This is a genomic window from Rossellomorea sp. NRS-1567 (assembly GCF_050467885.1).
In the GTDB taxonomy this organism is placed as follows: Bacteria; Bacillota; Bacilli; order Bacillales; family Bacillaceae_B; genus Rossellomorea; species Rossellomorea aquimaris_C.
In genome coordinates this window covers 171,193-286,535 of sequence record NZ_JBITPL010000024.1, presented here as the reverse complement: position 1 = coordinate 286,535, position 115,343 = coordinate 171,193, and the positions used below count along the sequence as shown (strand labels likewise).

108 protein-coding genes and 2 other annotated features (2 of these 110 only partly in view) are annotated in these 115,343 nt (G+C 43.6%); of the genes, 81 read left to right on the top strand and 27 right to left on the bottom strand.

Going from position 1 to position 115,343, the window contains the following annotated elements; genetic code table 11:
* Positions 1-577: the 5' portion of an STAS domain-containing protein gene (locus ACIFOD_RS17795; protein ID WP_430315723.1), read on the bottom strand. It extends 287 nt beyond the left edge of the window; the window shows 577 of its 864 coding nt (coding positions 1-577); it begins with the start codon at positions 575-577; its stop codon lies off the left edge, out of view.
* Positions 578-833: 256 nt separating this feature from the next.
* On the opposite strand from ACIFOD_RS17795, the gene ACIFOD_RS17790 reads away from it, so the two are divergent.
* The 3 genes from ACIFOD_RS17790 to ACIFOD_RS17780 all read left to right on the top strand — a co-directional run bounded on the left by ACIFOD_RS17790 (position 834) and on the right by ACIFOD_RS17780 (position 3,177).
* The gene (locus tag ACIFOD_RS17790; protein WP_430315722.1) at positions 834-1,643 is read left to right on the top strand and encodes a basic amino acid ABC transporter substrate-binding protein; all 810 of its coding nucleotides are present in this window, start codon (positions 834-836) and stop codon (positions 1,641-1,643) included.
* A 158-nt stretch (positions 1,644-1,801) separates the two neighbouring features.
* The gene (locus ACIFOD_RS17785) at positions 1,802-2,458 is read left to right on the top strand and encodes an amino acid ABC transporter permease (RefSeq protein WP_397553166.1); all 657 of its coding nucleotides are present in this window, start codon (positions 1,802-1,804) and stop codon (positions 2,456-2,458) included.
* Positions 2,455-3,177 carry an amino acid ABC transporter ATP-binding protein gene (locus ACIFOD_RS17780; RefSeq protein ID WP_430315721.1) on the top strand — a complete coding sequence of 241 codons (723 nt, stop codon included), beginning with the start codon at positions 2,455-2,457 and terminating at the stop codon, positions 3,175-3,177. Before ACIFOD_RS17785 ends, ACIFOD_RS17780 begins: the two co-directional genes overlap by 4 nt.
* A gap of 90 nt (positions 3,178-3,267) precedes the next feature.
* On the opposite strand, the gene ACIFOD_RS17775 is transcribed toward ACIFOD_RS17780, so the two are convergent.
* The 4 genes from ACIFOD_RS17775 to ACIFOD_RS17760 are packed head-to-tail and all read right to left on the bottom strand — an operon-like array spanning position 3,268 to position 7,050.
* Positions 3,268-3,798 carry an RNA polymerase sigma factor gene (locus ACIFOD_RS17775; protein WP_430315720.1) on the bottom strand — a complete coding sequence of 177 codons (531 nt, stop codon included), beginning with the start codon at positions 3,796-3,798 and terminating at the stop codon, positions 3,268-3,270.
* A 25-nt stretch (positions 3,799-3,823) separates the two neighbouring features.
* The gene (locus tag ACIFOD_RS17770; protein ID WP_430315719.1) at positions 3,824-5,794 is read right to left on the bottom strand and encodes a DUF6449 domain-containing protein; all 1,971 of its coding nucleotides are present in this window, start codon (positions 5,792-5,794) and stop codon (positions 3,824-3,826) included.
* Positions 5,766-6,668 (bottom strand): ABC transporter ATP-binding protein, encoded by a 903-nt coding sequence (locus ACIFOD_RS17765; protein WP_430315718.1) that lies wholly within the window; start codon positions 6,666-6,668, stop codon positions 5,766-5,768. The genes ACIFOD_RS17770 and ACIFOD_RS17765 overlap by 29 nt, the downstream gene beginning before the upstream one ends.
* Positions 6,655-7,050, bottom strand: coding sequence for a GntR family transcriptional regulator (locus ACIFOD_RS17760; RefSeq protein ID WP_428975147.1), 396 nt, complete (start codon positions 7,048-7,050; stop codon positions 6,655-6,657). Before ACIFOD_RS17760 ends, ACIFOD_RS17765 begins: the two co-directional genes overlap by 14 nt.
* 220 nt (positions 7,051-7,270) lie before the next feature.
* On the opposite strand from ACIFOD_RS17760, the gene ACIFOD_RS17755 reads away from it, so the two are divergent.
* The 4 genes from ACIFOD_RS17755 to ACIFOD_RS17740 all read left to right on the top strand — a co-directional run bounded on the left by ACIFOD_RS17755 (position 7,271) and on the right by ACIFOD_RS17740 (position 11,386).
* Positions 7,271-8,056, top strand: coding sequence for an ABC transporter ATP-binding protein (locus tag ACIFOD_RS17755; protein WP_430315717.1), 786 nt, complete (start codon positions 7,271-7,273; stop codon positions 8,054-8,056).
* Between the two features lie 2 nt (positions 8,057-8,058).
* Positions 8,059-9,681 carry a hypothetical protein gene (locus tag ACIFOD_RS17750; protein ID WP_430315716.1) on the top strand — a complete coding sequence of 541 codons (1,623 nt, stop codon included), beginning with the start codon at positions 8,059-8,061 and terminating at the stop codon, positions 9,679-9,681.
* Positions 9,682-9,947: 266 nt separating this feature from the next.
* Positions 9,948-10,763 (top strand): ZIP family metal transporter, encoded by an 816-nt coding sequence (locus ACIFOD_RS17745; protein WP_397553106.1) that lies wholly within the window; start codon positions 9,948-9,950, stop codon positions 10,761-10,763.
* Positions 10,764-10,843: 80 nt separating this feature from the next.
* A complete protein-coding gene (locus tag ACIFOD_RS17740; RefSeq protein WP_430315715.1) occupies positions 10,844-11,386 on the top strand; it encodes a histidine phosphatase family protein in 543 nt (180 codons plus the stop codon).
* 36 nt (positions 11,387-11,422) lie between these two features.
* On the opposite strand, the gene ACIFOD_RS17735 is transcribed toward ACIFOD_RS17740, so the two are convergent.
* A complete protein-coding gene (locus ACIFOD_RS17735; RefSeq protein ID WP_430315714.1) occupies positions 11,423-11,746 on the bottom strand; it encodes a general stress protein in 324 nt (107 codons plus the stop codon).
* 128 nt (positions 11,747-11,874) lie between these two features.
* Between ACIFOD_RS17735 and ACIFOD_RS17730 the strand changes: the two genes are divergently transcribed.
* From ACIFOD_RS17730 to ACIFOD_RS17690, 9 genes are all read left to right on the top strand, one after another.
* Positions 11,875-12,201, top strand: a complete 327-nt coding sequence (locus ACIFOD_RS17730) for a thioredoxin family protein (protein ID WP_430315713.1) — start codon at positions 11,875-11,877, stop codon at positions 12,199-12,201.
* 206 nt (positions 12,202-12,407) lie between these two features.
* Complete coding sequence (locus ACIFOD_RS17725; protein ID WP_430315712.1) at positions 12,408-12,950, top strand: RNA polymerase sigma factor; 543 nt, start codon at positions 12,408-12,410, stop codon at positions 12,948-12,950.
* Positions 12,928-13,662 carry a hypothetical protein gene (locus ACIFOD_RS17720; protein ID WP_430315711.1) on the top strand — a complete coding sequence of 245 codons (735 nt, stop codon included), beginning with the start codon at positions 12,928-12,930 and terminating at the stop codon, positions 13,660-13,662. Before ACIFOD_RS17725 ends, ACIFOD_RS17720 begins: the two co-directional genes overlap by 23 nt.
* A gap of 167 nt (positions 13,663-13,829) precedes the next feature.
* Entirely contained in the window at positions 13,830-14,129 is a 300-nt protein-coding gene (locus tag ACIFOD_RS17715) for a hypothetical protein (protein ID WP_430315710.1), read from the top strand.
* A 237-nt stretch (positions 14,130-14,366) separates the two neighbouring features.
* Positions 14,367-14,957 (top strand): DedA family protein, encoded by a 591-nt coding sequence (locus ACIFOD_RS17710; protein ID WP_430315709.1) that lies wholly within the window; start codon positions 14,367-14,369, stop codon positions 14,955-14,957.
* A gap of 170 nt (positions 14,958-15,127) precedes the next feature.
* Entirely contained in the window at positions 15,128-15,889 is a 762-nt protein-coding gene (locus ACIFOD_RS17705; protein ID WP_148967249.1) for a threonine/serine exporter family protein, read from the top strand.
* Between the two features lie 46 nt (positions 15,890-15,935).
* On the top strand, positions 15,936-16,391 hold the full coding sequence (locus tag ACIFOD_RS17700; protein ID WP_044339076.1) for a threonine/serine exporter family protein: 456 nt from the start codon (positions 15,936-15,938) through the stop codon (positions 16,389-16,391).
* A 160-nt stretch (positions 16,392-16,551) separates the two neighbouring features.
* Positions 16,552-18,741 (top strand): beta-propeller domain-containing protein, encoded by a 2,190-nt coding sequence (locus tag ACIFOD_RS17695; protein ID WP_430315708.1) that lies wholly within the window; start codon positions 16,552-16,554, stop codon positions 18,739-18,741.
* Positions 18,742-18,899: 158 nt separating this feature from the next.
* On the top strand, positions 18,900-20,468 hold the full coding sequence (locus ACIFOD_RS17690; RefSeq protein ID WP_430315707.1) for a mechanosensitive ion channel: 1,569 nt from the start codon (positions 18,900-18,902) through the stop codon (positions 20,466-20,468).
* Between the two features lie 79 nt (positions 20,469-20,547).
* Here ACIFOD_RS17690 and ACIFOD_RS17685 read toward each other — a convergent pair whose 3' ends face one another.
* Both ACIFOD_RS17685 and ACIFOD_RS17680 read right to left on the bottom strand, forming a co-directional pair.
* Positions 20,548-21,438, bottom strand: a complete 891-nt coding sequence (locus ACIFOD_RS17685) for a manganese catalase family protein (RefSeq protein WP_324746522.1) — start codon at positions 21,436-21,438, stop codon at positions 20,548-20,550.
* Positions 21,439-21,460: 22 nt separating this feature from the next.
* Positions 21,461-21,685, bottom strand: a complete 225-nt coding sequence (locus ACIFOD_RS17680; protein ID WP_397553097.1) for a YuzF family protein — start codon at positions 21,683-21,685, stop codon at positions 21,461-21,463.
* Between the two features lie 153 nt (positions 21,686-21,838).
* Here ACIFOD_RS17680 and ACIFOD_RS17675 point away from each other — a divergent pair, with 153 nt between their 5' ends.
* Together ACIFOD_RS17675 and ACIFOD_RS17670 are read left to right on the top strand one after the other, a co-directional pair.
* The gene (locus ACIFOD_RS17675) at positions 21,839-23,596 is read left to right on the top strand and encodes an ABC transporter ATP-binding protein (protein WP_430315706.1); all 1,758 of its coding nucleotides are present in this window, start codon (positions 21,839-21,841) and stop codon (positions 23,594-23,596) included.
* Entirely contained in the window at positions 23,589-25,370 is a 1,782-nt protein-coding gene (locus tag ACIFOD_RS17670; protein WP_430315705.1) for an ABC transporter ATP-binding protein, read from the top strand. Before ACIFOD_RS17675 ends, ACIFOD_RS17670 begins: the two co-directional genes overlap by 8 nt.
* A gap of 501 nt (positions 25,371-25,871) precedes the next feature.
* On the opposite strand, the gene ACIFOD_RS17665 is transcribed toward ACIFOD_RS17670, so the two are convergent.
* A complete protein-coding gene (locus tag ACIFOD_RS17665; RefSeq protein WP_113968547.1) occupies positions 25,872-26,294 on the bottom strand; it encodes a pyridoxamine 5'-phosphate oxidase family protein in 423 nt (140 codons plus the stop codon).
* A 127-nt stretch (positions 26,295-26,421) separates the two neighbouring features.
* Between ACIFOD_RS17665 and ACIFOD_RS17660 the strand changes: the two genes are divergently transcribed.
* Positions 26,422-27,066: a uracil-DNA glycosylase gene (locus tag ACIFOD_RS17660; RefSeq protein WP_430315704.1), complete on the top strand. Its 645-nt coding sequence runs from the start codon at positions 26,422-26,424 to the stop codon at positions 27,064-27,066.
* A gap of 44 nt (positions 27,067-27,110) precedes the next feature.
* Here the strand turns inward: ACIFOD_RS17660 and ACIFOD_RS17655 are convergent, their stop codons facing one another.
* Complete coding sequence (locus ACIFOD_RS17655; RefSeq protein WP_430315703.1) at positions 27,111-27,359, bottom strand: small, acid-soluble spore protein, alpha/beta type; 249 nt, start codon at positions 27,357-27,359, stop codon at positions 27,111-27,113.
* A gap of 226 nt (positions 27,360-27,585) precedes the next feature.
* On the opposite strand from ACIFOD_RS17655, the gene ACIFOD_RS17650 reads away from it, so the two are divergent.
* Together ACIFOD_RS17650 and ACIFOD_RS17645 are read left to right on the top strand one after the other, a co-directional pair.
* Entirely contained in the window at positions 27,586-28,995 is a 1,410-nt protein-coding gene (locus ACIFOD_RS17650) for an alanine/glycine:cation symporter family protein (RefSeq protein ID WP_397553164.1), read from the top strand.
* 230 nt (positions 28,996-29,225) lie between these two features.
* Complete coding sequence (locus tag ACIFOD_RS17645) at positions 29,226-30,392, top strand: acyl-CoA dehydrogenase family protein (protein ID WP_430315702.1); 1,167 nt, start codon at positions 29,226-29,228, stop codon at positions 30,390-30,392.
* Positions 30,393-30,444: 52 nt separating this feature from the next.
* On the opposite strand, the gene ACIFOD_RS17640 is transcribed toward ACIFOD_RS17645, so the two are convergent.
* Positions 30,445-31,515, bottom strand: coding sequence for an aromatic acid exporter family protein (locus ACIFOD_RS17640; RefSeq protein WP_430315701.1), 1,071 nt, complete (start codon positions 31,513-31,515; stop codon positions 30,445-30,447).
* A 118-nt stretch (positions 31,516-31,633) separates the two neighbouring features.
* The gene (locus tag ACIFOD_RS17635) at positions 31,634-31,960 is read right to left on the bottom strand and encodes a cyclic-phosphate processing receiver domain-containing protein (protein ID WP_430315700.1); all 327 of its coding nucleotides are present in this window, start codon (positions 31,958-31,960) and stop codon (positions 31,634-31,636) included.
* Positions 31,961-32,258: 298 nt separating this feature from the next.
* Between ACIFOD_RS17635 and ACIFOD_RS17630 the strand changes: the two genes are divergently transcribed.
* Together ACIFOD_RS17630 and ACIFOD_RS17625 are read left to right on the top strand one after the other, a co-directional pair.
* Positions 32,259-33,308, top strand: coding sequence for a hypothetical protein (locus tag ACIFOD_RS17630; RefSeq protein ID WP_430315699.1), 1,050 nt, complete (start codon positions 32,259-32,261; stop codon positions 33,306-33,308).
* Positions 33,309-33,514: 206 nt separating this feature from the next.
* The gene (locus ACIFOD_RS17625) at positions 33,515-34,771 is read left to right on the top strand and encodes an ATP-binding protein (protein ID WP_430315768.1); all 1,257 of its coding nucleotides are present in this window, start codon (positions 33,515-33,517) and stop codon (positions 34,769-34,771) included.
* A gap of 51 nt (positions 34,772-34,822) precedes the next feature.
* On the opposite strand, the gene ACIFOD_RS17620 is transcribed toward ACIFOD_RS17625, so the two are convergent.
* Complete coding sequence (locus ACIFOD_RS17620) at positions 34,823-35,422, bottom strand: YitT family protein (RefSeq protein WP_397553090.1); 600 nt, start codon at positions 35,420-35,422, stop codon at positions 34,823-34,825.
* 100 nt (positions 35,423-35,522) lie between these two features.
* Between ACIFOD_RS17620 and ACIFOD_RS17615 the strand changes: the two genes are divergently transcribed.
* Entirely contained in the window at positions 35,523-37,811 is a 2,289-nt protein-coding gene (locus tag ACIFOD_RS17615; protein ID WP_430315698.1) for a helicase C-terminal domain-containing protein, read from the top strand.
* 16 nt (positions 37,812-37,827) lie between these two features.
* Here the strand turns inward: ACIFOD_RS17615 and ACIFOD_RS17610 are convergent, their stop codons facing one another.
* A complete protein-coding gene (locus ACIFOD_RS17610) occupies positions 37,828-38,265 on the bottom strand; it encodes a ferritin-like domain-containing protein (protein ID WP_397553088.1) in 438 nt (145 codons plus the stop codon).
* A 147-nt stretch (positions 38,266-38,412) separates the two neighbouring features.
* On the opposite strand from ACIFOD_RS17610, the gene ACIFOD_RS17605 reads away from it, so the two are divergent.
* Both ACIFOD_RS17605 and ACIFOD_RS17600 read left to right on the top strand, forming a co-directional pair.
* Complete coding sequence (locus ACIFOD_RS17605; RefSeq protein WP_397553087.1) at positions 38,413-38,568, top strand: hypothetical protein; 156 nt, start codon at positions 38,413-38,415, stop codon at positions 38,566-38,568.
* Between the two features lie 61 nt (positions 38,569-38,629).
* A complete protein-coding gene (locus ACIFOD_RS17600) occupies positions 38,630-38,869 on the top strand; it encodes a YkuS family protein (protein ID WP_113968558.1) in 240 nt (79 codons plus the stop codon).
* A gap of 227 nt (positions 38,870-39,096) precedes the next feature.
* Here ACIFOD_RS17600 and ACIFOD_RS17595 read toward each other — a convergent pair whose 3' ends face one another.
* Positions 39,097-40,059, bottom strand: a complete 963-nt coding sequence (locus ACIFOD_RS17595) for a S8 family peptidase (RefSeq protein ID WP_430315697.1) — start codon at positions 40,057-40,059, stop codon at positions 39,097-39,099.
* Between the two features lie 384 nt (positions 40,060-40,443).
* Here ACIFOD_RS17595 and ACIFOD_RS17590 point away from each other — a divergent pair, with 384 nt between their 5' ends.
* Positions 40,444-40,962, top strand: coding sequence for a superoxide dismutase family protein (locus tag ACIFOD_RS17590; RefSeq protein ID WP_430315696.1), 519 nt, complete (start codon positions 40,444-40,446; stop codon positions 40,960-40,962).
* A gap of 49 nt (positions 40,963-41,011) precedes the next feature.
* Here the strand turns inward: ACIFOD_RS17590 and ACIFOD_RS17585 are convergent, their stop codons facing one another.
* Positions 41,012-42,355: a sodium-dependent transporter gene (locus ACIFOD_RS17585; RefSeq protein ID WP_430315695.1), complete on the bottom strand. Its 1,344-nt coding sequence runs from the start codon at positions 42,353-42,355 to the stop codon at positions 41,012-41,014.
* A gap of 79 nt (positions 42,356-42,434) precedes the next feature.
* Positions 42,435-42,646: a binding site (T-box leader), on the bottom strand.
* Positions 42,647-42,869: 223 nt separating this feature from the next.
* Here ACIFOD_RS17585 and ACIFOD_RS17580 point away from each other — a divergent pair.
* Positions 42,870-44,027 carry an NAD(P)/FAD-dependent oxidoreductase gene (locus ACIFOD_RS17580; RefSeq protein WP_430315694.1) on the top strand — a complete coding sequence of 386 codons (1,158 nt, stop codon included), beginning with the start codon at positions 42,870-42,872 and terminating at the stop codon, positions 44,025-44,027.
* Positions 44,028-44,089: 62 nt separating this feature from the next.
* Positions 44,090-45,646 carry an ABC-F family ATP-binding cassette domain-containing protein gene (locus tag ACIFOD_RS17575; protein ID WP_397553082.1) on the top strand — a complete coding sequence of 519 codons (1,557 nt, stop codon included), beginning with the start codon at positions 44,090-44,092 and terminating at the stop codon, positions 45,644-45,646.
* A 46-nt stretch (positions 45,647-45,692) separates the two neighbouring features.
* Here ACIFOD_RS17575 and ACIFOD_RS17570 read toward each other — a convergent pair whose 3' ends face one another.
* Positions 45,693-46,394 (bottom strand): GntR family transcriptional regulator, encoded by a 702-nt coding sequence (locus ACIFOD_RS17570; protein ID WP_430315693.1) that lies wholly within the window; start codon positions 46,392-46,394, stop codon positions 45,693-45,695.
* Between the two features lie 554 nt (positions 46,395-46,948).
* Here ACIFOD_RS17570 and ACIFOD_RS17565 point away from each other — a divergent pair.
* The 13 genes from ACIFOD_RS17565 (at position 46,949) to paaX (ending at position 57,940) form a co-directional block, all read left to right on the top strand.
* Positions 46,949-48,274: a phenylacetate--CoA ligase family protein gene (locus ACIFOD_RS17565; protein ID WP_430315692.1), complete on the top strand. Its 1,326-nt coding sequence runs from the start codon at positions 46,949-46,951 to the stop codon at positions 48,272-48,274.
* A 72-nt stretch (positions 48,275-48,346) separates the two neighbouring features.
* Entirely contained in the window at positions 48,347-49,315 is a 969-nt protein-coding gene (gene paaA, locus ACIFOD_RS17560) for a 1,2-phenylacetyl-CoA epoxidase subunit PaaA (RefSeq protein WP_430315691.1), read from the top strand.
* 15 nt (positions 49,316-49,330) lie between these two features.
* A complete protein-coding gene (gene paaB / locus ACIFOD_RS17555) occupies positions 49,331-49,687 on the top strand; it encodes a 1,2-phenylacetyl-CoA epoxidase subunit PaaB (RefSeq protein ID WP_113968566.1) in 357 nt (118 codons plus the stop codon).
* Positions 49,660-50,502 (top strand): 1,2-phenylacetyl-CoA epoxidase subunit PaaC, encoded by an 843-nt coding sequence (gene paaC, locus ACIFOD_RS17550; RefSeq protein ID WP_430315690.1) that lies wholly within the window; start codon positions 49,660-49,662, stop codon positions 50,500-50,502. The genes paaB and paaC overlap by 28 nt, the downstream gene beginning before the upstream one ends.
* 13 nt (positions 50,503-50,515) lie before the next feature.
* Positions 50,516-50,995, top strand: coding sequence for a 1,2-phenylacetyl-CoA epoxidase subunit PaaD (gene paaD / locus ACIFOD_RS17545; protein WP_397553076.1), 480 nt, complete (start codon positions 50,516-50,518; stop codon positions 50,993-50,995).
* Positions 50,996-51,036: 41 nt separating this feature from the next.
* Positions 51,037-51,345 (top strand): EthD family reductase, encoded by a 309-nt coding sequence (locus ACIFOD_RS17540; RefSeq protein WP_113968569.1) that lies wholly within the window; start codon positions 51,037-51,039, stop codon positions 51,343-51,345.
* Positions 51,338-52,117 (top strand): enoyl-CoA hydratase/isomerase family protein, encoded by a 780-nt coding sequence (locus ACIFOD_RS17535; RefSeq protein WP_430315689.1) that lies wholly within the window; start codon positions 51,338-51,340, stop codon positions 52,115-52,117. The genes ACIFOD_RS17540 and ACIFOD_RS17535 overlap by 8 nt, the downstream gene beginning before the upstream one ends.
* A 12-nt stretch (positions 52,118-52,129) precedes the next feature.
* Positions 52,130-52,903, top strand: a complete 774-nt coding sequence (locus ACIFOD_RS17530) for an enoyl-CoA hydratase-related protein (RefSeq protein ID WP_430315688.1) — start codon at positions 52,130-52,132, stop codon at positions 52,901-52,903.
* A 24-nt stretch (positions 52,904-52,927) separates the two neighbouring features.
* Positions 52,928-54,445: an aldehyde dehydrogenase family protein gene (locus tag ACIFOD_RS17525; RefSeq protein ID WP_430315687.1), complete on the top strand. Its 1,518-nt coding sequence runs from the start codon at positions 52,928-52,930 to the stop codon at positions 54,443-54,445.
* 70 nt (positions 54,446-54,515) lie between these two features.
* On the top strand, positions 54,516-55,391 hold the full coding sequence (locus ACIFOD_RS17520) for a 3-hydroxyacyl-CoA dehydrogenase (RefSeq protein ID WP_430315686.1): 876 nt from the start codon (positions 54,516-54,518) through the stop codon (positions 55,389-55,391).
* On the top strand, positions 55,388-56,593 hold the full coding sequence (locus ACIFOD_RS17515; RefSeq protein ID WP_430315685.1) for a thiolase family protein: 1,206 nt from the start codon (positions 55,388-55,390) through the stop codon (positions 56,591-56,593). The genes ACIFOD_RS17520 and ACIFOD_RS17515 overlap by 4 nt, the downstream gene beginning before the upstream one ends.
* Positions 56,594-56,690: 97 nt before the next feature.
* Entirely contained in the window at positions 56,691-56,897 is a 207-nt protein-coding gene (locus ACIFOD_RS17510) for a hypothetical protein (RefSeq protein WP_430315684.1), read from the top strand.
* Between the two features lie 167 nt (positions 56,898-57,064).
* A complete protein-coding gene (gene paaX, locus ACIFOD_RS17505; protein ID WP_430315683.1) occupies positions 57,065-57,940 on the top strand; it encodes a phenylacetic acid degradation operon negative regulatory protein PaaX in 876 nt (291 codons plus the stop codon).
* 49 nt (positions 57,941-57,989) lie between these two features.
* Here the strand turns inward: paaX and ACIFOD_RS17500 are convergent, their stop codons facing one another.
* Both ACIFOD_RS17500 and ACIFOD_RS17495 read right to left on the bottom strand, forming a co-directional pair.
* Positions 57,990-58,655: a DUF1129 family protein gene (locus ACIFOD_RS17500; protein ID WP_430315682.1), complete on the bottom strand. Its 666-nt coding sequence runs from the start codon at positions 58,653-58,655 to the stop codon at positions 57,990-57,992.
* Positions 58,648-58,983, bottom strand: a complete 336-nt coding sequence (locus ACIFOD_RS17495; protein ID WP_430315681.1) for a PadR family transcriptional regulator — start codon at positions 58,981-58,983, stop codon at positions 58,648-58,650. The genes ACIFOD_RS17500 and ACIFOD_RS17495 overlap by 8 nt, the downstream gene beginning before the upstream one ends.
* 200 nt (positions 58,984-59,183) lie before the next feature.
* Here ACIFOD_RS17495 and ACIFOD_RS17490 point away from each other — a divergent pair, with 200 nt between their 5' ends.
* The 28 genes from ACIFOD_RS17490 to thrB all read left to right on the top strand — a co-directional run bounded on the left by ACIFOD_RS17490 (position 59,184) and on the right by thrB (position 91,786).
* On the top strand, positions 59,184-60,140 hold the full coding sequence (locus tag ACIFOD_RS17490) for an NAD(P)H-dependent flavin oxidoreductase (RefSeq protein ID WP_430315680.1): 957 nt from the start codon (positions 59,184-59,186) through the stop codon (positions 60,138-60,140).
* Positions 60,141-60,749: 609 nt separating this feature from the next.
* Positions 60,750-61,721 (top strand): ABC transporter substrate-binding protein, encoded by a 972-nt coding sequence (locus tag ACIFOD_RS17485; RefSeq protein WP_397553162.1) that lies wholly within the window; start codon positions 60,750-60,752, stop codon positions 61,719-61,721.
* Positions 61,722-61,737: 16 nt separating this feature from the next.
* Entirely contained in the window at positions 61,738-62,757 is a 1,020-nt protein-coding gene (locus ACIFOD_RS17480; protein ID WP_397553065.1) for an ABC transporter permease, read from the top strand.
* Positions 62,741-63,535, top strand: coding sequence for an ABC transporter ATP-binding protein (locus ACIFOD_RS17475; protein ID WP_113968579.1), 795 nt, complete (start codon positions 62,741-62,743; stop codon positions 63,533-63,535). The genes ACIFOD_RS17480 and ACIFOD_RS17475 overlap by 17 nt, the downstream gene beginning before the upstream one ends.
* Before the next feature lie 247 nt (positions 63,536-63,782).
* Positions 63,783-64,178: a thioesterase family protein gene (locus ACIFOD_RS17470; protein ID WP_397553064.1), complete on the top strand. Its 396-nt coding sequence runs from the start codon at positions 63,783-63,785 to the stop codon at positions 64,176-64,178.
* 108 nt (positions 64,179-64,286) lie between these two features.
* The gene (locus tag ACIFOD_RS17465) at positions 64,287-65,393 is read left to right on the top strand and encodes a Leu/Phe/Val dehydrogenase (RefSeq protein ID WP_181778075.1); all 1,107 of its coding nucleotides are present in this window, start codon (positions 64,287-64,289) and stop codon (positions 65,391-65,393) included.
* Positions 65,394-65,443: 50 nt separating this feature from the next.
* Positions 65,444-66,508: a pyruvate dehydrogenase (acetyl-transferring) E1 component subunit alpha gene (gene pdhA, locus ACIFOD_RS17460; protein WP_430315679.1), complete on the top strand. Its 1,065-nt coding sequence runs from the start codon at positions 65,444-65,446 to the stop codon at positions 66,506-66,508.
* Between the two features lies 1 nt (position 66,509).
* Positions 66,510-67,505 carry an alpha-ketoacid dehydrogenase subunit beta gene (locus tag ACIFOD_RS17455; protein WP_113968582.1) on the top strand — a complete coding sequence of 332 codons (996 nt, stop codon included), beginning with the start codon at positions 66,510-66,512 and terminating at the stop codon, positions 67,503-67,505.
* 15 nt (positions 67,506-67,520) lie between these two features.
* Positions 67,521-68,702, top strand: a complete 1,182-nt coding sequence (locus ACIFOD_RS17450) for a dihydrolipoamide acetyltransferase family protein (RefSeq protein ID WP_430315678.1) — start codon at positions 67,521-67,523, stop codon at positions 68,700-68,702.
* Positions 68,703-70,130 (top strand): dihydrolipoyl dehydrogenase, encoded by a 1,428-nt coding sequence (lpdA, locus tag ACIFOD_RS17445; protein WP_430315677.1) that lies wholly within the window; start codon positions 68,703-68,705, stop codon positions 70,128-70,130.
* Positions 70,131-70,250: 120 nt separating this feature from the next.
* Positions 70,251-71,366 carry a 4-hydroxyphenylpyruvate dioxygenase gene (gene hppD, locus ACIFOD_RS17440; RefSeq protein WP_430315676.1) on the top strand — a complete coding sequence of 372 codons (1,116 nt, stop codon included), beginning with the start codon at positions 70,251-70,253 and terminating at the stop codon, positions 71,364-71,366.
* 177 nt (positions 71,367-71,543) lie between these two features.
* Entirely contained in the window at positions 71,544-72,653 is a 1,110-nt protein-coding gene (gene hisC, locus ACIFOD_RS17435) for a histidinol-phosphate transaminase (RefSeq protein ID WP_430315675.1), read from the top strand.
* On the top strand, positions 72,654-73,265 hold the full coding sequence (locus ACIFOD_RS17430) for a flavin reductase family protein (RefSeq protein ID WP_113968587.1): 612 nt from the start codon (positions 72,654-72,656) through the stop codon (positions 73,263-73,265).
* 6 nt (positions 73,266-73,271) lie between these two features.
* Complete coding sequence (locus tag ACIFOD_RS17425) at positions 73,272-74,255, top strand: fumarylacetoacetate hydrolase family protein (RefSeq protein WP_430315674.1); 984 nt, start codon at positions 73,272-73,274, stop codon at positions 74,253-74,255.
* Positions 74,203-75,348: a homogentisate 1,2-dioxygenase gene (locus ACIFOD_RS17420; protein WP_430315673.1), complete on the top strand. Its 1,146-nt coding sequence runs from the start codon at positions 74,203-74,205 to the stop codon at positions 75,346-75,348. The genes ACIFOD_RS17425 and ACIFOD_RS17420 overlap by 53 nt, the downstream gene beginning before the upstream one ends.
* Before the next feature lie 707 nt (positions 75,349-76,055).
* A complete protein-coding gene (ilvE, locus tag ACIFOD_RS17415) occupies positions 76,056-76,955 on the top strand; it encodes a branched-chain-amino-acid transaminase (protein WP_113968590.1) in 900 nt (299 codons plus the stop codon).
* A 15-nt stretch (positions 76,956-76,970) separates the two neighbouring features.
* A complete protein-coding gene (gene ilvD, locus ACIFOD_RS17410) occupies positions 76,971-78,638 on the top strand; it encodes a dihydroxy-acid dehydratase (RefSeq protein WP_148967299.1) in 1,668 nt (555 codons plus the stop codon).
* Positions 78,639-78,898 (top strand) — a binding site (T-box leader).
* Positions 78,899-78,972: 74 nt separating this feature from the next.
* Positions 78,973-80,694 carry an acetolactate synthase large subunit gene (gene ilvB / locus ACIFOD_RS17405; RefSeq protein WP_430315672.1) on the top strand — a complete coding sequence of 574 codons (1,722 nt, stop codon included), beginning with the start codon at positions 78,973-78,975 and terminating at the stop codon, positions 80,692-80,694.
* Positions 80,691-81,215: an acetolactate synthase small subunit gene (ilvN, locus tag ACIFOD_RS17400; protein ID WP_113968593.1), complete on the top strand. Its 525-nt coding sequence runs from the start codon at positions 80,691-80,693 to the stop codon at positions 81,213-81,215. The genes ilvB and ilvN overlap by 4 nt, the downstream gene beginning before the upstream one ends.
* Before the next feature lie 11 nt (positions 81,216-81,226).
* A complete protein-coding gene (ilvC, locus tag ACIFOD_RS17395) occupies positions 81,227-82,312 on the top strand; it encodes a ketol-acid reductoisomerase (RefSeq protein ID WP_430315767.1) in 1,086 nt (361 codons plus the stop codon).
* Positions 82,299-83,852, top strand: coding sequence for a 2-isopropylmalate synthase (locus tag ACIFOD_RS17390; protein ID WP_430315671.1), 1,554 nt, complete (start codon positions 82,299-82,301; stop codon positions 83,850-83,852). The genes ilvC and ACIFOD_RS17390 overlap by 14 nt, the downstream gene beginning before the upstream one ends.
* A 62-nt stretch (positions 83,853-83,914) precedes the next feature.
* Positions 83,915-85,027, top strand: coding sequence for a 3-isopropylmalate dehydrogenase (gene leuB, locus ACIFOD_RS17385; protein WP_430315670.1), 1,113 nt, complete (start codon positions 83,915-83,917; stop codon positions 85,025-85,027).
* 234 nt (positions 85,028-85,261) lie between these two features.
* Complete coding sequence (gene leuC, locus ACIFOD_RS17380; RefSeq protein WP_430315669.1) at positions 85,262-86,677, top strand: 3-isopropylmalate dehydratase large subunit; 1,416 nt, start codon at positions 85,262-85,264, stop codon at positions 86,675-86,677.
* Positions 86,678-86,688: 11 nt separating this feature from the next.
* A complete protein-coding gene (leuD, locus tag ACIFOD_RS17375) occupies positions 86,689-87,294 on the top strand; it encodes a 3-isopropylmalate dehydratase small subunit (RefSeq protein WP_430315668.1) in 606 nt (201 codons plus the stop codon).
* Complete coding sequence (gene ilvA / locus ACIFOD_RS17370; protein ID WP_430315667.1) at positions 87,294-88,277, top strand: threonine ammonia-lyase; 984 nt, start codon at positions 87,294-87,296, stop codon at positions 88,275-88,277. The genes leuD and ilvA overlap by 1 nt, the downstream gene beginning before the upstream one ends.
* 220 nt (positions 88,278-88,497) lie before the next feature.
* Positions 88,498-89,796, top strand: a complete 1,299-nt coding sequence (locus ACIFOD_RS17365) for a homoserine dehydrogenase (protein WP_428975207.1) — start codon at positions 88,498-88,500, stop codon at positions 89,794-89,796.
* Positions 89,793-90,854 (top strand): threonine synthase, encoded by a 1,062-nt coding sequence (thrC, locus tag ACIFOD_RS17360; protein ID WP_430315666.1) that lies wholly within the window; start codon positions 89,793-89,795, stop codon positions 90,852-90,854. The genes ACIFOD_RS17365 and thrC overlap by 4 nt, the downstream gene beginning before the upstream one ends.
* Positions 90,851-91,786 (top strand): homoserine kinase, encoded by a 936-nt coding sequence (gene thrB / locus ACIFOD_RS17355; protein ID WP_430315665.1) that lies wholly within the window; start codon positions 90,851-90,853, stop codon positions 91,784-91,786. The genes thrC and thrB overlap by 4 nt, the downstream gene beginning before the upstream one ends.
* 53 nt (positions 91,787-91,839) lie before the next feature.
* On the opposite strand, the gene ACIFOD_RS17350 is transcribed toward thrB, so the two are convergent.
* A complete protein-coding gene (locus tag ACIFOD_RS17350; RefSeq protein WP_430315664.1) occupies positions 91,840-92,145 on the bottom strand; it encodes an AbrB/MazE/SpoVT family DNA-binding domain-containing protein in 306 nt (101 codons plus the stop codon).
* Positions 92,146-92,327: 182 nt separating this feature from the next.
* Here ACIFOD_RS17350 and ACIFOD_RS17345 point away from each other — a divergent pair, with 182 nt between their 5' ends.
* Genes ACIFOD_RS17345 through ACIFOD_RS17335 form a run of 3 tightly spaced genes read left to right on the top strand, consistent with a single transcriptional unit; the run spans position 92,328 to position 96,044 of the window.
* Complete coding sequence (locus ACIFOD_RS17345) at positions 92,328-93,488, top strand: cation:proton antiporter (protein WP_430315663.1); 1,161 nt, start codon at positions 92,328-92,330, stop codon at positions 93,486-93,488.
* 60 nt (positions 93,489-93,548) lie between these two features.
* On the top strand, positions 93,549-94,895 hold the full coding sequence (locus ACIFOD_RS17340) for an ATP-binding protein (protein ID WP_430315662.1): 1,347 nt from the start codon (positions 93,549-93,551) through the stop codon (positions 94,893-94,895).
* A 15-nt stretch (positions 94,896-94,910) separates the two neighbouring features.
* A complete protein-coding gene (locus ACIFOD_RS17335; RefSeq protein WP_430315661.1) occupies positions 94,911-96,044 on the top strand; it encodes a DEAD/DEAH box helicase in 1,134 nt (377 codons plus the stop codon).
* A 98-nt stretch (positions 96,045-96,142) separates the two neighbouring features.
* Here ACIFOD_RS17335 and ACIFOD_RS17330 read toward each other — a convergent pair whose 3' ends face one another.
* Positions 96,143-97,756: an amidohydrolase gene (locus ACIFOD_RS17330; protein WP_430315660.1), complete on the bottom strand. Its 1,614-nt coding sequence runs from the start codon at positions 97,754-97,756 to the stop codon at positions 96,143-96,145.
* A 200-nt stretch (positions 97,757-97,956) separates the two neighbouring features.
* Here ACIFOD_RS17330 and ACIFOD_RS17325 point away from each other — a divergent pair, with 200 nt between their 5' ends.
* Positions 97,957-98,481: a GNAT family N-acetyltransferase gene (locus ACIFOD_RS17325; protein ID WP_430315659.1), complete on the top strand. Its 525-nt coding sequence runs from the start codon at positions 97,957-97,959 to the stop codon at positions 98,479-98,481.
* Positions 98,482-99,397: 916 nt separating this feature from the next.
* On the opposite strand, the gene ACIFOD_RS17320 is transcribed toward ACIFOD_RS17325, so the two are convergent.
* Positions 99,398-99,634, bottom strand: coding sequence for a hypothetical protein (locus ACIFOD_RS17320; RefSeq protein WP_430315658.1), 237 nt, complete (start codon positions 99,632-99,634; stop codon positions 99,398-99,400).
* 255 nt (positions 99,635-99,889) lie between these two features.
* Here ACIFOD_RS17320 and ACIFOD_RS17315 point away from each other — a divergent pair, with 255 nt between their 5' ends.
* Positions 99,890-102,142, top strand: coding sequence for a UvrD-helicase domain-containing protein (locus ACIFOD_RS17315; protein ID WP_430315657.1), 2,253 nt, complete (start codon positions 99,890-99,892; stop codon positions 102,140-102,142).
* Positions 102,143-102,363: 221 nt separating this feature from the next.
* Here the strand turns inward: ACIFOD_RS17315 and ACIFOD_RS17310 are convergent, their stop codons facing one another.
* On the bottom strand, positions 102,364-102,504 hold the full coding sequence (locus ACIFOD_RS17310; RefSeq protein WP_187443189.1) for a hypothetical protein: 141 nt from the start codon (positions 102,502-102,504) through the stop codon (positions 102,364-102,366).
* 264 nt (positions 102,505-102,768) lie between these two features.
* Here ACIFOD_RS17310 and ACIFOD_RS17305 point away from each other — a divergent pair, with 264 nt between their 5' ends.
* Positions 102,769-102,861 carry a putative holin-like toxin gene (locus ACIFOD_RS17305; protein WP_220154057.1) on the top strand — a complete coding sequence of 31 codons (93 nt, stop codon included), beginning with the start codon at positions 102,769-102,771 and terminating at the stop codon, positions 102,859-102,861.
* A 174-nt stretch (positions 102,862-103,035) separates the two neighbouring features.
* On the opposite strand, the gene kynB is transcribed toward ACIFOD_RS17305, so the two are convergent.
* Both kynB and kynU read right to left on the bottom strand, forming a co-directional pair.
* A complete protein-coding gene (kynB, locus tag ACIFOD_RS17300) occupies positions 103,036-103,659 on the bottom strand; it encodes an arylformamidase (protein WP_430315656.1) in 624 nt (207 codons plus the stop codon).
* A 25-nt stretch (positions 103,660-103,684) separates the two neighbouring features.
* The gene (kynU, locus tag ACIFOD_RS17295; protein WP_430315655.1) at positions 103,685-104,968 is read right to left on the bottom strand and encodes a kynureninase; all 1,284 of its coding nucleotides are present in this window, start codon (positions 104,966-104,968) and stop codon (positions 103,685-103,687) included.
* A gap of 723 nt (positions 104,969-105,691) precedes the next feature.
* On the opposite strand from kynU, the gene ACIFOD_RS17290 reads away from it, so the two are divergent.
* The 3 genes from ACIFOD_RS17290 (at position 105,692) to ACIFOD_RS17280 (ending at position 109,954) form a co-directional block, all read left to right on the top strand.
* Complete coding sequence (locus tag ACIFOD_RS17290) at positions 105,692-107,062, top strand: sigma-54 interaction domain-containing protein (protein ID WP_430315654.1); 1,371 nt, start codon at positions 105,692-105,694, stop codon at positions 107,060-107,062.
* A gap of 132 nt (positions 107,063-107,194) precedes the next feature.
* The gene (locus ACIFOD_RS17285; RefSeq protein WP_430315653.1) at positions 107,195-108,580 is read left to right on the top strand and encodes a YjiH family protein; all 1,386 of its coding nucleotides are present in this window, start codon (positions 107,195-107,197) and stop codon (positions 108,578-108,580) included.
* Between the two features lie 51 nt (positions 108,581-108,631).
* Positions 108,632-109,954 carry an aspartate aminotransferase family protein gene (locus ACIFOD_RS17280; RefSeq protein WP_430315652.1) on the top strand — a complete coding sequence of 441 codons (1,323 nt, stop codon included), beginning with the start codon at positions 108,632-108,634 and terminating at the stop codon, positions 109,952-109,954.
* A gap of 62 nt (positions 109,955-110,016) precedes the next feature.
* Here ACIFOD_RS17280 and ACIFOD_RS17275 read toward each other — a convergent pair whose 3' ends face one another.
* The gene (locus ACIFOD_RS17275; RefSeq protein ID WP_430315651.1) at positions 110,017-111,426 is read right to left on the bottom strand and encodes a sodium:solute symporter family protein; all 1,410 of its coding nucleotides are present in this window, start codon (positions 111,424-111,426) and stop codon (positions 110,017-110,019) included.
* A gap of 549 nt (positions 111,427-111,975) precedes the next feature.
* Positions 111,976-112,827, bottom strand: a complete 852-nt coding sequence (locus ACIFOD_RS17270; protein WP_430315650.1) for a MurR/RpiR family transcriptional regulator — start codon at positions 112,825-112,827, stop codon at positions 111,976-111,978.
* Positions 112,828-113,135: 308 nt separating this feature from the next.
* Between ACIFOD_RS17270 and ACIFOD_RS17265 the strand changes: the two genes are divergently transcribed.
* Both ACIFOD_RS17265 and gntK read left to right on the top strand, forming a co-directional pair.
* Positions 113,136-114,479, top strand: coding sequence for a GntP family permease (locus ACIFOD_RS17265; protein ID WP_148967323.1), 1,344 nt, complete (start codon positions 113,136-113,138; stop codon positions 114,477-114,479).
* Between the two features lie 89 nt (positions 114,480-114,568).
* Positions 114,569-115,343, top strand: partial view of a gluconokinase gene (gntK, locus tag ACIFOD_RS17260; RefSeq protein WP_430315766.1) — the 5' portion only. 737 nt of this gene lie beyond the right edge of the window; 775 of the gene's 1,512 nt are visible here — the first part of the coding sequence; its start codon is at positions 114,569-114,571; the stop codon falls past the right edge of the window.

Genomic DNA, 115,343 nt, shown 5'->3' with positions numbered 1-115,343 from the left:
TCATACGGGCCCGTGTCGTATCAATATCTCCAATGATAGGCAGAAGTCCTACCTCTGAAGTTAAAGAAATGACCGGTGTACTTAATTCCTTAATCAGGGTTGACTGTGCCTGGAGTCGATTCATTAATATGTTCAGGAACGTGGAAGTGAACGTTTCTAACACATAATCCAATGCGAAATTGATCTTTCGTTCCCACTCGAATACTTCTTTCAACTGGACGTTTACGTTCGATTCTTCCACAAACTTTTCGACATACGTCCAATACACTCTTCTGAACACACCTGAGTTACGAACAACCTCATCGAGAGTCGTACTGGATTTACTTCGATCTGCAGCTGTTTGTGAAGTCCAGTTATAAATCAATTCTTTTGAGTCTTCTTGAGAAAGTAACAGACACCTGGCGATGATTTTCACATAATTAGAGTTTTGTTCTTTTATTTTGTTGAGTACCTCTGGAGGAGAATCAAGCGAATAGTGAGATCCGGATTTAATATTCTGGAACTTCAACCAGTCTTCAGTGAAATCTAAGGCATGATCAACTAAGTATTCATATAAATCAGACGAATGTGTATCCATAAACTCTCCCTTTAAACTTGGCTTATACTCTTATTCTGAAACCTATAGAGGAGACTGTCAATGTTAAAGGTATCAATAGAGATAAAACAAAGATATCAGATGCATCTTTTTATACATTTTAATATACAAAAATCCGTATCACTAGAAAGATGATTAGTCTGAAAACTAGTAATTTTCCAATAGTTATTGGTTTTCTAGTAAAAAAGTTGTATAATTATAATTATTAGAAAATACAAACTATTTTAGGGGGCCAATGATGAAGAAGAAAGTAAGAGGATTATTTCTAGTATTGATGATTGGAATGGCAGCGATCATGACTGCCTGTGGAAGTGAAGAAGCAAGCGGAGATAAAAAAGAAAAGCTAGTAGTGGGGACCGATGCAGCCTTTGCTCCATTTGAATATATGGATAAAGGGGAAATTGTCGGATTTGATATTGATTTTTTAGAGGCCGTCATGAAAGAAGCCGGTTATGAGTACGAAGTGAAGAACATTGGATGGGATCCGTTATTTGCAGCAGTTCAAGGCGGCAAGGAAGTCGATATGGGGATTTCCGGTATCACCATCAATGATGATCGTAAAGAAACGTTTGATTTTTCCAATCCTTACTTTGAATCCACTCACATGATCATGTTTGGCGAAGGTGTGGATATCAAAAGTGCCCAGGACTTGAAAGGACTGAAGATCGGGGTTCAAAATGGAACGACCGGTCAGGCGGCAGCAGAGAAAATAGTTGGGCAGAACAGCTCTGATATCTCTAAATACGAAAACAATGTAGTAGCCATTACGGCATTAAAGCAAGGTCAAGTCGATGCTGTTGTAACCGATAATACGGTTGTAAATGAATATGTGAAAAACAATCCGGATGACAATTTCAATACAGTAGAAGATCCGGAAAACTTCGAATCTGAATTTTATGGCTTAATGTTTCCGAAAGACAGTGAGTTGAAGTCTGAATTTGATAAAGCGGTAAAAGAAGTGATTGAAAATGGAACATATGCTGAGATATACAAAGAATGGTTTGGTACAGAACCGAACACTGACGCTTTATTAAAACAAGCAGAATAAGGGAACAAGGGGCGTAGTGAAAGTAGGGAGGATCTTCTTTATCGATTTTAAAGAGGATTGTTCCTTCTTCACCTGCCCCTTTTATATGAATCTAATTACTACTATTGAAAAGGAAAGCGGGATAACGCCGTTACCGAGACAAAAGGAGTTAGGATATGCTGGATTTCAGATGGGACATTATTGGGGAATACTTACCTTTTTTTCTAAAGGGAGCACTATTAACAATTGGTTTATCGGTGGGAGCCATCTTTTTAGGCTTAATCTTCGGACTGCTGATGGGGATATTCAGAATTTCCCCCTATCTCCTCGTTCGAACACCTTTCATTTGGTACATAAACTTTTTTAGAGGAACACCATTATTCGTGCAGATCCTACTCATTCACTTTGGTGTGATGCCAATGATCATGTCGGAAATTAATCCGGCTGTGTCTGCATTAGTGGCATTATCGTTGAATGCCACAGCGTATATCGCCGAGATCTTCCGTGGGGGCATTCAATCTATTGACAGGGGTCAGATGGAAGCGGCCAGATCTTTGGGGATGACCAATCTCCAGGCGATGAGGTATATCATTATCCCTCAAGCATTTAAGCGGATGATTCCGCCACTTGGAAATGAGTTTATCGTGTTATTGAAAGATTCTTCCCTGGCAGCGGTCATTGCCGCTCCGGAACTTATGTACTGGGGCCGGGCCATGCAGGGTCAATATTATCGTGTATGGGAACCGTACCTGGCAGTCGCTATTATCTATTTAATCCTTACTCTATCTCTTACGTATCTACTAAACTATATTGAGCGGAGGATGGCAACCGAATGATTAAAGCAGTGAATCTTAAGAAGTCCTTTGGAGAATTAGAAGTATTGAAAGATATCAACGTCAATATCGAACCGCAAGAAGTGGTTGTAGTAATAGGGCCATCGGGTTCAGGAAAATCAACGTTTCTGCGTTGCTTGAACCTTTTGGAATCGATTACCGATGGTAATGTCTATATTAAAGATCGAGACATCACGTCCAAGCAAACAGACATCAATAAGGTCCGGACCGATGTGGGGATGGTTTTTCAACAATTTAATCTGTTCCCTCATAAGACGGTGATCCAGAACATTATGCTCTCACCGATGAAGGTGCGAAAGTGGCAAAAAAATAAAGCGGAGCAGAAGGCATTGGAACTTCTTGAAAAAGTGGGACTGTCTGAAAAGGCTTATGTGTACCCGGACTCCTTATCAGGAGGGCAGAAACAGCGGGTCGCCATTGCACGGGCACTTGCCATGGAGCCTGAAATCATGCTGTTCGATGAGCCCACTTCAGCCCTTGATCCCGAAATGGTAGGAGAGGTGCTGGAGGTAATGAAACAACTGGCGAAGGAAGGCATGACCATGGTGGTCGTAACCCATGAAATGGGATTCGCAAGAGAAGTAGGGGACCGTGTCATCTTTATGGACGGCGGGTATATCGTGGAAGAAAACCTGCCGTCTGAGCTCTTTGGCAATCCGAAACATGAACGAACCCAGGCGTTTTTAAGTAAAGTGCTATAACGGGGGGCATCTTTCAAGCCGCCAATGATCTTGTTTCTATTCAACTATTACAAGAACGATAAAAGGAGCCCTTAAACAAGGCTCCTTTTTCTATGCAGTCTGTGCATAAACGATCGAGTACAGCTGCTTTCTTCCCCGGTGAAAACGGGTTTTGACGGTGGAGGGAGAGAGGTTCAGCTTTAAAGCAATCTCCCTATCACTAAGATCCTGTGTCACTTTCAATGACATGACTTCCTGCTGAGAAAGTGGCAGCCTCTTAATATTTTCCTGGATGCTGCTCTTAAGAAACCGTGCTTCAATCTCTATTTCCAGAGGGTTATTATCCTGTATGGATTGAACCTCTTCATCAGCTTCCATATAGACTTCATTGCGTTTCGATTCTTTTCGGATGAAATCGATTGCTGTACATCTTGCGATAGAAGTGAGCCAGGACTTCGTTTTCGTCACATCGAGTAAAGTATCCATCCTGATGTAGGCCTTGAGAAAGGTTTCTTGAACGATATCCTGTGATAGATGAGGGTCCTTTGTCATCGTATAAGCGATATGATAGATCAGTTTATGAAATTGTCCATACATCTCCTCTAACGTGAGAGGAGATGGTTGCATCTGTAGTGTGTCCATATGGCTTCACCTCGACTTTCAATAGTCAATTGTCCGTTTTATTCTTCAGGAATGAAGGCGTTTCTTCAGCTTTTAAGCCTCGCACTTCGATATTTCCGTGGGTTTTATACTTGATGATCACTATATATTCATTGGTCATCTGATTGTATACGAGTTGATTCATGATGGTTTCTACGTGTTTGGAGTCCGCTACTTCGATCCCTTTGTTTTCTTTCTTTAACTCCAGGGCTGCCGTATCTTGATCTACGACGTTGAACAGACGGTTTCGGTAACGCTCTTGATCGATCACGTACATCCACTCGACGTCATCTGCAGTAACCCTTATATCTTCAAGGTATCCATTCTCCTGTAGCCAGGATTCGAATTTCTTATCGTTATTCCGTACCCCGACATGGGTCCATTGATTCTCTGAAAGAAGTAATTCAACGTTATAGAGATTCACTCTGTCCCGATCTTCAAACCTATCATTATAGGTTTCTTCTTTTAAAATCCCGATGGCTTCATTGATTTGTTCCGGATCGACAATGCTTATACTCTGTCTATTCCCCAAATCAGAATAAATCGATAGCTTGTCTACCTTGCTTGAATTAACGGCGAAGATTTGCTCCGTCGTTTCTTTATAATTATTCATTTCATAAAGTGAAGCGTACTGGGATTTGAATTCGTCTATATTCACTTGATAGTTCCTCACCAGCTTACTGCCATCTTTCATCTTGTAATAGAAAAAGATTTGCTCGCTATCGTCAGGAGTTGCTTTGTTCTGATTTTGGTTGTTAACGATTTCTTCATGAAGGTTCAGAACCGCTTCAATAGTTTTAGGTTTGCTCATAAATGGTTCTTCAATGAGTGATTCTGGATTGTCCGTCAAGGAATAATAGCTTGGGCTCACATGAACTTTTTCTACATCTTCCAATTCAGGAATCTTCTTTTCATATTGAAATAAATCGAACTGAATGAATAAACCGATAAGAGATATGATCACGGCAAACCCGGCAAAGCCCTTCCAATGACGGAACACTCTCCAATGTTTTTGTAAAACCATTTCTGCAAGATAATAGCCTATGAATGATCCTATAAAATAGCCGAATATGGTCCATCCCGTCTCTTGATAGATTCCATTAAAGTACATTCCGCCGACCAGCATGAAACAGAAAGCGACTCCATATTTGAACAGGGGTCGGAGAACAGGAAATACAATGGCAAGTGACGCTGCTTCTACTTTTCTCGTTTTATACAATACATACGATAAACCATAGAGTAGGAGAGTGATAGCTATGAACAGTGTCACATCTAATCCGGAAAAGATTTTATTCTCAAGATATACGGCCTTGATGACAGGGGAATATTGTTCAATTTTGATATTGAAAAAATAATCCTCCGGAAAACCGTATAAAAGATTTTTTAAGCTAAAGCATACGAGCATAAACATTCCAGCCGGTAATAAGAGCAGGATGTAAGTCATAGCTCCCTGTACAGCTGTCAGTCCTGTTATCATGGCCACAAAGGTAGCGGCTGTGAACAGAAGGATGTTCATTAGGATCGTGATGCCGCACCAGATGAAAATATCTTGAACATCAATAAATTGCTGAAGATCCGTAAATGAATAAAGGGAAAGTAAAATCGCTGTATTCAGTACAATTGGCATGATGAGAATGACGAATCCTGTAACGGTAAAATGAAAAAATAATTTGCTGCGTGTCAGTGGGAGACTATGCATGAAGTCTGCAGCCTGTTTTACATGTAAATAACGGAAAAGGAAAAGGGATAGGATGACTGGAACGAACAGCATCAAACCCATTTGGATCGGGTATTGCATTTTGAATAGGTTTTCGTAAATGGCAATCGGATAGGGCTGATTGTCGTTAGATAGTTTACCGATAATGTCAACCGGCAAAGAAAAGAGAAGTCCGATAAAATAAACGATCCCTACCCACCCAACATTCCGAAGGCTTTGAATGATGACTTCCTTATTGATCCATGATGTTTTGGATGGCATATCCGACGTCCTCCATTTCATAAACAAATATTTCCTCAAGGGTCAACGGTAACATATCGAAAATCACCGGATGATAAGGCTGGATCATGCTTCTCACATGTTGTTCGTCACCTCTTACGATGCAGAGGGACACGCTTCCCCTGGTCTCTTCGTGCAGAAGGTCAAGCTCAGTAAAGATCTTTTGAGGCATCTCGCCTTTAAAGGCCAACTGAATCTTATGAATCCCGGATTTCAAATCATCAAGCTCTTTCTCCAGTAAAAATCTTCCCTGATGCAAAATTCCGATATGATCACAAATATCTTCCACCTCACGCAGGTTGTGAGAGGAGATAAGAATCGTCATCTCCCGGTTGGCCACCTCGGTGATCAGTACGCTTTTTACCTTCTTACGCACGACAGGGTCTAATCCGTCAAGGGGTTCGTCCAGAATGAGCACATCCGGTTGAGTGGATAATGCAAGAATGAAAGCTGCTTGACGCTGGACTCCTTTGGAAAATTTATGAAGCTTTTTGTGAGGGTCTATCCCAAATAGGCCTGCTAGAGATTTATATTCATGCTCATCCCAACGACTATAGGTATTTTGATAAAATCTTGCCATTTGATTTAAGGTATAGTGAGCGAAGAAAAACGGTTGATCAGGAATGAAAACCAAGGTTTCTTTCGTTTGGACATTTTCAAAGACCGGTTGATCTTTTAAATAAATGTCTCCACTTTCGGGCTTATGAACTCCAGAAATGGATTTGAGTAGTGTCGTCTTTCCTGCACCATTCGATCCGAGCAGTCCATAAATCGATCCCTTTTGAACAGAGAACGAAACGTCATGGATGATTGTAGTACCTTCAAAGGATTTACTTAATGATTTAATCTCTATCATCAGATTGATTCCCTCCTACCGATGCCTCGATGTCAGCAATCATCTGCTTTAAATCTTCAGGCGTGATCCCTAAATAGAGAGCTTCAGACAAAAGTTTAGACAACTCTTCTTTTACTTTCATGATTTTCTCCGCGTTTTGAATGTGATTTGATGGATTAACAAAGCTACCCCGTCCTTTCACAGAATAAATGAACCTTTGAGTTTCCAGTTCCCTATAAGCTTTTTGGATTGTGTTTGGATTTATGGTCAGCTGCTGAGCCAAGGCACGAACGGAAGGCAATTGTTCGTCAGGCTTCAACACCTCATTAATGATTAACTCTTTTAATTTCTCGACTAATTGTTCATAAATGGGCTTTCGACTTCTTAAATCAAGCTCAAACATATCCACCCTCCCAACTGTGTGAAGTGTACTATGTGTCTTAATACAGTTAAAGTATATAACAAGTTCTGCCAGTTTGGGAAGAGGGGAAATGAAAAATTTTTCAGAATGAGATGCAGTGCAAAGAATACGAAGGTAAAGCGGGTAAAATCCATTCTCGACTGACCATAAAATGGAATTTATGTTAGCATATAGGCATATCTAGAGAAAAAAGGGGATTTATATGGACGTACGAGAACCGATTTTATCGATCAGAGATTTGAAGAAGAGATATGGAAGCAAGGAAGTGTTAAAGGGCGTACAGCTGGATGTATATAAAGGACAGATCATCGGCTATATCGGTCCGAATGGTGCTGGGAAAAGTACGACCGTCAAGATCCTCCTCGGCCTTGAAGAAGAGTATTCGGGGCAGGTCACGCTATTCGGTAAAGATATATCTGCAAGTTCAGTAGAATACAAGAAACGGATCGGCTATGTGCCTGAGATGGCGGATCTTTATGATAACCTGACGGCAGAAGAATACCTCACTTTCATGGGTGAGTTATATGGAATGAAACATGAAACAGCCAAGAAGAAAGCGGAGAGACTCATCGGATTGTTTGGACTTTCCGAAGTGTATGAGTCTAGGATCGCGTCTTATTCAAAAGGGATGAAGCAGAAAATCCTGATCATCTCGAGTTTATTACATAATCCCGATGTATTATTTCTGGATGAGCCCATCAACGGGTTGGATGCCAATTCAGTTATGATTTTCAAAGAGCTGCTCGCCCAGCTTGCCACGCAGGGGAAAACGATATTCTATTCCTCACACATCATGGATGTTGTGGAAAAAATCAGCAACCGCATCGTTCTTCTGCATAACGGACAAATTGTGGCAGATGGAAGCTTTGAAGAATTAAAGAATCAGAATATGGAAGGATCCCTTGAGGAAATCTTCAATCAATTAACCGGATTTAATGAACATAAGGAAACGGCAGCGGAAATTGTTTCTGTTGTGCAAGAGGTGTAAGGATGAAGGAATTTCGTACACTTCTGTTCCTGGACTGGTTTCAAGGGTTGTTTACGAGGCTGGGATTCGATTACCGGTTATTGAGAAAAATACTTCAAGTCAAACTTACGATGGATCAAAGGCGCGTGCCTACGATCTTTCAGCAGCAGGAAAGGAAGAAGGGGAAGGATGAGAACCGCTTTATTAAATCCCTTTGGGTGTACGCTTTGTTTGGATTATTCGTCATTCCCTTCATTCTGATGGGAGATCAATACATCTTTCAAATGAGTATCACCTTTACCGTGCTCATTTTCATCGTGATGACCTCGATGATTTCTGATTTCTCAGTCGTCATCCTGGACATCCGGGATCATACGATTCTCTTTACCAAGCCGGTCGAAAGAAAAACAATCAGCCTGGCTAAAACGCTTCACGTATTTATTTATCTGTTTTTCCTGACAGGTTCTTTGACAACGATTCCTTTGGTTGTAGGGTTGATCAATCATGGTCTTTCATTCTTTTTACTATTCCTTTCAGGGATCATTCTGATGAACATACTCATTGTGGTGTTTACGGCCATGCTCTATTATTTCATTCTCCAATACTTCGATGGGGAAAAGCTGAAAGACATCATCAACTATGTTCAGATCGGATTATCCATCGGACTTGCAGTGGGATACCAGATTGTGGCACGATCTTTTGAATTTGTCGATTTAACGATTTCTTTTACACCGGAGTGGTGGAATATCTTTCTGCCTCCCATCTGGTTCGCAGCACCGTTTGAATGGATTCTGAATGGTAACCACCATGTGATGATCCTGATTCTTTCATGCATCGCGGTACTATTTCCAATCATAGCCCTTACCGTTTACGTGAAAGCATTGCCGACCTTTGAGAAGAATCTTCAGAAATTATCTACCCATGGCGGTAAAAAGAAGAAAGCCCTTTTTCGATTAGGGGATGTTCTTATGAAGGTGTTGTCCAAGTCGAACGAAGAACGTGCGTTTTATCGATTCGCCCATTATATGATGAAAAATGAAAGGGAATTTAAGTTGAAGGTGTATCCTGCCCTTGGATTTGCCATTATCATGCCGTTCATATTCATCTTCAATGGGTTAATGGACGGTACGAGGGAAGATCTGCTGACTTCAAGTATGTATTTATCCATCTATTCGAGCTTCATCGTCATTCCCACTGTAGTGATGATGCTCAGCTATTCAGGGAAATACAAGGGGTCATGGGTTTACAAAGTAGCACCTGTTTCTAGCAGGGCTTCCATCTACAAAGGGACATTGAAAGCATTCCTTATGAAGCTGTTCCTTCCTTTGTATGGCTTGATAAGCATTGTCTTTATCATTCTATTCGGTTACCGGGTGATCCCTGAGATTGTCATCGTCTTTATTAGTGCCTGTATATTTACTGTTATCTGTCTCAGCTTAATGAAGGGAGCACTGCCCTTTTCCGAAAGCTTCGAAGGTGTCCAGCAAAGCGACAGCTGGAAGGTCCTGCCGTTCTATCTTATTGTGGGTGTGTTTTTGGGCCTGCATTACCTGGCTCTGCAGGTTCCGTTCGGTATCACTGGCTATCTCGTCATTTTATTCGTCGTTAATCTGATCTTATGGAAAACAGCCATTAGGGATCAATAAGAAGTACGTTCCTGCCTTTTTTAGGCAGGGGCGTTATTTGTCTGTTATGCTTGTCGGGGCTGAACGAGCCGCCTCCGCTTTAGGGTATACCTTGTATGGAAGTTAGGAAGTATAAAGGATGTATACACAATTTGATATGAATGACATATATATAGAAAAATGATGGGCTATGGGATATAGGCAATATGACATTTCTTTTGACAAAGAAAGTTTCCTTGATGCAAAATGGTGGTATTGAAAATTTTTGATCGGAGGAGAGGATTGGCATGTTCTTAGATTGGTTAAGTGGATTCAATCCAGTTGTCCAGGCACTGTTTGGCGGTACGCTGACATGGGGGTTAACCGCACTGGGGGCTGCATCGGTTTTTTTCTTCACCAAAATTGAAAAGCATACATTGAATATGATGCTTGGATTTGCTGCAGGTGTCATGATAGCGGCATCGTTTTGGTCACTTCTTGCTCCTTCTATAGAGTTCAGTGAGCAAAATGGTCAGATTCCATGGCTCGCTCCTGCTATTGGTTTTTTGCTTGGCGGCCTGTTTATTAGACTGTTGGATTTTGTAGTACCTCATTTACATCTCGGGAACTCAGCGGAAAAAGCCGAGGGACCTCCAACTAAATTTAAAAAATCAACCTTACTATTTCTTGCGATCACCCTTCATAACATTCCAGAAGGTTTAGCCATCGGTGTAGCTTTTGGTGCGGCGTCAATGGGACTTGGTGACGCAACATTGGTAGGGGCAATCGGGCTTGCAATCGGAATTGGCATACAGAACATGCCTGAAGGTGCGGCACTGTCCATTCCGTTGCGGGGAGAAGGAATGTCACGTCTGAGGTCCTTCAACTATGGTCAGCTTTCAGCCATCGTTGAACCCATTGCTGCCGTAATTGGTGCAGCTGCTGTCCTTTTAGTGCAGCCATTGCTTCCTTACGCACTTGCTTTTGCTGCAGGGGCCATGATTTTCGTGGTAGTAGAAGAGCTGATCCCAGAGTCTCAATCCTCTGGAAGTACAGACTTGGCTACATTGGGACTCATGCTTGGATTTGTTGTGATGATGATTCTGGACGTATCGTTGGGATAATAAAAGTAAGCATGCGGCTTAGAACGCATGCTTTTTTCATTTCCAAATAATAGTATAATGAAAGGGGAGGGGGAGAAAGTGTGAAGATTGGTCTCGTGAGGCATTTTAAAGTAACAAGAGGATATCCTAATAGATTTGTGACATCCGAAGAACTAATGAAATGGGTAGAAGAGTACGATAAGTCTGATGTAGAAGAGAATGAGGTAGATCTTCATGATATTGAATGGAGGAAGTGCTACGCAAGTGACTTAACCAGGGCAGATGTAACTGCCCGAAATGTCTATGCCGGGGATATCGTATCGTTGAAAGAGCTACGTGAAATCAGACTATCCCCCATATTTAGTTCCAAGAGAAAGCTTCCACTGTTTTTACATTTGTTTATGATCCGGGTAGCCTGGTGGTTTAATCATCGTTCTCAGCCTGAAAGTAAGAATGAGATCCTCAAAAGAATCAACGGGATTGTCGATACGGTCATACAAGAGGGTGAGGACGTTCTCATTGTAGGCCATGGCGGAATTATGATGTTTATGAGAAAAGAGCTGATTAAACGAGGGTTTAGAGGTCCTAAGTTTAGAAGACCGGTAAACGGGAAGCTTTATGTTTTTCAAGACAAAAAAGGATGATTCCGGGGAATCATCCTAAGTCAATTTTCTAAAAGGTTAGTTCTTAACAATCAATAATATCTTTCCTTCATCGAGCTTTTCTTCGTACTGATCCGCTTCTTCGTGAGAAAATCCAACTTCCATCAGCTTGTTTCGGAGTTCGTCACCTTTTTTCAGAATCATGTTCCCCACTGCAGTCCCGATGCCTGTTTCCTTTACACCGATTTCATTGGCGTCCGCTCGATCAGCTACTCTGTCCGTCCGGGCATCATCATGGGATAATACATAAAGATTATGTTTGTCCACTCCTTGAGAAGAAAGCTTTTCAACTTCTGTAATTAATTCCTTATCGTCATAAAATTCCTTAACAGTCGGTTTCATTTCAGGTCTCCTCCATCATTCAAATTGTTTTGTCGTTTATCTTTTCCCGCGGGTTTTTAATGGTAAACCTTTGGAGATGTGGGTATACCTATTATGAAGGTGAAATCAAAGAAGGGAGGCCATAAGATATGGAGGAAGTTCATTCTTTAGAAACAATCAAGGCTACACTGGCAGGGGAAAAGATGGTGTTACTATACATATCCAGACGCAACTGCTCTGTTTGTCATGCTCTGCTGCCCCAAGTGAAAGGGCTGCTGGAAGAGTTTCAAGATATAAAGTCCATTCATGCCGATGCAGAGGAAATGCCGGAAATAGCTGGTGAGTTCTCCATCTTTACTGTACCGGCCGTCATCGTATTTGTAGAGGAAAAAGAGATGTTCAGGAAGGCCAGATTCGTTCCAATCGATGAGTTACATAGCCAAATTTCCCGTTTGGTGAAGATGTTAGACAACTAAACAAACGTTTGATTAAGATTGGGATTTGTTGATCTGACAAGGTTAAAGGAGTTAAACGGTTGTTTAAGACCGTAATATTTCGTTCATGTGGTAAAAAATTTCTAAATGAAGGGCTGTTTTAAAATGGCTCTATTTTTATTGGGGAAAATTGAAACCTTTGGAGTTAGTGAAACGACTAATATTTACAGTCAAGGGGGGGAAGGCCGTTGAAAGAGGTTCAGGATCAGTTAGAAAAACTTTACGAAACGTACTTTCATGATGTCTATCAGTACTTATTATATTTTACAAACAACTATTCCGAAGCAGAGGATTTAACTCAAGATACATTTATGAGGGTGTTCAAAAGCTACCGCAACTTCAAACACCAATCTTCACAGATAACATGGATTATATCTATTGCCAAACGCACAGCCATTGATCATTACCGAAAGCGCAAGTTCATTTCGCTGCTTCCGGAAGCCTTAATGAATCTACTTAAAAGTGAAGATGGCCTCCCTGATCAAGAAATGGAAAAAAATGAAGAGTGGAAAGTTCTGCAAGCAGCGCTCTCTACCTTGAAGGCGGATTATCGAAATGTCGTCATCCTAAGAGGATTGAGAGAATACTCCATCAAAGAAACGGCAGAAATCCTTGAATGGAAGCCTTCCAAGGTAAAGGTCGATTATCATCGGGCCATCAAGCTGTTAAAAAAGCAATTAGGACATTCGATTGAAGGGGCGGTGCTGAGTGATGAACGAAAAATTCAATGATAAATTTCTACATTCATTAAAAAATCGACCAGATCTTGCTCCCCGCAAAGAGTTCAAGGAAAAGCTGAAAACCAAGTTATTTGAAGAAATGCCTGAGCCTAAGCAAAGTAGACTCAAAGTAAGAAGCTTGGTTCCGAATCTATTGGTTGCTGTATTGATTTTAGTTGGTGGATATTTGACCATCGAACTGATTACAAATGGGAGGGGCGAACAGAATGTTTCACAGGAACAGGAACCTATTCAACCTAATCAATCTAATCACGGAGACCCAACCCCTGAAAAACCCACCGAACCTGAGGGCGATAATGAATACAATTTCACACTGACAGCAGAAGAAAATGTTGTTTATCAAGCGTTTTCTGAAGATCCAACAGAAGCACATTTGAAAGGCCTGTCTCCCATTAGTATAGCGAAGATTTATGTTCAGGCATCGTTGGATGAACGATACGATTTGGTCTATGAAATGTACACGGACAGACCAGAGTATGTGCGCTGGACAAAACAAGAAGATGCGAAAATCCCCCAATCGGACCGGGGAACAAAGGACGATATTTTGAGTACTTTCAATGGAATTGAAGACGGTGAATTTATTCAAATGAGTGACAATGATGGCTATATCAAATATGACAATGGCGGAGAGGGCTATATGGGATTTCAGCTGATCAAGGATGAGGATGGCTATTGGAGCGTAGGATTCATGCCTATTCAGTAGTCCAATTCAACTGAGCACCTGGAGCGGAAAACAACCACTACTCGCTTGTATAAGAAAGAATCTAAAAAAAAGAGCTGCTAAAAAAGTAGCTCTTTTGTCATGGTTCAGTGAATAGGTATATAATAGAGAGTATAGTAGTCATGAAGAAATAAAAGGGGGCTTGATGAATGATCAGATTGTCTGGAACAAAGAAAGTCATGTTACTGTGTTTAGCAATCATCCTCATAATAGTAGCCAACCGGATTTCCAGTGTGCAACACCTGACCGCAAGAGTCGCCACCAACCTGTATGTTAGCCTGAAGTATCAGGATCTTGACCTCGAATACCAAAACGTCGAATTCTCACCCCAGTTTGGAGATTATTCTGTAGCGTATAAGGACAAGGATGGTAAAGTCTATGGATTCATGGTTACCCCTAAGTCCATGCCCGTCATCATACTTCACGACCCTCTTAATGAGTCACCTTAATCAAGTCTGAAAAAGTAATCTTCTTATCTATTAAAATCTCTTTTTCATGTATAAAACATAAAAAGGTGTGAACATAGAAATCATAGATCATCCGGACCCGCTCCTATAAAGAGGCAGGTCTTTTTTATGTGAAGAAAATACACCCCAGGTCTTAGAAACAATTACTTCTACGGCTTCTGTTAGCATATCGGCGTTTTTTTTATACTTAAGGTATTCGTTCGTATAGGAGTGACCTTGATGGAAGAAATCATGGCAAATTACATGTCTGAGTGGGGGTTATGGGGTGTATTGCTTTCTCTATTTATTGAAGGAAGTGCTTTCCCTTTTGTGGGCACTTTTTTTATCGTAACAATGGGATTTATTTTAGAATTAACGTGGCTGGAGATAGGAGTCATTTCTCTAGTAGGAAGCTTTCTATATACAGCCGGGAGCTATATTCCTTATTTTATCAGCTTTAAATTAGGTGCGAAGCTTGAGGCAAAGCTCAACCCTGAAAAACGGAAGAAGCTTAAAGAAGCGCAGGAAAAGTTCAGCAGCTACGGAATCTGGAGCGTAGCGATCGCAAGCCCCCTTCACTTAGGAAATGTCATTCCCTTCATGGCAGGCATGGCAAAAATGAATCTGAAAGTGTATTCTCTCCTTACTATGCTGGGTATTGCTCCTTCTACCTTTTTATTCTTAAGTATAGGCAAGTTCTATGAGGGTGATAGAGAAGTGATTCTGGGGCTGGTAGAAGAATATCAACTGTTGTTTCTGACAGGGTTTGTGCTGGTCACTGTTTTGTACATTCTTTTTAAAAGGAAGGGAGAAAAGGGAATAGGAGGATGATAGTAAAGATCTTGAGACTGGAGATTTTTCGACAAGTTGCTCGATCATTCGACCCTAACACCCTCTACACAGATTAAAACTACGTTAAATCATCCCCTTCCTCATTGATTACACCCCTTCTTTCCTATAAACTAGACCTATTCAAAAAATAGCACGTGTGGAGAGATCGTATGGAAGCAAAAATGATAAGAAGATATGACATTATGGAGGTCAGCTTGCTGGCGGGTAAGATCATGTTGCAAAGTGGTGCAGAGACGTATCGCGTCGAGGATACAATGATGCGCATCGCCGCTTCTTATGGGATTTCAGAATCTCACAGTTATGTGACGCCTACCGGGATCATCTTTTCGATTGAAACGTCTGAACCAACGAAAACGAAGCTGATTCGAATAAACGAGCGATCGACTGATCTTGAAAAAGTAACCCTCGTGAATAGTATTTCAAGGCAAATAAGCAAAGGGCATCTTACCCTTGAAGAAGCCTACAATGCCCTGGAGAAACTGGATCAATCAGATTTATCATACTCCTTTGTGATTCAGGTATTGGCTGCTTCAATTGCCAGTGGCTGCTTTCTCATCATGTTCCAGGGAATGTGGATGGACTTCATTCCGGCACTGATCACGGGTGGAGTCGGATTTACGAGCCTGATTTATTTTCATCGCCTCGTTCCGATCAAATTCTTTGCTGAGTTTCTTGCTTCCTTTATTATCGGAATGCTGTCGTATGGATTCGTCCAGCTTGGAGTAGGACAGGAACTGGATAAGATAATCATTGGATCTGTGATGCCCCTTGTTCCTGGTCTTCTCATTACGAATGCGGTTCGGGATTTGATGGCAGGTCATTTGGTGTCTGGTTTATCGAAGGGAGCAGAAGCCTTTTTAACTGCGTTTGCCATCGGGACGGGAATTGCCGTAGTTTTCACTCTGACATAGGGTGCATTTGATAAGTATCAAGAATAAAGATTGAGGTGAAAAGGGAATGCTCATCATCGAACAATTAGTGACCAGCTTCATATCCGCAGCTGCATTCGGGATTATCTTCAACGCTCCAAAGCAGTCCCTTTTTAAATGCGGAATTGTAGGAATGTTAGGCTGGATCATCTACATAGGAATGAGTTTAAATGACGCGGATGCGGTGCTTGCGACGTTACTTGCATCCTTTGTCGTTGCTGTGATAAGCCAGGTATTTGCGAAGATGTACAGAACCCCGGTCATCATCTTCTCTGTAGCCGGCATTATCCCCCTTGTACCTGGAGGACTTGCGTACGATGCCATGAGAAACTTCGTTCAAAACGATTACAATGCCGCCATCAACCTGGCAGCAAAAGCCTTCATGATCTCAGGATCCATCGCCATCGGACTCATCTTCTCGGAAGTCATCAACCAAGTCATCCGAAACGCACGACTGAATGTAAGTGCTAGACGAATGAGATAGAGGGACGGACCTTACTTTTGTGGGGTCTTTTTTTATTGGCTTCAGTAGAGCATAGAAACAAAGTTGAACGAAATGTATCCACCTGCAGACTCCGTGCATATGTAACATTTTCTCCCTCCCAACGTCTAATCAACAAATAGAACATATAGGAGGGTCATACATGAGTAAGAAATCTTATCTGCTCATTATTGCTGGTATTGTGCTGCTGGTGGCGCTTGGAACGTTTGCGTATAGTCAAAGACCTGTTGTGAAGGCCGAGGGGAAGATGGAGGGTGACCTTCTCGTGATGGAGAATAACTCATGGAATCTGCAATTTTCAACGGCCTTGAATAAGGAAACGGTGACGCCCCAGAACATTTATGTACAAGACTCCGATGGAGAGAGGATCAATGTCTCCTTGAAGTTGGATGAAAATCGAAAGACCCTGCAAATTCAAGCACCGTCAGGAGGGTATCCTTCTGATCCACACCAGTATACACTTCATATCTCTTCAAAAGTGAAAACCAAATGGGGTTTTTCCTATGACGGAGACACAGAAATACCCTTTTCTATAACCTCTAAACTACCCAGTATTCAATCCAAGGAAGAGCTAACGAACTATTTTAAACAAATCTTAAAGAAAAATAAGGAAGATACGGAGTATTCTCTTTTCGGAAGAGAAGGAAATATGGAGTCCAAGTCATCGGAAGATAGTGCGGCTGGAGAGTCGTCTCAATCGGGATCCGATTTTTCTGAAACGAATAATCAGGTTAAAGGAGTTGACGAAGGGGATATAGTGAAGACTGATGGAAGCTATATTTACCAATTAACCGACCGTAGGCTGCTGATTACAAAGGCAAATCCTGTCAAGGAAATGAAAGTGGTATCTTCTACCAGCTATAAAGAAAATATGCAGCCTCATCATCTATTTTTACAGAAAGATAAGCTGCTCGTCATCGGTAACAGCTGGGCGCATGCCCATTTCCAAGAGGATAAACAAAAGTCAATCGCTTCCACTATGCCTGTTGACGGAACGACTGTTGCGCTTCTGTATGATATCTCCGACAAAGCAAAACCATCTCTCCTCAGGCATGTTGAGCTTGAAGGTCAATATTTGACGTCCAGGAAGATTGATTCCACTGTCTATTTCATTTCGAATTTGTATCCAAACTACTGGACGATCGAACAGGGGCAAAATCCTGATCTGAGACCCCGGGTGAAAGATAGTTTAACAGGTGATGAAATGACGCCACTTCCAATACAGGACATTAAGTATTTTCCACAGTCCCAGTCCCCTAACTATACCTTATTGACAGCAATGAATATGGAGGATCCCAAAGCTTCTCTAAACATTCAATCCTATCTTGGAAGCGGCGATAAAGTGTATATGTCTAAAAATAATCTTTATGTGGCTGTAGAAAAATACAATGAAGATGGCAAGAACGGCTGGACCTCCTCCAATACGGAGATTTATAAATTTTCCGTCCGTGATGGGAACATTGCGTATTCTTCATCAGGGAACGTAGAAGGAAGGGCGTTAAATCAATTTTCCATGGATGAACATGAAGGCCACTTTCGGATTGCAACGACGAAAGGGGAGGTATGGAACAGTGATTCACCTTCATCCAATGCTCTCTATATTTTAGATGAAAACATGAAGAATGTTGGGGAAGTAACGGATTTAGCCAAGGGAGAACAAATCTATTCTGTCAGATTTATGGGAGATAAGGCATATATGGTCACCTTTAAACAAGTCGATCCCCTTTTTGTCATCGATACGGCAGATCCGAAAGCTCCAAAGGTATTGGGGGAGTTGAAGATTCCTGGTTTCAGCACCTATCTTCACCCCATTGACGAACATCACCTCATCGGGTTTGGTTTTGATACAAAAGTGGTGGATGATAACAAAGCAACCAATGAGGAACCGAGAATCGTTAGACGCGGAATGAAGATCTCTTTGTTTGATATTACAGACTTTCAGCATCCGAAGGAAACGGACACTGAAATAATAGGGGGGACGGGTACTCACTCTTATTTGTTGGAAGATCACAAAGCATTGCTTCATGAACCTTCAAGAAATCTATATGGTTTTCCCATTTCTGTTTATCATGAAAAAGAGGGAAGCCGGCATGAACTGGATTTTGACTATCAAGGTGCCCTTCTTTATGAAATCACACCTGAAAAGGGAATCGTTTTAAAATCTCAGCTCACAGATGAAGAAAACAAAAACAAAGAATATTACGAACAGTGGGAAGACCAGATTCAAAGACTCCTATATATTGATAATCAGCTTTATACAGTATCACATAAGAGAGTAACTGCTTACTCTTTAGACGATTTCAAAAAAGAAAACGCAATTGATCTCCCATGATGAAACCCCTTAAGGCGCTTGCCTTAAGGGGTTTCTATTACTTAAGACTCCCTGATGAATCATTTAGACTATCTTTTTTTGTCAGGTTTTGAAAAAAAATCTATGGGTAGATAAGTATTAGCATTATACAATTTCCATAATTGAAGGGAGAACATCGAATGAACAATGATATAACGCAAGAATGGTACGGGTACTTAGGGAAGCTTCCTGATCTGTTATTGGCTTTATTAGTGTTATTGATCGGGTGGATCATTGCAAAGGCTGTCGAAAAAGCCGTTTACGGAATTTTAAAACGGGTGAAGATCGATGACAACCTTTATTTTGGCAGCAGGAAAGGAGAACGGAAATGGACATCGGAGAAAGTCATAAGTAAAATTGTGTACTTTATTCTGCTTGTGTTCGTGTTTATTGCCTTCTTCAATATGTTGGACTTGAACTTCATTGCTTCACCTTTAGTCGGTATGCTGAGTACGATGGCAGCAGCGATTCCAAATGTATTAAAAGCAGCACTAATTCTATTATTTGCATGGATAGTTGCTTCTGTACTGAAGGTATTGATAGAGAAACTGGGTACGAGACCCGCAGTTAAAAGCACGCTGGTGAGATCTAAATTAGCAAAAGATGAAAATGATGTACACCGATATGTCTATACGGCTGCTAGAATTGTATTCTATCTCGTGCTTCTCATATTCTTACCGGGAGTGTTAGCAGCTCTTAATATCACAGGGGTTTCAGGGCCTTTCACGGAAATGCTCCAAAACTTCCTAGGGTTTATTCCTAAACTGTTTGCCGCAGCTATCATTCTCCTGGTTGGCTGGTTTGTAGCCAAAATCGTCCGGGATATTATCACGAACTTTTTACAAGCAATTGGAACAGAGAGAGTCGCTGAACGATTTGGCATTAACAAGCTCTTTCAGGGAACAACGGTTTCATCGGTCATTGGTACGATTGTATTCGTACTCATCATGATTCCGGTTACGATTTCTGCATTAGATCAGCTGAACATTCGTGGGATTTCAGAACCGGCGATTAACATGCTCAATCAGGTCCTTGTGATGCTTCCGAATATTGCGATTGCGATTCTACTCATTCTTGCGGGAGTCTGGGTTGGTAAATGGGTTGGAGCCATGGTTGCCCGATTATTGAACCGGGTAGGATTCAATTCTCTATTACGTAATATGGGTATTGGACGTATGAACGTCAATAAAAATCCGTATGAACCAACGGGCTCATCTTATATGAATCTATCAGGACTTGTAGGTAGAGTCGTTCAAATCATCATTGTTTTCCTCTTTGTAGTAGAGGCCCTGGAAATTGTGAGATTGGAATTCCTGGTCGCTCTGGCAACAGGTGTCCTTGCATATTTACCACATGTATTGGCAGCCATCGTCATTCTTGGGGCAGGCTTATACTTAGGTAACTTAGTCAAGAGCATCATATCCAACGTATTGAGTGATAATTTCCAAGTGCTTGGAACCATCACGAGATATGCCATCATTGCCTTAAGCTTCTTTATGGCCTTGGATCAATTAAAAGTGGCTGATTCCATCGTCAATATTGCCTTCATGCTGATTCTGGGTGGACTGGCACTAGCCTTCGGTTTGGCCTTTGGTCTGGGTGGAAAGGACTTTGCACAAAAATATCTTTCTAAACTGGATCGAAAAATTGAAGAAGAAAAGAACAGACCTAACAATGGCGGAACAGATACACCACCTTTTAATCAATAAGCGTCATAAACCACATGGTCCTTATGGGATCATGTGGTTTGTTTTGTCCTAATCTTTGTTGAGGCTGAGCCAGCAGATTTTATAAGTTTCTCAACAACCTCTTCGCAATCAGCTCATAATCATCCTTCGAAATACCAGGTGCAAATTCTTCTGGCAGGTCATCCAGGTTAGGGATCGGGGCTCCTTCAGGTGTGCCTTCAATAACCCTTAGTGGCTGCCCGTTTTCAGGATTTGTTCCCTTCCAGATTTGTGCGATATCCTTGTAGTCGTTGTCACTCCATGTATAAAGAACGTTATTAATCCCTTTTTCTTCGAATTTCACAGCTGTATCGAATTTGGAATTATCAAGGTCAGGGATGGGAAGCATCTTGGTAAGATCTACACCAGTTGCTATTTCCAGCGCCTTTGCGTAGGCCAATACATGCGTGCCGCCCCGAACTAGTAAGTACCCGATCATTTCTCTGGCAGTAGGATGGTCGGTCATTTCGTACACCCGCATTTTATGGGTTCTGGCTCCCACTTCCAAGAAGAAATTATGAAGTAGATCCAATACTAAATTTCCAGAGCTGAACACATTATCCCCCGTCCATGCCCTTCCCATGGAATCACCGGCCAAAGCAGTCTGGGCAGTGGCGATGTATTGATACGTGTTTCTGGCATCCAGTCCGTTTTGGAGTGGGGCGATATTAGGGTCACCGGGGAAGGTGTTCCCGACAGACAGCAGGTTAATGGTATTGGTTACAAGCTCGACATGACCGAATTCTTCTGCGGTAATACTGGCTACAATATCATAAAAGGGTTTGAGCTTCTTTTTCTGGCGAAAATTAAAGGACTGAAACATATAATTGTTTAAAGTAGACATTTCTCCAAACTTTCCACCGAGTAATTCCTGAACGGCAGCTGCGGCATTTTTATCACCGTGTTCAGGGATGGGGAGTTCAATGAGCAGCTTATTGATTCGTTTAAACATGTCTTATCCTCCTCTTTTGATTCTATCGGCCGGTATCTCCGGAACTGGGGAAGAACCATACGATTTGTTGAAATCGAACATAGAATGGCGTTCCGCTCACTTCAATGACAATGTGGTCAGGTAAAACACTTGCAAGCTTACCCCGCACAGAGCCTTCACTCGTCTGTACCACGAGAAATTCATCCATCATACTCATTAATGCTTGATACAAATATGGATCGGTTAAAGTAGACATTTGAATATCCATCACGTCAACTCCTTATCTTTCGACTAATCGTCCCCGTCAGTATATGAAAGGGGCTTGGGCATGGTTAATCGTCCAGATGGCAGAGGTGGCGCGTATAACACTTCCAACTACCACCCGGCATAAAAAAACGATATGATGATACATATATACATAATGGAAGTCTTTTGTCAGAGGGGTGTTCATTTGAAGGTCATACATTTTTTAAAGCCTTACCGTGTTGCCATGGCGATTGCCTGGAGTTTAATGCTGGTAGAGCTTGCTGTTGAACTATTAAATCCGCTGTTTATGGCACGGATTATTGATGAAGGTATTATGAATGGAGACTTGGACGTGGTGATGAAATGGGGCTTCATCATGGTGGGGATGTCTCTCCTCGCGTTTGTTTCAGGCGTGACGAATTCATTTTTCGCCGCTCATACGAGTCAGGGATTTGGTTATGATGTGCGGGAAAGCTTATATAAAAAGGTTCAGTCGTTTTCCTTTGCAAGCTTTCATAAGCTCCCTGCATCATCATTGATCACCAGGATGACCAATGACGTAAGGCAGCTGCAGAATACAATCTTCATGAGCTTGCGCATTATGCTAAGGGCACCGCTGCTAGTTGTCGGATCAGCAATCATGGCACTCATCGTCAATGCTCGTCTTGCCCTTATTTTATTAATCGTGATTCCGGTTTTATGGCTGTTCCTGTTATGGGTCCTGAAACGGGGATGGAGTCTTTTTGATAGAGTTCAATCCCGCCTCGACAAAGTGAACGAGGTCATGAAGGAAAACCTCTCCGGGATGAGGGTAATTAAAGCTTATACACGAAGCAAGTATGAAGAAAGCCGATTCCATGGTGCGAATGAAGATTTGAAGGATCGGACCGTGAAGGCTCTTCGTTTTATGGAAATCATCATGCCGCTTCTGATGCTCGTGATGAATCTGGCCCTCCTATCCGTTTTGTGGTTTGGAAGTATAGATGTCGCCACAGGTGGAGCAAAGGTGGGAGAAGTCGTAGCGATTGTCACCTATGTTACGAGAATCTCTTCTGTTTTTTCAATTTTCTCATTTATCATTACGAGCTTTTCAAGAGCAAGGGCTTCCGCCGGCAGGGTAGAAGAGGTTCTGCAAACCGAGATTGATTTGAAAGACGGAGAGGATGTACGACAGGAAAACACAGTGATGAACGGAGAGATTACATTTAAAGATGTGTCGTTTCAATACCCGTCAACCCGTGGGAAGGTGCTGGAAGGCGTATCGTTTAAAGTGGAGGCTGGCGAAACGGTTTCGATCCTGGGAGCCACCGGATCCGGTAAAACATCCCTGTTCCAACTCATTCCTCGCCTGTACGATGCGACGGAAGGGTCTGTGGAACTGGATGGTCAATCCATCCGTTCCATTTCTTTGGATCACGTAAGGAAAAATATTGGGTACGTGCCCCAGGAAGCGGTCCTGTTTTCCGGGTCAGTATCAGAAAACCTCCTATGGGGAAAAGAAGATGCCACCAGGGAAGAAATGATCCAAGCTGCAAAGGATGCCCAAATCCATGAGACCATCCTGAATCTCTCCCATGGATATGACACAGTTCTCGGTCAAAAAGGGGTCAATCTTTCAGGTGGACAGAAACAGCGTTTGTCGATTGCGAGAGCACTCATTCGAAAACCAAAGATTTTATTACTGGACGATAGTACGAGTGCGTTGGATTTGAAAACAGAATCCAAGCTGCTTCAAGCCCTGAAGCAATACGAATGTACGACGATGATCATTACACAGAAAATAAGTACAGCCATGGAATCTGATACGATTCTGCTCCTTGAAGATGGAGTCTTAATCGGAGAGGGGACCCATACATCCCTATTAGAAGATTCCTCTCTCTATCAGCGGATTTTTCAATCTCAATTCGGAGAGGAGGAAATACATCATGTCTAAGCACGTCCGAAAGAAACTGGGGAAAAACGATAAAGCGAAAGATGCAAGAGGGACGCTTCGTCGTCTTTGGAACTACCTTTCCGAAATGAAAGTGATCCTGTATCTCGTGATTTTAATGGTGTTCATCAGTTCAGCAGCAGCTCTCCTTGGGCCTTTCCTTGTGGGAAAAGCGATTGATGAATACATTGTAACGAAAGAGACTTCCGGATTGATCGGTCTTGTTATCGGTTTAGTGGCAGTGTACATCTTCCATTCCCTGTCTGTATGGTTCCAGAATTATTGGATGATCGGTGTGGCTCAGGATACGGTCTACCGCTTGCGGAAGGACCTTTTTCATCAATTGCATCAACTATCGATCCCTTTCTTTGATAAACGGAAGCATGGGGAGTTAATGAGCAGAGTGACAAATGATATTGATAATGTGAGTGCCACGTTGAATAGTTCGTTCATTCAAATCATATCCAGTGTCCTGACATTAGTGGGGACCGTCTCGATCATGCTCTGGCTCAGTCCGTTGCTTACCTTGATCACATTAACCATCGTTCCTCTGATGGCTCTCGGTATGAAGTGGATTACGAAACGGACAGGACGTTTGTTTAAACAATATCAACAAAATATCGGAGAGCTAAACGGCTATATCGAAGAGACGATTTCGGGGCATAGCATCATCAAAACCTTTTCCCGTGAGGATACTGCCATAAAGGATTTTGGAGAAAAAAATCAACGATTGAGAACGGCTGCTTATTGGGCGGATACCTATTCCGGTTTTATTCCGAAGCTTATGAATGTGTTAAACAATTTGAGTTTTGCCGTCATTGCCGGAGTCGGAGGGATTTTCGCATTAAATGGAATGATCACCATTGGAGTCATTGTGATATTTGCTGAATATGCCCGTCAATTCACCCGTCCGTTGAATGAGCTCGCGAACCAGTATAACACGTTATTATCGGCCATTGCCGGTGCTGAGCGAGTCTTTCAAATTTTAGACGAAGAGGAAGAAGCCAAGGATGAGGGGGATGCCGTGGAAATCGATTCCGTTGAAGGGAAAGTAGAATTTCAACACGTTTCTTTCTCGTATGAAAAATGGGATCAAACGCTTCAGGATGTATCCTTCACCATTACACCGGGTGAGACCGTTGCTTTGGTCGGACCGACAGGAGCAGGTAAAACGACGATTACCAATCTGCTGTCTCGTTTCTATGAATTGAATGAAGGCACCATTGAGATTGATGACCAGAATATCCAAACAATCAAACGAAAGAGTCTCCGTCGGAAGATGGGATTTGTCCTGCAGGATAGCTTCCTGTTTCAAGGAACGATTGCAGACAATATCCGTTACGGCAGACTCGAGGCGGGCGATGAAGAAGTAAGGGAAGCGGCGAAATTGGCCAATGCCCATTCCTTCATAGAGAAAATGCCTGAGGGCTACGATACTGTGTTAAGACATGATGGAAGCGGGATCAGCCAGGGACAGAAACAGTTATTATCCATTGCAAGAGCGATCCTTTCAAATCCGTCCATCCTGATTCTAGATGAAGCCACGAGCAGCATCGATACGATTACAGAGCTGAAGATTCAGGAAGCCCTCAAGCGATTGATGAAGGGGAGAACAAGTGTAGTGGTGGCCCACCGTCTTAACACCATCCGCCAAGCCGATCAAATACTGGTCCTTGATCAAGGAAGAATCATTGAACGGGGATCTCATGATGAGCTTCTCAAGCAAAAAGGGTTCTATCATGGGTTGTATCATAGTCAGCTGAAGGAGAGCAGCTGATGGGTTGTGTGAATCGGCGCGGGAATTCCGGTTTTGAAAATAAATTCTGAGATTTGAAAATAAAATCGGAATCGACTGCGAAACAGAGGGAAATACGAACGGCATTCATCCTGAATATAAAAAAACACCTCAAAAGTCAGCGCTTTTGAGGTGTTTTTATCTTTAAGGGGCTAATCATCCCGTTAGCAATCCCTTTGGTGTTGCCTTAATCGGATAAAGGCAACTCTGTAACTTGCAACATCACAAGTAATATATTTATATCTTGAACGTTGTTTGCAGATAATAAACAGCCGCGGGCAATTCCTTGAGTCGTTTGATATACCTAAACGACGTAAGCCCTACCTCTCTTACATCCTAACGGCTCCGAAGCCGATCCAGTGTGAATAAGTTGTTAAATCAAAACAGAATAGAATTACGAATTATCTTCTCTATCGTTTTAATGTATGTTACAAGATTACAATAACTAAATATAACATCAAAATTAAAACATGTCAAGGGAATTTATAATTCAAGTGACTGCGGCGAATCCTCATCATCGTTCATTAAGCGGATGCTGACAGGTTGAATTTTGAGGACGATGTATTCCGGATCGTCTGGCCCTTCAAACCATCTTTTCATATGGTCATTCCACAGTTTTTCCTTATAATGAGTCGACTCTTCAATGGAGGCGCGACCTTCGATTTCGACGAAGGTATCTCCATACCCCTCTCCTTCGTAGCCGAGAAGAATATGTACATTAGGATTGTCCTCAATTTCATCTGTCTTATGGGTTTCCTTGTTTGTTGGTGTATATAGAGTCAGCTCATCATGTGAAAACGTCATATAACGGGAATGAGGTTTATTATTTTTAACCGTTGCCAGTGTCCCTACTTTGCTTTCATCGAGCACTTTTAAAATTTGTTGTTTCAGTTCAGCTTGTGACACACAATCCATCTCCTTTAAAGGTTCATTTATATCCATACTATTCCTTTTATGAAGGTAAATTAAACATGGGGATGTGTAATACGGGTAATGTCCGGGAATAACGAAAATAACAAAGAAACAAAGGATGATGAGCGTGATACCGGAAGAATTAGTCGATATCTGTAAGAAAAGGATGGAGCCGTATCCCTGTGAGGGGTTTGTATACGGACGCGGACCGGAGCAGCCGACGATCATGATTGTCGGGGAAGCCCCGGGTGAAACCGAGATTCATAACGGAATGCCGTTTAGTGGACGGGCAGGAAAAGTGCTGGATGAGTTCTTTCAGTATCTGGAGGTTCCAAGGGAAGACATTTATTTTACCTCAACGGTCAGAAGCAGACCTTATAAAATTGTCCCTAAGAAAGTAGGGGAAAATGAGATCGTGGAGAAGAAGTATAACAGGGCCCCGAATCGTAAAGAACAGCTGGCCCATGCTCCGATCCTGGATTATGAGCTGCAGCATATTAAGCCAAAACAGCTTGTAACCCTGGGGAATATCGGTTTACAAAGGCTATTGGGGAATCAGTACACGATATCACAAAAGCATGGCCGGCTAATTCACGCTAAAGTCAGGCGGTTAAAAGATCTTGATTCAAATGAGTGGGTCATGAGCGATGAAAGCTACTCCATATTTCCGACCTTTCATCCTGCATCGATCTTCTACAATCGCTCATTAGAAAAAGAAATTTATAAAGACCTGGATAAGTTGAAAGAAATCCTCAGGGGGAAATAACATAAAGAAGGCTGGCATTTAGTTAAGTGTCAGCCTTCTTTATGTTATTTTTTATTTAAATTCTCCTGAGCTATTCGCACAAGCTCCTTCACCATGTTACCGCCAATTCTTCCGCCTACTTTTCCTGCTTGCTCAGATGTTAATTTTCCATTATAACCTCTTTGCAGAGGGATACCTTGTTCCTTGGCGATTTCATATTTCGCTTCTTTGGGATCTTGCGTACCAGAAACTTTCGCTTTTAATTGATCCATCGCAACCCGGGATTCAGGTACAAGAAGTTTTCTTCTCGACATATTTTCACCCCCTTTTTAGATTGCCCAAATATTTTTTTATGAGTATAGAGTCTTGGCATATAAGGGTTTTTCCACGTTTAAGAAAAATTCGTCATAAAAAAAGATTGTCTAATTTGTGTCAAATAAAATATAATTCTTAATAGTTAGAACATTTTTGCAAAGAAAAGGGGGAAATGCCGTGGAAGAATTAGTTGGCAAGTTGGTAGGAATACTTTGGTCTCCGGTCATGATTTACTTCTGTTTGGGTGTAGGATTATTATTTTCTATTTTAACGAAGTTTTTACAAGTCCGGTTGATTAAAGATATGGTGGTTCAAATGTTTAAGGGGGGCAGCTCCAAAGCAGGTGTGTCTTCATTCCAGGCCTTGGCGCTGTCGTTATCAGGACGTGTCGGGACGGGTAACATCGCCGGTACAGCAACTGCGATCGCTTTCGGTGGTCCAGGGGCGGTTTTCTGGATGTGGACTATTGCATTCATCGGTGCAAGCAGTGCCTTCATTGAGTCCACACTTGCTCAAATTTACAAAGTGAAGCAGGATGGGGAATACCGTGGAGGACCAGCCTATTATATTGAAAAAGGGATCGGTTGGAAATGGTATGCCGTTCTTTTCTCACTGGCTACTTTGCTTGCGATGAGTATTTTAATGCCTGGAATTCAGTCAAACTCCATTGCATTGGGACTTGAAAATGCATTTGGGCTTAGTACAACAGTAACGGGTATTGGTCTTGTCGTGTTAATCGGGGTCATCATTTTCGGTGGAGTCAAACGTATCGCTGGAGTAGCTTCTTACGTAGTCCCATTTATGGCGATTGCCTATATTCTTCTATCACTTGTCATTGTAGGAATGAATATTGCTGAAATCCCGGCAGTTTTTGCCCTTATCTTCAAAAGTGCATTCGGCTTTGATTCAGCATTCGGTGGAATCATCGGGATGGCCGTATCTTGGGGAGTGAAACGCGGAATTTATTCCAACGAAGCAGGTCAAGGTACAGGACCACATGCTGCAGCGGCAGCTGAAGTGTCCCACCCTGCTAAACAAGGGCTGGTTCAAGCGTTTTCCGTGTACATCGATACTCTTCTGGTTTGTTCGGCTACAGCATTCATGATCTTGTTTACGGGATCCTTCAACACAGAAGCGCCTGATGGAACAATGCTTGCGAACAATTTAGAAGGAATCGAAGCCGGGCCTGGTTATACACAGGCAGCCATCGAATCAGTCATCCCTGGATTCGGAGCATCATTTGTCGCAATCGCCTTATTCTTCTTTGCTTTTACAACGATTATGGCTTACTACTATATGGCGGAAACGAATGTTGCCTACCTATTGAGAGGTAAGAATTCAAAGGTGGCGATGGGCATTTTAAAGGTTGTCCTGCTTGCTGCCACATTCTATGGAGCAGTAAGAGAAGCCGCATTAGCATGGGCACTGGGGGATATCGGTCTTGGAATCATGGTGTGGCTGAACTTAATCGCCATCCTTATCCTTGCCAAACCTGCTTTAAAAGCACTTAAGGATTACGAAGAACAGAAGAAGCAAGGCCTTGACCCAGTCTTCAACTCTACAAAGCTCGGCATCAAAAATGCAGAGTTCTGGGAGCAAGAGTACAAAGTAGAAGACAAAGAAAATGCTTCCTAACCTATAAAAGAAACCTGTTGCCAATCTCGGCAGCAGGTTTTTTTCGGTTTTTCTAAAACTCTTTTCGTAAGCATGGTTGTTTAATGACTCTAATGAGTGCTGTCGCCCTGTTTAATTAGCATGTGTATTCCGATCAGATTAGTAAACAATATCTTTGAGTTAGACATGTGAATTGATTATGATAAATAGAAGAAGTAAAAACGTGATATTAATCAGGAGGTGCTGTTTGAATGGACTTATATGAACCGTATATACAGAATGACCGCCAAAGAAATCTGGTTGATTTAGCTGGTGAGCTTGCTGATGCGTTTTCTGAACGAGGGGAAGCGTATGACAGGGAAGATGAATTTCCTTATGATAATTTCAAAGACCTGAAGAAAAAGGGATATGGAACATTATCTCTTCCTAAAGAGTACGGCGGAGAAGAAATCAGCTTATATGAGCTGGTGATGATTCAAGAAAGGCTTGCTACAGGGGACGCGGCAACGGCTTTGTCCATAGGCTGGCATCTTGGGGGATTGATGGAACTGACGGAAAACCGGACGTGGGATGAAGGGGTGTTCAATGGACTGTGCGAGGAGATTGTAGCCAACAGCGCTCTTATTAACCGGGCAGCATCCGAACCGGCAACGGGGAGCCCCACTCGTGGAGGGCTTCCCGAAACCAAAGCAGTGAAAACCGAAGAGGGATGGAGTTTAACCGGCAGGAAATCTTTTACTTCTATGGCGAGAGTTCTGGATTATTCTTTAGTATCAGCCACAATCGGGGATACCGAAGAGAAAGGATTCTTCCTGGTGAATCATGACCTGGAAGGAGTAAGCATCGAAGAAACGTGGGATACGATTTCCATGAAAGGAACGGGCAGTGATGATCTCGTTCTCACGGATGTTCATCTCCCATCTTCTGCCCTGGTCGAACGTGATAGTGTAAATCCAAGAGGGAAGAATGATCTTCCTAAAGCATGGCTTCTGCACATACCCGCTTGCTATATAGGTGTTGCGATTGCCGCACGCAACTATGCCATCCAATTTGCGAAGGACTATTCACCAAACAGTCTGCCGGGGCCGATCAAGGATGTACCTGAAGTTCAACGGAAAATTGGTGAAATTGAATTAGAGCTATTCAAGGCTCGACAAATTCTCTATTCAGTAGCTGACAAGTGGGTGAGGGAGCCTGAAAAACGGAAAGACATGGCTTCAGAGCTTGCTTCTGTAAAACATGTTGTCACGAACAGCGCTTTTCACATTGTGGATACCGCCATGAGAATTGTCGGAGCAAAAAGCCTTTTCCGCTCGAACCCGATGCAGCGATATTATCGTGATGTCAGGGCAGGACTTCACAATCCGCCGATGGATGATATGGTGATAGGAATGTTAGCGAATAACGCTTTGAAATAAGATTTCAATAGAAAAGGTATAGACAAGATCTTGTCTATACCTTTATCAGTGTCTATGGATGTAACGTTTTCTCCAGGACGGTTTGATGCTGAGCTTCTAGCACATGTATTTCACTGAGCTCCTCTAAAAGGTCGTGAATGGATAGTAATTCGTATAGCATGACCGTTTCGCAGGAAAAGTGATGCTTCATGGACTGAAAGGGTTTTGTATGAAGTCCTTCATGATCGTCCCAGAATTCCTCGAGTAAATCTTTCATAAGAGTGAAATGTTGTTCAGGAATGTGAAACGAGGGATGATGCATGATCCCTTTCAACGATTGAGTCGCATGTAAGATACGATCTTTCTCTTCTTCACTGAATGAATACTGAACAGGTAAGTAAATTAAGTTCCCAATATGAAAAAGGATCTGCCTTAAAAGGTTAAGTTTTTTGTACTCATAATGGAAATAACGCAATTCCTCACGACTGGAGCGGTGAAGCTTCCATTCTTCCTTTTGATATTCGCAAAGGGTGTCCGTTGATTCTATGTCTCTTAAAATATCATTGAAGATCAATTTTGTATCCCGGTGAAGAGAGTGATTCTGAAGAACTTCAGAGCCTCTTTTTTCTAATAAATTGCCCGTTTTGAAATAGAGATTATGAATTTTGGTCGTAATCGTTTTCGAGTATTTTGGTGGAAGGATCCACAAGTTCACTAATGTTGATACAATCAGCCCGATGGTGGTCGTGCCCAGGCGAATGAAAAAGGTAGCTACATAGTGATCGTGTATGGTGGGGATCATGGCAATCCCTGTTAATGTAGCGACCAGGATGCCTGCCCCTAAATGGAGTTTGTGGCAGGTGATGATTGTGAGCAGTGCGACCAGCGCATATGTAATGGGGTGATCCCCAAACGTGGAAGCAATAATCACCGCAAAGAGTGCTCCTATCGCCGAAGCGGGAAAACGGATGAATGCTTTCTTGATTGAATTGGCGGCTGTGGGCTCGATGGTGACTATGGCTGTAATGACGGCAAAGGTCGCTGGCCAATTTAAAAACTCACACACAAGAGCCGTTAAAAAAACGGCAATACCGGTTTTGGCTATTCTGCCTCCGACAAATTGAATTTTTTTCAGAAACTCCATAATTTAACCCTCTTTTATAAATGGCTGTCGCCTTCATTATATAGTAAGAAAAACCCAATTGAAATGAATGGACAAAAAAAAGAACTGCTCCCGGAACAGTTCTTTTTTATATGATAACTCATCTTAGAGGTAAAGGTCGTAACAAAATCTTGATTGATTTAGGCATCTTGTGATCACTCTGAGCCTCTTTTAAATACTTGAACATTTGTTTGCCTGCAACAGAGTTGGCGGAATGAATCGTGATCCGTTCTGCAAATAGCTGCTTTTCTACCATATAGTGTACGAGCATTAATCCATTACGGGTCTTGCTTTCTAAGTCATGATCCAATGAAAGATGATCGATAGAAAAATTCAGAAGCAGGTCAATACATTCATCGATGTCTTTCGCGAGAATGTACCCTTGAGGACAGTGGCGGTAATCGTCTAAAAATACATTTACTGTCATATTAATTCTTCTTTCGTCATTTGACTTAATTTAAGCGTAACAGACATTGACAAATACTTATATAGGTCAATAGTATGAACGTTACAAATATATTTGTAATTTTTTGTTCTATTATGAGGGTTAATCTTTATGGAATTGCTCGGTGATAGAAGGAAATGACTATTTTCTGTAAAGGAGTTTTTCCACCTTGTATCCACATATTACTCTTAAAGGTAAAATAATTACGTTTTAATGTTAAAATCTATTGCTTTTAAGAGTAAAATATATTACCTTATAAAGTAAGGAGGGGATATTTACCATGAAAGAGAATTTAAGGTTGAATGTTTCATTGCTGCGGCGGCGTGTACCTAATTTAACATCAGCTGCCAAAACAGTAGGGTTACGACCTGCAACGGTATCTAATTTGTGTACCGGAAAAATTTCAGTGGGACGTGCCGAAGTGAAAACGATTGTAACTTTAGCGAATCTGGCCAATTGCACGCTGGATGAATTAATTATTCAAGGAGGGAAACTAACTATGATTGAAACGGGAATCAAAACGCTCGATTTGTTTGCCCCAATTGTCCATGGAGGAACGAATGGATTCGTGGCGAGATCGCAGGTTGGTCAATTTGTTGTTTTAGCGGAAATGACGAAAGTGCTGAAAGAAAAAGGATATCAATCGATCTTATTGACGCCGGATAAAACCTATCCTGGTTTGAGTGACCTTGAAGGATTTGTTGATGCGAAATGCCACTCGATTGATGAAGCCTTTTCAGAAGTCAGCCTTATTGAGGAGAAAGACAGAATTCTCCTATATGTGGACCGTTCTTATATTGTCTCAGGGGAAATATATGAATTGAGGGAACGATTTGAAGGAGAGGGTTATCCAGAGATCACTACTATATTATTCGATCCCACCGGTGAAGCAGTGGATGAGGATGACCCCTTCGGTCCACTTGATACCTTATGTTACTTCGATATAGATCTCTCTACCCGGGGGATGTACCCAGCCATCCACCCCGTACAGTCTACATCGATTTTACTGGAAGACGACGCCCTGGACTCTGGCCACACGACTATTCATAAGAAAGCGAAGAAACTGCTAAGGCGCTACAAAGAAATTCGCGTCCTCTTGAATACAATCGGTAAAGATAAAATACCTGAAGCCGATCTCGATCTATTTCAGATAGGAGAGCGACTGGAAGCCTACTTGAGCCAGCCATTCTACGTGGCAGAAGAATTCACCCAAACAAAAGGGCAAAGCGTCCAAATCCAACAGACCATCCAAGACATTCATAAAATACTCCAAGGACAATACAACCACCTTGAACCAAAAGACCTCAGCTACAAAGGTAAACTGGATTAGAAATTCACTTAAGGGACGGACCTCGAAAGCAACCCTCGAGGTCCGTCCCTCTTCCGTTACTTTTTTCTTAATTTTGTGGTAGATGAAAGAGGATTTACGAGAATTTTGTCGTATGTGTAAAGTAATGACTATATTTATTGGGAGACAAATCGATGATTATCGAGAAATTATTATTACATGTATTGATTATATTGGCTCCTGTTCTCATTCAAACGTCACTCCTTGAAAACCACAGGCTCGGTAAATCACCTGTTTTCATCGGTGTATTGCATGGGATTGCCGCGTTCATGTGTTTAATATTCGCTTATGAAAGTTTCGGATTGTATTGGGATTTCCGCTACATTCCACTGGTTCTTTCAATGCTTTATGGAGGGAGAAAAGCCGGGGTCATTGTTCTTGTGTTTATTTTAACCGCACGGATCATCAACGGCGGGGATGCCATCATTTTTGGATTTGTAAGTGCGTTTCTTGCAGGGACCCTTCCTTTCCTGATTTCAAATCGATTTTGGACATTTCCACCAAAGAAACGGGTAACATTTGCCGTGTTACTTGGGTTTTGGCCAGCGCTTGTGATGCTGGGAATTCTTCTGTCATTCGCATTCATTGCGGGAGTTCCTGTTTCGGGTAATAAAGAAATGGGCATCTACGTACTGATATTCGGGGGCATCCAGGTGTTGGGGGTCGGTGTGGCTGCACAACTCAATGAGTGGATGATTGAGAAACGATTGCTTCGTGAAGAGATCCTGAAATCTGAAAAGCTCAATACATTGGGAGAACTTGCTGCTTCCATTGCTCATGAAGTGCGCAATCCTCTAACCGTCGTCAAGGGATTCCTTCAATTAATGAAGAAGCAAGTGACAGGGACTCATGATGAATATTTGAAAATCGTATTGAGTGAGTTAGACAGGGCAGAGGAAATCATTAATGATTATTTGAATTTTGCCAAGCCCGAGTTCGAAAAGATCGAGAAAATCAATGTGAAAGAAGTTCTCTCGGATGTCACGGTCCTACTGAATGCGTATGCCCTCAAAGAGGGTGTTTACCTTGAAGCGGACCTGAAAGAGGATGGATTTCTTTTGACAGATCGTAATAAGTTCAAACAAGCATTCGTCAATATCATAAAGAATGCCATTGAAGCGACCCCGCCTCAAGGAAACGTTAGCGTGAATTTAGAAGTTACCCATACACAAGCCATCATCACGGTGGAAGACACAGGAAAAGGGATGACTAAAGACCAAATCTCAAGGATTGGCACCTTGTTTTTCACAACAAAGGTCCAAGGTACTGGATTAGGAACTTCGGTGTCCTTGCGCATCATCGAAGCCATGGGTGGTCATATCCATTATTCAAGCATTGTTAATAAAGGAACAGTCGTTACGATCGATCTTCCATTAAATAGTGATAAGGTTGCAAAATTTGATTCCAATCTCCCAAATGCATATATGAACAACCAAAACGCTTAGGAAAATCACTAAGTGTTTTTTTATGGAACAACAAGACAAAATAAAAATGATTCAACTCCATTTCCCGTACATACGTTCCATGATAGGATAGAAGATATGAATAATAAAACCAAGCGTACAGGCGACAATCACCGTCCCAATGCCAACCGCTCCATGAAACAGCATGGCTAACGTAATGGCAATCGCTTCGTTCAATAAACGGGAATTACGTAAATTCAAACCGAACCGTCTATGAATCGCGACCATAAATGTATCCATGGGGCTTGAAGGAAGCTTGGCTTGAAGATAAATGGAGATTCCGATGCCGAGTAGCAATATACCTGTCAGCACGAGGGATAATTGCTGAAAGAATCCGGACGGTTCAAGGGTTTCAAGACCGATCGTGATCCAATAATCAACCATCATCCCGATGACGAAGATGGAGAGTGCAGCTAACCATTGAATGGGCTCCTTTAATAACAGAGCGTTTATACAGATGAGAATACATCCATTGATGAAGATGCATGTCCCGATGGAAAGGTTGAACAAAGTAGATTCACCAACGGCCAGTGCATCCCAGGGAGCCGCCCCCAAATCACCTTTAATAATAAGAGAAACTCCTAATGATAATGCCAGTAATCCTATACTGTAAAAAATGAATCTTGCCTTCATTCCCCGAATCCTCCGTTCGAAAAAGCTTGTCTAATATATATGTTCACTGAAAAAAATTAGAATGATAATTTGTGTGGGAAAGCCAGAGGTGAGACGTCACATGAAGAAAACTTTCAAGATTTCAATAAGGGAATTAGTAGAGTTCGTGTATAAAGAAGGAAGCATAGATGTCAGGTATCAAGCCCGTTCTTCCCTAACCATCGGAACCAAGCTTCATCAAAAACTACAGAAAGAATACAAAGAAGGTGATGAGAAAGAAGTCTTTCTAAAAGGAGAAAGAGCGGTGGAGGATATTGTCTATCAACTAGAAGGCCGCTGTGATGGGATCCATTATGAAAACGGGGAAGTAATCGTAGAAGAAATTAAATCAACGGCAAGAACGATAGCTCAGATCGAAGAAGGTGCCCGTGTCCACTGGGCTCAAGGTGAATGCTATGCTTACTTATTGGCAAAAGAAAAGCAGTTAAAGGGTATTGGCGTGCAGCTCACGTACATAGAGGTCGAATCTGAAAAAACGAAGTCTTTCACCCGTATTTATACAATGGAAGAGCTTCAACACATCGTTGACGAGACCCTGGTTGCGTATACTCCATTTGCTTCACTTATACTCACGAATCAGGAAAACCGAATAAAGAGTATTCCAGGCCTGGCATTTCCTTATCCAACTTATCGAAAAGGGCAAAAAACCCTCGCTGGTGCTGTCTATAAAACGGTTACTGAATCCAAATCTTTGTATGCGAATGCTCCGACGGGAACAGGGAAAACCATTTCAACCTTATTCCCGACGATAAAAGCGATGGAGAAAGGACATTCAAAGTGGTTTTATGTGACAGCTAAGACGATTACCCGTACTGTCGCAGAGGAGGCGCTGGTTCTTTTAGAACGGGAAGGATTATCACACAGGTCGATTACCATTACGGCAAAAGACAAAATCTGCTTTCAAGAAGAAACGATTTGTCAGAAAGAATATTGTGAATTTGCGAATGGCTATTATGATCGAATTAACGGGGCACTCATTGATATATTAACGCAAGAAACCATCATCACACGTCCAATCGTTGAAACATACGCCAGGAAGCACCGGATATGCCCGTTTGAATTTTCAATCGACCTCTCCTATTTAGTGGACGGTGTCATCTGTGATTATAACTACATCTTCGACCCGAAGGTTTCATTCAAAAGAATGAGTGATGAAGGGAAGAAAAAGACGACTCTACTCATTGATGAAGCACATAATCTTGTTGGCAGGGGACGGGAAATGTATTCAGCCACTCTGAGGAAGTCCGATTTTTTAGAAATCAAAAGAAAGTATCCGGGATATGTGGACTTGAAGCAAAGAGTTGTCGCGGTTAACAAGCAGTTCCTCCGTTTGAAAAAAGACAAAGGAGATGATGTGCGTAATGAGTTGGATGCAGAGTTAGTTGATGAGGTGCAAAGTTTTGTTGAGATAGCAGAAAAATACTTGGGAGAAGCGGAAGGGGATTGGTCTGAGGACTTTCTTCAATTGTACTTTGATGCATTACATTTTGTGAGAATTTCCAACCTCTTTTCTGATGAACATCGCTTTGTGATCGATCAAACGCCTAAAGGTATAGAAGTGAAACTATTTTGCATTGATCCTTCAAAGCTTATTAAACAAATAACGAGGTTGTTTCAATCCTCAGTATTTTTCTCAGCCACGCTTCACCCCTTTTCGTACTATTTTCAGCAACTGGGTGGGTGTGAAGAGGATTATCGGTTTCTGATTCCTTCGCCATTTGAAAAAGAACAATGGCAGGTTGGGATCCATCCGATTTCAACCCGGTTTAAGGACAGAGAAAGAACCCTTTCCTCGATTACACGTTCGATTACAGCAGCGTTCAATGAGAATAAAGGAAATTATCTGGTCTTCTTTTCATCGTACGCCTATATGCGGGAAGCCTTCGAGGAAATGAATCAGGATGCAATGAATGCAGAATTCATCATCCAGGAGCCTAATATGAAAGAAGCAGACAGAGAGAAATTCTTAAACGAGTATCAAAGCGACAGAGACCTTCCGGTTATTGGATTTGCCGTATTGGGAGGCATCTTCTCAGAGGGTATCGATCTGAAAGGTAATCGATTAAAGGGGGTAATTGTTGTAGGAGTAGGGCTGCCTCAGCCAAGCAGGGATCATGAAATCATTAAGGATTATTTTAATGAACGGGGGTTAAATGGATTCGATCATGCGTATGTCTACCCGGGATTAAATAAAGTATTTCAATCCGGGGGGAGACTCATCCGTTCAGAGGAGGATACGGGAGTCCTCAGATTGATCGACGATCGTTATCTGACACCGAAATACCAGTCATTACTTCTTGAAGAATGGAAGGATTATCGAATCATACATGAAAAAAGACCGCTGATATAGCGGTCTTTTCCGTGTATTAGTTAAAAGAAGGATCCTTTAGTAAGCGATCGAATTCTTCTAGGTGATGGGTTTCATCTGCAATCATGTCATCTAGCTTGATGCTAAGCTCGACGAGACCCAGTTCTTCAGCTTGCTCTTTACGTATTTTATAACGTTCGATCGTATCAGCCTCAGCTTTACGACCTTCCTCTAACATTTCTTTCACATCATCTGTTTGTTTCACGGCAGCCGGAGTGGTCGTCGGATCTCCGCCCAATGTTTTAATTTTTTCGGCTAAGTATAAAGCATGTCCCTGTTCATCCGGGATCTCCTCTTCGAAGAAAGGCTTTAAGATTTGACGATATAAGCCGCTCACGACAGCAGCGTAATTTGTGTAAAGTATAACTGCAGCATATTCATTTGCTAAATCCTCATTTAATCCATCGATTAATTCTTTTAATTTTGCTTCATCCATTTGAATACCACCCTTTTATTTATTGTTATATAGAGTATTTACCCGGCAAAGTGACAAATAAACATTCTGAAAGTAATCGAATGCCCTTCAAATATTTTGCCTTGAAATGGGGATTCTAATTCTATAAAAGTCAGAGGAGGGATGAGAATGTCTAAACAGGGAAAGAAAAGTATGGACCAAACATCAGAACAGTTGGCAAAGCAAAAGGCCAAGAATGATGTGGAATTCGGAACTGATATTCGGGTTGGGAATTCAAAAGACCAAAGTCAGAAAAAAAGTGGCAAACAAGTAAATAAAAAATAAATGACGAATATCTTTTTCCCCGGAAGAAAAACCTATATGTAGAACCAGGAGGTGTAAAGGCATGAGAATTGGTGTTGAACAATCCTTACAAAACGTCGTGCAAGCCTTACGTGAAAAGGGGCATGACGTCGTTGAACTAAAACAGGAAACAGACGCAAACGGCTGTGACTGCTGCGTAGTGACAGGGATGGATTCCAATGTGATGGGGATTCAAAACGTAGCTACTCAAGGATCCGTGATCGAAGCAAGTGGACTAAGTGCTGATGAAGTATGTCAGCAAGTTGAGAGCAGATTACAATAGTAGAAAAAAGAACAGTCTTTGGTGGCTGTTCTTTTTCAGTAGCATAGTAATAAGAGGGGTGAGTGCACGATTTTTGGCTCATTCGAGTGAAACGTCCGTTTCACTCGCCTTTCAGCATAGCTGAAAGGTCGCTTGAATAGAAAGGACCCCCGGCATAAATGCATTTTTGCCGGGGGTCCTTTTCGTTATGGCGGAAATGAGCCAAAAATCAACTAGTTTAATGTCCGTCAGCCAATCTGTGCAAGCGGCTGGTTTCTCAAGTGCTCCCTCAGTAGGTCGGGTGCTGTGATAAACAACAAACCATTTCCTTCCAATGTTTTTGGGAATCCGAGTGGAACGGTGCGTTTGATGAGTTGTGCATACAATTCGGTTTCTGAAAGTTTGCGGTCGAAAGATACTTGCTCGAATTCTTTGATGAGGGCTAATGCTCCGGACACGTGTGGAGCCGACATGGAGGTACCGCTGAGTTTAGCGTATTTTTCACCAGGAATGGTAGATAAAATTTGTTCACCCGGTGCCACTAGGTCGACTTCATTATTGGAATTCGTAAAGTAAGAAGATTTTCTTTGAAGGTCGATGGCTCCTACAGAAATCACTTCATTGTAACAAGCGGGAAAAGAAAATTCATCGGTGCTGCTGTTCGAGTCACCTTCGTTACCTGCTGCACAAACAACTGATATATTTGCATCCACCGCTTTTTGAATCGCTTCGTGCAGAGGCTTGTGGTCAGTGGGACCTCCCAATGACATGGAGATGATGTCCACCTTTTGTTCAATCGCATACAGAATGCCCTTCACGATCCATTCGTATTTTCCACTCCCGCGGCTGCCCGCCAGTACTTTAATAACCAATAAATCGGCCAGTGGCGCAACCCCGATAACCCCATCACCATTTTCACTTGCAGCAATCGTACCCGCGACATGGGTACCATGACCGCTATAATCAGTAACGTTATCTTCAGCACCGTTGTCATCGTCTGTGAAATTCCGGAAACCCTTCACTTTTCCTGCCAGATCCGGATGATTCATATCGCATCCTGTATCCAGGACGGCGATAGTCGTCCCTTTTCCTTTGTATCCATTCTTCCACATACTAGGAGATTGAATTAAATCAACGCCTTTAGGAATTTCATTTGCATCAACAATCATTTCGTCCATGAAATATGGAATTAACCTAATTTCACCTTGCATATCAATCCCTCCTAAAATGGTACCGCATTAAAAATCTGAAGTTTCTGAAAATATAACATTTTTTGGACAAAATGAAAAGGGATAATGGTAATAGGAAAATAAAACCAATCATATTTTTCCTTCTTTAAGCATATGGGGAGGGGATTTTAAAGTTTTAAAGGTGGTATTGAATGGAAGAGTCGGTGAGAACCTCTGGGATTGCGGTCAATGTGTCAATCTCATTAGCAGAAATTTAAACAAACGTTTGACTGATAGGATGAACCATTGAGTAGACAAGGTTTTCAGAGGTTAAACAAACGTTTGGTTAAAAAGTGAAGTTCTGGTTTTTTCATCATGTCACCAATACTTTCAACATAAAATGTCTTGAAGGAAGGTGAACCAATGATGAATTATTATCAATATGGGTATCCTGGTTATTCATATTATCGAAACGCTCCTGACATGGCCTTCGCTCAAATACAGGGAGGTCCATTAGCCCCAGGATTGCAGGGCTATGTTTTTTTTCGGGAAGTGCAAAATGGGGTGGAAGTATATGCAGAGGTAACAGGTTTACCATCATATAAGGAAGGAAAAGGTGGTCAAAATCCGATCGGGCCTCATGGATTTCACTTACATGAAAAGGGAGTTTGTGAAATAGGCGACCCTAAGGAGCCTTTTTCTTCTGCCGGGGGACATTGGAATCCGACGGGCCAGCCTCATGGTAATCATGCGGGTGATTTTCCAGTCCTGTTTTCAAACGACGGATACGCTAAAATGTCCTTTTTTACAAATAAATTCAAAGTGAAAGACGTCATAGGCAAAGGGGTCATCATCCATCAAAGCCCGGATGATTACAGATCACAGCCCTCAGGAGATGCGGGGAAACGCCTCGCATGCGGAGTCGTTATGGGGTATGGGGTCTAATGAAAAAGGGTTGACCTTTGACAGGTCAACCCTCTTCTTTCATCATCTATTAGAATAGGCCCAATACATCAAGCATGACAATTACGATTAGCAATGGAGCTACAAAGCGGATCAGGAAGAACCAGGTTTCGAATAATCCCCTCTTAAATCCACTTCCTTGCTTCAACTCTTCGTAAAGTGCTGTTTTCTTCATTTTCATAGGTACGAACAATGCAATAAGCAGTGCTCCAATCGGAAGCAGTACATTACTGACAGCGAAATCAGCCAAGTCAAAAATGGTCTTACCGAATAGGGTGATATCCCCAAGTATCCCAAATGATAATGCAGATGGAATACCGAAAACAAAGATGGCAAGTCCGATGATCCAAGACCATTTTTTACGCTTTTCAGGTTCTCCTTTTGAAATGACCGAAACAATGATTTCGAGCATGGAGAACGCGGAAGTTAATGCAGCGAACAAGAACAGGACAAGGAAAGCAATGAAGAAGAACATCCCAAAAGGAAGTTGACTGAACACGGTCGGTAAAACATTAAACAGTAGTACCGGGCCCGCCCCAGGTTCTAAATCAAAGGCAAAGACTGCTGGGAAAATGGCCAAGCCTGCTAACAGTACGATGAAGATATTCATAGCCACAATGGATATGGCTGATCTGGGCAGGCTCTGTGTTTTCGGCAGGTAAGAACTATATGTCACCATCACCGATACACCCACACTTAGCGTGAAAAACGATTGTCCCATCGCTTCTAATATCGTTTGTGATGTCACCTTTGAAAAGTCAGGTTGCAACAGGAATGTGATTCCATCCATGGCATTATCAAGGGTTACAGCACGAACGACCAAAAGAATAAATAAGATAAATAATGCCGGCATCATGATTTTACTTGCCAGTTCAATCCCTTTTTGAACCCCTTTAGCGACCACGATGATGGTCATCAAGATGAAAAGGAATTGAACAAACACACTTGTTACAGGATTCGAGATCGTTGCACCAAATACTTCTGCGTATTGATCCGAGGAAAGATTGTTCAATTGACCCGTAATGGCTTTAAATAAATAAACAACAATCCATCCGCCAATCACGCTGTAGAAGGAGAGTAAGATAAAGGAAGTAACCATTCCAAGAATCCCGACCCAATGCCAGCGTGTACCTGGGGCAATTTTCCGATATGAATCAACGGCATTGCTCTCTGCAGTCCGTCCGATGGAGAATTCAGCCAGTAGTAATGGAAGTCCGAGTAATAAAGTAAAAAGAATGAAGATCAGGAAGAATGCTCCGCCTCCATTTTGACCAGCGATATAAGGGAACTTCCATATTGCCCCCAATCCAATCGCAGATCCTGCTGCCGCTAATATAAAGCCAATCTTTGATGACCATTGTTCACGTTGACTCATTCTCATTCTCCTTTCTGTTTATTATTGACATGTGGGGGGTGCCGCTTTCAAATAACACAAAAAAATCGCCCCTACATATCGTAGGGACGATTTGGATATCGCGGTACCACCCTAGTTATGAGAAAACATTTCTCATCACTCTTCACACATAACGGCCTTAACCGTCTTTTGATCTCGTCAAAAGAAGCTCCGGAATCGAAATTCACCAATCATCTTTGTACCGGTTCACACCGACCACCGGCTCTCTTTAACAGGGAAATGTTCGCTACTTGTTTCCATCAAAGCTTATTCAATATTAGGTTATACAATTTTTATCATGAAACAAAACAACTTGTCAATATATTTTGAAAAAAGTAGTGAGAATTGTCTGGAATTGTTGGTGGTATTTGGTGTGGTCAGGATGTAGGCTGTACTGGTACAACAAGATCAAACTCCTTGAAAACCGCATCTCCATTGAGTTCCCCCTTCTTCTCAAGTAGAATGAAGAAAAAACGTAATGAAAAAGGTGTTTTAAATGAAATCATATATTGTGGTCGGAGCTGGAATTCTTGGGGCTTCTACGGCGTATCATCTTGCTAAGGCCGGAGCGCACGTAACAGTAGTAGACCGTCAGGACCCTGGACAAGCAACCGATGCTGCGGCGGGGATTGTCTGTCCGTGGCTGTCCCAGCGCCGGAATAAAGTGTGGTATCGACTGGCCAAAGGCGGTGCGAAGTATTATCCGCTCATCATTCAGCAGCTGGAAGCAGACGGGGAAACAGAAACAGGATATAAGCGTGTAGGGGCGATCAGCCTTCATACCGATGAAAATAAGCTTCGGAAAATGGTGGAGAGGGCGGAAAAACGCCGGGAGGATGCACCTGAAATCGGAGAACTCACGATTCTTACGGCTGAAGAAACACGTCGACATTTCCCACTTTTATCTGAAGAATATCAAGGTGTTCATGTAAGCGGGGCGGCACGAGTTGATGGAAGAGCGATGCGGCAGGCGCTTATAAATGGAGCCAAAAAGAACGGGGCGATATTCCGCCAAGGGGATGCCAGGCTTCTGAAAGAACATAACCGGATCACAGGTGTCACAATAGACGAAGAAAAGCTTGCAGCAGATGAAGTGATTGTCACAGCAGGTGTTTGGGCGAAGGAACTTTTTGAGCCACTGGGAATAACCTTTATGGTATCTTCCCAAAAAGCGCAAATTCTTCATTTAGAGGTAAAGGGTGAAGAAACGAGTGGGTGGCCTGTCGTCATGCCGCCGAATGACCAATACCTTCTTGCTTTTCCTGAGGGAAGAGTCGTAGCAGGAGCCACACATGAAAATGATAGGGGGTCCGACCGTCGGGTGACAGCAGGTGGTTTATATGAAGTACTTCACAAAGCGATAGAAGTGGCACCCGGCATCCATGACAGTACAGTGTTGGAAACGAGGGTGGGGTTTCGCCCTTTCACTCCCGGTTTTCTCCCCGTTTTCGGAGCGATGCCAGGACTTCCTGGGGTGCTGGTAGCGAATGGACTTGGAGCATCCGGACTGACGGTCGGCCCATATCTTGGTTCGGAGCTTGCGAAGCTTGCACTCGGTGAACCTACTGAACTGGATCCTGCCGACTATGATGTAGCAGGGGCCACCCGAGTAAAGGAAGAAAAAAACACCAGCTCATTTCCCTCTATCTTCTAAGCGTAATGACCCTTATAATAAAGGGAGCGAATTTTAGTATATAAAGAAAAGGTGTTTACAATATGAGTTTATTATCAGTTCAAAATTTGACTCACGGTTTCGGTGACCGTGCGATTTTTAATGACGTTTCTTTCCGTTTGTTAAAGGGTGAGCATATCGGCTTGATCGGTGCCAACGGAGAAGGAAAGTCTACCTTTATGAACATCATTACAGGAAAGCTTGAGCCCGATGAAGGAAAAGTGGAGTGGGCGAAGCGAATTCGTATCGGTTACTTAGATCAGCATGCGAAGCTTAAGCAGGGCATGACGATTCGGGATGTGCTGAAGACAGCCTTTCAATACCTGTTTGACATGGAAACAGAAATGAATGAGTTATTTGCAAAAATGGGAGAGGCAACTCCAGAAGAGCTGGAAGGATTGCTGGAAGAAACCGGGACTCTTCAAGACGCCCTTACGAATAATGATTTTTATATCATTGACGCAAAGGTAGAAGAAATTGGGCGAGGTCTGGGATTAGATGATATTGGCTTGGATAAGGATGTTCACGATTTAAGTGGAGGACAAAGAACGAAAGTCTTACTGGCTAAACTCCTACTTGAAAAACCGGAAATTCTATTACTCGATGAGCCGACCAACTATCTTGATGAACAGCATATCAATTGGTTGAGACGCTACCTGCAAGAATATGAAAATGCGTTTATCCTGATCTCACATGATATTCCATTTCTAAATAGTGTCATCAATCTTATTTATCATATGGAAAATCAAGAACTGAATCGTTATGCGGGAGATTACCATGAATTCAAACGCGTCCATGAAATGAAGAAGCAGCAACTTGAATCAGCTTTCAAGAGACAGCAACAGGAAATTTCGGAGTTGAAGGATTTCGTTGCCCGTAACAAAGCGCGAGTATCCACTCGAAATATGGCGATGTCCCGTCAGAAGAAGCTGGATAAGATGGACATGATTGAACTGGCTGCCGAAAAGCCGAAGCCTGAGTTTCATTTCAAACAAGCAAGAACCGCCGGCAGGGTCATTTTTGAAACGAAGGATCTTGTGATCGGTTATGATGAACCATTGTCCAAACCACTCAATCTCAAGATGGAACGCGGTCAGAAGATTGCTCTATCTGGAGCAAACGGTATCGGGAAGACGACTCTACTACGAAGTATTTTAGGAGAAATCAAACCCATTTCAGGTTCAGTGGAGCTGGGAGACTATCTTCATATCGGTTATTTTGAACAGGAAATCAAGACAAAAAGTAATAACACGTGTATTGAAGAGGTGTGGAATGAGTTCCCATCCTTCAATCAAGCGGAAGTGCGTGCTGCCCTGGCGAAATGCGGCCTGACGACAAAGCATATCGAAAGCAAGGTAGAAGTGCTGAGCGGTGGAGAAAAAGCGAAGGTCCGCCTATGTAAATTGATGAACAAAGAATCGAACGTCCTTGTATTCGACGAACCGACCAACCACTTGGACGTTGAGGCCAAAGAAGAATTGAAACGGGCCCTTAAAGAATACAAAGGTACCGTTCTCTTAATCAGTCACGAACCTGAATTCTATCAGGATGTGGCGACAGAAGTATGGAACTGTGAAAACTGGACGACGAAATTATTCTAATTGTAAAAGCCGGTTCCCACGCAAAGACAAGGTGGGAACCGGCTTTTTACGTACATTCATCTACTAAAACAGACTCAAGTGAGGAATACCCATTATCCTCCAATCGCAAATCATCAAAACTATGCTTCATATGAAGATCGATCAGTTCCAACAAAGTTTGCTGATCTTTGTCTTCGATCGCCTTTACCATTTCTTCATGTTCGCGGAAACGGACGTTCTCACCTGGTTCGACATGATAAAACACATCAAATAAAAACAGATAGACGTTAGACTGAGTAAGCATTTCATCCATATATCGTAACAGGAATTTATTCCCGCTGACTTCTGCGAGGAATAAATGAAACTGTTTATTGAGCTCGACGTATTTTAACAGGTCCTTTTGTTTGTAGGTTTCCTGTTCGTTCTCAAGAAACTCATAAAGCTTTGACATATGCGATTTTTTCACCTTTGGGAGGCCGTATTTTACAGAAAGGAATTCTAGTTCTTTCCTTAATTCGAAGAAAGATATAATCTCTTCTTTTGTAGGATGGACGACAAATGCGCCTCGATTCGGAATGATCTGAACCAGTCCTTCGGCTTCCAGTCGTTTCAACGCATGTCGGATGGGGGTTCTGCTCACATCCATCTTCAGAGAGATGATTTGTTCCACAAGCTGGGTTCCCGGAGCGATCTTTCTGGCAAGTAAGGCATCTTTCAGTTGCCCATACACTCTAAACTCTGCAGTTTGTCTCTTCTTCACTTTCATCATCCATTCAGGTCTATTATTTCATAATGTCTATCATATACGAAAAAGAGGCTGATCCAAAATCAGGTGCCTCCAAATTCCTAAAATGACACCTGACAAGATTTTTTAGGGGAAAGTCAATATTTTTAAGAAAATACAACTTATAAAGGGTGATTTGCATTTTTCCGTCCCTCAAGGGAAGCACCTGAGGTTAAACTTCACCCATACTTTAGTTGGTTTATATAACTTGGGTACAAATAACGGCGAAAATTTTATTTTAACGGCGAAATTCTGATTTTACCGGCGAAATCTCACTTTTATCGGCGAAATTCCAAATATAACGGCGAAACGGATTCTCACGCCACTCTATGACCCGCATCCAAAAAAGATACCTTTCCACAAGCTTGCTTCTTACCTAGCTGCCACCGAATTTACTTTGATTAAATTTTCTGAAAATATATTGACAATTTCCAACAGAAACGTTATCTTTTGAGTAGATAAATATAACACATAATTACATAAACGAATTAATAACGTTATATAAATATATTTTTATATAGTGACAGGAGGCCGATACGTTGATTTTGCATGAGATTGAAACTGCCAGTCGATCGCAAATGGAACGCCTTCAACTAGAGAAATTACAACATATTGCTGCTTATGTGTATGAACGAGTCCCTTTTTACCGTGAACAATTTGATCTGAGAGGTCTGAAGCCGGAGAATATAAAGTCTTTGTCAAACCTCAAAATGTTACCGCTTACAAAAAAGAAAGATTTACGGGAGAATTACCCTTTTGGCATGTTTGCGGTCAAGCGTGAAGAAATGGTAAGGGTCCATGCATCTTCAGGAACAAGTGGAAAGCCAACGGTTGTAGGGTATACCCGGAACGATATCAACATGTGGGGAGAAATTGTGGCCCGGGCCATTGCCATGTCAGGTGGAAAACCCGGGGACGTCCTTCATAATGCATATGGATACGGACTATTTACAGGTGGTTTGGGTCTGCATTATGGGAGTGAGAAGCTGGGGATGATCACGGTGCCGGTATCGGGCGGAAACATGTCCAGACAAATCACTTTATTGGAAGACTTTCAGCCCACGGTCATATGCGGCACCCCATCTTACGTTCTCAATTTGGCAGAATCGATGGAGGCACAGGGGAAGGATCCGGCTTCACTATCCTTACGATATGGAATATTCGGGGCTGAGCCCTGGTCGAATACGCTGAGAGAAACATTGGAAAGAAAGCTCAATATTAAAGCGTGTGACATATATGGCTTAAGTGAAGTCATCGGCCCTGGGGTTGCCATGGAATGTCACGAAGCACAGGATGGCCTTCATATTGCCGAAGACCATTTTCTCGTGGAAGTCATTCATCCTGATACATTAGAGCCGCTGCCGGAAGGGGAGGTCGGGGAACTTGTCTTTACGAGCTTAACGAAGGAAGCCTTTCCGATCATCCGTTATAGAACCGGAGATATCGCTTCGATTCAGCACGGAAGATGCTCATGTGGACGAACGACGGTGAAGATGTCCCGTGTTAAGGGAAGGGTGGATGACATGCTCATCATCAGGGGAGTGAACGTCTTTCCATCTGAAATGGAACACTTCTTGCTTCAGATAAGGGAGCTTGCACCACATTATCAGGTTCACTTAAAGAAAAAAGGGGCACTTGATATGGTGGAGCTGCAGGTTGAGGTCACGGATGAATGCTACCAAGAAATGTCTCAAGACATAAATCATGAAGGAATCAATCATTTGGAAGCAAAAGTGAAAAGCCTCATGAAAGATCGTTGCTATGTTTCCATGGATGTGAAAATCAGGGGACCGAAAGAAATCCCCCGATCAGAAGGGAAAGCCATCCGGATTGTGGATCTTAGAGGAGAAGCTATGTTTCAATAAATTTTTTTGAGAAAAAAGTTATCACACAATATAGTTCCCGCGTAGTAACTGTGTGATAAAGGAGGAGCTACAATGAGTGACGTATTATCAAATCAACAACTGACGGACGAAGAGCGTATGGCTCATTTTATGAGAAAGATTGAAAAGGACGAAAAGATCGAAGCGGATGATTGGATGCCGGATGAATATCGAAATGCACTGATCAAGCTGATTTCCATGCATGGGATCAGTGAAATCATGGGGGCACTTCCGGAGAAGGAGTGGGTACCGAAAGCACCTACACTAAGAAGGAAGCTTGGAATCATGGCAAAGGTACAGGACGAGATGGGCCATGGACAGCTTCTGCTTCGTGTAGCGGAAGATTTAATGAAGCCTTATGGGAAAACAAGAGAGCACATTATGAGAGATTTGTTTTCAGGAGATTTAAAGTTTCATAACGTCTTTCACATGGAGGCGCCTACTTGGGGAGACGCTGGATTGATCGGCTGGCTTGTGGACGGGGCAGCGATCATCACTCAAACGAATATGCTCCATGCCTCATACGGGCCATATGCCCGGGCGTTAAAGCGGATTTGTGCGGAAGAAGTGTTCCACGCACAGCATGGTGAAGCCATCATCATGGCTCTGGCAGAAGGGACTCCCGAGCAAAGGGCATTAGTTCAGGATGCAGTGGACCGCTGGTGGGAATCGCTTCTTATGTTCTTTGGACCGGGTGACGCGAAAACGACAGGTTCCTCTAAGCAGGATATCACCATCAAGTACAACATCCGGACGAAAACAAATGAACAGCTGAGACAGGACTTTTTCACGAAATATGTTCCGAGGATGCTGTCGTTAGGACTGACTCTTCCTGATGAAACAATGTACTTCGATGAAGAAAAGGAGTTATGGATCTATAAGCAGCCCGACTGGAACCGCTTCAAGGAAATCATTCGGAACAATGGGCCGAAATCAAAGGATCGCCTTCGTTTAAGAGAATTATCCTACGACAATAATGCGTGGGTTCGAGAAGCATTAAGCCCTAGTGACCAAGTAAGCTAGAAGGGAATGAGTTGGATGTCTGACAAGGGGCAGAACTTTTATCAGGAATTTGAAGTGTTTAGTAAGAGGACGGACGGTGCGCAGATGCAGCATCAATTCAGTCTGTTGGCTCCCAACCATGAGCTTGCCATGGTGATGGCCCAAGAGAATTTCATGAGAAGAGAGCCGGTTTCGGATATATGGGTTGTGAAGCGGTCAGACGTGCGGATGATGACACCCGAGGAAAGAGAGAGCGTCGGCCGTCTTGATAATAAAGATTACCGGAACGCCAAAGGCTACGGTTATCTGAAGAAGAAGTGGAGACAGTACGAACAGGAAATGCTCGATGAGAAAGAAATCATGTCATGGGGAGAGTTGGTGAAGAAGAAATGAAAGTGAAAAGTCCAAATGACATCCCGAACGCAGATTATAAAGAAGCGCTTCTGAGCCTGCTCTATCAACTGGCCGACGATGATTTCATCCTTGCGTACCGCGGTTCTGAATGGCTGGGACTCGCTCCTCATATTGAAGAGGATGTCGCGTTTTCCTCCATTAATCAAGACACGATGGGGCATGCCACAATGTTCTATCAGCTCCTTGAAGAGTTAGGGGAAGGGGATCAGGACCATCTGGCACATGGAAGGAAGGCGTCAGAACGCAGAAATGCCATCTTACTGGAAGAAGTGAATGGCTCAGGACACTACTTACAAGAACCCCGTTACGACTGGGCCTTTGCTGTTGTACGACATTATTTCTACAGCGTCGCCAAAAAGGTGCGTATTGACTCGTTAAAGAACTCCTCCTATGAACCACTTGCTGAAATGGCGATCAAAATCAACACAGAATTATATTATCACCTGCTGCACTGGAAAACCTGGTTCATTCAATTAATGAATGCAGGCGGGGAAGCAAGGGAGCGAATGAATAAGGCGATTGAACGAGTATTAAATGAATTCCAGGGAGTCCTGACCCTGGGGCCACTGGGGAAAGAAATGTCACTTATGGCTCTGATCGAAGGAGAAGAAAGCTTAACGAAACGATGGGAGCTGGCCCTTCAACCGGTCTTCCAAACTACTCAACTATCCTTTCCTCCTAATGTAAGCATGAAAAAAGGGAATGGACGCTTAGGTGAACACACTGCTGAACTGGATACGGCACTTTCTACATTAAGCGAAGTCTATAACACAAATCCCGCAGCAAGCTGGTAAAGGATGAAGAAAAATGACTGCAACCGTTTTAAATGTTCTTCAAACTGTGAAAGATCCTGAGATAGATTCCATCAGCATTGTGGATCTTGGGATGGTCAATCGCATACATCACCAGGAAGATGCTCTGATGATTGAACTCCTCCCAACCTTTGTAGGCTGTCCTGCATTGGACATTATTAAAGGAAATGTGGAGAAGGCTTGTCGGGATCAGCTTGGAATTCAATCCGTACAGGTGCAATTTGTCTATTCGCCTCCCTGGACCTCCGACCGGTTAACCGAAAATGGCCGGGAGAGACTGAAGGAATTCGGCATCGCACCCCCGCCTGAACATTTCACCGGGGAAGAAGATTGGGAGATTCATTGTCCATACTGTGATTCCCCCTATACCTCCATGGAGAACCTGTTCGGTCCTACCGCCTGCAGAAGCATTCTATACTGCAAGCAATGCCGTAACCCGTTTGAAGCCATGAAACCAATATCAACAATGATGTAATAAACTATTAAACTACTGAAAATCAAAGGAGAGATTCCACTATGGTAAAACTAATCGCATTGTATAAGCATCCTGAAAACAAAGAGAAATTTGATGAGCATTACTTCAATACCCATGCTCCGATCACGGCAAAAATTCCTGGCCTTAAAAAGATGGATGTAACGAAAATCGTCGGTTCACCTATGGGTGGGGAAGGCAAATACTACTTAATGTGCGAAATGTATTATGACAATCATGAAGCGATGAAAGCTGCCATGAAATCCGATGAAGGCAAAGCCTCCGGGAAGGACCTTATGGGCTTCGCCGCAGAGTTAGTCACTCTTATGATCGGTGAAGAAGTGAATGAGTAAAGAGTTCGAATATATCGTAGTGAGCGAGAGGGACGGACTTGGTTTTATTGAATTGAATAGACCTAAAGTTTTGAACGCCATCAATCGTCCTATGGTATCGGAGCTGGTCAATGCTTTCGAGGCATTTGATCGGAACGAGAGTGTGAAAGCAATTGTTTTATCCGGTAGGGGCAGAGCCTTTGCTGCAGGAGCAGACATTGATGAAATGGCAGAGGACGGAGCCATAGATTTAGAGCTCTTGAATCAATTCACGGAATGGGACCGCCTGGCCTGGATTAAGAAGCCGATCATCGGAGCGGTCCAGGGTTTTGCATTAGGGGGCGGGTTTGAGTTAGCTCTATGCTGCGACATTCTATTCGCTTCAGAGGATGCAAGCTTCGGGTTTCCTGAGGTGAATCTTGGGGTCATGCCTGGAGCAGGTGGAACCCAGAGGCTCACCAAGCTGATAGGGAAATCAAGAGCGATGGAATGGCTGTTATCGGGAGACATGTTTACAGCCACGCAAGCTCTCGAGTGGGGAGTCATCAACCGGGCGATTCCGAAAGAGTTATTAATAGAAGAAACCGAGAAGTTTGCGAAGAAATTAGCTGCAAAGCCACCGCTTTCCTTGAGATTAATCAAAGAATCTGTCCATAAAGCCGTTGATTCTTCGATTTATGAAGGGATGCAATATGAGCGGAAGAACTTCTATCTTCTTTTTGCCTCTGAAGATCAGAAAGAAGGCATGAAGGCTTTTGTGGAAAAACGGAGACCGAATTTTAAAGGGAAATAAGGAGGCTGCCGCATGTTTGAAACGATTAAATATGAAGTGAAGAATAACGTAGCCTGGATTACCTTGAACCGTCCTGATAAGCTGAATGCTTTCATCCGTCAACTCAATCTGGAAATCCAAAAGGCGATGAAGGACTCTTCAAGAAATGAAGAAGTTAGAGCCATCGTGATAACAGGTGAAGGCAGGGCTTTTTGTTCTGGTCAGGATTTAAGCGAAGTGGATGAATCGATGGATCATGGAGAGGTCCTTCGAAATAACTACGGACCGATGGTGAAAGAAATTGAGCAGTGTGAAAAGCCGGTCATTGCAGCCGTCAATGGAGTGGCGGCAGGAGCGGGCTTCAGCCTGGCACTTGCCTGTGACTTCAGACTTGTGTCTGAGAAAGCGAGCTTTGTGCAAGCATTTGTGCATGTCGGATTAGTCCCGGATTCAGGGAATCTTTATTATTTATCAAAGATTGTTGGCTACGCAAAAGCGCTGGAACTGGCGGTGTTTGGAGAGAAGATAAAGGCGGTCGATGCAGAAAAGCTGGGTCTTGTCACGAAAATCATATCGCTTGAAGAGTGGCAGGAAGAGACGGCGGCGTTTGCCGAAAGAATCGCCTCCATGCCAACGAAGGCAATCGGCATGATGAAGCGTTTATTAAAGGGAAGCGCGGATCTATCCTTCAACGAATACTTAGAAAAAGAAGCCTGTGCCCAGCGGATTGCAGGCAAGACACAAGATCACCGCGAAGGTGTGACAGCATTTATGGAGAAAAGAAGACCAGCCTTTCACGGAAAATAATTCAATCAAAAAGGAGATGGAGTTATGTCTACAGTAAAAGAGCAAAGCTTTGAAGTTCTTGAAATGAAAAGAGAACACTATTCATTGGTGATCAACGGTCAACGTATGGAAAGTGGTTCAGGTGAAACCTTTACGACGTACAATCCAGCGACAGGTGAGGCAATTGCTACCGTTTCACTGGCATCTGTGGAAGATGCTGAAAAAGCGGTTGAAGCAGCGAGAAACGCGTTTGATTACGGTAAGTGGAAGAAGTTCCCGATCAATAAGCGTTCCCGTGTGCTCAATAAAATTGCAGGCATTATGAGATCACGTTTTAATGAACTTGTCTCTCTTGAGATCATGGATAGCGGGAAATCACTATCCGCCGCCCAAGGTCAAGTGATGCAAGCGATCGAAGACTTTGAATTCTATGCAGGAGCGATTGTGGGCCATCGTGGAACGGTCAATAATGTACCAGGTCAATTCATGAATGTTGCGGAGAAAGAGCCGGTCGGTGTATGTGCTCAAATCATTCCGTGGAATTATCCATTGATGATGGCAGCGTGGAAAATTGCGCCGGCTATTGCGGTAGGCTGCTCGGTTGTCGTAAAACCTGCAACTCTTACACCGCTGACAGCCATCGTACTTGGTGAAATCTGTATTGAAGCAGGAGTTCCTGAAGGAGTTGTAAACGTCATTCCTGGTGCAGGTTCTTCAGTCGGCAATTACTTAGTCGAGCATGAAAAGGTTGATAAAGTAGCCTTCACAGGTTCCACTCCTATCGGTAAAAACATCATGGAAAAGGCGTCTCAAACCCTAAAGAGAGTCACTCTTGAATTAGGTGGGAAGTCACCAAACATCGTATTTGAAGATGCAGATGTCGATGCAGCAGTGGATGGTTCCCTGTTCGGAATCTTCTATAATACAGGTCAGTCCTGTGAGGCGCGCTCCAGACTGTATGTACATGAAGATATCTACGATGAGTTCATGGAAAAGTTCGTTGAAAAGACGAAGAAGCTCAAACTGGCTGACCCACATGATAAAGGAACTCATATCGGGGCGATCATCAACCAGAACCAGCTGGATACGATCGACGGTTATGTTCAATCAGCCAAAGAAGAGGGGGCAACGATCTTATTCGGGGGAAGCCCTGCCAAGGTTGAAGGCTTCGAAAAAGGCTATTGGTATGAGCCGACCATCATTACAGATGTGAATCACGACATGAAGGTTGTAAAAGAAGAAATCTTTGGACCAGTTGTAGTGGTAATGAAATTCAAAGATGAAAAAGAAGCGATCAAAATGGCCAACGATAGCGAATATGGCCTTGGTTCAGCGGTATGGACTCAGAACCATGGCCGTGCGACAAGAGTATCCAAAGCGATCCAAGCCGGAATCGTGATGGTCAACTGCCCGTTCTCCGCATTCCCGGGTACTCCATTCGGTGGCTACAAGCAGTCCGGATTCGGCCGTGAGCTTTGCATTGAAACGCTCGATCTTTACACAGAAACAAAGAGTATCATTTCTTACTTCGGAAACCGTCCGTTAAACCCATTTGGTTTGTAAGAAGAAATAAATAAGCAGGGGGTTGTCCTATCAGGGTCAACCCCTTATTGCAAGAAAGGGGAAAACAAACATGACACAGCATATCGTGGTAGTTGGTTCCGGAGTAATGGGTAGAGGGATCGCCTATGTAAGTGCAGTTGGAGGCTTCCGGACCACACTGGTTGATATTAAACAAGAACAGTTGGATCATGCCAGGAATGAGATTGGGCACATTTTCCAAAAAGGAATTGAAAAAAATAAGCTTACTCAGCAACAGTACGTAGAAGCAAAAGAGCTTATGAGCTATTCAACGAATCTTTCGATTGCCGTACGGGATGCCGATGTGGTCATCGAAGCGGTTCCGGAAAAAACAGACATCAAGCGTGGCGTATTTGAAGTGCTGGACTCGCATGCCCCGGAGTATTGCTACCTGGCAACGAATACCTCCACCATGAGCCCGACGGAAATTGCCTCATTTACGAAACGGCCTGACAAAGTCATTGCCATGCACTTTTTCAACCCCGTACATAAAATGCCACTCGTTGAAATCGTGAAGGGCTTGGAAACAAGTGATGAAACGACGGAGGTCATCCAGCAAGTAGCCCGCCTGATGGGGAAAGAAACGGTGGTCATCAATGAGTTCCCTGGTTTTGTCACAAGCAGAATCTCTGCCCTGGTTGGGAATGAAGCCTTTTACATGCTCCAGGAAGGACTCGGTTCTCCTGAAGAAATCGATAAAGCAATCAAGCTCGGATTAAATTACCCGATGGGTCCATTTGAACTTGGAGATTTAGTCGGACTGGATACCCGATTGAATAATCTTAAGTACCTTCATGAAAAGCTTGGAGAAAAATATCGTCCGGCCCCTCTTTTAGAGAAATATGTAAAGGCAGGACGACTTGGCCGAAAAACGGGTAAGGGTGTATATGATTACTCTGAAACAAAGGAAAAGGAGCATCAGTCATGAGAGAGGTTGTCATTGTCGATGCTGTCAGGACCCCGATTGGAAAATACAAAGGCTCTTTAAAAGAGGTGCGCCCTGATGATTTGGGTGCACATGTGATTAAAGCCCTCGTCGAACGAAATCCCCTCGTCCCGGTGGATACGATTGAAGAGGTGGTACTTGGAAATGCAAATGGTGCCGGCGAGGACAATAGGAATGTCGCGCGGATGTCGACACTCCTGGCAGGTCTCCCTGTTGAAGTCGGGGCCACCACCATCAACCGTTTATGCGGTTCTGGACTGGACGCTGTGAACTATGCGGCGAGAGCCATCTTGGCTAATGAAGGAGATGTGTTCATCGCAGGCGGGACTGAAAGTATGACGCGGGCTCCGTACGTCATGGAAAAGCCTTCAAAGGATTACCCAAGAGGCAATATGGAAATGTTCGATACGACGATCGGGTGGCGCTTCGTCAATTCCCGTCTCAAAGAAAAATACGGGACCGATTCCATGCCGGAAACAGCCGAAAACGTGGCGAAACAGTTCGGCATTTCGAGGGAAGAACAAGATCACTTTGCTTACTGGAGCCAAATGAAAGCGAAACGTGCCATGGATGAAGAACGGTTTAAAGAGGAAATCGTGCCCGTTGAATTACGTGACCGTAAAGGGAACCTTTCTACATTCCAGTTCGATGAACACCCAAGGCCAGATACGAATAGTGAGAAACTGCAGAAGCTTAAGCCCTTATTCCAAGGAGGAACGGTGACAGCTGGGAATGCATCAGGAGTCAATGATGGTGCATCCGCCCTTTTATTAATGAGCAGGGAGAAGGCAGAGGAATTAGGTGTTACACCGCTGGCCCGCTACATGACATCGGCCACTTCAGGGCTTGAACCTTCAGTGATGGGTCTGGGGCCGATCTATGCCACACAGAAGGTACTGAAACGGTCAGGCCTTGCCCTTGACCAAATCGGCTTAGTGGAGCTTAATGAAGCATTCGCAGCACAATCCATTGCCTGCATCCGTGAGCTTGGGTTGAATGAAGAGATCGTCAATGTCAATGGAGGAGCCATCGCATTCGGGCATCCACTTGGAGCAAGTGGAGCACGTATCCTTACCACCCTTCTGTATGAAATGAAAAAGAGAAAGGTACGGTACGGCTTGTCTACCATGTGTATTGGTGTCGGGCAGGGGATTGCGACTTTAGTAGAGAATATTGAAATTTAATAGCTTGAGTCCTGTATGTGCAGGGCTCTTTTTGTGATTAGAATCGCCCCTATTTAGAAAAGATAGAAGTGAGGTGAGTGAGATGGAATTTGAAATCATGACAAAAGAAAGTGAGATTCCTTGTCTCGTAGTCGCGGATGAGGATAACGGAAGGTATTTGATAAGGAAAGCCGATACGAGTGGGGAAGTGTTCAATAGCCAGGAAGAGCTCGTGAGATGGATTGAGGCGAATTGGTCGAAGGAACAGGTTGTCAATTCGTATGAATTTGTTAAAATGCTGGAGATGTTGAGGATGTATCATTGAGGGTCAGGCTCTGTAGGTGAGCCTGATTTTTTAGTGCCTGAAATTCATTTCCAAACTTAAAAATCATGAATATTCATTTATTTTCATAGAAAGTTTATGATAATATATAAATCAAACGTAAATTTAACGTCATAAACAAACGGAATATATTTAAAGGAGAGGCACCGATGAATACACGATCAATGATCTTTACACTATATGGGGACTACATTCGACATTACGGAAATAAGATATGGATCGGCAGTTTGATACGTCTTCTGAATGAATTCGGTCACAACGATCAAGCAGTCCGTGCAGCCATTTCAAGAATGAATAAGCAAGGCTGGGTACAGGCAGAGAAACAAGGGAACAAAAGCTACTACTCCCTCACAGAACGCGGTGTGATCCGAATGGAAGAAGCGGCAAACAGGATCTTCAAGCTGAAGCCGGAGCAATGGGACGGTAAATGGAGAATCCTGATGTACTCGATTCCGGAAGAGATTAGAAGCATCCGTGATGAACTGAGGAAAGAACTGGTTTGGAGCGGTTTTGGAACCCTTTCTACAAGCACGTGGATCTCTCCTAACAATCTGGAGAAGCAAGTCCAATCCCTGATTGGGAAATACGAGATTAAGGACTATGTCGATTTCTTCATTGCTGAATATGAAGGCCCCAATGAGAATCAGCGTTTGATCGAAAAAAGCTGGGACCTGAAAGAAATCAATGACCGCTATCAGGAATTCATTTCTCACTACAGCCAGAAATACATGATCGATAAAAGTAAAATCGGAAAAGGACAAATGAGCGACGCTGAATGCTTCGTTGAAAGAACCAAGCTCGTTCATGAGTATCGCAAATTCCTTTTTGTGGATCCTGGTCTGCCTGAAGAACTTCTGCCTGAAAAATGGCTCGGGGCACACGCAGCCTCCCTCTTCGGAGAATACTACAAAGAACTTGCAGAACCAGCCTCCCGATTCTTCGAAAGTGTATTCGAAGACGGCAACGAACTCAAAAACAAAGACCTGAGCTACAACGTTATGACCCACCCATTATTATTAGACTGACAAAAACCACTTGCCGGTTTGGCAAGTGGTTTTTTTGAGGGACGGACCTCTATTTTTTCAGAAGATAAGAGATACCAAATAATAATGCCCCGGTAATGAAAGAAGCATACCAAGGAAAAAGGAACGATGGACCAAGGTCAGGCAGGAAGTAAGTAGCGCAAATTATGATGCCCATTGATACCATACCCATTGTACCTGCCTTGATGGAATCTTTCACAGGGGTTTGTTTCTCCTTGAATAAAGAATGTTTAATGATAGAGAAAATGATTTTTACCCCAATCAAACTGGAAATGAAGATGATAAGTACCAATATGCCGGAAGTGACAGGATATACTTCACTGCTTATATCTTTAAACATCGGGCCAATCAATAATAAGAGTCCTCGAAACAACAAGAAATATCCCAATAAATTAAAAGCTAATGATGAAATGAATGTAACGACATTCCTCTTCTTCTCTGTAGGAAGCTGTTCAATGATATCGTCAGCGTAAGCCTTAGGATCATCCCCTAAAATTATTCTGGCTGTTTTCCCTTCACGCTGCCCGTCAATAATATGATCCAGGATTTCCATTAATATTTCTTCGGTCTGCTGCTCAGATAATGAAAGTTGTAGGCGCATGTATATCAGAAAATCAGAATAATACTTTTCGTTCTCTTCCGATAACCCTGTTCGTTTCTGATTGTTCAATTCAATTAACTGCTTTGCTTCAATCATCATGATTCCCCCTTTTTAATAGTGAAGTGACGGGTGATACGATTTGTTCCCATTCCCTTGATATATCCGAGAGTGCTGAATGTCCTTCTTCTGTTAAATAATAGTATTTTCGGTTAGGTCCGGAATCAGATGGCTGCATTTCCCCACGGATCAGATTATTTTTCTGAAGTCGTAACAACACTGGATAAATGGTCCCTTCGCTCACATCCTGTAAACCTGAAGACTGCAATTTTTTAGAAAGTTCATATCCGTAGACCGGCTCTTTTTCAATCACAGATAGGACGCAACCATCTAATATACCCTTTAATAGCTGACTGCGGATAGACATATAGTTCCTCCTTTTTTAATACATTGCTATACAAGGTACTGATGTAAAACACAACTACCTTGCTTTACAAAGTAGTTGAATTTAGAATATGTGTTTTGGAATGAAATGTCAATGAATAATTCAAATTGATGGAAATTCTTTTCGGTACTTGTCGTACAATTCCAAAAAGTATAACATTAATTTAACGAAGGGGGATTATAATGAATAACCTAACGAACGTATTACATATAAAATATCCAATCATTCAAGGGGGCATGGGGAACATCAGCAACGCTCCCTTGACGGCGGCGATCTCGGAGGCTGGGGCGCTCGGTACAATAGGAGTCGGCACCATGGGCGTGGAGGAAGTGGAAGGGATCATCGTGGAAACGAAAAAGAGAACCAGTAAGCCTTTCGCTCTAAACATTCCAATCTCCATCACTCCTCACTTGAAGGAGATGATCCGCTTAGTGGTGACACAGGGAATACCGGTCGTTTCCTTATCTGCAGGAAATCCTGCCCCGCTCATTCCGTATTTCCATGAACACAACGTAAAGGTGATCTGTGTCGTCGCTTCGAAAAAGCAAGGAAAGAAAGCGGAAGACGCCGGTGCGGATGTGATCGTGGCAGAAGGCTATGAAGCTGCCGGGATCAACTCCAGCCTTGAAACGACAACCCTTGCCCTTATTCCACAACTCGTCGATACTGTGGCCATTCCTGTGGTCGCAGCAGGAGGGATCGGTGATGGAAGGGGACTCGCTTCCATGCTTGCCCTTGGTGCCAGTGGTGTGCAAATGGGTACGCGGTTCATCGCTACACAGGAAGCTCCTTTTCATGAAAACTATAAAACGACACTAGTGGAAGCAAAAGACGATAGCACCGTCATCGTCGGTCGTTCTGTCGGAAGGGTAAGAAGGGTCATGAAAACGCCTTATGCTGCACAACTGATTCAAAAAGAACAAGAGGGAGTCGCTCTTGAAGAGTTCAGTCGAATGACCTCAGAAGATTATCACCGTGTAGGAGCACTTGAAGGGAAGCTGGATCAGGGATTTATCAATGGAGGCCAAGTGTCCGGTCTCGTATCGGATGTTCCGACGGTGAAGGAATTGGTTGAGGGAATGATGATCGATGCCCAGGAAATTTTCAGTAAGCTATCAGGTAGTGGTGTGGAATCTTAATAGATTGTTGTAAAAAGGCACTTTTCCATGATTGGGGAAGTGTCTTTTTTATGGTGATGCTCACAATTTGGCACAAGTTTGGTCAAAAGTGGCACAACAAATCTCTAAAGTGGCACAAGTTTAATAGATTCCGGCACAACAAATTAAAAAATTAGAGATTCAAAGGGGAATACTATAGTACAAAACCATTAATTTAGCTGGATTTTCATAGAAAACGTTATTATAGTGACACTTTAACGATTCTTAAACCTAATAAATTACGTTTTCAAGTTGCATTCGCCACGAATTGCCAACCGCAACGTCCCAAGAACAATCAAAAGCACAAAAACGTACCCCACATCACGTTCACCAGCCCAACCACAGAAAAATTTTCCCGCAATTCCTCTAGAAATCATCACCAATACCGACTATACTAGTATTAATTTTTAAATTTTCCGAATATTATTGACTATTTTGTGACAGGAGTGATAATATAACGTTGTATTTACGTTGGTGTTTATTTTTATCATACTTGGATTTGCTAGTCTACCAGACTACTGATCATATACCAGGAAGAGAAAAAGGGGGATTTCTGTGAAGAAGAAGAGTTTATTACTTATTGTCATTTCTATGATGCTGGGAATGCTGTTTTTAGCGGGCTGTGGTAGTGATACAAGCTCAGGTGGAGAAGATGGTGAAAAGCAATATGTGATCGGGGTAACCCAGATTGTGGAACATCCGTCTTTAGATGCAGCATTTGAAGGTTTTAAGAAGGCATTGGCTGAAAACGGTTTCAAAGAAGGCGAAAATGTAAAATATGATGTTCAAATCGCCCAAGGAGATCAAAGTAATTCACAAAGTGCTGCCAAGAACTTTGTTGGAGACGGTGTCGACCTTATCTTTGCTAACTCAACCCCAAGTGCACAACACGCATTGAATGCAACGAAAGAGATTCCGATCGTTTTTACTTCTGTTACTGATCCTGTTGGTGCTGAATTGGTTAAGTCTTTTGAAGAGCCTGGTGAAAATATCACGGGAACGACCGATACTCATCCGGAAGCGATTTCAAAGACCCTTGAATTTATCACGGATGAAATGAAAGCGAAGAAGATTGGGGTTGTTTATAATTCCGGCGAACAAAATGCTGTCGTTCAAGTAGCTGAAGTGAATAAGCTTGCAGAAGAAAAAGGTGTGGAAGTGGCAGAAGCTACGGTTTCGACATCCGCTGATGTCAAACAGGCGACTGAATCCCTGGTGGGAAGAGTCGATGCCATTTACATCCCGAAAGATAATACAGTCGTTTCAGCGCTGGAATCAGTCATCACGGTAGCTAATGAAAAGGATATTCCTCTTTTTGTAGGAGAATTGGATTCATTGAAAAAAGGGGCGATTGCAGCGAGTGGATTCAACTATGAAGATCTTGGTTATCAAACTGGGTTAATGGCAGTGAAGATTCTAAAAGGGGAGAAAAAACCTTCTGAAATCCCTGTACAGGCTCCGGAAAACTTCGAGTTGATGTTCAATAAAGCGGCAGCTGAAGAACAAGGTGTGGAAGTACAGGAAGCCTGGTCTGAGCTCGGGAAATTTTTAGAAGAAAAATAGGAAGGGTTGATGATTCGTGCCAACAGCAATATTCGCATCCTTTGAATCTGGAATCATTTACGCTATTATGGCCCTCGGAGTCTACTTGTCCTTTCGGATATTGGATTTTCCCGATTTAACAGTCGACGGCAGCTTCGTTACGGGAGCCGCTGTCGCTGCCACCATGATTGTTAGTGGCGTAAATCCAGTCATCGCAACCATTACAGCGATTGTCATCGGATTTGTTGCAGGATGTATAACGGGACTACTTCACACGTTTGGAAAAATCAATGCCCTATTATCAGGGATTCTCATGATGATTGCCCTGTATTCTATCAATCTCAGGATAATGGGACGGTCGAATGTACCTTTACTAAGTCAGGATACTGCTTTTACAGGAGTGGAAGGATTTTGGTCATCTCTCGGAATCGATGCCGCACTCAATAAATTGTGGATGGCAGTGGGGCTTGGTGAGCCTGTACCGGGAACGTGGAGCATTTTATTTATTATGATCATTATCACGCTTGTCATCAAGTTTATAACAGACGGATTCTTGAAAACGGAAATCGGGTTGGCATTACGGGCGACTGGGGATAATCAGCGGATGATCCGCAGCTTCTCTGCTAATACGAATCTGATGATTATTCTGGGGTTGGGAATATCGAATGGGATGGTGGCACTGTCCGGAGCTTTGATTGCCCAGTATAGCCGATTTGCTGATGTCGGAATGGGAATCGGGATGATTATCATTGGACTTGCTTCAGTTATCATCGGTGAAGCTTTGTTCGGAACCAAGACGATCGCCCGTACGACGCTCGCAGTCATTGGTGGAGCGATTATCTATCGATTAGTCGTATCCATGGCTCTTCGCGTCGATTTCCTGGAAACAGGGGATATGAAGCTTATCACAGCGACAATAGTGATTCTTGCCCTTGTCATGCCTAAGGTGATGGACCGTTACAAGGATAGGAAACGAAAAGCGCAACGTATGGCAGAACGATTGGACAGGTCTTCAATCACAGATGGAAAGGGTGAGAGCGGTGTTACAATTAAATAGAATCCACAAAGTATTTAATGAAGGGACGCCCGATGAAAAAATCGCCCTTGATGACATTCAGCTCTCTTTAAAACCCGGGGATTTCGTCACTGTGATCGGAAGCAACGGAGCCGGGAAATCGACATTGATGAATATCGTTTCAGGGGTACTGCTGCCTGATGTGGGAAATGTTCTGATTGACGATCATGATGTTTCTAAGGTGTCCGAGTATAAAAGATCTAAGCTTATCGGTCGCGTGTTCCAGGATCCAATGGCAGGAACCGCACCTACTATGACCATCGAAGAGAACCTGGCCATGGCGTATTCCAGAAATCGTACCCGCACCTTTAAACTGGGTGTGACCAAAAAACGAAAAGTATTTTTTAAGGAAGTACTGGAAACACTTCACCTCGGACTTGAGAATCGATTAAATGCAAAGGTCGGGTTGCTATCAGGAGGGGAAAGACAGGCGCTCTCTCTACTGATGGCCACATTCACAGAACCGTCGATCTTATTGTTGGATGAACATACGGCAGCGTTGGATCCCGCCAGAGCGGATCTGATTACGAACCTGACGAAAGAGATTGTAGAGAAGTATAAGCTTACCACGTTGATGGTCACCCATAATATGCAGCAGGCGCTAGACCTTGGCAACCGATTGATCATGATGGATAAAGGCCAGATTATATTAGAGGTGAATGAAGAAGAGAAAAAACACCTCACAGTCGAAGGACTTCTCCACGAATTTCAGCGAATCCGTGGAAGCAAACTCGCCAGCGACCGGGCACTTCTCTCATAAGCTTACAAAAACAACAAACAACCTTCTACAAAAAGCAACGAAACTCTGTTTCGTTGCTTTTTTGCGTTAAAAGAGTGAGGGACGGACCTTCGGCTTCGCCGAAGGTCCGTCCCTCTGCATAACTTATATTAATATAATATTTTAAATTTTAACAATTTATTGACTATTTATAAAACAAAATGTTATTATATCGTTGAATTAACGTTATATAAAAATATATAATTTGTTGGTTTAAAGGGGGAAAGCAATGAAGTCTGGATTAGCAGAAGGACATACGGCCGTCGTCACGACAGAAGTAATCCCCAGCATGTATGCCCAGTTTGAAGGAGACGTGGTACACCCGGTGTATTCCACCGTCTCAATGGTTTACCACATGGAATGGGCATCAAGAAAGATCATTCTACCCTATTTGGAAGATCATGAAGAGGGAATGGGAGCCAAGGTGAACGTCGAGCATATGGCTCCGGCGAAAAACGGTTCCTTTCTTGAAATTAAAGCGAGCGTAATTAAATATGAACGAAACATCATCGTGACCGAAGTCACTGTCAGAGATAGAGAAAATGACAGACTCATTGGGAAAGGTGAAGTCAAACAAGTGGTACTGCCTAAAGAGATAATTAATGAAAGAATAAAAGAGAACTAGTTTTTGATCTATTTCATCAATAGGAGTGTAAAAGGAGGAAGATGAGTGTCTAACGTATTCACTAAAATGGAAGCGGTTACAAACAGAGAGCTTGCAGGGGGCGGAGAAATGGATATGTTCGAAAAAATACAAAATCATGAACAGGTTGTATTTTGCAATGATGAAGAAACAGGACTGAAAGCCATCATCGCCATACATAATACGACTCTTGGACCTGCACTGGGCGGCTGTCGAATGAGACCCTACACATCAGTAGATGAAGCACTTGAGGATGTTTTGCGTTTATCAAAAGGGATGACCTACAAATGTGCAGCGGCCGATGTTGACTTCGGTGGAGGAAAAGCCGTCATCATCGGAGATCCTGAAAAAGACAAACATCCTGAGTTGTTCCGTGCTTTTGGCCAATTTGTTGAATCCCTGAACGGAAGATTCTATACCGGGACAGACATGGGCACGACTCCTGATGACTTTGTTTATGCCTTAAAAGAAACGAATTGCATTGTAGGCGTCAATGAAGAATACGGTGGAAGCGGAGATTCATCCATCCCGACTGCCATGGGGGTGATCTACGGCTTACAGGCAACCAACCAAAACGTGTGGGGCTCAAAAGACCTCCATGGAAAAAGCTATGCCATTCAAGGGTTAGGAAAAGTAGGCTTTAAAGTAGCCGAGCGTCTACTTGAAGAGGGAGCAGACCTCTATGTAACGGATATCAGCCAGAAATCCATCGATCAGTTAGTAGCCAAGGCAAACAGAATGGGAGCAGCCATTAAAGTCGTATCCGGAGATGAGATCTACTCGGTTGATGCAGATGTCTTCATTCCTTGTGCCATCGGTGGAATCATTAATGATCACACGGTAGATCAGCTAAAAGTAAAAGCGGTTGTAGGTTCTGCCAACAATCAATTATTAGACCTTTCCCATGGTATGAAGCTGCACGAAAAAGGAATCCTGTATGCACCTGATTACATCGTCAATGCAGGCGGGTTGATCCAGGTAGCGGACGAATTGTACGAACCAAACAAAGAACGCGTCCTTCAAAAGACAAGTGCCATCTATAATAGCCTTCAAAATATTTACCTGCAATCAGAAAACCAGCATATGACCACAGTCGAAGCAGCCAACCGGTTCTGTGAGGACAGAATCCATGCACGCACAAGAAGAAACAGCTTCTTCTCCCATGCGAAACGTCCGAAATGGTCGGTTAGGACATAAATAAGCAAAGGTTTTCGTACCATCAAAAAAGCGCCAAAAGAGGTGATGAAATGATCGAGGAATTTCAATTGGTCCAGGTGATGGACCAACAAGGACAGCTGGTTCAAAGTGAGTATGAAAAGGACATTTCAGAAGACTTGGCCCGTACTTTTTATCGTCATCTAATCAGGATCCGTACCTTTGACCGCAAAGCCGTTAGCCTGCAGCGTCAAGGGCGGATCGGAACTTACGCACCATTTGAGGGACAGGAGGCATCCCAGGTGGGGAGTGCCCTTGCACTACAAGAGAAGGACTGGTTATTCCCGTCCTATAGGGATCATGGGGCAACCATGACATTCGGACACTCCCTTCTTCATATCCTCCTATTCTGGAAGGGGAGAAATGAAGGATGCGTGCCTCCTGAAGGAAAGAATATCTTCACTCCCGGCATTCCGATCGCGACACAGCTTCCCCATGCGGTAGGGGCGGCTTTTGCCGAGAAGAGAAAAGGAACCCGGAATGCAGCCATCGTTTATTTTGGTGATGGCGCCACCTCTGAAGGCGACTTTCATGAAGGATTGAACCTGGCAAGCGTCTGGGATGCCCCGGTCGTCTTTTTCAATCAAAACAATCATTACGCCATCTCCGTTCCCATGCAAAAGCAAATGAAAACAAAGACCATTGCCCAGAAATCACTTGCCTATGACATTCCAAGCGTACGCATCGACGGCAATGATATTTTTGCTGTTTACTTTGAAACGCTAAGGGCGCTGGAGAGAGCACGAAACGGGGACGGACCTACCTTGATCGAGTCCGTGACCTGGAGATACGGTGCCCATACAACCGCAGATGATCCGACGAAGTATCGTGATCAACAGGAAAGTGAGACCCGACGTAAGGAAAATGACCCTGTCGACCGGTTGACGAAATTCATGAAGCATCGAGGCTGGGTTGACGAAGAGTGGATGACCTCTGTTCAAAAGGAATGTGCGAAGGAAGTAGATCTTGCAGTAGAGGAACTGGAAGCATACCCGGCAGCCGATCCCAGTGTGATCTTTGATTATGTATTTGCGACACCGACCTGGACGATCCAGGAACAAAAAGATAAGCTCCTTGAGCGATGGAGAGGTGAGTAGAATGAGCACCTTAACGAAAATGAAGACGCTGACGATGGTTCAAGCCATAACGGATGCTATGAGAGTGATGCTCCAGGAAAGCGAAGATGTTCTGTTGATGGGTGAAGATATCGGGACGAATGGCGGAGTATTCAGGGCGACGGACGGTCTTCAACAGGAATTTGGTGAAGACCGGGTTCTTGATACACCCTTAAGTGAAGCCGGCTTTATTGGAGCGGCCATCGGGATGGGGCTGAACGGATTTCGTCCAGTAGCCGAGGTCCAATTTTTAGGATTCATCTACCCGGCATACGAGCAGATCATGACACATGCATCCAGAATACGCGCCCGTACCCTGGGACACTTTACCTGCCCATTGGTCATCAGGGCTCCGTATGGGGCTGGTGTAAGGGCGCCTGAGATTCATTCCGATAGCACGGAAGCACTTTTCACTCATATGCCGGGAATCAAGGTTGTTTGTCCCGCAACTCCCTATGATGCAAAGGGACTCCTGATTGCAGCCATCGAGGACCCTGATCCCGTTCTATTCCTGGAGCCTATGCGATGTTACCGTTCTTCCAGGGAAGAAGTGCCTGAAGAAAAGTACACCGTGGAAATCGGGAAAGGCAAGGTAGTCAAAGAGGGCGAGGACGTCACGATCATTGCGTGGGGAGCGATGGTGAAGGTAGCTGAAGACGCTGCTAAGGAAGCGGCTGGCAAAGGCATCGACTGTGAAGTCCTTGATCTTAGAACACTCTACCCTCTGGATAAAGACCTAATTTCGACCTCTGTTCAGAAAACAGGCAGAACCGTGATTGTCCATGAAGCACACGCCACTGGTGGAGTCGGAAATGATGTACTGGCGATCATCAATGACAAATCCTTTTTATATCAAAAAGCGCCGACTGAAAGGGTAACAGGATTCGATACACCTGTCCCATATTTCGGATTTGAAGATTTCTATTTGCCTGACAGTAAACGTGTGCTGGCTGCAGTGGAAAATGTAGCCCGCTATTAGACAAGGAGGGAGTCCATGGAAGTTAAGCTTCATGATATTGGGGAAGGCATGACCGAAGCCAATATCAATCACTTTCTTGTAAAAGTGGGGGATGTCGTGAGAGCGGATCAACCACTGGTAGAGGTACAAACAGATAAAATGACGGCAGAGATCCCGGCACCATTTTCAGGTGTGATCAAGGAGTTTACCGTTAGTGAAGGGGAAACGATCCCAGTGGGATCTACGGTTCTGTTGATGGAAAAAGAACAGAAGCAGTATGGGGGCGAGCGGTCCTTTCCACAAACAACTCAAGTATTGAAGAAAAGAAGGATCCTTGCTTCCCCGTATACGAGGAAAATAGCAAGGGAGAATGGTATTAACATAGAAGAAGTGGTTGGTTCCGGAGCTGGTGGTAGAATCCTCGATGAAGATATTTTCCTTTATATGAATGGAGAAAGTCAGTCAGTGCCGGTGACGGTTGAAGAACCTAAAACTATTGCCCATGCAGCACCGACTGAACCTGACGCTGAAACGATTCCTTTCCGGGGCAGACGCAAACAGATTGCTTCCAAAATGTCACAGTCACTCAGAACCATCCCGCACTGTACCCATTTTGAAGAAGTCGACGTTACGAATCTATTAGCCTGGAAAGATACCATGAAAGCGAGCGGCGGGTCCATTTCCGTGGGAGCTTATTTTATCAAAGTCATTTCTGTCTGTTTAAAAGAGTTTCCGGTCTTCAATGCCCGTCTCAATGAACAGGAGGAGTGTGTCGAGCTTCAGTCCCATCACAATATAGGAATCGCTGTAGATACAGAGGAAGGACTGATCGTCCCTGTCATCAAACAGGTTGAACGGAAAACCATTAAGGACATTCACGGCGAAATGAAGGAACTGACCGTAAAAGCACAGGAAGGCAAGTTAACGATGAAGGATATCAAAGAAGGAACCTTCACGGTCAGTAACGTAGGACCGCTGAACGGATCGATCGGAGCGACTCCGATCATTAACGAACCGGAAGTAGCCCTCCTCGCCTTTCATAAAACGAAGAAGCGTCCGATGGTGAACGAAAGAGATGAAATTGTCGTCCGTTCCATGATGAATGTTTCGATGTCCTTTGATCATAGGGTAGTAGACGGCGGAACAGCTGTGAAATTTACGAATCGATTACGGGATCTGATTGAAGAACCTCAATCCATGCTTTTGGAGTTGATGTAAATGGTAGTGGGAGAGATTACGGAAGATAAAGACATTGTCGTCATCGGAGGAGGTCCCGGGGGTTATCACGCAGCCATCAGAGCCGCGAGCCTCGGTAGACAGGTGACGTTGATCGAACGGGAGGATGTAGGCGGGACCTGTTTAAATAAAGGGTGCATTCCGTCAAAGGTATTCACCCATTTTGCCCAGGAATTTAAAAAGACGAAACACCTGAAGGAAATGGGGATGGAGTTTGGGGAAGTGGTAGCCAATCTTTCTTCTCTTCAAAACTATAAAAATAAAAAAATCACCCAGCTCCGATCAGGGGTAGAATCACTGTGCAAAGCGAATAAGGTTGAAATCGTAAAGGGCTCGGCATCCTTCCTGTCAGAATCCCGTATTGGAGTTGAAAACGGTCATGAGTTTTCCCTGTTTAATTTCAAACAGGCAATCGTCGCGACAGGTGGTGAGATTCAATACCCGGATGGAATTGAATTTGACTCGGATCGTGTCCTAAAAGAGAAAGAGATTTTTCAGCTCGAGGAAATTCCTGAGGAGCTGATCATATATGGGAGCGATTATATTTCATTGGAGGTCGCGACTATTTTCTCCATATTGGGAAGCCGTGTCACCCTTATTTTGAACGGGGAATTTCCATTTGACTCTGCCATATCAAAAGAACTGTTCAGACAGTTAAAAAAGCAGAAGGTCAATGTAATCAAGAATTCTACGCTGCAAGCTGCGAGTCAAGCTGAAGCAAAAGTCAAAGTGAGCATTGACAAAGGGAACGGGGAAATCGTTTCAATTGAAGGCTCTCACTTTGTCGCAAGTGGAAAAGTTAAGCCGAATCTATCAGACATCGGTCTTGACCGTCTCCGTGTTGAATTAACGGAGGAAGATTATATCCAAACAGATCGGGAGGGACGGACCTCCATTCCGAATATTTGGGCGATCGGGGATGTTACGGAAGGTCCGTCCCTCGCAGTCAAAGCGATCAAACAGGGTAAGGCGGCGGCCGAGGCCATGGCTGGGCTACAAGTGGAAGTAGATCTGCAGTTTGTGCCGACGGTGGTACAGATGAGTCCTCCTATTGCATGTGCAGGCTTGACAGAGGAAGAAGCAAGACGGGCAGGGTATTCGGTTACAGTGAGTGAGAACCCTGTCAGAGGAAACGGGTATGCTCAGCTGACGGATGAAAAGGATGGATTCGTGAAAGTCGTGTCAGACAGTGAAACGGATATGATTCTTGGGATTCATATGATGGGGAAGGGAGCAGTCGAGCTGATCACATCAGGTGTGCTCGGCCTTGAGATGGCAGCGAGAGATGAGGACTTTCGTTTTCCACTCTATCCGCACCCAAGTATGAATGAAAGTTTACTCGAAGCGGTCGAAGGATTAAAGGGAGACGCCGTGCACATGCCTCCCCGAAAAGAGGAGCTTGCCAGGTAAAGTGAGGAACACGCTTTTACACAGAGAAGCGTTTAAGCTTTACTAGCCGCTCTTGAGAAGTTCTATAAAACTATTTAATATAATATTCAGAATATACTAACGTTTAATGGAGGGGTTAGGATGCAAGAGAATGCAGCAAAAAAGCAGGTTAAAGTAGAAGATGTCTTCCCGGTAAGAGATGTAGATTTTTTGGAGTATTATACGGGTAATGCAAAGCAAGCTGCTCACTTCTTCTGTACAGCATTCGGTTTTAAGACCGTTGCCTATTCAGGGTTGGAAACAGGAAATCGTGACACAGTATCCTATGTACTGCAACAAAACAAAGTCCGATTGGTCATAACGGGAAGCCTGCACGAAGGCAGCCGGGTGGCTCAATTCGTAAAGCATCACGGAGACGGCATTAAAGATATCGCCCTTGTGGTGGATGATGTTGAAAAGGCTTACACTGGTGCGGTATCCCGCGGTGCGATTGAAATCATGCCACCTTCGACCCTCGAAGATGATAATGGAAAATTGAAGAAAGCCATCATTGGTACATACGGGGATACGATCCATACCCTTGTGGAACGTAAAGATTATAAAGGGATCTTCATGCCGGGTTTTGAAAAATATGATTCTACTCTTAAACATGAAGATGCCGGTATCATCGCTGTGGATCACGTAGTTGGAAACGTGGAGAGCATGGAAGAGTGGGTGGAGTACTATGAAAAAGTGATGGGCTTCAAGGAAATGCGCCACTTCACAAATGAAGACATTACAACGGAATACTCAGCCCTTATGTCCAAGGTTATGCATAACGGCGGTCGCATTAAATTCCCGATCAATGAGCCTGCTGAAGGAAAACGCAAATCACAAATTCAGGAATATCTTGAGTTCTACGGTGGTCCAGGAGTGCAGCATATTGCCATCTTAACCGAGGATATCGTGAAGACAGTTGGTATCTTGAAGGAAAATGGTGTGGAATTCCTAAATACTCCGGATTCCTATTACGACATGCTTTCAGAGCGTGTAGGGGAAATCGATGAAGAGATTTCCAAGATCAAGGAGTTGAATATTCTAGTAGACCGTGATGACGAAGGCTACCTGCTTCAAATATTCACAAAGCCAATCGTAGATCGTCCAACTCTTTTCATTGAAGTGATTCAACGTAAGGGTGCAAGAGGATTCGGAGAAGGAAACTTCAAAGCATTATTCGAATCCATCGAGCGCGAGCAAGAACGCAGAGGAAACCTATAAAAAATAGATAGAGTATATATAACGGGGGTCAAAGGACCGGTCAGGGGGTTAACTCATGAAGAGATTAGCTGCTTCTACTTATAATATCGTACAGTTTGCAGGTACCATATTTGAACAGAAGATAAGCTAACACGTGAGTCGACCCCCTTCATCCATGAGGAAGGCGAGGATTCATGTATGACATTAAAGTTCAAAACAAGAGAAGCAGTCACGCATATCGCTCCATACGTGCTGGGGAAGACGCTTGGCGACTTACAGAAGGAGCATGGTCTCTCCTCAATCAGAAAGCTGTCAGAAAATGAAAATATATATGGCTGCTCCCCGAAAGTGAAGCAGTGGTTTAAAGAAAATGGGAGCGACCTGTTTTTGTATCCGGACGGAGCTGCCGTCGATCTTAGTCAAAAGGTTTCAGCGTTTTTAGGGGTTCCGAAAGAACAGATCGTATTCGGGAATGGCTCAGATGAAGTGATCCGGCTGTTGACGAGAGCTTACTTGAGCGCTGGCGACGAAGCCGTTATGGCAGATGTTACATTTCCCAGGTACCAGACCAATGTGTTCCTGGAGGGAGGCACTCCGGTCATTGTCCCTCTCGTAAACGGTACCCATGACTTGCAGGGGATGCTTGACCACATCACTCCGAAAACGAAGCTGATCTTTGTGTGTAATCCCAATAACCCAACCGGAACCATCGTCGGAAAAAAAGAACTCCTGCACTTTATCGAGAGCGTCCCTTCGCACATCCTGGTGGTGGTGGATGAAGCCTATATGGAGTACGTCACAACCGATGACTATTTAGAAACCCTGCCTCTTCTGTCAGCATTCGAAAACCTGATCGTCCTTAGAACATTTTCGAAAATATATGGCCTGGCCGGACTAAGAGTAGGGTTCGGGGTCATGAATGAAGAGATCGCAGAACAACTTCGTAAAGTGAAAGATGTATTCAATGTGAATACCGTTGCCCAGAAGTCAGCGATCATTGCCCTGGAAGATCAAGCGTTTATTAGGGAGTGTACCCATAAGAACGAGCAGGGCCGTCTTTATTTGGAAAATGAATTTGACCGAATGGGGATATCCTACTTCCCGACTCAATCGAACTTTATCATGGTGGACACGGGAATGAATGGTGACACGGTCTCATATGAACTTGTGAAAAGGGGGCTCGTCGTCCGTTCAGGAACTCTTCTCGGATATCCGACCACGGTTCGTGTCACGATTGGAACAGAGGACGATAACAAGAGATTTGTTGGAGCACTGGAAGACATTTTGCAAAACGAAGGGGTGAACTAAATGGATATCAAACCCCAGACGCTGGAGTGGCAGTCAGCCTATAAACTGATGATCGGCTCGATTTTGCCCCGGCCGATTGCCTTCGTTTCATCCCTTGATGAAGATGGGATTGCAAACCTGGCCCCTTACAGCTTCTTTACGGCGATTTGTGCAGAGCCTATGCTCGTTTGCTTCTCCCCCATGAGAAGAGGGAAGGATGGCAGCAAAAAGGATACCCTCCGAAATATCGAGAAAACGAAGGAATTCGTCATCAATATCGTTAGTGAAGAGTTTGTGGAGGAAATGAATAACTGTGCCATTGAATTTGAACCTGGCGTTGATGAATTCGAGCAGGTCGGGCTGACGAAGAAGGAGTCCATTACGGTAAAGCCTCCAGGAGTATCTGAAAGCAAGGTGCAGTTGGAATGCGTCCTTCATGAAGTTCTTCATTTCGGCGATCATCCTGGTGCAGGAAGCCTGGTCATCGGGAAGGTAGAATGTGTGAGAATCAATGATGAACTCTATTACGACGGAAAAATAGATTCAAAGGAACTCAAGCCGGTCGGAAGACTTGCCGGTCAGATGTACACCAAACCATTATCCGATTCATTTGAATTGATTCGAAAAAGGTGATGTTACGTGAAGCTGGTTAGTTTTTTAAAAGAAGGAGAAGTAAGGGCAGGATTCGTTCAGGATGACCTTGTCGTGGACATCCATGCTGTCAGCAATGGATCGCTCCCTAAAGACATGTTATCCATTATCGATCTTGGAGAAGAAGGCATGAAAAGGATGAAGGGGCTCGGTACCTTGTCGGAAAAAGACATGGGAGTACATTCATTACGTGAAGTCACCCTGAAGTCTCCGATTCCAAGGCCAGTCAGCATCCGGGATTTCTATGCGTTTGAAGAACATGTGAAAACGGCCCGTAAACGGAGGGGACTGGATGTTGTGCCGGAATGGTATGACATCCCCGTCTTCTATTTTACGAATCATTTAGCTGTAAAGGGTCCTCTCGATCATATTGAAAAGCCGGCTGACTGTGAGTGGCTTGATTATGAATTGGAAATCGCCTGCGTGATTGGCAAAGAAGGAAAAAACATTTCAAAAGAAAACGCGGAAGACTATATTTATGGTTATTTTATCATGAACGACTGGAGTGCAAGGGACATCCAGAAGCATGAGATGAAAGTAGGGCTTGGTCCAGCGAAAGGAAAGGACTTTGCCACTTCTTTCGGACCTTATTTAGTGACGAAGGATGAACTGGAGACCTATAGAAAGGGAGACCGTTTTGACCTGCCTATGACGGGGAAGGTGAATGGGAAACTCTTATCCAAGGGTAATTATCAGGATATCCATTATACATTTGCAGACATGATCGAGCGCGCCTCTAAAGGCGTCACCCTGTGTCCCGGCGAAGTGATTGGATCCGGAACCGTTGGAACAGGATGCATTTTAGAGCTTGGTACTGAGACGCATCCGTGGTTGAAGCCTGGGGACGTAGTGGAATTAGAGATTGCGGGCTTAGGTGTTTTGCGTAATACAATTGTAAGCAGAAGAGAGGAGGAAAATCATGTACTATCGTCAACTGGGGAAAATACCTCACAAACGTCACACCATGTTTAAAAAAGCCGATGGCACGCTTTACAGAGAGCAGGTCATGGGAACGAAGGGATTCTCGGGAACTCAGTCGATTCTGTATCATCATCATTTGCCGACGGCTGTGGCGAAAACAGAGTATTTAGGGAGTTATATGCCGGAGTTTGAGGATGAGGGGGCACTTCGTCATCGACATTTCTTTACAGACAGAGTCGAGAAAAAAGGCTGTGCCTTAAAGAGCCGTGAATATTTACTCGGTAATTCCGATTTATTGATTGGAACTGCCTATGTAACAGAAGAGATGAAAAGCTTTTATCGGAATGGTGACGGAGACGAAATGCTTTATATCCATTTTGGTAAAGGAAAGGTAGAGACGATGTTCGGAACGCTCACCTATGGAAAAGGAGATTATGTGGTGATTCCGATCGGGACCATCTACCGCGTCGTTCCTGAAGAAGAGACGAAGATGCTGATCGTCGAGTCCTTCAGTCAGATTACCACCCCTCGCCGTTATCGCAATGAGTACGGACAGTTACTGGAGCACAGTCCGTTTTGTGAACGGGATCTGCGAGGACCTGAGAAGCTTGCAACCATGGATGAAGAAGGCGAATTCGAAGTGATCACCAAATCAAGGGGAGGGCTTCATTCCCATGTGTTAAATCATCACCCATTGGACGTCGTCGGCTGGGATGGCTATCTGTATCCCTGGGTGTTCAACATTGAGGATTTTGAGCCGATTACAGGACGCGTACATCAGCCGCCTCCAGTTCATCAAACGTTTGAAGGACATAACTTTGTTGTCTGCTCGTTTGTTCCAAGATTATACGACTACCATCCGGAATCTATTCCTGCTCCTTATAATCACAGCAACGTGAACAGTGATGAGCTGCTGTACTATGTGGAAGGAAACTTCATGAGCAGAAAGGGAATCAAAGAAGGATCGATCACCCTCCACCCGAGCGGGATTCCACACGGTCCTCATCCAGGAACGACAGAAGCCAGTATCGGGAAAAAAGAAACCCTCGAACTAGCCGTCATGATCGATACCTTCAAACCGTTGAAGATCGTTAAAAAAGCAAAGGATGTCGAGGATCCAAATTATATGTTCACGTGGGTATAAAAGAAGAATCAATCCAAAGGCCATCTGGTTGCTTGGGTTGATTCTTTTTAATTTATATAGAGTTTAAAAAAGTGACGACTGCTTCTTGGGTGAATATATTTCTTTATGAAAGGTTATTCATCATTGTAGAAGAAATGAAATTAAATTCAAGATTGAAAGGTATTACGAATTATGGGAATGAAAGGTTTTGTATTGGATTCATTACTTATTGATAATCGTCATCCCAGATTTATAAAAATTCATTCCTATTATTTATTAGAAAAATGAATTCTCATTTATAATAAAACAGTGAGAATTTATCAGTCATATACACACAGGTCCAAACTCCCCGAACCCCCATTCTCAGAGGATTTTGTCGAAAAATTTTCAAAAGAGATCCACACCAGAACTGAAGCTTCATTCACCCCATTTTCTTAAAAAATTTCAAAATATTTTTTCTGCGTATAAACTCTATAAGGACAAAGATGTAAGCGTTTACTTATAATCAGATAAATCTAAATAATCAAAAAATTTACAAAAAGCCTGTTGACCTAACCGGGAAACGGGAGTAATATTGTCCTCAATAAAAAAATCTGAGCCAGCAGGAAGCGGCAGCAACACTTGAACCAAGCCGCCTGCTAAAGTAAGCTCCAAGTCAACGTACTTGCGTTGCAATAATAAATTTCTGAATAATCAAATAAATTTCAACCGGGAAAGGAATGATTAACATGAACGAACAGTGGATCTACTTAGACGGACAATTTGTAAAAAAGGAAGACGCAGTTGTATCTGTGTACGACCATGGTTTTCTATATGGAGATGGAGTGTTCGAAGGGATTCGAATGTATGATGGGAATGTGTTCCGTCTGGAAGAGCATGTTGATCGCCTTTATGACTCAGCAAAATCCATCATGTTGCATATCGAAGTCTCTAAAGAAGAGATGAGCGACATTATCGTAGATACATTGAAAAAGAATCAACTTGAGAATGCCTACATACGAGTGGTCATTTCGAGAGGTGTTGGAAACCTGGGATTGGATCCATTTACTTGTAGGAAGCCACAAATCATCGTCATTGCAGAACAACTGGCCCTATTCCCGAAAAGCCTATACGAAACGGGCATTGATATCGTTACAGTGGCCAGCCGCCGAAATCGTGCAGATGTTCTTTCACCAAAGGTTAAATCCTTAAATTACTTAAATAACATTCTCGTTAAAATCGAAGCGAACCTCGCTGGTGTAAGCGAAGCATTAATGTTGAACGATCAAGGATATGTAGCAGAGGGATCCGCAGACAATATCTTCATTGTCAAAAAAGGAAAGATCCTGACACCTCCCGGATATGTAGGGGCCCTTGAAGGAATCACCCGTAATGCCATCATTGAGATTGCCGGGAAATTAGGATTCGAGATGAAGGAAGAAGTCTTCACCCGTCATGATGTGTATACAGCGGATGAAGTGTTCTTAACAGGCACAGCCGCCGAAGTCATTGCCGTTGTAAAGGTTGACGGACGTGTAATCGGTGAAGGAAAACCTGGAAAGTATACAACCCAATTATTGCAGGAGTTCAGAAGCACTGTCACGCAGGATGGAAGAAAAGTTTACAAACAGAATGCTCAAGTTGGCTAAGTTGGAGGTGATGACGTGAGAAGTGACATGATCAAGAAAGGAATCGACCGGGCTCCCCACCGCAGTTTACTATATGCAACGGGGGTCAAGCTCGAAGACATGGAAAAACCATTTATCGGGGTGTGCAACTCTTACATCGATATCATTCCCGGTCATATGCATTTAAACGGATTTGCCCAGGTGGTGAAAGAAGCGATCCGGGAAGCCGGCGGGATCCCATTCGAATTCAACACAATCGGTGTGGATGATGGGATCGCCATGGGACATATCGGGATGAGGTACTCACTCCCGAGCCGGGAACTGATTGCCGACTCAGCAGAAACCGTCATCAACGCTCACTGGTTCGACGGAGTGTTCTACATTCCGAACTGTGACAAGATCACACCGGGAATGCTCATGTCAGCTGTCCGAACAAACGTCCCTTCCGTCTTTGTATCAGGGGGCCCGATGGAAGCGGGGGTTTCCAGCGACGGGAAGCCATTATCACTCGTATCCGTTTTCGAAGGAGTAGGCGCCCATCAGTCAGGAAGGATGACGGCAGAACAGCTTCTCGACATTGAAGCCAATGCATGTCCCACTTGCGGATCATGCTCAGGAATGTTCACAGCGAACTCCATGAATTCCCTGATGGAAATGCTTGGAATGGCTCCTCCGGGAAATGGCACCATTGTTGCTACATCGGAAGAACGGCATCAGTTAATCAAGGATGCAGCCAAATATCTGGTAGAAATGGTAAAGAAGGATATTAAACCAAGAGACATCATAACAAAAGACACCATCGATGATGCATTCGCTTTAGACATGGCCATGGGAGGTTCAACCAATACCGTCCTCCACACACTGGCGATTGCCAATGAAGCGGAAATCGATTATGACATCAACCGAATCAATAAAGTGGCAGAACGAGTCCCGTATTTATCTAAGATAAGCCCGGCATCTGATTACTCCATGCAGGATGTTCACAATGCAGGCGGGGTCAGCGCCATCATTAAAGAGCTATGTGAAATGGAAGCTGTACACAAAGACCGCATCACGGTTACAGGAAAGTCACTATACGAAAATGTGAAGGATGCTCATATTCAAAATGACGATGTCATCCGTCGCAGGGAAAATGCCCACAGTCCAGTCGGAGGATTATCCGTCCTCTTTGGAAATATCGCTCCAAACGGGGGAGTCATTAAAGTCGGAGCAGTCGACCCATCCATTAAAACATTCATGGGGGAAGCGATTGTATACGAATCTCAGGATGATGCCCTTGCCGGAATCGAAAGTGGAGAAGTAAAAGAAGGTCATGTCGTAGTCATTCGATATGAAGGGCCAAAAGGTGGTCCGGGAATGCCGGAGATGCTGGCACCGACTGCAGCCATTGCAGGCCGTGGTCTTGAAAAGAAAGTCGCACTCATGACAGATGGACGATTTTCAGGAGCATCCCGGGGCATTTCAATCGGTCATGTCTCACCGGAAGCGGCTGAAGGAGGACCGATCGGTGTTGTTGAAAATGGAGATCCCATCTTCATTGATCTCACGAATCGAACGATTTCCCTCATGGTTTCAGAATCAGAACTTCAGTTCAGGCAAAAGGAGTGGGTACAGCCACCTCCAAAGATCAGAAAAGGTTATTTAGCACGATATGCCAAACTTGTCACATCAGCCAGTACAGGTGGAATTTTGAAAACGGAATAGAGTAAAGCGTTGAAGAGGTAAAAGGATTGGAAATCGTATTTTCAGAGAGCTGGTGGTGCTGCAAACCAGTAATACATCCAATACCGACATCCCCTCTGAGTATCGTTCTGAACCTCTGATAGTAGGAACGATCGAGTAGATGATACTCGTTACAAAAACAAAGGCTGGTGAAACTGATCAGCCTGCAAAGGGAGATGATAACCGTTGTCTCTGAATTAGGGTGGTACCGTGGAAAGGATGAAGACCTTTTCGCCCCTGCGAAAGATGAACTCTGTCGTAGTGGGTCGAAAGGTCTTTTTTGTTTGGAATAAGTAAAAAGAGGAGGAGATAGGCAATGAGAGCGAAGGTAGAGGCAGAACTGGCTTCACAGACACTAACAGATAATGTCAACGGTGCTGATATGCTCATGAAAGCTTTGAAGGAGGAAAAGGTTGAGATTCTGTTTGGGTATCCTGGAGGAGCGGTCTTGCCGATTTACGATGCTCTATACAAAGCCCCGATCAAGCACGTTCTCGCTCGACATGAGCAAGGCGCCATCCATGCGGCAGAAGGGTATGCCCGTGTGTCAGGGAGACCGGGTGTGGTCATTGCCACGTCAGGACCGGGAGCAACGAATTTAGTGACAGGGATTGCCGATGCCATGATGGATTCACTGCCTCTTGTTATTTTTACCGGGCAGGTGGCTTCAGGGGTCATCGGAACCGATGCTTTCCAGGAAGCGGACGTAGTCGGGATCACAATGCCGATCACCAAGCATAATTATCAGGTGCGTGATATTAAAGACTTACCTAGGATTGTGAAGGAAGCCTTTCATATCGCATCAACCGGCAGGCCTGGACCCGTACTTGTCGACATTCCGAAAGACTTGACCTTGCAGCAAGCTTATCCGGTACACGATGTGGAAATGGACTTACCGGGGTATCAGCCTAACTTCTATCCCAATCCACTTCAAATCAAGAAGCTGGTGGAAGCCATCAAAGTTTCCAGGCAGCCGGTCATCTTAGCCGGGGCTGGAGTCCTTCACGGAAAGGCAACGGAGGAACTGAAGACTTTCGCAGAACAATATGACATCCCGGTGATTCACACCCTCTTAGGTTTAGGGGGATTTCCGGCAGATCACCCGTTGTTTCTCGGCATGGCGGGGATGCATGGGTGTTATGCAAGCAATATGGCTCTCCACGAATGTGACTTGCTCATCAATATCGGCGCCCGATTTGATGACAGGTTGACCGGGAATCTCGCGACCTTTGCACCGAGGGCCAAGGTGGTCCATATCGATATCGACCCGGCTGAGATCGGGAAGAATGTCAAAACGCAGATACCGATCGTAGCCGATGCCAAACAGGCACTGGAGAAACTCCTTCAACATGGGGAAGAAAAGCCTGATTTCGATGCCTGGCATCATCATCTTAAGTCATACAAAAGGGAATATCCTTTCTGGTATAACCAGGCCCACGATGTTCTGTCACCTCAACGCCTAATCGAACAGGTGTATGAAATGACAAACGGGGAAGCGGTTGTCACAACAGACGTGGGACAGCATCAAATGTGGGCGGCACAGTATTACTCTTTTAAAAAGCCGAATAATTGGGTCACTTCCGGTGGCCTTGGGACGATGGGATTCGGATTTCCGGCAGCGATCGGGGCTCAGTTAGCGAACCCAGACAGTACAGTGGTCGCCTTTGTAGGAGATGGAGGATTCCAAATGACACTTCAGGAGCTGGTTCTTCTGAAAGAATTGAATCTTCCAGTAAAAGTAGTCCTTCTCAATAACGGCACACTCGGGATGGTGAGACAGTGGCAGGAAACCTTCTTTGAAAAGAGATACTCACAATCGGTGTTCAACACCCAGCCAGATTTTGTGAAACTGGCTGAATCATACGGAATCAAAGGGTATCAGGTGAAAACCCAGGAGGAAGTCGATTCTGTGTTAAAAGAAGCATTAACAAGTGATGAACCGGTACTCATTGATTGCTGGGTGAATCCAAAAGAAAATGTCTACCCGATGGTGGCTCCAGGAAAAGGATTACATGAAATGTTAGGAGTGAAACCATGAGGAAACGGATTGTAACGGCTCTCGTTCATAACCGGAGTGGTGTCTTGAATCGGGTGACCGGATTGTTTACAAAGCGTCAGTTCAACATCGAAAGCATTTCAGTGGGCTACACAGAAGTCGAAGGAATTTCGAGAATGACGTTTGTCGTCAATGTAGAAGACGATGGGAAAATTGAACAGCTTTTAAAACAGCTGCATAAACAAATCGATGTCCTCAAGGTCTCCGACATCACGGATCAAGGCGTCGTCGCAAGGGAACTGGCACTCATCAAGGTGTTGAGTACAGGACAGACCCGGTCCGAAATCAATGGGATCGTAGAACCATTCAGAGCCGCCATCATTGATGTGGCAAGGGACAGCGTAACCGTCCAGGTAACGGGTGAAACATCGAAAATAGAAGCGATCATCGATTTGTTAAGACCTTACGGAATCAAAGAAATTGCCCGAACAGGCATCACGGCATTCGCAAGGGGAAATGGTAAATCGGTGACGGATTTAAAACAATATTCAATCGTGAATTAGTAGCTGTATCGATAACACTCACTTTTAAAAAACGTATTATTCAAAAAACGGAGAGGATGAGGGAAATGGTAAAGGTATATTATAACGGAGATGTGAATGAAGAGGTTTTAAAAGGGAAGAAGGTAGCGGTTGTCGGTTATGGTTCACAGGGTCACGCACATGCTCAGAACCTGAAGGAAAGCGGATTTGATGTTGTAGTCGGATTACGAAAAGGGAAGTCCTGGGACCAGGCGGAAGAAGACGGATTCGATGTCTACTCGGTCCGCGAAGCAAGTGAACAGGCAGACGTCATCATGGTTCTCCTGCCGGATGAGCATCAACCGAAAGTGTATGAGGCAGAAATCAAGCCGGCCCTTTCCTCAGGCAAAGCACTGGCATTTGCACACGGATTTAATATCCATTTCCATCAAGTCGTTCCTCCGGAAGATGTAGACGTATTCCTGGTAGCACCGAAAGGACCGGGACACCTGGTAAGAAGAACATTTGAAGAAGGAGCCGGAGTGCCTGCACTCTTCGGGGTTTATCAAGACGCTTCAGGTCATGCCGCAGAACTGGCCCTTGCGTATGCAAAAGGTGTTGGGGCAGGACGCGCAGGGATCTTGGAAACATCCTTCCAGGAGGAGACGGAAACCGACCTATTTGGTGAACAGGCAGTCCTGTGTGGAGGGGTGACATCCCTTGTGAAAGCAGGATTCGAAACGCTGGTGGAAGCAGGTTATCAAAAAGAGGTCGCCTATTTCGAGTGTTTACATGAATTGAAGCTGATCGTTGACCTGATGTATGAGCAGGGATTAGAAGGAATGCGCTTCTCAATCTCAGACACGGCTCAATGGGGAGACTTCGTTTCAGGTCCACGGGTGGTGAACGAAGAAACGAAAGCCCGCATGAAGGAAGTATTAACGGATATCCAAACAGGAAAATTTGCGAAGGGATGGATCCTGGAGAACCAGGCGAACCGTCCGGAGTTTAACGCCATCAATCAACGTGAAAGTCAGCACCCGATCGAAGTCGTTGGGAGAGAGCTTCGTAAAATGATGCCATTTGTACAGAAACCTTCTACTAAAGAAAAGGAAGTGGTTGCGAGTGCGAACCATTGAGATCTTTGACACAACTCTACGGGACGGTGAACAGTCAGCGGGTGTAAATCTTAATACGATTGAAAAGATCGAAGTGGCGAGACAACTGGAAAGGCTCGGGGTGGACGTCATTGAAGCCGGTTTTCCTGCAGCTTCAAAAGGGGACTTCGATGCCGTACAGCGGATCGGTTCCACGATCAAGAACAGCTCTGTAACGGGGCTTGCCCGAGCTCAGCAGCGGGACATCGATGCGGTATGGGAATCGCTTAAAGGAACGGCCGAACCAAGGTTACATGTGTTCCTTGCCACCTCTCCGATTCACATGACCCATAAGCTGAAGATGACACCGGATCAAGTCATCGATACAGCGGTCCAGGCCGTTCAGTATGCGAAGAAATTTTTCCCGGTGGTTCAGTGGTCGGCAGAAGATGCGTGCCGATCAGATCTCAATTTTTTAGTGAAAATCATGGAGAAGGTGATTGAGGCAGGAGCTTCCGTCATTAACCTTCCTGACACGGTAGGATATATCACCCCTCATAAATACGGTGAATTGTTTCGGTACGTAAGAGAAAACGTTCCGAATATCGACGGAGTAAAGCTATCGGCTCATTGTCATGATGATTTGGGAATGGCGACAGCCAATTCACTGGCTGCCATTGAAAACGGAGCCGATCAAATCGAAGGAACGATCAATGGGATCGGGGAAAGGGCTGGAAATGCAGCTTTGGAAGAGATCGCAGTGGCTCTTAGAATCCGGGAAGATTTTTATGGAGCCACCACCCGCCTGAAACTCGATGAAATCAAGAAAACAAGCTCTCTTGTCAGTAAGCTGACGGGGATGAGAGTACCGGCTAACAAAGCGGTTGTAGGTGATAATGCTTTCGCTCATGAATCAGGTATTCACCAGGACGGAATGCTGAAGGAAAAAACAACGTACGAAATCATCACCCCTGAACTGATTGGAGTGAATGCAACCCGCTTGGTGCTTGGAAAACACTCAGGACGTCATGCCTTTAAAAATAAAGTGGTTGAATTGGGATTTGAACTTTCAGAGGAGAAGCTTAATGAAGCATTTCATGCATTCAAGGATCTGGCGGATAAGAAAAAGGAAATCGTCGATGAAGATCTCTTCAGCATCCTGACGAATAAGCAAACGGAAATGGCCGATGCTGTCGGCTTTACATTAGAAAGAATGCAGGTCCAATATGGCATGGACAATATTCCGACGGCCACGATCGAATTGAAGTTTGAGGACGGAAGTGTAACCCGGCTTGCTTCAACGGGATCAGGGAGTGTAGAAGCCATCTACAATACGATCGAAAAAATTCTGCCAAGTCCTTCTAGATTATTAGATTACAAGATCAACTCAGTCGGTGGTGGCCGGGATGCCCTTGCAGAAGTCTATGTCCGACTCGAATATAACGGAGAAAAGACAAGCGGACGCGGAACTGCCCAGGATGTATTAGAAGCATCAGCACGCGCTTACCTTAATGCAGTGAATCGATCCGCTCAACGGAAGTCACAGTCCATGGAGAAGGAAACGGTGGAAGCCAGCTTGTAAGACAGAGAGCCTTGTTTATCAAGGCTCTCCCATAAAACCAACCAAAACAGGAGGTAATTCTAATGAAGAAAAAAATCGCTGTACTACCAGGAGACGGTATCGGTCAAGAGATCATGGACGGGGCATTAGAAGTACTGAAGGCAGTGGGTGATTGGTTCGGTCATGAATTCGAAGTCGAGAAAGGTCACATCGGCGGCTCTGCCGTCGATCGCTTCGGTACACCATTACCTCCTGAAACGATCAAGCTTTGTAAAGATAGTGACGCCGTTTTATTAGGTGCTGTAGGAGGTCCAAAGTGGGAGCATCTTCCGAAAGAGCTTCGTCCAGAAAAAGGTCTCCTGGCGATCCGCAAAGAGTTCGACCTTTTCGCGAATCTGAGACCGGTGAAAGCATTTGAAAGTTTACTAGGTGCATCCCCACTTAAACGGGAGATTGTAGAAGAAGTAGATCTGGTGATTGTCAGGGAACTGACAGGAGGCTTGTACTTCGGTCAGCCGTCCGGTCGTCAAGGGAAGAGAGACGAAGTAGCAGTTGATACTCTTGTTTATGAAAAAAGTGAAATCGAACGGATCGTTCATAAAGCCTTCAAGCTGGCTCAAAAACGAAAGAAAAAATTAACGTCCGTCGACAAGGCAAATGTCTTGGAAACAAGTCGAATGTGGCGCGAAGTCGTGAATGAAGTGTCTCGGGAATACCCGGATGTGGAAGTGGAACATATGCTGGTCGATGTCGCTGCCATGAAGCTGATGTATCAGCCGAAGCAATTCGATGTGCTGGTGACTGAGAATATGTTCGGGGATATCCTGAGTGACGAGGCCTCCATGATCACAGGCTCACTGGGAATGCTTCCTTCCGCCAGTTTAAGAGGGGACTCCTTCGGGCTTTACGAACCGGTACACGGATCAGCACCCGATATCGCCGGAAAAGGAAAAGCCAATCCACTGGCCATGATTCTATCGGTTGCCATGATGCTTAGACATTCCTTCGACTTAAAAGAAGAGGCTGAAATGATTGAAATGGCTGTTCAGGAAGTCCTGAACGCAGGCTACCGTACAGGAGATCTTTGGACGATGGGGCGCGGAACCGTAGTTGGGACCGGTGCCATGAGCCAGCTGGTTGTAGAGCGACTGGAAGCGGATCATGCCCTGTCTTCGATCCTGGCGGCTTACTTGTAGGGTAGAATGTTAAGCAAACAGATTAAAACGAAGTTGATTGGAGCGGAAGGCACTCGACTCCTTCGGGAATAGCGGGACAGGTGAGACCCCACAGGCGCTTGCGCCGAGGAGGCTCACCGCCCGCCCCGCGGAAAGCGAGTGCCTGGAGCGGAAATCAACCACTACTCACTCAGTAACAATTCTATTAATACAGCCTTAACTGAATAAAAATCTTACCAAACCAGGAGGGAGTTCATGGCAGGGAAAAATATCATCGAAAAGATATGGGAAAAACACATTGTGCACAGAGAAAAGGGCAAGCCGGATCTATTGTATATTGATCTGCACCTTGTACATGAAGTTACGTCTCCCCAAGCATTTGAAGGTCTTCGCTTAAAAAATCGCAAAGTGAGAAGACCCGATTTGACCTATGCCACGATGGATCACAATGTACCGACAAGAGAGCGTCACATCATCAGGGATGAAATCGCTCGACTGCAGATGGATACGTTAAAGCAAAATTGTGAGGAATTCGGAGTCACTCTCGCCGATATCCATCATCCCGATCAAGGGATTGTCCACGTCATCGGTCCAGAGCTCGGTTTGACTCAGCCGGGGAAAACCATTGTTTGCGGAGACAGTCATACCTCAACCCACGGAGCCTTTGGGGCACTGGCCTTCGGGATTGGCACGAGTGAAGTGGAGCATGTTATGGCAACCCAAACCCTCTGGCAATCAAGGCCAAAAACCCTTCAAGTGGACGTGACGGGAGAGTTGGGATTCGGTGTCACAGCCAAAGACGTGATCTTAAACATCATTTCTACCTACGGGGTAGGATTTGGAACCGGATATGTCATCGAATTCACCGGTGACGTGATCTGCGATCTATCCATGGAAGAAAGAATGACCATCTGTAATATGAGCATTGAAGCAGGAGCCAAGGCTGGATTGATCAGTCCCGACGAGACGACCTTCGAATATTTAGAAGGAAGAGAATATCTTCCTAAAGATAAATCGTTTGAACAATGCAAAGAAGAATGGAGATCCTTAAAGAGTGACAAGAACGCAACCTATGATCACAAAATTGAGGTGAAAGGTGAGGAGATCGAGCCTCATGTAACATGGGGAACCAATCCTGGAATGGGCGCATCGATTTCGAGGTCCGTCCCTCATCCGGAACTGTACGCAGATCCTTCTGAAAGAGAAGGGGTTGAAAGGGCGCTTCATTATATGGGGCTCGAAGCGGGGATGAGAATCGAGGACATAGAGGTTGATTATGTGTTTATTGGCTCGTGTACGAATTCGCGCTTGAGTGATTTGAGATCGGCGGCTGAGGTGGTAAAAGGCCAAACTGTAAAGCCGGGCTTGACCGCTTTGGTTGTTCCGGGTTCGTTTAAAGTGAAGAAAGAGGCTGAAGAGGAAGGCCTGGATACCATTTTTAAAGAAGCTGGATTCCAGTGGAGGGAAGCAGGCTGCAGCATGTGCCTGGCTATGAATGATGATATCGTGCCTCCAGGCAAACGCTGTGCATCGACTTCCAACCGGAACTTTGAAGGCCGGCAAGGAAACGGATCGAGAACCCATCTACTCAGCCCGTCCATGGCCGCAGCGGCTGCCGTGACCGGAAAGCTGACAGATGTACGGAAGCTTGAAAAAATGCCGATTTCATAGGAGGTGAAAAGGTGGCGATCAATCATGTGGAAGGAAAAGTATTTCCTCTCAGGAGAGACAATGTCGATACCGATCAAATCATACCGAAACAGTTTTTAAAAAGGATTGAACGTAAAGGGTTTGGACAGTTCTTGTTTTATCATTGGCGGTTTGAAGACGATGGAAAGTTGCTAAGAGACGAATTCTTATTAGACACACCCCAATATCAAAACGCCGAGGTTCTCCTTGGCGGAAAGAATTTTGGGTGCGGATCTTCGAGGGAGCACGCTCCGTGGGCCCTTCAGGACTATGGGTTTAAAGTAATCATCGCCAAAAGCTTTGCAGATATTTTTTATAACAACTGTTTGAAGAATGGGATCCTGCCCATTCAGCTTGAAGAGAAAACAGTGGATGCTCTTTTAAGAAATGAGAGTCATGTAGATTTATATAAAATGGAAGTTTCCCTTGAGCATCAGACCATTTGTGATTCAGAAGGGCTTCGTGTCTCTTTTGACATCGATCCTTACTGGAAGACGATGTTGTTAAAGGGACTGGATGAAATTGATTTGACGTTACATTACGGAAAAAATATTGAAGAATACGAAAAAAATTATGAGGTGAGTGGCTTGGGAATTTAATGGATAACACTGAAGTTGTAGAAGCGATGGAAAGAATCAGTCATCAGGTGCATCGAACACCGTTAAAGCAATCATCGACGCTGAATACGTTCACAGGTGGAGAGATTTATTTGAAAATGGAGAACCTGCAGCGAACAGGTTCCTTCAAAGTAAGAGGCGCAATGAATAAAATCATGTCATTGTCTGAAGAAGAAGCGGGTAGAGGCATCATTGCCGCATCTGCAGGAAATCATGCCCAAGGTGTGGCACTGGCTTCATCCCTGCGCGGAGTTCCGTCGAAAATCTTCATGCCGAAACGAACGCCTTCCACAAAAATAGCGGCAACGAAACATTACGGAGCTGAGATTGTCCTGACTGGAGACACCTATCAGGAAGCCTACGGGGCAGCACTCCAAGAGAAAATCAGAAATGGCTCGACGTATGTTCATGCATTTGATGATCATAAAGTGATGGCTGGGCAAGGGACAGTCGCACTGGAAATGCTTCAGCAACTCAGTGATTTAGACATGATCCTGGTACCTGTTGGCGGAGGCGGTCTGTTGGCCGGAATGGCACTGGCCGTAAAAGCCTTTAACCCCCGAGTACAGATCGTCGGCGTACAGGCACTGGGAGCACCGGCTACGTATAACTTTTTTACAGGAAGAAACAAAGGATCCCTGGAGCATGTACACACCATTGCTGATGGAATCCTCGTCAAGAAGCCTGGAGAGCTCACGTTTCCGATCATCCGTCAGTATGTAGACGATATGGTTACGGTTACGGATGAAGAAATCTCCTATAGCATCATGTTTATGCTTCAACGGGAAAAAACGCTGGTTGAAGGAGCAGGAGCAGCATCCTTAGCGGCAGCCATGTGCCAAAAGGTCAAGGTACAAGGAAAGAAAGTCGGCTGTGTCATCAGTGGCGGAAATGCCGATCCAAGCAAGATCCCAGTGTACCGGGATCTATCCAAAATGGCCAGACAGCTGCACCATATTGTGTGAAAGAAGGACGGCTCTTAACTACGTTGTTAGTTAGGAGCGGTCCTCTGTTTATAAGTGATGGAGTTTATTAAAAACAATTCTCACAATATATGAATAATGAAAGCTCTTACATTCGAGAAATACGTAAATACCTATTGTAATAGGTAATTTTTTCAACTATAATGTCCACTATATAAGAACAAATGTACATGTGAAATAAACAAATGGAGGTTTTCGGCTTATGGAATCAATTTCAATCGGACTTTTAGGACTCGGAACGGTGGGAGCCGGAGTGGTGAAGATTGTAGAGAATCATCAGGATAAACTGTCCCATCAAATCGGCTGTCCTGTGAAGGTAAAGAAAGCCCTTGTTCAGGATTTAGAGAAAGATAGAGGACTGGAAATGGTAAACAGCATACTGACCTTAAATCCTGAGGAAGTCCTGTTTGATCCTGAAATTGATATTGTGGTCGAGGTAATGGGAGGAATTGAAGCAACGAAAGAACATCTCCTCCATGCACTGCACCAGAAGAAGCATGTCGTAACGGCAAACAAGGATCTCATGGCCCTTCACGGACCGGAATTACTAAGGGCCGCCTCAGAAAACGGCTGCGACCTATTCTACGAAGCCAGCGTCGCAGGAGGAATCCCGATTTTAAGAAGTTTAGTAGATGGCCTCGCCTCCGATCGCATCACGAAAATGATGGGAATCGTCAACGGAACGACGAACTTCATACTGACGAAGATGACGAAAGAGGGACGGACCTTCGATGATGTTCTCAAGGAAGCCCAGGACTTAGGGTATGCAGAAGCGGATCCGACGGCAGATGTAGGCGGCTTGGATGCAGCGAGAAAGATGGCGATTCTTTCAACGTTAGGGTTTTCCATGAACGTCGATTTAGCCGATGTGAAAGTGAAAGGTATTACGGAAGTGACGGGTGATGACATCCAATATGCCGAGCAATTCGGCTACACAATGAAGCTCATCGGCTACGCTCACCGTGAAGGAGAAAGTGTTGAAGTGAGCGTGGAGCCCACTCTGCTGCAAAATGAGCATCCACTCGCATCCGTTCATGATGAATATAACGCAGTATACGTATACGGGGAAGCGGTTGGTGAAACGATGTTTTACGGTCCGGGGGCAGGAAGTCTTCCAACTGCCACAGCCGTCGTATCAGATATGGTAGGAATTATGAAGAATATGAGATTGGGAGTCACGGGTAAGAGTGCGGTGAACCCGCAATTCCCTAAAAAGTTAAAAGAACGGAATGAAATCCACTCAAAATATTTCTTGCGTCTGCACGTTCAGGATGAAGTAGGCGTCTTAGCAAAACTCACTTCCATCTTCTCGAATCACGGCGTCAGTTTTGAGAAGATTCTACAGAATCCATTAGACAGTGATGAATTTGCTGAAATTGTCCTTGTGACTCATAAAGCATCTCTTGATCATTACGAAGACATATTGATGGAGTTGAAGGATTATGAAGCGGTTCATTCGATTGAAAGTTCATACCGTGTAGAAGGGGGAGACAAAGGATGAGATGGAAAGGGTTACTGGAGCAGTATAGGGAGCATCTTCCATTAAATGATGACACTCCTCTTTTAACGTTAAATGAAGGGAATACTCCCTTGGTTGAATTAAAAACGCTGTCCCGGGAATGGGGCATCGAGTTGAATGTAAAGGTTGAGGGAGCAAACCCCACCGGATCCTTTAAAGATCGCGGAATGGTTCTCGCCGTTGCCAAAGCGGTAGAGTCAGGGAGTTCGACGGTCATTTGCGCCTCTACCGGAAATACCTCCGCCTCAGCAGCAGCCTATGCAGCGAGGGCAGGAATCAAATGTATCGTGGTCATTCCCGAGGGGAAAATTGCTCAAGGGAAATTGGCTCAAGCTGTCATGTATGGTGCCGAAATCATTTCCATCGAAGGAAATTTTGATGAAGCCCTGGAAATCGTCCGTGAATTGAGTAAAACCGAATCTGTGACTCTGGTGAATTCAGTGAATCCGTATCGTTTGGAAGGCCAGAAAACAGCAGCTTTTGAAGTCATCGAAGGGTTGGGTGAGGCCCCTGATGTGCTTGCGATCCCTGTCGGTAATGCGGGGAATATTTCAGCATACTGGAAAGGATTTAAAGAATATCATGAGCTCAAAGCTTCCACTTTACCTCGAATGTTTGGCTTTGAAGCATCTGGAGCAGCAGCTTTGGTCCATGACAGGGTGTTTCCTCAGCCTGAAACGATTGCGACGGCGATCCGAATCGGGAACCCGGCAAGCTGGACATTAGCAATCGATGCGTTGAAGGAATCAAATGGACATATCGATGAAGTAACCGATGAAGAAATTCTAGAGGCCTATCAGCTGCTTGCAAGTAAAGAAGGGATCTTTGCCGAGCCCGCTTCATGTGCATCGATTGCGGGAATAAAGAAATCATTGGATAAAGGCTTGATCGAAAAAGGTTCAAAGGTAGTGGCGGTGCTGACAGGTAATGGCTTAAAGGATCCAGTTACGGCCATGGATTGCAGTCCGGTCATACCGGCGAAGTTGCAAAACGATCGTGAAATGGTGAAGGACTATATCAAAGGGACAATTGGCGTATGAAAAGACGTGCCCCCCGCTCCTGGAAGATCATAGTCCCTGGAAGCACAGCCAATTTAGGCGCAGGATTTGATTCTCTCGGTTTGGCGTTAAATGTATTTTTAACCGTTGAGGTACATGAAGCGGAAGATTGGCAAGTGATTCCCCTTTCTTCTGCCCTGGAGGTCTTTCCGGCTGATGAGACACATTTCATTGTAGAGATAGTGAAAGAGGTGGCGGATGACTATGGTAAGAAGCCGTCTCCTTGTCACCTCTACATATCCAGTGACATTCCGTTAACGAGAGGGTTAGGCTCCAGCGCAGCAGCGGTTGTGGCGGGCATTGAGCTTGCCAATGCCCTGTGTGAGCTGAATCTGACCCAGGAAAAGAAACTGGCACTTGCGAATCGGTTTGAAGGTCATCCCGATAACGTAGGGGCGTCCCTCTATGGTGGGTTTGTGGTCAGCTGTCAGCATGAAAAAGGTGTGAGTCTTTTGTCGGTTCCTGATCTGCCTGTTGATGTGGTATGCGTGATTCCTAAAGCTGAACTGAAAACATCTGATTCCCGAAATGTACTTCCGGAGAGTCTTTCCTTTGAAGAATCCGTGGAAGCCGGAGCGATTTCAAACGTACTGGTGGCTGCGTTTTTAACAGGGGACTGGGAAATGGTTGGGAAAATGATGAAGCGAGACAGGTATCATCAGCCTCACCGGAGAAAGCTGCTTCCTCACTATGATGCAGTGGAAGAGGTTGCGGGCCGTTTCGGGGCATTCGGTGTCGCCTTAAGCGGTGCCGGCCCGACGATTGCCTGCTTCGTGGAACGGGAAGCAAGTGAATGGCTCGCGCGGCAGCTGGAACAGTCCTTCCCAAGCATGAACGTCCGCAAACTATCCATCTCCCCATCGGGAAGCAGCATCACCATCGAACAACCAAAGGTCCGTCCCTCGTCGCTTTGAAACAGGCGAGGGACGGACCTTGTTTGGTGGAGGGAAGAGCTTGGTTCGAATGGCTATTTTTCCCTTGAAATCATAAAACAATTATCTGTTTCATTTACGATCAGGTAGTAGGGTGATTGATGGGCCATGCCCATTTCTTCGCGAAGTTCTTTTGGGATGTGGACGGTTCCTTTTTCAGAGACGTAGCGCTTGTTATGAGTAGAGTCTTTGACCGCTCGCTTAATATATATACAGTTGTTTTGGTAGACGAGTTCTGCAAGTCTTCCTGGAACCAGTCCAAACTGTTCTCGCCATTTGTGTGGGAGGGTAATCGTACCGCTTTTACTGAATATTTTGCTACCATATATCGTGCTCAACATGTAGCATCACCTGCCTTCACTATCATTGCTTCTCTTTTTTCCTCTTACATGAAAAATAAACACAATTTTGAAAAAATAGGAAGAAGGTTGGGGTGTGTTTAATGGGAATGTGTCAGTGGAATAAAAAGGTATAAACCCCTGGTTTGGAGGTGTGAATCATCGATCCAATTCAAATTCTGTTTTTGCTTGTAATCGGCTACAGTGTTTTTACCATTGATAAAAAGAAAAAGAATGTTCCTGTTTCAGTAGTTTTACTTCTGATTGGAATAGGGCTGTCGTACGCACCTGCTTTTTCTGACGTCAACTTAACGAAAGAAATCATTTTTGAATGGTTTCTACCATCCTTATTATTTATTTCCGCCTATCAATTTTCAACCAAAGCCTTAAAAAAGCATGTTGGAATCATATCTATCCTTAGTACAGTGGGAATCATCATTACGACCCTTCTGATGAGCCTGCTCTTTTATTACGGTTTGCATCCGTGGCTTTCCATTTCGTTTGTAGAAGCTCTATTAGTCGCTACGATCCTGACACCTACGGATCCTGTGTCCGTTGAGTCTATATTAAAGGAATCTTCCAATCACCAGGACATAGCAGATGTTGTAGAAGGTGAGTCAATGATCAATGATGGGACAAGCATCGTGCTCTTTACGGTTGTGGCAGGGGTCTACTTTGGGGAAGGAACCATTTCAGTGCCTTCTTTTCTTTTGGAATTTCTGTTGGTTTCCGTAGGAGGAATCGCCATTGGTGTGTCACTCGGCTGGCTGGCGAGTAAAGCCATCCACTTCACAACAGATTCCAGATATCAGATCATGCTTAGCATCATTCTTGCTTATGGAACCTTTTACATAGGGGAAGAGCTTGGTGTTTCAGGCGTACTGGCTACTGTATTCTCAGGGATCATGCTCTCGTATGAATACGGAAGAACGATTAAGGAACATCATTTTAGAAAGGATCTGGATGGTTTCTGGACTGTCATGGAACCGACCATTCTCACCTTTTTATTCCTATTAATCGGGATTCAGGCGACACAGTATTTGTCTTTCTCATTAATCGGGTGGATCTTCTTCCTATTTATTCTCTCCTTGGTGGTTCGCTATGTTATTATTATTGGTGTTGTCAAAATGAAAAAAACTTGGAGAAAAACGTACGGATGGAAGGAAGTATTCATATTAACTTGGTCCGGTATTAAAGGAACTATGTCTGTTGCTTTATTACTGAGTATAGATGGACAAGGACCTCAGCTGCTCCATTCCTTGACATTTGGTGTCATCCTGCTCTCTCTCATCATACAAAGCATAGGAATTTACCCTTTGATGACTTTCTTTTTGAAAGGAAAATAAGTCTTCAAAGAATTTATGATAAATTGGTAAGAACTGAGAAACCATAGGAGAAAGACTATTTTGAATTTAGGTGAACCATCAACGATGAAACAAGCAAAAGACATTGCCTTAAGAATTTCCGTCACCTATGTATTATTAGGCATCCTGTGGATTATACTATCGGACTATTTTTCCATGATCATCGCTCATGAAAAGCTCAGCATGTATATTTATTTTCAGCGCTATAAAGGCTGGCTATTTACACTTGTAACAGGTATGATCATTTTTTTATTGGTGTATCGGAGAACCAGTGAATTAATAATCTCGAATGAAAAGTTGAAGAAAAAAGAGAGACAGCTTCAAATAAGGAATCAGCATTATCATTCTCTATTTGAACAAAATTCGGATGCAGTCTTAGAACTTAGCCTGGATGGCAATGTGGTATCTGTGAACTCTGAAGCTGAAGGATTGCTGGAATCAACTCATGAAGAGTTAAAAGAAGTGAAATTCAGCGAATTTTTGGATGAAGTCGAGATGAAAAGAGTAACGGAGTACTTCTTCCAAACCTTCAAAGGTTGGGCGTCAACCTTTGAAACGACCATTCATTTAGCCAATAACAACCGGAAAATACTGCGCTGTTCACTTGTACCGATTATTGTTAATCGAAAAGTGACTGGTATGTTTGCCATTGCCAGGGATATCACACTTCATCGGGAAAATGAAGAAATGGTGATAGCATCCGAAAAGCTTTCTGTCATTGGCCAGCTGGCTGCGGCCGTTGCGCATGAAATCCGTAATCCCCTTACGTCCCTTAAAGGGTTCATCCAGCTTATGCAAATCAGTAATCGAATCAACCATGATCATTTGGATATCATGCTCTCTGAAGTCGATCGGATAGACTTGATCTCAGGGGAGATGCTGATACTGGGTAAACAGCAGGAGTTCGACCTTCGTCGTGAAAAACTGGATGATATCCTGAAACAAGTACTGGTGCTGATGGAACCACAGGCTCATTTTGATAATGTATCCATTGAATATAAAAACCTGGCGGAAAAGCCTTTGTACGTTTTGGGTGAAGGAAATCAGCTCAAACAGGTGTTCATTAACATTATTAAAAATGCAGTTGAATCCATACCTGATAACAAGGATGGAATTGTTTCGATTACATTGGTCACCCGAGGCGACGACGTCCATGTTATCGTTGCGGATAACGGTGTAGGCATGGAACCGGAGAGGATCGGCCACCTCGGAGAGCCATTCTATTCAACGAAAGAAAAAGGAACGGGCCTGGGACTGGCCGTCTGTCAAAAGATCATTGAACGACATAATGGACATATACACTTTCAAAGTGAAAAAGAAAAAGGAACCGCAGTGGAAATCAGCTTGCCGATCGCTGACGAAGAGATTCCTGCTGCCTCTGCCGATTAAGAAAGGACTAATAGAATGAACTCAATTTCAACTATTATCAATACCCCATCAATCCAAAAAAACTGGGAAGAATCAGGATTCACTTCTTTAACTCCTGTACAGGAGCGTGTGGTACCTCTCATCATGGAAGGGAAAGATATTGTTTGTGAGTCACCGACTGGAACAGGGAAGACGCTTGCGTATCTACTTCCAATCATCCAGGCCATTGATCCATCAAGAAAACAGGCTCAAGCTGTGATACTTGCTCCATCAAGGGAGCTTGTCATGCAAATCCACCAGGAAATCCAGAAGTGGGCGAAGGGAACCGACGTCACGAGTGCTGCCTTCATTGGAGGGGCAAACATTAAAAAGCAAGTCGAGAAGCTGAAGAAAAAGCCGCATATTGTAGTGGGAACAACGGGTCGCTTGATCGAACTGATGAAAATGAAGAAAATGAAGATGCACGAAGTGAAAACCATCGTCGTCGATGAGTTCGACTTAATGATCTCATCAGAACATATCCGTGAAGTAGGGGATATCATCAAGTCAACTTTAAAAGAGCGTCAAGTTTTATTCTTCTCGGCCACTTTATCAGACGAAACCGAGCACGTAGCAGAATCCCTATTGCAAAACCATGAAATCGTCAAAATGGAAGCCAATCTCGATAACCCGAAAGTGGATCATGTGTATGTATACAGTGAGATGCGAGACAAAATGGAAGCTCTAAGAAGCATCTCCTACTTCAAAGGAATTAAGGCCCTTGTCTTTTTTAATCAATTGGAAAAGCTCTCTGAAATAGAAGAAAAGCTGAAGTATAAGGGAGTCGAACTGGAAGTGCTGGCAGGGGAATCAAACAAGATGGAGCGTAAGCAATCACTGGACCGCTTCCGTTCAGGAAAAGTGTCCATGCTTCTGACAACAGACGTCGCAGCACGCGGTCTGGATATTACAGACGTCACACACGTTGTCCATTACGACTTTCCAAGCGATACGAAACAATACATTCACCGCTCAGGAAGAACCGGGCGCATGGGAGCAGAAGGAACCGTCATCTGCCTCGTATCCAAACGCGAACTGAGCTTCCTCGAGAAACTTAGCAATGAACTCAATCTCCCATTCCAGGAAAAAACCATTCGTGGTGGGGGACTTCAAGCACCAGAACAAAAATAAGATAAATAGGTAGAGAGAGGTCCGTCCCCAGGTTTTGAGGGACGGACCTCTGTTTTTTGGCAGGAAGCGGTGATTTATGCCCATTTCAAATTTCAACGCTATCTGCCGTACACAACGTTACCATCCATCATGGTCATCCAAACACCAGTCTCCAGTATTTCTTCCGTTTCCCCTTCAAAGAGATTTCGATCCAAGACGACTAAATCAGCTTTCTTTCCAACTTCGATCGTTCCTAAATCATGCTCTCTGAAGTTTCCGTAGGCAGGGGATTTCGTGTAATGCATCAGGGCATGTGCCATTGAAATTTTCTCGTAAGGATTCCATCCTCCATGTGGAGTGCCGTCTTCATGTTTACGTGTAACCGCCCGGTAAAGACTAAGCATGGGATTCAGGTCCACAATCGGAAAGTCCGTTCCGAACGCGATACTGGCCCTGTGATTCTGCAAGGATCCGATCGGCCAAGTGAATCGAGCCCTTTCAGGACCCAGCCTGTCTAAATAGGCATGGGTATCCATAGACCCTGATGTCAGGTGTTCAGGCTGAATGGATGCAATGACTCCTAATTTCTCAAACCGCTCGAAGTCACTTGGATCACAAACTTCAATATGCTCGATTGTATGGCGGGAATCCCGTGGTCCGTTTACACTCCGGGCGTGCTCATACAAATCCAGGCCCAACCGGACCGCCGCGTCTCCACATGCGTGCAGGCGGATCCTGAAACCTTCCCGGTCTGCGTCTTCAATCCATTTTTGGTAAACGTGAGAATCATAAATCGTGCCGCCGGTTTCTGAAGGACGGTCAGAGTACGGCTGAAGCAAAAAGCCCGTATAGGTGAGGGGGACACCATCCAGGAACTGCTTCAAGCCGGAAAATTGAAGCTTATCGGATTGATACTTTTCCCTGAATTGAACACCACGCTCAAGGTTTCCGTCCAAAACATCCAAAAAATGAATTCTCGTCGTCAGCGTTCCTTTTTCCTCAAAGGTCCTATAGAAAGCAGGATCCCCTAGAGTATATCCGGGAAGAGGAAGCATATCAGAAACAGAGGTGATGCCGTAGGATGAAGTCTTTGCCAGCATCCCCTTCATCAGCCTGGTTTTCACTTTTTCATCAAACGAAAAAGCTTCAATTACATACTGAACAGCCGTCTCATACAAAAAGCCGGTCGGCTCCCCATGCTCGTCTTTTTCAATCTTTCCAAAAGGAGGCTCGGGTGTATCACGGTGAATCCCTAATTTCTGAAGGGCAGCTGTATTCAGCCAAGCGCTATGAGCTTCTTCATTCAGAAGCACAACAGGACGGTGGGGAATGTACTGATCCAGAGAGTGACGGGAGGGAAGAGCCTGACCAGGCCAGCGCACGTGATGCCAGCCGAATCCAAGGACCCATTCTTCATCTGGATGGTCCTTTGCATACTCCGCAACCATTTTTGCCGTCGCTTCTTCTGTATGACCGAATGTCAGCTGACAGAATCCCTCGAACATTGCCCCTAAAAACAAATGAAGATGGAAGTCATGAAACCCTGCCGTCACCAGGCGGTTTCCGACATCCCATGTTTCTGTAGACGGTCCTATGAAGCTCACCATCTCTGAGCGGGGACCTACTCCAATAATACGGTCATCCCGAACGGCCACGAACCCATCAAAAGGGGATAAAGCATTTCCCGTAAATATGACCTTACTTACAATGATTTTATGAGCTTTATGATCCAACATCGCTTCTCCAATCCTTTTCATATTATTAAATCGATTGTAACCAGAATAAGGAAAGAATACAAACCAACGCTTCTAATCACGAGTATAAGATTTTATGAGAAATTCAATTTTAAAGAAGGCATTAAAAAATTCAATGTTGAATAGTAAAAGAGAACAAGAAGAAAAGGAGAATGATTATGCTGACAAGAACCTTTCCGGTGCTTGAAACTGAAAGATTCCGCTTAAGAAAGATGGAAGAAGGAGATGCTCCCCGAGTATTTGATTATTTTTCAAAAGATGAAGTCACTCGATATTATGATTTAGAATCGTTTCAAGAGGAAAAACAAGCCATTGAAATCATCAACAGATGGAATGGGAGATTTCAGGAAAATGAAGGGATCAGATGGGGGATTGCTTTAAAAGACACAGACGAAATCATTGGAAGCTGCGGTTTTCATCAGTGGGAAAAAGAGCACTTTAAAGCCGAGGTGGGATTTGAGGTCCATCCAGACTATTGGAGACAAGGGGTTATGTCCGAGGTGTTAAGACCTACCTTGAAGTACGGGTTTGAAGAAATGTCCCTTAATCGAATAGAAGCTTTTTATGATCCGGAGAACACGGCTTCAAAGAAATGTCTTGAAAAAGCAGGATTCATGTTCGAGGGAGTATTGAGAAAAGCGGCATTTGAAAAGGGTATCTTTTGCGATGCAGCTGTTTGTTCCCTGTTAAAAGAAGAGTTTTAAACAAAATTTAAGACGCTGCTTATGCCTATATCACATAAACAGCGCCTTAACTTAAGTAAACCTTATTCAATTAACTTTACTATCCTTTCTTACTAATACACATACTTAACATTCATTTAAATTAATGGTATTGCATGTATTATTTAGTTTATTTTCATTTGCCGCTGATTTTCCCACACGCCCACATGTTACGAAGATAGTTTTCACGGGCTATCTTCTTGCGTACCATGATGTTAGCATGCTTCGCTTACACTCTTCATTGGAATCATCTCCTGAAATAAGATTGCGCATTCCCGCATATCCACACATCTTGAAATCAGTTTTCACGGGCCGATCTCAAAAGCGAGATGTGATGCTGACATGCTTTGCTAGCTTACTTCATTGGAATCACGCCTTCCTTTAAAGTTTTGTGTTTGTAAATCTTTTATTAATTATATATTAACAAATTCTAAAATTAATGCAAATGTTCAGAATAATCAATATAATGTGATTTGGGCTGTTTTTTACGATGAAATAGTGGGTTATCTTACTTTATCTCAATCTTTCTTGTTTTTTAAATTTCTTAGGAAAAGTAAGTAGTAGCTTCAAAATGAGTGGTTTCAATAAAACAAGGACCGTTCCTTTCCGCTGCAGGTGCTCGCTTTCCGCGGGGCGGGCGGTGAGCCTCCTCAGCTTCGCTTCCGGGGTCTCACCTGTCCCGCTTTTCCCGCAGGAGTCGAGCACCTTCCGCTCCAATCCACTCTCTGCTTCTTCATTGTTTGTCACTTATAAGAAAAAGGAGTAGATAGATCAAACACTAAAAATCATTTAACAAAAGTATTAAACGTCACTTCAAAAGCAGGCATTCTACATAGGAACAGAACGTAGTACCTCTCCAATTAAAAATAAATTCACTATTTTTGCGAAAAAATTGCCATTAATCCAATCTTCTATTAAGATAGTACTTCTCCGAATCCAGCTCCCGGTTCACAAGCAGTTCCATTTCTTCAAGATGATGTGTTTCCACGACGGAATCAAGGTGGGACCAGTGAACTTTATTTACGAAGTAATAGTTCCTGATTTTCCTGAGGATGACAAGGGAGTGGGGGAAGTGATCGAATTCTGCTTTTATGCTGTTGAAGCGGGTAAAGCCCCATTTTGTTAGATTCATCATTTATCACCTAATGTTCTATTACCTTTTCTATCAATATGTTAATCCTCGGGGAGCATATCGGATTTAAACAAACGTTTGATTAGTACTTCAAAACATTTATTCTACTAGGGTTCAAGGGATTAAACAATCGTTTAACAGTATTTATATATCCAGTAGTCCATCCCTATCATCCTGAGATTGTCATTGCTATTTTTGAAGGGCTCTTGTTATGATGAGAAGGTTATGAATCGTAAAGAAAAGCTAGGAGAATGAGCTTTGAATAAAGTATTAACCAACTATTCTATTTATCCATATGAAGCGGAAAAGAAGGAAATCCCGGTAGCGCCACTCCATAAAGGGGAAACGACGAAACAACTGATATCCTCCGATGAAGAGGATTCTTTTTTCTTTCGGACGATGGAGGAAGCAGGCATTCACTTGAATGCCTCTCAAATAGAGGCTGTGCGCCATGTGAAGGGACCGTGCTTAACCCTGGCTGGTGCAGGGACTGGAAAGACGACGGTCCTCGTTTGCCGGGCAGGCTACTTGATGAGCGTGAAAAATATTCAGCCGAAGAATATTTTACTGGTGACATTTACTAAGAAAGCGGCGGAAGAAATGAAGCAGCGGATTTCAAGCCTGCCGGGGACGGAAGCTGGCGGACAGGTTCATGCCAGTACGTTTCATGCCCTGTTCCTTTACTTATTGAGATCCCGTCACTACACACAAGAAGTGATCGGGAACGAGCGCTATAAACAAATTATCTTGAAGCAGATTCAGAGAGAAATGAAGATATATGATCCTTATGATGCAGAGACGCTCCTCGCAAAACTCTCTCATTATAAGTTGAACCAAAAAGATATCAGGGAGCTTCCACAGAAATCAAAATCAGAAAAAGAAGTGCGTGACATTCTCTTAAAATATGAAGAGTGGAAGCGGATGAATCATAAAATGGATTTCGATGATATTCTGACAGAGGCATATCAATTATTACTTTCGAATCCTAACCTCTTGACCTCTCTACAGCACCGTTTCCAGTACGTGATGGTAGATGAATTCCAGGATACGAATCTTGTACAATATGAGCTTATGAAGCTGATTGCGGCTCATCGGAACTTGTTCGTAGTAGGGGATGATGACCAAACGATCTACACCTTCAACGGCGCCAGAAACGAATTTATTTTGGATTTTGATGAAGAATTCCCGGATGCAAGGGTTGTAACTTTGAAAGAGAACTACCGGTCTGATGCCTATATCATCGGGTTGGGTAATAAAGTGATCGGACAGAATGAACACCGTCGTGTTAAAGAGCTCATCGCCACTAAGGTGGAAGGACAACAGCCGCTTTATTCAAGGCCAGCGACTGCAGATGAAGAGGCCGTTTGGATCACAGAAGAAATCCATCAGTTAATAGAAGGAGGCTATACGTACGGGGATATGACGATTCTTCACCGGACGATGAGCAGCGGGCGGGCGGTCTTTGAGCAACTGCTATTAAAGGAAATTCCTTTCACTCCTTATAATCAAAAGGATTCCCTCTTCTATGAAAACTGGACGGTGAAACCGGTGGTGGATTACCTGCGGTTATCGATGGTTCCAAGGAACTTTTCAGCCATGGAATCACTGCTGCCGACTCTTTTTATAAGAAGGGACCGGGGGATGGCTCATATTCTGGAGGAAGATCGTAAGGAGAGAAAGAAATATCCTCTTATCCATTTAACGACATTATCAGGATTGAAGCCGTTTCAGGTAAAGAATATAAAAGAACGGATGAAATTTCTAAAGTCGATCGGAGACCAGTCACCGGAAGCTGCGATTAAACGGATCAGGAAAGAGTTCTATCATCAATACATTGATGCCCAGGAATCACATGTGGTAACAGAACAGAAGGAACTCATCAAAGAAATGCTGGACGAGCTTGAAGGATCGGCGAAGCGCTTTGATACGATTTCGAGTTTTATTACCTTTATTGATGAAATGAAAGCAAAGTATGAAGAAATCTATTCAAATCAGAGTCAAAAGAAGAACACAAACAGCGTATCGTTAATGACGATTCACCGTTCCAAAGGCCTGGAGTTCCCCGTCGTGTTTTTAATCGGCGCCATTGAAGGAAACCTTCCCCACAGCTCAGCACTGAATGCCAATAAGCTTGAAGATAAGGTGTACAAAGATCCGAATCAGAAAGAAAAGGCTTTGGGTGCAGTAGAGGAAGAAAGACGGCTCGCGTATGTCGCCATCACGAGGGCAAAAGAGAAATTGTTTATTTCTTCTCCTGCCTATTATCAAGGTGAACAGCGGAAATGCTCCCGTTTTATTGCAGACTTATTTACGAACACTCCCCACACGGATCAGCCGAAAACAAATAAAAAGGCGAGGAGTGGGAAGGTGAGTAAGATCTTGGCCTGGGTTTGCACAAACACCAAGTGCATTGCCTGGCAGAGACCGGAAACACATGAGGATACGGAATCCAAGGTTTGTCCCCTTTGCTCAAGTCCAATGAAGCTTGGCGAAAAGGAAATCACTGAATGAAAAGAGCCCGAGCGTCCTGAAAGGGAGGATGCCCGGGCTTTTTGCTTTGCTGATCGTAAGGATATCAACCGTTATACGGATTTATCGACCTTTATGGAAAGATATCAACTTTTATTAGGATTTATCAACCGTATTTTCATTTTATCAACCGTATTTTCAAGATATCGACCGTTCTGCAAAAAATGACAAATTTCGCTAGCGGTCATTGAAAGACCAAACCATCATTGAGAAAAATGATCATGGTCATGAGAGTCAATCTTTTTCGAATCATTTGAATCCAAAGCTTGTCTTAAGAAATAAATAAGAATACCCAAAATCATTCCCAGCATCACGATTAAACCCAAAGTGATTGTGATTCCCATTGTGCCGCCTCCTTTTTAAAATTAGCTATGGTCCAATTTTCACCATTTTAAACATCTATATCGTTAGTCTATGAATAGGGGGAGGGAATATATGCGATTGAAAACAATTTATAGGCAGGGTTAATTCAGTAAAAAGGAACTATTTTCTAAATATGCTCATAATTATAGAACATACGTTCGTTTTTTATGTTAAAATGAATCTACGGTGTACATAGCTGGGTGGGCAAGAGGCAGCTCCCTAAAGATGGGAGGTGATGAGCAGGAATGATCGAAACCGCAGACGTACTACAATTGATGATTGCCTTTGGTACATTAACAGTAGCAATAATCGCAGTCACGCAACAAAAAAAGAAGTAACCCACCCACTATGACAACTGCAAGGGAAAGGTTACTTCGATTTTATTAAGGATAAAATTGCTCACGGCAATGTATACTGTCAGAGTTCTGGTGGCAGCCAGGACTCTGTATTTAATGAATGAACTTTTCTATTATATTATACAAAATGAAGGGAAAACCTGTAAAGGAATCTTATCATGTCTGGTCCATTAAAATGGCTCGGACGGGAGATCCATCTCCTTCTTTAAGTGGGAGGGGAAGGGCCACCAATTCATATCGTCCAGGCTCTACGTGGTCAAGGAAAATCCCTTCCAATATTCCGATGTCATGTTCCCGTAATGAATGGTGAGCATTCAGCTCCTTACTATCCAATGGATCCACTGAAGGAAGGTCCACTCCAATCAGGTCAACACCTTTTTCCTTCAAAAAAGGTGCGAGATCTTTCGCAATGGGTGGAATGCGTTCGGGAAACTCCTCAGGATTCTTCCAGGCATTCGTCTTGAAAAGTACCTTCTTAACTCCTGACAAGTCGACCTCTTCCAATAGTTCACTGCTTATTTCTGCAGCATTCTCCACCGATACAACGATGGCCGGTCCCACAAACCTCTCTAATGGCAGGTCCAATATTCTCTCTCCCTCATTGTCAAAGTGGAAGGGGGCGTCGACGTGTGTTCCAGTATGAGAACTCATGGTTAGCTGACCGACATTCACGGATTCCGTTTCCTCCTTCGTCCAATTCAATGAGAAAGAAAAGGGAGTGTCCCCCGGCCAAACAGGAGTATCATTGTGCAAAGGGCGGGAAATATCAATGATCTTCAAACGGTCTCCTCCTTTCTAAAAGAAGTTATGCTACAACATTCCGCGTATTTTCAAACTTCTTATATTCTTCCTTGTCCATGATGGTTTTCAAGATTTGGATGGTCTCCCACACATCTTCATAGGAAGAATAGAGAGCGACGGGAGCCAGTCGAATCACATTTGGTGAACGGAAGTCAGGTGTGACTTTGTTCACTTTCAAGGCTTTACAAATTCTTGCTGCCTCTTCATGCTTTAAACTAATGTGCCCGCCTCTCTGATCATTTTCAAGTGGATTACAGATTGTAAACCCGTACTGTGAAAGTTCTTGTTGAAATAGATCCATCATAAATCGTGTGAGAGAAAGGGATTTTTTTCTCAGATTCTCAATGCCGGCTTCTTCAAATAACTCCAGCGAGCCGAGTAGAGGAGCACTGCTTAATATATGCGGGGTCCCAATTTGGAAGGCACCTGCAGAATCTGCATGGTTCAACGTATGATCCATATCAAACTGCTTATCCTTACGGGAGCTGAACCATCCGGAAAGGCCAGGTTTTTTCCCTTTAAGCCTGTTATGAACAAATAATCCACCTACACCACCCGGCCCGCTATTTAAATATTTGTAATTGCACCACACGGCAAAGTCTACTCCGTCATCATGTAATTGATGAGGAAGAGCCCCAATCGAATGGGCCAAATCGAATCCAATCACAATGCCACGTTTATGGGCTTCACTCGTCAATCGCTTGATATCCAGGAGCTGTCCGCTTCGATAGAGAACGGATGGTAATAGAATCAGAGCAATATCTTCCGTCATCATCCCGATGATGTCCTCTTCTCTTAATGTGTATCCGTCTCTGCTTGTTACCTGAATCAGATGTTCATCAGGGTTGTAGCCTTTTAACTCCAGCTGACTTTGGATCGCGTAAATATCCGAAGGGAAAGTCAATTCATCAGCTAAGATTTTGGTGCGTTTTCCATCAGGTTGATAGAATGTGGCGAGTAACTGATGAAGGTTCGTCGTAATGGAACCCGTCACAATCACTTCTTCCTTTTCTGCCCCCACTAAAGGAGCCGTCATTTCGCCAAGTTTCTCAGAATAATAGAACCACGGCTCCTGGCCATCCATCCAGCCATCGATTCCATGTTCTTTCCAATCTTCCAATGACGTAAGTAACGACTTCTCTGCTCGTTTTGATAATAAGCCTAAGGAGTTCCCATCCATATAATAGTGATTTTTCTTTATGTAAAATTCATTCCGGAAATGGGCCAATGAATCCTGCCTGTCCAGTTCTTTAGCATGTTCCAACGTCAACTTCTCTCCATCTGTCATCCCTATCCCACCTTAAACAGTCTTACCAAAATGATAATCGAAATGGTTTGAATAGTAAAATAATTATTAGTTCTGTCAAAGTATAATGGTTTTTTTTGTAGTTTCTATTCATCAATATTTGTGGTTTAACGTCATTAAAATTGCTATGAGTCCTGTCAACCAGAGTGTGCTAGATGGTGAGGGGAACTGCTCCGCTTTCCGCGGACGTACGGCCGAGCCTCCGCAGGAGTCTGCGCAGTTCCCCTCACCATCTATAAGAGTTTCTAATGACTGAGTTTAAAAGTGGTGAAAACAACCTTAAGAAAATTGAATTACTAGTAATTAACAAAAAAGAAATAGAGAAGTGATTTCCTCAAATATTTTGGTTTTATTTAGCAATAATGAAAACTCATGCTTAGAAAGTTGATTGGAGCGGAAGGTGCTCGACTCCTGCGGGAGAAGCGGGAGAGGTGAGACCCCGCAGGCGAAGCCGAGGAGGCTCACCGCCCGCCCCGCGGAAAGCGAGCACCTGCAGCGGAAATCAACTACTGCTATCTTGAATAGAAGTAGTCAGCCTCCTACAAATGAGTTGAGTAAAAATATTTATTTTTGAATAATTTATTCAAAAATGTATAAAAAGTCAAAAAACTTTGGTATAAATGAATTAATATAAAAATTATCAGGATAATTATTCATTATTGAATAATTTCAAGACTTGCAAAGGGGATGCTGTCTGTGACTGAAATGAAAAAAAGTTGGAATGAAAATGAAGCGATTCTTCATTCGCTGCAAGATGATATTTTAGTAACCAATACAGATGGGATTATCTTGAAAGTGAGTGACGCAACCGGGGATATTTATAACGTGAATTCGGCAGACATGGTAGGAAAATCTGTATATGATTTGGAAAAAGAAGGGGTTTTTTCTCCGATATTAACTCCGATCGTTCTAAAAGAAAAGAAAAAAATAACGTTGGTCCAGACGAGTAAAGAGGGCAAGAAACTGCTCGTTACAGGGATTCCGGTATTCGATGAAAACGGAGAACTAGTGAGAATCGTTAGCTATTCCCATGATGTAACGGAATTATTGAATATGAAAAAGTATTTAACTGAAATGGAAGATGAGATGGAGAGGGTGAAAAGCGAGCTTGAAATCCTTAGAAGCCGTCATTACTATTCGGAAGGGATCATTGCCTCGAGTAATGAGATGAAAAAGGTGTTACAGGTTGCCCTGCAAGTAGCAGAAGTCGATGTGAACGTCCTCCTACTGGGAGAATCCGGTGTCGGTAAGTCCCATATCGCGAAATTCATACATAACAAAAGTCAACGAAAAGCCGGCCCGTTCATTGAGGTCAATTGTGGAGCTATACCAGACTCATTATTTGAAGCAGAATTCTTTGGGTATGAACCCGGGTCTTTCACGGGGGCGGACCGCAAAGGGAAAGTAGGATTAGCAGAACTCGCTGAAGGCGGCACCCTGTTTTTAGATGAAATAGGGGAACTATCTCTATCAAACCAGGTTAAAATTCTAAAGTTCATTCAGGAGAAACAATTTTATCGCGTAGGCGGTACGAAGCAAAGGAAGGTTGACTTCCGGGTTCTGGCAGCTACGAACAAGGATTTAGAGGTGGCTGTAGAGGAGAGAGAATTCAGGAGGGATTTATTCTTCCGTTTGAATGTGGTTCCCATTACGATTCCTCCATTGAGAGAGAGAACATCAGACATTATTACGTTGATCGATTACTTTGTAAATCATTTTTGTGAAAAATATCAGCGCCAAAGAGAGCTGGATGAAGGAGTTGTTCACCAGTTGTTGATCCAAGATTGGAAAGGGAATGTCAGAGAGCTAATGAATATAATTGAAAGGCTGATTGTGACATCTTCCAAGCCATTAATTGAAATGGAAAACCTCCCTGGTCCATACATAAAGCATAGTGCTGATATTTCAGGATTTGAGTACAATGGTCAATCATTAAAAGACATTCTTGAGTCAGTCGAAGAACAGGTATTAAAGAATGCGAGGGAGAAGCATAAGACTACTACGCAAATGGCCCAAAACCTGGGAATCAGTCAACCATCAATAGTCAGAAAACTTAAAAAATACAAAATAAAATAAAATATTGGCATGAAACTTGCAAGTAATAAGGTGAAAAGAACTGAAAGGTAGAAGGGGGATATTATTACGACGCATAAAAGTGGTTCTCGAATGTTTAGGGGTTATGGATAAATTTTAAAGGGGTGTTTGACAATGGAAGTCGGAAAACAAAATGTTAGTCAATTAGAAACCCGGTCAGGCAAAACGTCAAGGGAAGCAATAAAGTTTATCATTCCGTCCTTGTTAGGGGTACTATTGTTCCTTGTGCCTGTTACGTATGAAGGCAATATGACAATCGGGGTCGGGATCTTTGCTTCTTATTTTCAAGGAATGCTCGAAGGTGTACTGCCATTATTCATGACAGTGGTTTTTGCTTTATCAGCTCTTATGGCTATTTATACAAAAGTTTTTAAACCTCAATGGATTGTTAATCAATCATTTTTAAAAGGACTATTCGACGTAGGATACTTTTGGATCGCTGTTCGTGTCCTCGGTTCGATATTTGCGGTGATGACGGTAAATGGGAGTGGTCCCGAGTGGATAATTTCTGACTTTACGGGAGGAACCGTATTGTATTCGTTAGTTCCTGTCTTAGCCACTTGGTTTTTATTTGCAGGCTTATTGATGCCTCTGCTTTTAGATTTTGGATTGATGGATTTCTTCGGCACTCTGCTGCAGAAAATCATGAAGCCGCTTTTCCAATTACCGGGACGATCATCTATCGATGCTCTTGCATCCTGGATGGGAAGTGGTACCGTCGGCGTATTGATTACAACGAAACAATTTGAAGAGGGTTACTACACAAAACGGGAGGCAGCAGTCATTGCGACAAACTTTTCCGTTGCTTCGATCGCTTTCAGTCTTGTGATTGTCAGCTTCATCGGATTGGAATCAATGTTTGTTCAACTGTATGGGACAGTGGTGATTGCAGGGATAGCAGCTGCGGTCATATGTCCGCGTATCCCGCCTCTTTCACGGAAGAAAGACACCTATTATGAGCCGGTTGGCATGCAAATCTCCGAAACCGTTCCTGAAAATGTTTCCCGTTTTCAATGGGGCTTTGAAAAAGCAGTGGAAAAAGCATCAGAGGTGAAAAGTGTCGGAGAGGTAACGAAAAAAGGATTCCAGAACGTCCTGGATATCTGGTTTGGTCTTATTCCTTTAGTTATGGCCCTTGGAACTATCGCTTTAGTGGTAGCGGAATATACTCCAGTGTTTGACATATTGGCTTATCCGATTGTTGCACTATTAGAGTTATTACAAATTCCACAGGCGGCAGATGCGGCTCCTGCCATGATCGTTGGTTTCGCAGACATGTTTTTACCTGCTGTTGTAGGGAGCGGAATTGAGAGTGAGTTAACTAGATTCGTCATTGCCGCAATGTCTTTGACTCAATTAATTTACATGTCTGAGATTGGTATTCTATTAATCAAATCCAAGATTCCGATCAGCTTTTTAGATTTATTCATCATTTTTATCCAACGTACGATTATTACTTTACCTATCGTCGCTTTATTGGCTCATTTCTTCTTTATGTAAGAGAATTAATACAAAACAAATTTGTCAGTCACATATATGGAGGTTACTAGAATGGAACGAACGTTTGAACAGCTTATTCAAAATATGCCTAATCGTCTGGCACCCAGTATGGCAAAGGATCACCCGAACTTACCGGTAGTAAAAGAAGAGGGGTGCTATTACTACGGGTTGGACGGAAAGAAATATCTTGATTTCACCTCTGGAATTGCCGTAACGAATGTTGGACATCGTCATCCAAAGATTGTACAAGCGATTAAAGATGCAGCAGATGGGCTGATGCACGGTCCTTCAGGAGTCATCATGTATGAATCGATCCTTCGATTGGCTGATGAGCTGGCGGAGATTCTTCCAGGAGATTTAGATAGTTTCTTCTTTGCCAATAGTGGGACGGAAGCGATCGAAGGGGGAATCAAACTTGCGAAATATGTAACGCAGCGTCCTTATGTCATTTCCTTTACCGGCTGTTTTCACGGCCGTTCACTTGGTGCGTTAAGTGTCACGACTTCTAAAAGTAAGTATCGAAAGTTTATGCAGCCATCAGGCCTGACTTATCAGGTTCCATATGCGAACGAAAGAGAGTGTCCTGAGGGACTTGACTCGGTCCGGTATGTGGTTGAGAAGCTTGAAAAGGATTTCGAAACTCTCTTTAATCATCAGGTCACACCTGAAGAGGTAGCGTGTATCATATTAGAACCCGTCCTTGGTGAAGGCGGGTACATCGTTCCTCCGAAAGCATGGCTCAAAAAAGTAAGGGAGATTTGTGATCGTCACGATATTTTACTGATTTTCGATGAAGTCCAAACAGGCTTTGGACGTACGGGGAATTGGTTTGCGGCTCAAACCTTCGATGTAACACCGGATATTATGGCGATTGCAAAAGGGATTGCCTCGGGGCTCCCCTTGAGCGCGACGGTCGCATCGAATAAGCTCATGAAACAATGGCCTCTTGGGAGCCATGGGACGACGTTTGGTGGAAATCCGATTGCGTGTTCCGTTGGACTTGCTACATTAGAAGTCATGAAGGAAGAAAATCTTCTCGATAATACGAAAACAATGGGTGCTTATGCGGTTTCCAGGCTCGAGCTTTTGAAAGAGAAGCATAGCGTGATCGGGAGCATTCGATCAGTCGGACTGATGATCGGCATTGAAATCGTTCATCCTCAAACAGGAAAACCAAATCAGGAAGGCTTAATGGATATTCTGGATCGTGCTTTGGAAAAAGGCGTATTATTCTATCTATGCGGAAATCATAGTGAAGTGATCAGGATGATTCCACCGCTTACTGTAACAAAGGAACAAATAGATACTGGACTTAGCATGCTGGATGAAGCATTGAGTGAGTATGAGGCTACATTGATGAGGCATTTCGATTAAACGTTAAAGGCCGGATTCGAGGTACATGACTGTACCTTGAATCCGGCCTTTTTACCATGACATTATGCAGTTTGATGTAATTGAGCATCATTCTTGTTGGATGTCATAAGAGTCACGACGATCAACACAATAATGGCTAACGGAACAGCAATGACGACACTGTTCAGGTCAAATGGTTTCTGAAGGACAATCTCCCAAACCAATGTGGAAACTACCCCTGCAAGCATGGAAGAAACGCCTCCGGCAGCATTCACCCGTTTCCAGAAGAATACGGCTAAAACAGCAGGAGTGATGCCTGCACCATAAACAGTGTAAGCGTACATTTGAACATCCAGTACGCTTGGGAAGTAATTAATGATAATGAATGCTAAAGCACCAAGGACAACAATGAACATCTTGGTGATTTTCAACTGCTTATCATCAGAAGCATTTTGATTGATATATTTACCGTAAATATCATAAGTCAGATTCGTTGCAGCAGACAATAGATACGAATTTCCTGTGGTAATGATAAAGGAAGCCGCTGCTGCCAAAAGGATTCCCCCGATTCCAATCGGCATCACAATTGTCGTGGCCATTAACGCCATTCCTGGATCGATATCCGGGAATAGAGAACGGGATGCGAAGGCGATTAAGGAGATGGCGGGAGAAATGATGATCATGGCAATAAGCCATCCAATTTGTCCCTTTCTTGATGAAGAATCCCCTTTAGATGAAGCCAGACGCTGGTACATGTTTTGGTCACCCAACAATAAGAATAGAGATGGCAATAGATAACCAATCAATTGAATGATGGATAAGTTGCCCGTAGCTGACATATGGGATGCAGGGACATTTTTAACAATTTCGTCCCATCCCCCAGCAATGAAGAAAATGGTTGGAACGGTAATGATTAAACCACCGACCATAAGAAAACCGCTGAGTGCATCTGTTTGAGATACAGAACGCAAGCCGCCGATCATTGCTAGAAAAACGATCAAGACAGCTCCAATGGTCGTACCAAGACCAACAGACATGCCTGTTGTTAAATTTAGAATAAAACCGAAACCTTTCATCTGATAAGAAACAATTCCTACATACGCTAAGATAATGATGACACTTGAAAGATTTCGTGCAGTGGAACCATACTTTTCTTCCAGGATTGCTGAAACCGTATATTTACTGAATGCACGGATTTTAGGTGCAACGAGGTAAAGGATCCCTATCCCCACAAGAGTCGGAATCATAAGCATTAACGAAGGAATGATTCCGAAGCTATATGCGACAGATGTTTCTCCCCCTGAAATACTTCCGCTTCCAGTCCAAGTTGCAAGCAATGTACCCATCAATACAAATGGACCAAGACTTTTTCCAGCTAATATAAAATCATTACTGCTGGATACTTTCTTAGACATATACGTACCAATCCCAATCATAAGTACCGCATATATCCCTATAAACCATAGTAAATGTGGATTTTGTTGTAATTCCATAAAACGATCATCTCCTGAACAGTATTTGTTCACGCGAGAGAACGTTGATTCATTTCTTAATCACAATTTAATCACCGGTGAGAAGATAAACACATTTTAGCCTGGATGAGGTAGAAAGGTTCTACCTGCCAATTAAAATACTAAAACTACCCGAAAAAAGTTTAGAGGTTGTTAGAGGCTTTGAAAATGTCTTTCGTTGTGATGTTTTTCATGAATGCTTGTCTCACGTAAAAACATTTCTCATTAACCTTAGCATATATTCATTTCGATAAAAAATCGTTGGAAAGTTTGATTTGACAAGATTTTCAGCTTGTAATCCCGTTATGGGAAAAAGTGGGATAGTTACTAAGCCTATACGGGTCAATAGGTACAGGAATAGAAGGAATTATTTGAAATTTAAAATAAATCACCGCTTAAAAAAACATTAAAATGAATCTTTATACCTATTATTCACTTTGAGTGAGTGAGCATAAATACCTGTATTGGTAGTTGGGTAATAGTTAATGATGACATTAAAAAGGTCGATCAGTTTTCACTGATCGACCTTTTTTATAGCCTTTTAACCGAAATGGCCTTGCGCATTTTCCTAAGTGCATCCTGACCTTCCATTTCTCTTTGCATCATCAAATTAACGTAGAGGGCATCGATTAATGTTAATTGAGCAATACGGGAGGAAAGTGCTTCTGATCGATAGTCGGTTTCCTCTGACACGGTGAAAAGCGATGTATCGACTCTTTGGCTCAAAGGCGATTTTGCAAAATTGGTTATGCAGATCGTCTTGGCCCCGGTTTCCTTGACAATATCAAGAACCTGGAGAATATCTTTTGTTGAACCGGAATGGGAGATAAATACGGCACAATCTTCACTCGTCATTTGGGAAGCGGTCATTAGCTGGATATGACTGTCGCTTGCGGCATGGACACGGAGACCAGTTCGAATGAACTTATGATAGGCGTCAAGGGCGATGACGCCTGATCCGCCACTGCCGAAAAATTCGATTGATCGGGCATTCGTCATTATATCCACAGCTTTTGTTAACTTTTTCTCATCTACTACCATCAATGTATCTTCAATGGTTTTGATATTGGATCGGAATACTTTTGTGGCAATGGTTTGAGCAGAGTCCCCTTCATCAACCCGCTCGTGTATGTCCTTAAGCCCCGTCACGATTTCTGAGGCAAGGGCAATTTTCATCGCTTGATAACCTTTAAAGCCGATTCGCTTACAAAAACGGAAGACAGTGGAGTCCGCGACTCCTAAATCTTCTGCCAAACCATTAATCGTTGAATGTATAATCTCGGTTGGATTTTCAAGTATATAGTCGGCAATTTTTTTCTCGGTCACGCTAAATTGAGGATAGTGTGAGCGTATACTGGCTAAACAATGCTGATGTTGACTCATAGACATCACTCCTGTAAGGGTTTTCATAGTTTTATTATACAAGAATAATAGAAAAATAAAAATAATTTCTGTAAACGGTTGCAAAAAGAAAAATATTTTTTATAATAGAGATATACAGAAAATAATTTTCCTGATTATATTAAACTGCGAAATGAACTTCCTTTAAGCCATTTCCGTTTAGTAGGTCAGAGAGTAGAAGTTACATAGAGAAAAGTGTAAACGTTTTACTTTCCCGGGTAGTCAGGATCAATCGTTATAAAAAAATCTGGCAGCCAAGCTGCCGTCAAAAAAGAAAGGTAGGGATAGAGATGTCTGATCAAATGCTTATTTTAGTTGCGTTAGCCGGAATTTTTCTTCTATTATTTTTAGTTATTAAAACGAAGCTTCATGCTTTTGTTGCCCTATTATTAGTAAGTTTAATTGTAGGGATCGCCGCAGGGATGCCTCTTCAGGAAGTTGTCGCTTCCATTCAAAGCGGAATGGGCGGGACCCTCGGGTTTGTCGCGGTCGTTGTTGGTTTAGGTGCAATGTTCGGTCGTATGCTTGAGGTTTCAGGCGGAGCGGAACGATTGGCTCAAACCCTGATTAATAAATTTGGTGAAGATAAAGCGCAGTGGTCGTTAGGTATTACAGGTTTCTTAGTAGCCATTCCGGTATTCTTCGATGTAGGATTCATCATTCTTGTACCGATTGTATATGGATTGGCAAAGAAAACTGGAAAGTCTCTATTATACTATGGGATTCCTTTACTTGCAGGTCTTGCTGTAACACACAGCTTCATCCCGCCCACTCCGGGACCGATTGCTGTTGCTGATTTAATTGGAGCGGATCTTGGCTGGGTTATCTTATTCGGTACTCTTGCCGGTATTCCATCCATGATCATCGCCGGTCCACTTTTTGCAAAATTCATTTCGAAACGAATTCATGCAGTGGTTCCGGATTATATGCAAGTGGAAGAGATCGAGTACGATAAAGAGCTTCCGAGCTTTGCAATGATTGCGTCACTTATCTCTATTCCTTTAGTGCTGATTTTATTAAATACGCTTTCGGGTGTTCTTTTAGATGAAGGAAATACAATTCGTTCAATCTTAACGTTCCTTGGTCATCCGTTCGTAGCGTTAACAATTGCGACTCTACTGACGTTTACATTATTAGGAACGAGACGTGGATATTCCCGTCAGGACGTTCAGGATATTGCGACGAAAGCACTTGAACCGGCTGGGATCATCATCCTTGTTACAGGTGCCGGTGGAGTGTTCAAGCAAGTTCTGATCGACTCAGGTGTCGGTGAAGTACTTGGTGAAATGATGGCAGGATCAAGCTTGCCTCCGATTGCCCTTGCTTTCTTAATTGCCATGGTCGTTCGTGTGGCACAAGGTTCAGCGACAGTATCCATGGTCACGGCAGCGGGATTAATGAGTCCATTAATTTCCACTCTTGGTTTAGAAGGGCCGGTCCTTGGTTTAATGGTCATTTCCATTGCAGCAGGAGCAACTGTCTTCTCTCATGTGAATGACAGCGGATTCTGGCTAGTGAACCGTTATTTTGGATTAGATGTGAAAGATACGTTAAAATCATGGACGATGATGGAAACGCTCATCGGGTTTGTAGGGTTTACCGTAGTATTCATTATAGGGATATTCATTGGTTAAAATAGGATAGAATATAGTGGAAGAGGGAAGAGCCGTGTCGCTTCTTCCTTTTCTCTATTTATTTAGGAGGAACGAAGATGTCAGAATTCATGATTGGTGTCGATATCGGGACAACCAGTACAAAAGCAGTACTTTTTAATGAAAAGGGAGAAGCGATTGATCGTCACGGGGTCGAATATCCATTACATACACCAGCACCGGGAACCGCTGAACAGGATCCCGAAGAAATCTTCCGTGCAGTCATCAGTTGTATAAAGGAAGTGACCTCGAATACAAGTGAGAAAATCTCGTTTGTGTCGTTCAGCTCTGCTATGCACAGCTTGATCCTGGTGGATAAGAAGGACCAGCCTCTGACTCCTTCCATTACTTGGGCTGATAACCGAAGTGCCGAATGGGCGGATAAGATAAAAAAAGAAATGAATGGTTTGGAGATTTATCGTAGAACAGGGACTCCTATTCACCCGATGTCCCCGCTTGTAAAGCTTGCATGGCTGCAGCATGAAGAACCAGAATTATTTTCCAAGGCAGCTAAGTTCATTTCCATAAAAGAATTTGTGTTCCATCGCTTCTTCGGAAAATATGTCGTAGATTACTCCATCGCATCTGCAACAGGTATGTTCCATCTGGAAAACCTGGCTTGGGATGAAGAAGCGTTGAAGGTGGCAGGTGTCACCAAGGATCAACTTTCGGTTCCTGTCTCAACGACTGAAAGCTTAGTTGGATTGAAATCTGAGTACACGGACATGATGGGCTTATCAGCCGACACACCGTTTGTCGTCGGAGCAAGTGACGGAGTCCTATCGAATCTTGGCGTCAATGCCATCGAACCGGGTGTCGTAGCCGTTACGATCGGAACGAGTGGTG

Coding starts and splice junctions, on each gene's coding strand:
- ACIFOD_RS17790 (WP_430315722.1), top strand. CDS start 834: ATGAAGAAGAAAGTAAGAGGATTATTTCTAGTATTGATGATTGGAATG.
- ACIFOD_RS17780 (WP_430315721.1), top strand. CDS start 2,455: ATGATTAAAGCAGTGAATCTTAAGAAGTCCTTTGGAGAATTAGAAGTA.
- ACIFOD_RS17775 (WP_430315720.1), bottom strand. CDS start 3,798: ATGGACACACTACAGATGCAACCATCTCCTCTCACGTTAGAGGAGATG.
- ACIFOD_RS17770 (WP_430315719.1), bottom strand. CDS start 5,794: ATGCCATCCAAAACATCATGGATCAATAAGGAAGTCATCATTCAAAGC.
- ACIFOD_RS17765 (WP_430315718.1), bottom strand. CDS start 6,668: ATGATAGAGATTAAATCATTAAGTAAATCCTTTGAAGGTACTACAATC.
- ACIFOD_RS17760 (WP_428975147.1), bottom strand. CDS start 7,050: ATGTTTGAGCTTGATTTAAGAAGTCGAAAGCCCATTTATGAACAATTA.
- ACIFOD_RS17755 (WP_430315717.1), top strand. CDS start 7,271: ATGGACGTACGAGAACCGATTTTATCGATCAGAGATTTGAAGAAGAGA.
- ACIFOD_RS17750 (WP_430315716.1), top strand. CDS start 8,059: ATGAAGGAATTTCGTACACTTCTGTTCCTGGACTGGTTTCAAGGGTTG.
- ACIFOD_RS17745 (WP_397553106.1), top strand. CDS start 9,948: ATGTTCTTAGATTGGTTAAGTGGATTCAATCCAGTTGTCCAGGCACTG.
- ACIFOD_RS17735 (WP_430315714.1), bottom strand. CDS start 11,746: ATGAAACCGACTGTTAAGGAATTTTATGACGATAAGGAATTAATTACA.
- ACIFOD_RS17730 (WP_430315713.1), top strand. CDS start 11,875: ATGGAGGAAGTTCATTCTTTAGAAACAATCAAGGCTACACTGGCAGGG.
- ACIFOD_RS17715 (WP_430315710.1), top strand. CDS start 13,830: ATGATCAGATTGTCTGGAACAAAGAAAGTCATGTTACTGTGTTTAGCA.
- ACIFOD_RS17710 (WP_430315709.1), top strand. CDS start 14,367: ATGGAAGAAATCATGGCAAATTACATGTCTGAGTGGGGGTTATGGGGT.
- ACIFOD_RS17705 (WP_148967249.1), top strand. CDS start 15,128: ATGGAAGCAAAAATGATAAGAAGATATGACATTATGGAGGTCAGCTTG.
- ACIFOD_RS17700 (WP_044339076.1), top strand. CDS start 15,936: ATGCTCATCATCGAACAATTAGTGACCAGCTTCATATCCGCAGCTGCA.
- ACIFOD_RS17695 (WP_430315708.1), top strand. CDS start 16,552: ATGAGTAAGAAATCTTATCTGCTCATTATTGCTGGTATTGTGCTGCTG.
- ACIFOD_RS17690 (WP_430315707.1), top strand. CDS start 18,900: ATGAACAATGATATAACGCAAGAATGGTACGGGTACTTAGGGAAGCTT.
- ACIFOD_RS17685 (WP_324746522.1), bottom strand. CDS start 21,438: ATGTTTAAACGAATCAATAAGCTGCTCATTGAACTCCCCATCCCTGAA.
- ACIFOD_RS17680 (WP_397553097.1), bottom strand. CDS start 21,685: ATGGATATTCAAATGTCTACTTTAACCGATCCATATTTGTATCAAGCA.
- ACIFOD_RS17675 (WP_430315706.1), top strand. CDS start 21,839: ATGGAAGTCTTTTGTCAGAGGGGTGTTCATTTGAAGGTCATACATTTT.
- ACIFOD_RS17670 (WP_430315705.1), top strand. CDS start 23,589: ATGTCTAAGCACGTCCGAAAGAAACTGGGGAAAAACGATAAAGCGAAA.
- ACIFOD_RS17660 (WP_430315704.1), top strand. CDS start 26,422: ATGAGCGTGATACCGGAAGAATTAGTCGATATCTGTAAGAAAAGGATG.
- ACIFOD_RS17655 (WP_430315703.1), bottom strand. CDS start 27,359: ATGTCGAGAAGAAAACTTCTTGTACCTGAATCCCGGGTTGCGATGGAT.
- ACIFOD_RS17650 (WP_397553164.1), top strand. CDS start 27,586: ATGATTTACTTCTGTTTGGGTGTAGGATTATTATTTTCTATTTTAACG.
- ACIFOD_RS17645 (WP_430315702.1), top strand. CDS start 29,226: ATGGACTTATATGAACCGTATATACAGAATGACCGCCAAAGAAATCTG.
- ACIFOD_RS17640 (WP_430315701.1), bottom strand. CDS start 31,515: ATGGAGTTTCTGAAAAAAATTCAATTTGTCGGAGGCAGAATAGCCAAA.
- ACIFOD_RS17635 (WP_430315700.1), bottom strand. CDS start 31,960: ATGACAGTAAATGTATTTTTAGACGATTACCGCCACTGTCCTCAAGGG.
- ACIFOD_RS17630 (WP_430315699.1), top strand. CDS start 32,259: ATGAAAGAGAATTTAAGGTTGAATGTTTCATTGCTGCGGCGGCGTGTA.
- ACIFOD_RS17620 (WP_397553090.1), bottom strand. CDS start 35,422: ATGAAGGCAAGATTCATTTTTTACAGTATAGGATTACTGGCATTATCA.
- ACIFOD_RS17615 (WP_430315698.1), top strand. CDS start 35,523: ATGAAGAAAACTTTCAAGATTTCAATAAGGGAATTAGTAGAGTTCGTG.
- ACIFOD_RS17610 (WP_397553088.1), bottom strand. CDS start 38,265: ATGGATGAAGCAAAATTAAAAGAATTAATCGATGGATTAAATGAGGAT.
- ACIFOD_RS17605 (WP_397553087.1), top strand. CDS start 38,413: ATGTCTAAACAGGGAAAGAAAAGTATGGACCAAACATCAGAACAGTTG.
- ACIFOD_RS17600 (WP_113968558.1), top strand. CDS start 38,630: ATGAGAATTGGTGTTGAACAATCCTTACAAAACGTCGTGCAAGCCTTA.
- ACIFOD_RS17595 (WP_430315697.1), bottom strand. CDS start 40,059: ATGCAAGGTGAAATTAGGTTAATTCCATATTTCATGGACGAAATGATT.
- ACIFOD_RS17590 (WP_430315696.1), top strand. CDS start 40,444: ATGAATTATTATCAATATGGGTATCCTGGTTATTCATATTATCGAAAC.
- ACIFOD_RS17585 (WP_430315695.1), bottom strand. CDS start 42,355: ATGAGTCAACGTGAACAATGGTCATCAAAGATTGGCTTTATATTAGCG.
- ACIFOD_RS17580 (WP_430315694.1), top strand. CDS start 42,870: ATGAAATCATATATTGTGGTCGGAGCTGGAATTCTTGGGGCTTCTACG.
- ACIFOD_RS17575 (WP_397553082.1), top strand. CDS start 44,090: ATGAGTTTATTATCAGTTCAAAATTTGACTCACGGTTTCGGTGACCGT.
- ACIFOD_RS17570 (WP_430315693.1), bottom strand. CDS start 46,394: ATGATGAAAGTGAAGAAGAGACAAACTGCAGAGTTTAGAGTGTATGGG.
- paaA (WP_430315691.1), top strand. CDS start 48,347: ATGAGTGACGTATTATCAAATCAACAACTGACGGACGAAGAGCGTATG.
- paaB (WP_113968566.1), top strand. CDS start 49,331: ATGTCTGACAAGGGGCAGAACTTTTATCAGGAATTTGAAGTGTTTAGT.
- paaC (WP_430315690.1), top strand. CDS start 49,660: ATGGGGAGAGTTGGTGAAGAAGAAATGAAAGTGAAAAGTCCAAATGAC.
- paaD (WP_397553076.1), top strand. CDS start 50,516: ATGACTGCAACCGTTTTAAATGTTCTTCAAACTGTGAAAGATCCTGAG.
- ACIFOD_RS17540 (WP_113968569.1), top strand. CDS start 51,037: ATGGTAAAACTAATCGCATTGTATAAGCATCCTGAAAACAAAGAGAAA.
- ACIFOD_RS17535 (WP_430315689.1), top strand. CDS start 51,338: ATGAGTAAAGAGTTCGAATATATCGTAGTGAGCGAGAGGGACGGACTT.
- ACIFOD_RS17530 (WP_430315688.1), top strand. CDS start 52,130: ATGTTTGAAACGATTAAATATGAAGTGAAGAATAACGTAGCCTGGATT.
- ACIFOD_RS17525 (WP_430315687.1), top strand. CDS start 52,928: ATGTCTACAGTAAAAGAGCAAAGCTTTGAAGTTCTTGAAATGAAAAGA.
- ACIFOD_RS17520 (WP_430315686.1), top strand. CDS start 54,516: ATGACACAGCATATCGTGGTAGTTGGTTCCGGAGTAATGGGTAGAGGG.
- ACIFOD_RS17515 (WP_430315685.1), top strand. CDS start 55,388: ATGAGAGAGGTTGTCATTGTCGATGCTGTCAGGACCCCGATTGGAAAA.
- ACIFOD_RS17510 (WP_430315684.1), top strand. CDS start 56,691: ATGACAAAAGAAAGTGAGATTCCTTGTCTCGTAGTCGCGGATGAGGAT.
- paaX (WP_430315683.1), top strand. CDS start 57,065: ATGAATACACGATCAATGATCTTTACACTATATGGGGACTACATTCGA.
- ACIFOD_RS17500 (WP_430315682.1), bottom strand. CDS start 58,655: ATGATTGAAGCAAAGCAGTTAATTGAATTGAACAATCAGAAACGAACA.
- ACIFOD_RS17495 (WP_430315681.1), bottom strand. CDS start 58,983: ATGTCTATCCGCAGTCAGCTATTAAAGGGTATATTAGATGGTTGCGTC.
- ACIFOD_RS17490 (WP_430315680.1), top strand. CDS start 59,184: ATGAATAACCTAACGAACGTATTACATATAAAATATCCAATCATTCAA.
- ACIFOD_RS17485 (WP_397553162.1), top strand. CDS start 60,750: ATGATGCTGGGAATGCTGTTTTTAGCGGGCTGTGGTAGTGATACAAGC.
- ACIFOD_RS17470 (WP_397553064.1), top strand. CDS start 63,783: ATGAAGTCTGGATTAGCAGAAGGACATACGGCCGTCGTCACGACAGAA.
- ACIFOD_RS17465 (WP_181778075.1), top strand. CDS start 64,287: ATGGATATGTTCGAAAAAATACAAAATCATGAACAGGTTGTATTTTGC.
- pdhA (WP_430315679.1), top strand. CDS start 65,444: ATGATCGAGGAATTTCAATTGGTCCAGGTGATGGACCAACAAGGACAG.
- ACIFOD_RS17455 (WP_113968582.1), top strand. CDS start 66,510: ATGAGCACCTTAACGAAAATGAAGACGCTGACGATGGTTCAAGCCATA.
- ACIFOD_RS17450 (WP_430315678.1), top strand. CDS start 67,521: ATGGAAGTTAAGCTTCATGATATTGGGGAAGGCATGACCGAAGCCAAT.
- lpdA (WP_430315677.1), top strand. CDS start 68,703: ATGGTAGTGGGAGAGATTACGGAAGATAAAGACATTGTCGTCATCGGA.
- hppD (WP_430315676.1), top strand. CDS start 70,251: ATGCAAGAGAATGCAGCAAAAAAGCAGGTTAAAGTAGAAGATGTCTTC.
- hisC (WP_430315675.1), top strand. CDS start 71,544: ATGACATTAAAGTTCAAAACAAGAGAAGCAGTCACGCATATCGCTCCA.
- ACIFOD_RS17430 (WP_113968587.1), top strand. CDS start 72,654: ATGGATATCAAACCCCAGACGCTGGAGTGGCAGTCAGCCTATAAACTG.
- ACIFOD_RS17420 (WP_430315673.1), top strand. CDS start 74,203: ATGTACTATCGTCAACTGGGGAAAATACCTCACAAACGTCACACCATG.
- ilvE (WP_113968590.1), top strand. CDS start 76,056: ATGAACGAACAGTGGATCTACTTAGACGGACAATTTGTAAAAAAGGAA.
- ilvB (WP_430315672.1), top strand. CDS start 78,973: ATGAGAGCGAAGGTAGAGGCAGAACTGGCTTCACAGACACTAACAGAT.
- ilvN (WP_113968593.1), top strand. CDS start 80,691: ATGAGGAAACGGATTGTAACGGCTCTCGTTCATAACCGGAGTGGTGTC.
- leuB (WP_430315670.1), top strand. CDS start 83,915: ATGAAGAAAAAAATCGCTGTACTACCAGGAGACGGTATCGGTCAAGAG.
- leuC (WP_430315669.1), top strand. CDS start 85,262: ATGGCAGGGAAAAATATCATCGAAAAGATATGGGAAAAACACATTGTG.
- ilvA (WP_430315667.1), top strand. CDS start 87,294: ATGGATAACACTGAAGTTGTAGAAGCGATGGAAAGAATCAGTCATCAG.
- ACIFOD_RS17365 (WP_428975207.1), top strand. CDS start 88,498: ATGGAATCAATTTCAATCGGACTTTTAGGACTCGGAACGGTGGGAGCC.
- thrC (WP_430315666.1), top strand. CDS start 89,793: ATGAGATGGAAAGGGTTACTGGAGCAGTATAGGGAGCATCTTCCATTA.
- thrB (WP_430315665.1), top strand. CDS start 90,851: ATGAAAAGACGTGCCCCCCGCTCCTGGAAGATCATAGTCCCTGGAAGC.
- ACIFOD_RS17350 (WP_430315664.1), bottom strand. CDS start 92,145: ATGTTGAGCACGATATATGGTAGCAAAATATTCAGTAAAAGCGGTACG.
- ACIFOD_RS17335 (WP_430315661.1), top strand. CDS start 94,911: ATGAACTCAATTTCAACTATTATCAATACCCCATCAATCCAAAAAAAC.
- ACIFOD_RS17320 (WP_430315658.1), bottom strand. CDS start 99,634: ATGATGAATCTAACAAAATGGGGCTTTACCCGCTTCAACAGCATAAAA.
- ACIFOD_RS17310 (WP_187443189.1), bottom strand. CDS start 102,504: ATGGGAATCACAATCACTTTGGGTTTAATCGTGATGCTGGGAATGATT.
- ACIFOD_RS17305 (WP_220154057.1), top strand. CDS start 102,769: ATGATCGAAACCGCAGACGTACTACAATTGATGATTGCCTTTGGTACA.
- kynU (WP_430315655.1), bottom strand. CDS start 104,968: ATGACAGATGGAGAGAAGTTGACGTTGGAACATGCTAAAGAACTGGAC.
- ACIFOD_RS17290 (WP_430315654.1), top strand. CDS start 105,692: ATGAAAAAAAGTTGGAATGAAAATGAAGCGATTCTTCATTCGCTGCAA.
- ACIFOD_RS17285 (WP_430315653.1), top strand. CDS start 107,195: ATGGAAGTCGGAAAACAAAATGTTAGTCAATTAGAAACCCGGTCAGGC.
- ACIFOD_RS17280 (WP_430315652.1), top strand. CDS start 108,632: ATGGAACGAACGTTTGAACAGCTTATTCAAAATATGCCTAATCGTCTG.
- ACIFOD_RS17275 (WP_430315651.1), bottom strand. CDS start 111,426: ATGGAATTACAACAAAATCCACATTTACTATGGTTTATAGGGATATAT.
- ACIFOD_RS17270 (WP_430315650.1), bottom strand. CDS start 112,827: ATGAGTCAACATCAGCATTGTTTAGCCAGTATACGCTCACACTATCCT.
- ACIFOD_RS17265 (WP_148967323.1), top strand. CDS start 113,136: ATGTCTGATCAAATGCTTATTTTAGTTGCGTTAGCCGGAATTTTTCTT.